The organism is Leifsonia sp. NPDC014704, from assembly GCF_043083605.1.
GTDB lineage: Bacteria > Actinomycetota > Actinomycetes > Actinomycetales > Microbacteriaceae > Leifsonia.
In genome coordinates, this window is the sequence record NZ_JBIBYW010000001.1 from 1 (window position 1) to 108,067 (window position 108,067).

General features: G+C 70.2%; 118 protein-coding genes, 3 tRNA genes and 1 pseudogene. 57 read left to right on the plus strand and 65 right to left on the minus strand.

The window, feature by feature from the left end; genetic code table 11:
- Positions 1 to 53: 53 nt before the first annotated feature.
- Positions 54 to 126: transfer RNA gene (locus ACF1AJ_RS00005), tRNA-Lys, on the minus strand.
- 56 nt (positions 127 to 182) lie between these two features.
- Here ACF1AJ_RS00005 and ACF1AJ_RS00010 point away from each other — a divergent pair.
- From ACF1AJ_RS00010 to ACF1AJ_RS00020, 3 genes are all read left to right on the plus strand, one after another.
- Positions 183 to 812: a DNA-directed RNA polymerase subunit beta gene (locus ACF1AJ_RS00010; RefSeq protein ID WP_391505605.1), complete on the plus strand. Its 630-nt coding sequence runs from the start codon at positions 183 to 185 to the stop codon at positions 810 to 812.
- A gap of 271 nt (positions 813 to 1,083) precedes the next feature.
- Positions 1,084 to 1,644, plus strand: coding sequence for an ECF RNA polymerase sigma factor SigK (gene sigK, locus ACF1AJ_RS00015; RefSeq protein WP_391505606.1), 561 nt, complete (start codon positions 1,084 to 1,086; stop codon positions 1,642 to 1,644).
- Entirely contained in the window at positions 1,641 to 2,435 is a 795-nt protein-coding gene (locus ACF1AJ_RS00020) for an anti-sigma factor domain-containing protein (protein WP_391505607.1), read from the plus strand. Before sigK ends, ACF1AJ_RS00020 begins: the two co-directional genes overlap by 4 nt.
- A 105-nt stretch (positions 2,436 to 2,540) precedes the next feature.
- Here ACF1AJ_RS00020 and pstB read toward each other — a convergent pair whose 3' ends face one another.
- The 9 genes from pstB to ACF1AJ_RS00065 form a co-directional block, all read right to left on the minus strand.
- Positions 2,541 to 3,320: a phosphate ABC transporter ATP-binding protein PstB gene (gene pstB, locus ACF1AJ_RS00025; protein WP_018191823.1), complete on the minus strand. Its 780-nt coding sequence runs from the start codon at positions 3,318 to 3,320 to the stop codon at positions 2,541 to 2,543.
- A gap of 35 nt (positions 3,321 to 3,355) precedes the next feature.
- Positions 3,356 to 4,447, minus strand: a complete 1,092-nt coding sequence (gene pstA / locus ACF1AJ_RS00030) for a phosphate ABC transporter permease PstA (RefSeq protein WP_018191822.1) — start codon at positions 4,445 to 4,447, stop codon at positions 3,356 to 3,358.
- On the minus strand, positions 4,447 to 5,394 hold the full coding sequence (gene pstC, locus ACF1AJ_RS00035) for a phosphate ABC transporter permease subunit PstC (protein ID WP_391505608.1): 948 nt from the start codon (positions 5,392 to 5,394) through the stop codon (positions 4,447 to 4,449). Before pstC ends, pstA begins: the two co-directional genes overlap by 1 nt.
- Before the next feature lie 99 nt (positions 5,395 to 5,493).
- Positions 5,494 to 6,588, minus strand: a complete 1,095-nt coding sequence (gene pstS, locus ACF1AJ_RS00040; protein WP_391505609.1) for a phosphate ABC transporter substrate-binding protein PstS — start codon at positions 6,586 to 6,588, stop codon at positions 5,494 to 5,496.
- A gap of 153 nt (positions 6,589 to 6,741) precedes the next feature.
- Positions 6,742 to 7,608: a L,D-transpeptidase gene (locus ACF1AJ_RS00045; protein ID WP_391505610.1), complete on the minus strand. Its 867-nt coding sequence runs from the start codon at positions 7,606 to 7,608 to the stop codon at positions 6,742 to 6,744.
- Positions 7,609 to 7,741: 133 nt separating this feature from the next.
- Positions 7,742 to 8,530: a hypothetical protein gene (locus tag ACF1AJ_RS00050; RefSeq protein WP_391505611.1), complete on the minus strand. Its 789-nt coding sequence runs from the start codon at positions 8,528 to 8,530 to the stop codon at positions 7,742 to 7,744.
- A gap of 99 nt (positions 8,531 to 8,629) precedes the next feature.
- Complete coding sequence (locus tag ACF1AJ_RS00055) at positions 8,630 to 9,568, minus strand: NUDIX domain-containing protein (protein WP_391505612.1); 939 nt, start codon at positions 9,566 to 9,568, stop codon at positions 8,630 to 8,632.
- Positions 9,565 to 11,775 carry an RNA degradosome polyphosphate kinase gene (locus ACF1AJ_RS00060; RefSeq protein ID WP_391505613.1) on the minus strand — a complete coding sequence of 737 codons (2,211 nt, stop codon included), beginning with the start codon at positions 11,773 to 11,775 and terminating at the stop codon, positions 9,565 to 9,567. The genes ACF1AJ_RS00055 and ACF1AJ_RS00060 overlap by 4 nt, the downstream gene beginning before the upstream one ends.
- Positions 11,776 to 11,886: 111 nt before the next feature.
- Entirely contained in the window at positions 11,887 to 12,639 is a 753-nt protein-coding gene (locus tag ACF1AJ_RS00065; protein WP_391505614.1) for a DNA-binding response regulator, read from the minus strand.
- Positions 12,640 to 12,744: 105 nt separating this feature from the next.
- On the opposite strand from ACF1AJ_RS00065, the gene ACF1AJ_RS00070 reads away from it, so the two are divergent.
- From ACF1AJ_RS00070 to ACF1AJ_RS00095, 6 genes are all read left to right on the plus strand, one after another.
- A complete protein-coding gene (locus tag ACF1AJ_RS00070; RefSeq protein ID WP_391505615.1) occupies positions 12,745 to 13,098 on the plus strand; it encodes a hypothetical protein in 354 nt (117 codons plus the stop codon).
- Between the two features lie 137 nt (positions 13,099 to 13,235).
- The gene (locus ACF1AJ_RS00075) at positions 13,236 to 13,832 is read left to right on the plus strand and encodes an FABP family protein (protein WP_391505616.1); all 597 of its coding nucleotides are present in this window, start codon (positions 13,236 to 13,238) and stop codon (positions 13,830 to 13,832) included.
- Between the two features lie 12 nt (positions 13,833 to 13,844).
- Complete coding sequence (locus ACF1AJ_RS00080; RefSeq protein WP_391505617.1) at positions 13,845 to 14,978, plus strand: YgfZ/GcvT domain-containing protein; 1,134 nt, start codon at positions 13,845 to 13,847, stop codon at positions 14,976 to 14,978.
- Positions 14,979 to 15,058: 80 nt separating this feature from the next.
- Positions 15,059 to 15,901 (plus strand): ABC transporter ATP-binding protein, encoded by an 843-nt coding sequence (locus ACF1AJ_RS00085; protein WP_391505618.1) that lies wholly within the window; start codon positions 15,059 to 15,061, stop codon positions 15,899 to 15,901.
- Positions 15,898 to 16,875 (plus strand): ABC transporter substrate-binding protein, encoded by a 978-nt coding sequence (locus tag ACF1AJ_RS00090; protein ID WP_391505619.1) that lies wholly within the window; start codon positions 15,898 to 15,900, stop codon positions 16,873 to 16,875. The genes ACF1AJ_RS00085 and ACF1AJ_RS00090 overlap by 4 nt, the downstream gene beginning before the upstream one ends.
- Complete coding sequence (locus tag ACF1AJ_RS00095; RefSeq protein ID WP_391505620.1) at positions 16,872 to 18,947, plus strand: iron ABC transporter permease; 2,076 nt, start codon at positions 16,872 to 16,874, stop codon at positions 18,945 to 18,947. The genes ACF1AJ_RS00090 and ACF1AJ_RS00095 overlap by 4 nt, the downstream gene beginning before the upstream one ends.
- Positions 18,948 to 18,981: 34 nt before the next feature.
- Here ACF1AJ_RS00095 and ACF1AJ_RS00100 read toward each other — a convergent pair whose 3' ends face one another.
- Positions 18,982 to 19,803 carry a class I SAM-dependent methyltransferase gene (locus ACF1AJ_RS00100; protein WP_391505621.1) on the minus strand — a complete coding sequence of 274 codons (822 nt, stop codon included), beginning with the start codon at positions 19,801 to 19,803 and terminating at the stop codon, positions 18,982 to 18,984.
- A 69-nt stretch (positions 19,804 to 19,872) separates the two neighbouring features.
- Between ACF1AJ_RS00100 and ACF1AJ_RS00105 the strand changes: the two genes are divergently transcribed.
- Positions 19,873 to 20,622: a phosphoglyceromutase gene (locus ACF1AJ_RS00105; protein WP_391505622.1), complete on the plus strand. Its 750-nt coding sequence runs from the start codon at positions 19,873 to 19,875 to the stop codon at positions 20,620 to 20,622.
- 53 nt (positions 20,623 to 20,675) lie between these two features.
- Positions 20,676 to 21,104 (plus strand): 2'-5' RNA ligase family protein, encoded by a 429-nt coding sequence (locus ACF1AJ_RS00110; RefSeq protein WP_391505623.1) that lies wholly within the window; start codon positions 20,676 to 20,678, stop codon positions 21,102 to 21,104.
- 103 nt (positions 21,105 to 21,207) lie between these two features.
- Here ACF1AJ_RS00110 and phoU read toward each other — a convergent pair whose 3' ends face one another.
- A complete protein-coding gene (phoU, locus tag ACF1AJ_RS00115; RefSeq protein ID WP_309860688.1) occupies positions 21,208 to 21,864 on the minus strand; it encodes a phosphate signaling complex protein PhoU in 657 nt (218 codons plus the stop codon).
- A gap of 193 nt (positions 21,865 to 22,057) precedes the next feature.
- Here phoU and ACF1AJ_RS00120 point away from each other — a divergent pair, with 193 nt between their 5' ends.
- Both ACF1AJ_RS00120 and ACF1AJ_RS00125 read left to right on the plus strand, forming a co-directional pair.
- Positions 22,058 to 23,209 (plus strand): cell wall metabolism sensor histidine kinase WalK, encoded by a 1,152-nt coding sequence (locus ACF1AJ_RS00120; protein ID WP_018191802.1) that lies wholly within the window; start codon positions 22,058 to 22,060, stop codon positions 23,207 to 23,209.
- Positions 23,206 to 23,889 carry a response regulator transcription factor gene (locus ACF1AJ_RS00125; protein ID WP_018191801.1) on the plus strand — a complete coding sequence of 228 codons (684 nt, stop codon included), beginning with the start codon at positions 23,206 to 23,208 and terminating at the stop codon, positions 23,887 to 23,889. The genes ACF1AJ_RS00120 and ACF1AJ_RS00125 overlap by 4 nt, the downstream gene beginning before the upstream one ends.
- A gap of 91 nt (positions 23,890 to 23,980) precedes the next feature.
- Here the strand turns inward: ACF1AJ_RS00125 and ACF1AJ_RS00130 are convergent, their stop codons facing one another.
- A complete protein-coding gene (locus ACF1AJ_RS00130) occupies positions 23,981 to 24,487 on the minus strand; it encodes a hypothetical protein (protein ID WP_391505624.1) in 507 nt (168 codons plus the stop codon).
- 139 nt (positions 24,488 to 24,626) lie between these two features.
- Here ACF1AJ_RS00130 and ACF1AJ_RS00135 point away from each other — a divergent pair, with 139 nt between their 5' ends.
- The 4 genes from ACF1AJ_RS00135 (at position 24,627) to rlmB (ending at position 28,889) form a co-directional block, all read left to right on the plus strand.
- Positions 24,627 to 25,109, plus strand: a complete 483-nt coding sequence (locus ACF1AJ_RS00135) for a CarD family transcriptional regulator (RefSeq protein WP_018191799.1) — start codon at positions 24,627 to 24,629, stop codon at positions 25,107 to 25,109.
- An 87-nt stretch (positions 25,110 to 25,196) separates the two neighbouring features.
- On the plus strand, positions 25,197 to 26,354 hold the full coding sequence (gene ispD / locus ACF1AJ_RS00140) for a 2-C-methyl-D-erythritol 4-phosphate cytidylyltransferase (protein ID WP_391505625.1): 1,158 nt from the start codon (positions 25,197 to 25,199) through the stop codon (positions 26,352 to 26,354).
- An 88-nt stretch (positions 26,355 to 26,442) separates the two neighbouring features.
- Positions 26,443 to 27,876, plus strand: a complete 1,434-nt coding sequence (gene cysS, locus ACF1AJ_RS00145) for a cysteine--tRNA ligase (RefSeq protein ID WP_391505626.1) — start codon at positions 26,443 to 26,445, stop codon at positions 27,874 to 27,876.
- A complete protein-coding gene (rlmB, locus tag ACF1AJ_RS00150; RefSeq protein WP_309860676.1) occupies positions 27,873 to 28,889 on the plus strand; it encodes a 23S rRNA (guanosine(2251)-2'-O)-methyltransferase RlmB in 1,017 nt (338 codons plus the stop codon). The genes cysS and rlmB overlap by 4 nt, the downstream gene beginning before the upstream one ends.
- Positions 28,890 to 28,916: 27 nt before the next feature.
- Here the strand turns inward: rlmB and ACF1AJ_RS00155 are convergent, their stop codons facing one another.
- Positions 28,917 to 30,221, minus strand: coding sequence for a DUF4032 domain-containing protein (locus ACF1AJ_RS00155; protein ID WP_391505627.1), 1,305 nt, complete (start codon positions 30,219 to 30,221; stop codon positions 28,917 to 28,919).
- Between the two features lie 101 nt (positions 30,222 to 30,322).
- On the minus strand, positions 30,323 to 31,417 hold the full coding sequence (locus tag ACF1AJ_RS00160) for a sn-glycerol-3-phosphate ABC transporter ATP-binding protein UgpC (RefSeq protein WP_309860673.1): 1,095 nt from the start codon (positions 31,415 to 31,417) through the stop codon (positions 30,323 to 30,325).
- Between the two features lie 338 nt (positions 31,418 to 31,755).
- Here ACF1AJ_RS00160 and ACF1AJ_RS00165 point away from each other — a divergent pair, with 338 nt between their 5' ends.
- The 3 genes from ACF1AJ_RS00165 (at position 31,756) to ACF1AJ_RS00175 (ending at position 33,120) form a co-directional block, all read left to right on the plus strand.
- The gene (locus ACF1AJ_RS00165; RefSeq protein ID WP_309860670.1) at positions 31,756 to 32,652 is read left to right on the plus strand and encodes a thioredoxin domain-containing protein; all 897 of its coding nucleotides are present in this window, start codon (positions 31,756 to 31,758) and stop codon (positions 32,650 to 32,652) included.
- A gap of 52 nt (positions 32,653 to 32,704) precedes the next feature.
- Positions 32,705 to 32,777 (plus strand) — tRNA-Thr (locus tag ACF1AJ_RS00170).
- A gap of 43 nt (positions 32,778 to 32,820) precedes the next feature.
- Positions 32,821 to 33,120, plus strand: a complete 300-nt coding sequence (locus ACF1AJ_RS00175; protein WP_309860668.1) for a hypothetical protein — start codon at positions 32,821 to 32,823, stop codon at positions 33,118 to 33,120.
- Between the two features lie 66 nt (positions 33,121 to 33,186).
- Here the strand turns inward: ACF1AJ_RS00175 and ACF1AJ_RS00180 are convergent, their stop codons facing one another.
- Positions 33,187 to 33,630 carry a hypothetical protein gene (locus ACF1AJ_RS00180; protein ID WP_391505628.1) on the minus strand — a complete coding sequence of 148 codons (444 nt, stop codon included), beginning with the start codon at positions 33,628 to 33,630 and terminating at the stop codon, positions 33,187 to 33,189.
- Between the two features lie 156 nt (positions 33,631 to 33,786).
- Here ACF1AJ_RS00180 and ACF1AJ_RS00185 point away from each other — a divergent pair, with 156 nt between their 5' ends.
- Complete coding sequence (locus tag ACF1AJ_RS00185) at positions 33,787 to 34,380, plus strand: alpha/beta hydrolase (RefSeq protein ID WP_391505629.1); 594 nt, start codon at positions 33,787 to 33,789, stop codon at positions 34,378 to 34,380.
- A gap of 20 nt (positions 34,381 to 34,400) precedes the next feature.
- Here ACF1AJ_RS00185 and ACF1AJ_RS00190 read toward each other — a convergent pair whose 3' ends face one another.
- From ACF1AJ_RS00190 to ACF1AJ_RS00200, 3 genes are read right to left on the minus strand one after another with little or no spacing between them, the layout of a single operon-like run.
- Positions 34,401 to 34,784 carry a PLD nuclease N-terminal domain-containing protein gene (locus ACF1AJ_RS00190; RefSeq protein WP_391505630.1) on the minus strand — a complete coding sequence of 128 codons (384 nt, stop codon included), beginning with the start codon at positions 34,782 to 34,784 and terminating at the stop codon, positions 34,401 to 34,403.
- 23 nt (positions 34,785 to 34,807) lie between these two features.
- Positions 34,808 to 36,343 carry a carboxylesterase/lipase family protein gene (locus tag ACF1AJ_RS00195; protein ID WP_391505631.1) on the minus strand — a complete coding sequence of 512 codons (1,536 nt, stop codon included), beginning with the start codon at positions 36,341 to 36,343 and terminating at the stop codon, positions 34,808 to 34,810.
- Positions 36,340 to 36,684, minus strand: a complete 345-nt coding sequence (locus ACF1AJ_RS00200) for a YciI family protein (protein ID WP_309860658.1) — start codon at positions 36,682 to 36,684, stop codon at positions 36,340 to 36,342. Before ACF1AJ_RS00200 ends, ACF1AJ_RS00195 begins: the two co-directional genes overlap by 4 nt.
- Positions 36,685 to 36,874: 190 nt before the next feature.
- Here ACF1AJ_RS00200 and ACF1AJ_RS00205 point away from each other — a divergent pair, with 190 nt between their 5' ends.
- Entirely contained in the window at positions 36,875 to 37,822 is a 948-nt protein-coding gene (locus ACF1AJ_RS00205) for a siderophore-interacting protein (RefSeq protein WP_391505632.1), read from the plus strand.
- A 124-nt stretch (positions 37,823 to 37,946) separates the two neighbouring features.
- Here ACF1AJ_RS00205 and lepB read toward each other — a convergent pair whose 3' ends face one another.
- Complete coding sequence (gene lepB, locus ACF1AJ_RS00210; protein ID WP_391505633.1) at positions 37,947 to 38,681, minus strand: signal peptidase I; 735 nt, start codon at positions 38,679 to 38,681, stop codon at positions 37,947 to 37,949.
- A gap of 130 nt (positions 38,682 to 38,811) precedes the next feature.
- On the opposite strand from lepB, the gene ACF1AJ_RS00215 reads away from it, so the two are divergent.
- Entirely contained in the window at positions 38,812 to 40,245 is a 1,434-nt protein-coding gene (locus tag ACF1AJ_RS00215) for a M23 family metallopeptidase (protein ID WP_391505634.1), read from the plus strand.
- A gap of 57 nt (positions 40,246 to 40,302) precedes the next feature.
- A complete protein-coding gene (locus tag ACF1AJ_RS00220) occupies positions 40,303 to 41,640 on the plus strand; it encodes a phosphotransferase (RefSeq protein ID WP_391505635.1) in 1,338 nt (445 codons plus the stop codon).
- Here ACF1AJ_RS00220 and ACF1AJ_RS00225 read toward each other — a convergent pair.
- Complete coding sequence (locus ACF1AJ_RS00225) at positions 41,633 to 42,094, minus strand: MarR family winged helix-turn-helix transcriptional regulator (RefSeq protein WP_391505636.1); 462 nt, start codon at positions 42,092 to 42,094, stop codon at positions 41,633 to 41,635. The two genes, ACF1AJ_RS00220 and ACF1AJ_RS00225, sit on opposite strands and share 8 nt — an antisense overlap.
- A 62-nt stretch (positions 42,095 to 42,156) precedes the next feature.
- Between ACF1AJ_RS00225 and ACF1AJ_RS00230 the strand changes: the two genes are divergently transcribed.
- Entirely contained in the window at positions 42,157 to 42,525 is a 369-nt protein-coding gene (locus ACF1AJ_RS00230) for a VOC family protein (RefSeq protein WP_391505637.1), read from the plus strand.
- 48 nt (positions 42,526 to 42,573) lie between these two features.
- Here ACF1AJ_RS00230 and ACF1AJ_RS00235 read toward each other — a convergent pair whose 3' ends face one another.
- From ACF1AJ_RS00235 to paaA, 6 genes are read right to left on the minus strand one after another with little or no spacing between them, the layout of a single operon-like run.
- On the minus strand, positions 42,574 to 43,344 hold the full coding sequence (locus ACF1AJ_RS00235; RefSeq protein WP_391505638.1) for an enoyl-CoA hydratase/isomerase family protein: 771 nt from the start codon (positions 43,342 to 43,344) through the stop codon (positions 42,574 to 42,576).
- Positions 43,345 to 43,358: 14 nt separating this feature from the next.
- Positions 43,359 to 44,465: a 1,2-phenylacetyl-CoA epoxidase subunit PaaE gene (gene paaE / locus ACF1AJ_RS00240; RefSeq protein WP_391505639.1), complete on the minus strand. Its 1,107-nt coding sequence runs from the start codon at positions 44,463 to 44,465 to the stop codon at positions 43,359 to 43,361.
- 10 nt (positions 44,466 to 44,475) lie between these two features.
- Positions 44,476 to 44,958, minus strand: a complete 483-nt coding sequence (gene paaD / locus ACF1AJ_RS00245) for a 1,2-phenylacetyl-CoA epoxidase subunit PaaD (protein ID WP_391505640.1) — start codon at positions 44,956 to 44,958, stop codon at positions 44,476 to 44,478.
- Positions 44,952 to 45,812: a 1,2-phenylacetyl-CoA epoxidase subunit PaaC gene (paaC, locus tag ACF1AJ_RS00250; protein ID WP_391505641.1), complete on the minus strand. Its 861-nt coding sequence runs from the start codon at positions 45,810 to 45,812 to the stop codon at positions 44,952 to 44,954. Before paaC ends, paaD begins: the two co-directional genes overlap by 7 nt.
- Positions 45,809 to 46,096 (minus strand): 1,2-phenylacetyl-CoA epoxidase subunit PaaB, encoded by a 288-nt coding sequence (gene paaB / locus ACF1AJ_RS00255; RefSeq protein ID WP_354476519.1) that lies wholly within the window; start codon positions 46,094 to 46,096, stop codon positions 45,809 to 45,811. Before paaB ends, paaC begins: the two co-directional genes overlap by 4 nt.
- A complete protein-coding gene (paaA, locus tag ACF1AJ_RS00260; protein ID WP_391505642.1) occupies positions 46,093 to 47,067 on the minus strand; it encodes a 1,2-phenylacetyl-CoA epoxidase subunit PaaA in 975 nt (324 codons plus the stop codon). Before paaA ends, paaB begins: the two co-directional genes overlap by 4 nt.
- 84 nt (positions 47,068 to 47,151) lie before the next feature.
- Here paaA and ACF1AJ_RS00265 point away from each other — a divergent pair, with 84 nt between their 5' ends.
- Complete coding sequence (locus ACF1AJ_RS00265) at positions 47,152 to 47,745, plus strand: TetR/AcrR family transcriptional regulator (protein ID WP_391505643.1); 594 nt, start codon at positions 47,152 to 47,154, stop codon at positions 47,743 to 47,745.
- A gap of 90 nt (positions 47,746 to 47,835) precedes the next feature.
- Here ACF1AJ_RS00265 and paaZ read toward each other — a convergent pair whose 3' ends face one another.
- Positions 47,836 to 49,902, minus strand: coding sequence for a phenylacetic acid degradation bifunctional protein PaaZ (gene paaZ, locus ACF1AJ_RS00270; protein ID WP_391505644.1), 2,067 nt, complete (start codon positions 49,900 to 49,902; stop codon positions 47,836 to 47,838).
- Positions 49,903 to 49,938: 36 nt separating this feature from the next.
- Here paaZ and ACF1AJ_RS00275 point away from each other — a divergent pair, with 36 nt between their 5' ends.
- Positions 49,939 to 50,340, plus strand: coding sequence for a PaaI family thioesterase (locus tag ACF1AJ_RS00275; protein WP_018191772.1), 402 nt, complete (start codon positions 49,939 to 49,941; stop codon positions 50,338 to 50,340).
- On the opposite strand, the gene ACF1AJ_RS00280 is transcribed toward ACF1AJ_RS00275, so the two are convergent.
- The 4 genes from ACF1AJ_RS00280 to ACF1AJ_RS00295 form a co-directional block, all read right to left on the minus strand.
- Complete coding sequence (locus ACF1AJ_RS00280; RefSeq protein WP_391505645.1) at positions 50,315 to 51,202, minus strand: 3-hydroxyacyl-CoA dehydrogenase family protein; 888 nt, start codon at positions 51,200 to 51,202, stop codon at positions 50,315 to 50,317. The genes ACF1AJ_RS00275 and ACF1AJ_RS00280 overlap by 26 nt on opposite strands.
- A complete protein-coding gene (locus ACF1AJ_RS00285) occupies positions 51,199 to 51,945 on the minus strand; it encodes an enoyl-CoA hydratase/isomerase family protein (RefSeq protein WP_391505646.1) in 747 nt (248 codons plus the stop codon). The genes ACF1AJ_RS00280 and ACF1AJ_RS00285 overlap by 4 nt, the downstream gene beginning before the upstream one ends.
- Positions 51,942 to 53,126: a thiolase family protein gene (locus ACF1AJ_RS00290; RefSeq protein ID WP_391505647.1), complete on the minus strand. Its 1,185-nt coding sequence runs from the start codon at positions 53,124 to 53,126 to the stop codon at positions 51,942 to 51,944. Before ACF1AJ_RS00290 ends, ACF1AJ_RS00285 begins: the two co-directional genes overlap by 4 nt.
- A gap of 209 nt (positions 53,127 to 53,335) precedes the next feature.
- Positions 53,336 to 53,764, minus strand: a complete 429-nt coding sequence (locus tag ACF1AJ_RS00295; protein ID WP_018191768.1) for an Lrp/AsnC family transcriptional regulator — start codon at positions 53,762 to 53,764, stop codon at positions 53,336 to 53,338.
- A gap of 127 nt (positions 53,765 to 53,891) precedes the next feature.
- Here ACF1AJ_RS00295 and pdhA point away from each other — a divergent pair, with 127 nt between their 5' ends.
- From pdhA to ACF1AJ_RS00320, 5 genes are read left to right on the plus strand one after another with little or no spacing between them, the layout of a single operon-like run.
- Entirely contained in the window at positions 53,892 to 55,046 is a 1,155-nt protein-coding gene (gene pdhA, locus ACF1AJ_RS00300) for a pyruvate dehydrogenase (acetyl-transferring) E1 component subunit alpha (RefSeq protein ID WP_391505648.1), read from the plus strand.
- Positions 55,043 to 56,095 (plus strand): alpha-ketoacid dehydrogenase subunit beta, encoded by a 1,053-nt coding sequence (locus ACF1AJ_RS00305; protein ID WP_391505649.1) that lies wholly within the window; start codon positions 55,043 to 55,045, stop codon positions 56,093 to 56,095. The genes pdhA and ACF1AJ_RS00305 overlap by 4 nt, the downstream gene beginning before the upstream one ends.
- Positions 56,092 to 57,432 carry a dihydrolipoamide acetyltransferase family protein gene (locus tag ACF1AJ_RS00310; RefSeq protein WP_391505650.1) on the plus strand — a complete coding sequence of 447 codons (1,341 nt, stop codon included), beginning with the start codon at positions 56,092 to 56,094 and terminating at the stop codon, positions 57,430 to 57,432. Before ACF1AJ_RS00305 ends, ACF1AJ_RS00310 begins: the two co-directional genes overlap by 4 nt.
- Positions 57,433 to 57,447: 15 nt before the next feature.
- Positions 57,448 to 57,570 (plus strand): hypothetical protein, encoded by a 123-nt coding sequence (locus ACF1AJ_RS00315; protein WP_018191764.1) that lies wholly within the window; start codon positions 57,448 to 57,450, stop codon positions 57,568 to 57,570.
- Between the two features lie 32 nt (positions 57,571 to 57,602).
- Entirely contained in the window at positions 57,603 to 58,553 is a 951-nt protein-coding gene (locus ACF1AJ_RS00320) for a DMT family transporter (protein WP_391505651.1), read from the plus strand.
- Here ACF1AJ_RS00320 and ACF1AJ_RS00325 read toward each other — a convergent pair.
- Complete coding sequence (locus ACF1AJ_RS00325) at positions 58,550 to 59,131, minus strand: nitroreductase family protein (RefSeq protein WP_391505652.1); 582 nt, start codon at positions 59,129 to 59,131, stop codon at positions 58,550 to 58,552. The genes ACF1AJ_RS00320 and ACF1AJ_RS00325 overlap by 4 nt on opposite strands.
- Positions 59,131 to 59,556 carry a peptide-methionine (R)-S-oxide reductase MsrB gene (msrB, locus tag ACF1AJ_RS00330; RefSeq protein ID WP_354476495.1) on the minus strand — a complete coding sequence of 142 codons (426 nt, stop codon included), beginning with the start codon at positions 59,554 to 59,556 and terminating at the stop codon, positions 59,131 to 59,133. Before msrB ends, ACF1AJ_RS00325 begins: the two co-directional genes overlap by 1 nt.
- A 181-nt stretch (positions 59,557 to 59,737) precedes the next feature.
- On the opposite strand from msrB, the gene ACF1AJ_RS00335 reads away from it, so the two are divergent.
- From ACF1AJ_RS00335 to groL, 4 genes are all read left to right on the plus strand, one after another.
- The gene (locus tag ACF1AJ_RS00335; protein ID WP_309860614.1) at positions 59,738 to 60,049 is read left to right on the plus strand and encodes a DUF3263 domain-containing protein; all 312 of its coding nucleotides are present in this window, start codon (positions 59,738 to 59,740) and stop codon (positions 60,047 to 60,049) included.
- Between the two features lie 21 nt (positions 60,050 to 60,070).
- Complete coding sequence (locus ACF1AJ_RS00340; protein WP_391505653.1) at positions 60,071 to 60,619, plus strand: LytR C-terminal domain-containing protein; 549 nt, start codon at positions 60,071 to 60,073, stop codon at positions 60,617 to 60,619.
- A gap of 168 nt (positions 60,620 to 60,787) precedes the next feature.
- Positions 60,788 to 60,991, plus strand: coding sequence for a cold-shock protein (locus tag ACF1AJ_RS00345; protein ID WP_391505654.1), 204 nt, complete (start codon positions 60,788 to 60,790; stop codon positions 60,989 to 60,991).
- Positions 60,992 to 61,185: 194 nt separating this feature from the next.
- Positions 61,186 to 62,805, plus strand: coding sequence for a chaperonin GroEL (groL, locus tag ACF1AJ_RS00350; RefSeq protein WP_309860609.1), 1,620 nt, complete (start codon positions 61,186 to 61,188; stop codon positions 62,803 to 62,805).
- A gap of 158 nt (positions 62,806 to 62,963) precedes the next feature.
- Here groL and ACF1AJ_RS00355 read toward each other — a convergent pair whose 3' ends face one another.
- On the minus strand, positions 62,964 to 64,664 hold the full coding sequence (locus tag ACF1AJ_RS00355) for a sensor histidine kinase (protein ID WP_391505655.1): 1,701 nt from the start codon (positions 64,662 to 64,664) through the stop codon (positions 62,964 to 62,966).
- 59 nt (positions 64,665 to 64,723) lie between these two features.
- Entirely contained in the window at positions 64,724 to 65,416 is a 693-nt protein-coding gene (locus ACF1AJ_RS00360) for a response regulator transcription factor (protein WP_018191755.1), read from the minus strand.
- A gap of 103 nt (positions 65,417 to 65,519) precedes the next feature.
- Between ACF1AJ_RS00360 and ACF1AJ_RS00365 the strand changes: the two genes are divergently transcribed.
- The 4 genes from ACF1AJ_RS00365 to ACF1AJ_RS00380 are packed head-to-tail and all read left to right on the plus strand — an operon-like array spanning position 65,520 to position 69,260.
- Positions 65,520 to 66,740, plus strand: coding sequence for an NAD(P)/FAD-dependent oxidoreductase (locus tag ACF1AJ_RS00365; RefSeq protein WP_391505656.1), 1,221 nt, complete (start codon positions 65,520 to 65,522; stop codon positions 66,738 to 66,740).
- Entirely contained in the window at positions 66,694 to 67,638 is a 945-nt protein-coding gene (gene folP, locus ACF1AJ_RS00370) for a dihydropteroate synthase (protein WP_391505657.1), read from the plus strand. Before ACF1AJ_RS00365 ends, folP begins: the two co-directional genes overlap by 47 nt.
- Entirely contained in the window at positions 67,631 to 68,383 is a 753-nt protein-coding gene (locus ACF1AJ_RS00375; RefSeq protein WP_391505658.1) for a pyrimidine reductase family protein, read from the plus strand. Before folP ends, ACF1AJ_RS00375 begins: the two co-directional genes overlap by 8 nt.
- A 7-nt stretch (positions 68,384 to 68,390) precedes the next feature.
- On the plus strand, positions 68,391 to 69,260 hold the full coding sequence (locus ACF1AJ_RS00380; RefSeq protein ID WP_391505659.1) for an aminoglycoside phosphotransferase family protein: 870 nt from the start codon (positions 68,391 to 68,393) through the stop codon (positions 69,258 to 69,260).
- A gap of 140 nt (positions 69,261 to 69,400) precedes the next feature.
- Here ACF1AJ_RS00380 and ACF1AJ_RS00385 read toward each other — a convergent pair whose 3' ends face one another.
- The 3 genes from ACF1AJ_RS00385 to ACF1AJ_RS00395 form a co-directional block, all read right to left on the minus strand.
- Positions 69,401 to 71,044, minus strand: coding sequence for a DNA repair helicase XPB (locus tag ACF1AJ_RS00385; RefSeq protein ID WP_391505660.1), 1,644 nt, complete (start codon positions 71,042 to 71,044; stop codon positions 69,401 to 69,403).
- 70 nt (positions 71,045 to 71,114) lie between these two features.
- Entirely contained in the window at positions 71,115 to 73,013 is a 1,899-nt protein-coding gene (locus tag ACF1AJ_RS00390; RefSeq protein WP_391505661.1) for a helicase-associated domain-containing protein, read from the minus strand.
- Between the two features lie 28 nt (positions 73,014 to 73,041).
- Entirely contained in the window at positions 73,042 to 73,353 is a 312-nt protein-coding gene (locus ACF1AJ_RS00395) for a hypothetical protein (protein ID WP_391505662.1), read from the minus strand.
- A gap of 56 nt (positions 73,354 to 73,409) precedes the next feature.
- Between ACF1AJ_RS00395 and ACF1AJ_RS00400 the strand changes: the two genes are divergently transcribed.
- Both ACF1AJ_RS00400 and ACF1AJ_RS00405 read left to right on the plus strand, forming a co-directional pair.
- Positions 73,410 to 73,790: a cold-shock protein gene (locus ACF1AJ_RS00400; protein WP_020077081.1), complete on the plus strand. Its 381-nt coding sequence runs from the start codon at positions 73,410 to 73,412 to the stop codon at positions 73,788 to 73,790.
- Complete coding sequence (locus ACF1AJ_RS00405) at positions 73,783 to 74,787, plus strand: DUF3027 domain-containing protein (RefSeq protein ID WP_391505663.1); 1,005 nt, start codon at positions 73,783 to 73,785, stop codon at positions 74,785 to 74,787. Before ACF1AJ_RS00400 ends, ACF1AJ_RS00405 begins: the two co-directional genes overlap by 8 nt.
- Here ACF1AJ_RS00405 and ACF1AJ_RS00410 read toward each other — a convergent pair.
- Positions 74,707 to 74,871 (minus strand): annotated as a pseudogene (locus ACF1AJ_RS00410) (DUF2530 domain-containing protein); the annotation flags it as partial. The gene ACF1AJ_RS00405 and the pseudogene ACF1AJ_RS00410 sit on opposite strands and share 81 nt — an antisense overlap.
- A gap of 7 nt (positions 74,872 to 74,878) precedes the next feature.
- Entirely contained in the window at positions 74,879 to 75,994 is a 1,116-nt protein-coding gene (gene serC / locus ACF1AJ_RS00415; protein ID WP_391505664.1) for a phosphoserine transaminase, read from the minus strand.
- Between the two features lie 132 nt (positions 75,995 to 76,126).
- Between serC and ACF1AJ_RS00420 the strand changes: the two genes are divergently transcribed.
- From ACF1AJ_RS00420 to ACF1AJ_RS00435, 4 genes are all read left to right on the plus strand, one after another.
- Complete coding sequence (locus tag ACF1AJ_RS00420) at positions 76,127 to 76,819, plus strand: metal-dependent transcriptional regulator (protein WP_309860580.1); 693 nt, start codon at positions 76,127 to 76,129, stop codon at positions 76,817 to 76,819.
- 221 nt (positions 76,820 to 77,040) lie between these two features.
- Positions 77,041 to 77,988 carry a C40 family peptidase gene (locus ACF1AJ_RS00425; protein ID WP_391505665.1) on the plus strand — a complete coding sequence of 316 codons (948 nt, stop codon included), beginning with the start codon at positions 77,041 to 77,043 and terminating at the stop codon, positions 77,986 to 77,988.
- Positions 77,989 to 78,417: 429 nt separating this feature from the next.
- Positions 78,418 to 78,933, plus strand: coding sequence for an HNH endonuclease (locus tag ACF1AJ_RS00430; protein WP_309860578.1), 516 nt, complete (start codon positions 78,418 to 78,420; stop codon positions 78,931 to 78,933).
- 10 nt (positions 78,934 to 78,943) lie between these two features.
- A complete protein-coding gene (locus ACF1AJ_RS00435; protein WP_391505666.1) occupies positions 78,944 to 79,642 on the plus strand; it encodes a GNAT family N-acetyltransferase in 699 nt (232 codons plus the stop codon).
- A gap of 9 nt (positions 79,643 to 79,651) precedes the next feature.
- Here ACF1AJ_RS00435 and ACF1AJ_RS00440 read toward each other — a convergent pair whose 3' ends face one another.
- The 5 genes from ACF1AJ_RS00440 to ACF1AJ_RS00460 all read right to left on the minus strand — a co-directional run bounded on the left by ACF1AJ_RS00440 (position 79,652) and on the right by ACF1AJ_RS00460 (position 82,480).
- A complete protein-coding gene (locus ACF1AJ_RS00440; protein WP_391505667.1) occupies positions 79,652 to 80,086 on the minus strand; it encodes a GNAT family N-acetyltransferase in 435 nt (144 codons plus the stop codon).
- Positions 80,087 to 80,179: 93 nt separating this feature from the next.
- Complete coding sequence (locus ACF1AJ_RS00445; protein ID WP_391505668.1) at positions 80,180 to 80,950, minus strand: ABC transporter permease; 771 nt, start codon at positions 80,948 to 80,950, stop codon at positions 80,180 to 80,182.
- A complete protein-coding gene (locus tag ACF1AJ_RS00450; RefSeq protein WP_391505669.1) occupies positions 80,947 to 81,783 on the minus strand; it encodes an ABC transporter ATP-binding protein in 837 nt (278 codons plus the stop codon). Before ACF1AJ_RS00450 ends, ACF1AJ_RS00445 begins: the two co-directional genes overlap by 4 nt.
- Positions 81,780 to 82,148 carry a DUF1048 domain-containing protein gene (locus tag ACF1AJ_RS00455; protein ID WP_391505670.1) on the minus strand — a complete coding sequence of 123 codons (369 nt, stop codon included), beginning with the start codon at positions 82,146 to 82,148 and terminating at the stop codon, positions 81,780 to 81,782. The genes ACF1AJ_RS00450 and ACF1AJ_RS00455 overlap by 4 nt, the downstream gene beginning before the upstream one ends.
- A 2-nt stretch (positions 82,149 to 82,150) precedes the next feature.
- Positions 82,151 to 82,480: a PadR family transcriptional regulator gene (locus ACF1AJ_RS00460; RefSeq protein ID WP_020077087.1), complete on the minus strand. Its 330-nt coding sequence runs from the start codon at positions 82,478 to 82,480 to the stop codon at positions 82,151 to 82,153.
- A 136-nt stretch (positions 82,481 to 82,616) separates the two neighbouring features.
- Between ACF1AJ_RS00460 and ACF1AJ_RS00465 the strand changes: the two genes are divergently transcribed.
- Positions 82,617 to 82,691 (plus strand) — tRNA-Arg (locus ACF1AJ_RS00465).
- Positions 82,692 to 82,818: 127 nt separating this feature from the next.
- On the opposite strand, the gene ACF1AJ_RS00470 is transcribed toward ACF1AJ_RS00465, so the two are convergent.
- A complete protein-coding gene (locus tag ACF1AJ_RS00470) occupies positions 82,819 to 83,496 on the minus strand; it encodes a DNA-binding response regulator (protein WP_391505671.1) in 678 nt (225 codons plus the stop codon).
- Positions 83,497 to 83,586: 90 nt separating this feature from the next.
- Between ACF1AJ_RS00470 and ACF1AJ_RS00475 the strand changes: the two genes are divergently transcribed.
- Positions 83,587 to 83,751, plus strand: coding sequence for a hypothetical protein (locus tag ACF1AJ_RS00475; protein WP_309860526.1), 165 nt, complete (start codon positions 83,587 to 83,589; stop codon positions 83,749 to 83,751).
- Between the two features lie 91 nt (positions 83,752 to 83,842).
- Here ACF1AJ_RS00475 and ACF1AJ_RS00480 read toward each other — a convergent pair whose 3' ends face one another.
- From ACF1AJ_RS00480 to ACF1AJ_RS00505, 6 genes are all read right to left on the minus strand, one after another.
- Positions 83,843 to 84,049 carry a hypothetical protein gene (locus ACF1AJ_RS00480; protein WP_391505672.1) on the minus strand — a complete coding sequence of 69 codons (207 nt, stop codon included), beginning with the start codon at positions 84,047 to 84,049 and terminating at the stop codon, positions 83,843 to 83,845.
- A 59-nt stretch (positions 84,050 to 84,108) separates the two neighbouring features.
- Positions 84,109 to 84,546 carry an alternative ribosome rescue aminoacyl-tRNA hydrolase ArfB gene (arfB, locus tag ACF1AJ_RS00485; RefSeq protein WP_391505673.1) on the minus strand — a complete coding sequence of 146 codons (438 nt, stop codon included), beginning with the start codon at positions 84,544 to 84,546 and terminating at the stop codon, positions 84,109 to 84,111.
- Positions 84,547 to 84,569: 23 nt separating this feature from the next.
- Complete coding sequence (locus ACF1AJ_RS00490) at positions 84,570 to 85,127, minus strand: dihydrofolate reductase family protein (RefSeq protein WP_391505674.1); 558 nt, start codon at positions 85,125 to 85,127, stop codon at positions 84,570 to 84,572.
- Positions 85,128 to 85,202: 75 nt separating this feature from the next.
- The gene (gene dinB / locus ACF1AJ_RS00495; protein WP_391505675.1) at positions 85,203 to 86,399 is read right to left on the minus strand and encodes a DNA polymerase IV; all 1,197 of its coding nucleotides are present in this window, start codon (positions 86,397 to 86,399) and stop codon (positions 85,203 to 85,205) included.
- Positions 86,400 to 86,482: 83 nt separating this feature from the next.
- Complete coding sequence (locus tag ACF1AJ_RS00500; protein ID WP_089876784.1) at positions 86,483 to 86,854, minus strand: PH domain-containing protein; 372 nt, start codon at positions 86,852 to 86,854, stop codon at positions 86,483 to 86,485.
- Between the two features lie 94 nt (positions 86,855 to 86,948).
- Complete coding sequence (locus ACF1AJ_RS00505; protein WP_391505676.1) at positions 86,949 to 87,506, minus strand: DUF4352 domain-containing protein; 558 nt, start codon at positions 87,504 to 87,506, stop codon at positions 86,949 to 86,951.
- Positions 87,507 to 87,673: 167 nt separating this feature from the next.
- Here ACF1AJ_RS00505 and ACF1AJ_RS00510 point away from each other — a divergent pair, with 167 nt between their 5' ends.
- Positions 87,674 to 88,960 (plus strand): sensor histidine kinase, encoded by a 1,287-nt coding sequence (locus ACF1AJ_RS00510; RefSeq protein WP_391505677.1) that lies wholly within the window; start codon positions 87,674 to 87,676, stop codon positions 88,958 to 88,960.
- Positions 88,961 to 89,000: 40 nt separating this feature from the next.
- Positions 89,001 to 89,654: a response regulator gene (locus tag ACF1AJ_RS00515; protein ID WP_391505678.1), complete on the plus strand. Its 654-nt coding sequence runs from the start codon at positions 89,001 to 89,003 to the stop codon at positions 89,652 to 89,654.
- 27 nt (positions 89,655 to 89,681) lie between these two features.
- On the opposite strand, the gene ACF1AJ_RS00520 is transcribed toward ACF1AJ_RS00515, so the two are convergent.
- From ACF1AJ_RS00520 to ACF1AJ_RS00535, 4 genes are all read right to left on the minus strand, one after another.
- Positions 89,682 to 90,605, minus strand: a complete 924-nt coding sequence (locus ACF1AJ_RS00520; RefSeq protein ID WP_391505679.1) for a DUF4352 domain-containing protein — start codon at positions 90,603 to 90,605, stop codon at positions 89,682 to 89,684.
- Between the two features lie 51 nt (positions 90,606 to 90,656).
- Entirely contained in the window at positions 90,657 to 91,328 is a 672-nt protein-coding gene (locus tag ACF1AJ_RS00525) for an MmpS family transport accessory protein (RefSeq protein WP_089876777.1), read from the minus strand.
- 217 nt (positions 91,329 to 91,545) lie between these two features.
- A complete protein-coding gene (locus ACF1AJ_RS00530) occupies positions 91,546 to 91,752 on the minus strand; it encodes a hypothetical protein (RefSeq protein WP_391505680.1) in 207 nt (68 codons plus the stop codon).
- Between the two features lie 163 nt (positions 91,753 to 91,915).
- Positions 91,916 to 94,474, minus strand: coding sequence for a LuxR C-terminal-related transcriptional regulator (locus ACF1AJ_RS00535; RefSeq protein ID WP_391505681.1), 2,559 nt, complete (start codon positions 94,472 to 94,474; stop codon positions 91,916 to 91,918).
- A 256-nt stretch (positions 94,475 to 94,730) separates the two neighbouring features.
- On the opposite strand from ACF1AJ_RS00535, the gene ACF1AJ_RS00540 reads away from it, so the two are divergent.
- Positions 94,731 to 96,191, plus strand: a complete 1,461-nt coding sequence (locus ACF1AJ_RS00540) for an FAD-dependent monooxygenase (protein WP_391505682.1) — start codon at positions 94,731 to 94,733, stop codon at positions 96,189 to 96,191.
- A gap of 108 nt (positions 96,192 to 96,299) precedes the next feature.
- Positions 96,300 to 96,947 carry a hypothetical protein gene (locus ACF1AJ_RS00545; protein WP_391505683.1) on the plus strand — a complete coding sequence of 216 codons (648 nt, stop codon included), beginning with the start codon at positions 96,300 to 96,302 and terminating at the stop codon, positions 96,945 to 96,947.
- A gap of 102 nt (positions 96,948 to 97,049) precedes the next feature.
- Here ACF1AJ_RS00545 and ACF1AJ_RS00550 read toward each other — a convergent pair whose 3' ends face one another.
- Positions 97,050 to 97,697 (minus strand): class I SAM-dependent methyltransferase, encoded by a 648-nt coding sequence (locus tag ACF1AJ_RS00550; protein ID WP_391505684.1) that lies wholly within the window; start codon positions 97,695 to 97,697, stop codon positions 97,050 to 97,052.
- Positions 97,698 to 97,891: 194 nt separating this feature from the next.
- On the minus strand, positions 97,892 to 98,980 hold the full coding sequence (locus ACF1AJ_RS00555) for an epoxide hydrolase family protein (RefSeq protein ID WP_391505685.1): 1,089 nt from the start codon (positions 98,978 to 98,980) through the stop codon (positions 97,892 to 97,894).
- 89 nt (positions 98,981 to 99,069) lie between these two features.
- Here ACF1AJ_RS00555 and ACF1AJ_RS00560 point away from each other — a divergent pair, with 89 nt between their 5' ends.
- Positions 99,070 to 99,684: a DUF1992 domain-containing protein gene (locus ACF1AJ_RS00560; RefSeq protein ID WP_391505686.1), complete on the plus strand. Its 615-nt coding sequence runs from the start codon at positions 99,070 to 99,072 to the stop codon at positions 99,682 to 99,684.
- Positions 99,685 to 99,784: 100 nt separating this feature from the next.
- Here the strand turns inward: ACF1AJ_RS00560 and ACF1AJ_RS00565 are convergent, their stop codons facing one another.
- Genes ACF1AJ_RS00565 through ACF1AJ_RS00575 form a run of 3 tightly spaced genes read right to left on the minus strand, consistent with a single transcriptional unit; the run spans position 99,785 to position 101,615 of the window.
- A complete protein-coding gene (locus ACF1AJ_RS00565; protein WP_391505687.1) occupies positions 99,785 to 100,501 on the minus strand; it encodes a hypothetical protein in 717 nt (238 codons plus the stop codon).
- On the minus strand, positions 100,498 to 101,028 hold the full coding sequence (locus tag ACF1AJ_RS00570) for a DUF6114 domain-containing protein (RefSeq protein WP_391505688.1): 531 nt from the start codon (positions 101,026 to 101,028) through the stop codon (positions 100,498 to 100,500). The genes ACF1AJ_RS00565 and ACF1AJ_RS00570 overlap by 4 nt, the downstream gene beginning before the upstream one ends.
- On the minus strand, positions 101,019 to 101,615 hold the full coding sequence (locus tag ACF1AJ_RS00575; RefSeq protein WP_391505689.1) for a DUF6230 family protein: 597 nt from the start codon (positions 101,613 to 101,615) through the stop codon (positions 101,019 to 101,021). The genes ACF1AJ_RS00570 and ACF1AJ_RS00575 overlap by 10 nt, the downstream gene beginning before the upstream one ends.
- Positions 101,616 to 101,747: 132 nt before the next feature.
- Between ACF1AJ_RS00575 and ACF1AJ_RS00580 the strand changes: the two genes are divergently transcribed.
- Complete coding sequence (locus tag ACF1AJ_RS00580; RefSeq protein ID WP_391505690.1) at positions 101,748 to 102,335, plus strand: TetR/AcrR family transcriptional regulator; 588 nt, start codon at positions 101,748 to 101,750, stop codon at positions 102,333 to 102,335.
- Here the strand turns inward: ACF1AJ_RS00580 and ACF1AJ_RS00585 are convergent.
- Both ACF1AJ_RS00585 and ACF1AJ_RS00590 read right to left on the minus strand, forming a co-directional pair.
- Positions 102,332 to 102,655, minus strand: coding sequence for a hypothetical protein (locus ACF1AJ_RS00585; protein ID WP_391505691.1), 324 nt, complete (start codon positions 102,653 to 102,655; stop codon positions 102,332 to 102,334). The genes ACF1AJ_RS00580 and ACF1AJ_RS00585 overlap by 4 nt on opposite strands.
- Positions 102,656 to 102,790: 135 nt before the next feature.
- Positions 102,791 to 103,699, minus strand: coding sequence for a DsbA family protein (locus ACF1AJ_RS00590; RefSeq protein ID WP_391505692.1), 909 nt, complete (start codon positions 103,697 to 103,699; stop codon positions 102,791 to 102,793).
- A gap of 119 nt (positions 103,700 to 103,818) precedes the next feature.
- Here ACF1AJ_RS00590 and ACF1AJ_RS00595 point away from each other — a divergent pair, with 119 nt between their 5' ends.
- Positions 103,819 to 104,460, plus strand: coding sequence for a class I SAM-dependent methyltransferase (locus ACF1AJ_RS00595; RefSeq protein WP_391505693.1), 642 nt, complete (start codon positions 103,819 to 103,821; stop codon positions 104,458 to 104,460).
- A gap of 76 nt (positions 104,461 to 104,536) precedes the next feature.
- Here ACF1AJ_RS00595 and ACF1AJ_RS00600 read toward each other — a convergent pair whose 3' ends face one another.
- Entirely contained in the window at positions 104,537 to 105,982 is a 1,446-nt protein-coding gene (locus ACF1AJ_RS00600) for an MDR family MFS transporter (protein ID WP_391505694.1), read from the minus strand.
- A 75-nt stretch (positions 105,983 to 106,057) separates the two neighbouring features.
- Here ACF1AJ_RS00600 and ACF1AJ_RS00605 point away from each other — a divergent pair, with 75 nt between their 5' ends.
- Together ACF1AJ_RS00605 and ACF1AJ_RS00610 are read left to right on the plus strand one after the other, a co-directional pair.
- Positions 106,058 to 106,747 carry an ArsR/SmtB family transcription factor gene (locus tag ACF1AJ_RS00605; RefSeq protein WP_391505695.1) on the plus strand — a complete coding sequence of 230 codons (690 nt, stop codon included), beginning with the start codon at positions 106,058 to 106,060 and terminating at the stop codon, positions 106,745 to 106,747.
- Positions 106,744 to 108,054 (plus strand): MFS transporter, encoded by a 1,311-nt coding sequence (locus ACF1AJ_RS00610; RefSeq protein ID WP_391505696.1) that lies wholly within the window; start codon positions 106,744 to 106,746, stop codon positions 108,052 to 108,054. Before ACF1AJ_RS00605 ends, ACF1AJ_RS00610 begins: the two co-directional genes overlap by 4 nt.
- Positions 108,055 to 108,067 lie beyond the last annotated feature (13 nt).

Below are 108,067 nucleotides of genomic sequence, written 5' to 3' on the forward strand. Positions count from 1 at the left end.
GCCCCGATTCGGGGTGGCCTCCATGGGGCGTCTCGGCCAACAGTTTCTAAGGGTGGGCCCGGTGGGGCTCGAACCCACGACCCGCGGATTAAAAGTCCGATGCTCTGCCAACTGAGCTACAGGCCCTCACCTCCAATCTATCGTGGATTCACCCGGTCCCGTGGCGGGGGCAGAATAGGGGGATGTCTGACCGCTTCCACAAGCCTGCGCTGTTCACGAGTGGGATGTTCGAGGCCTTCATGGGCGGGGAGGATCCCGCGCAGATCAGCAGGGTCGCGCACGAGACCGCCCGTGCCCTGCTGGCGCGGGTGCGCGAGAACCCGGACCCGGAGGTCGTGGACCGGCTGGTCGCGTTCACCGACCAGCACGGCATCGATGCGCTCGCCGAACTGTGGTCTCGGTCCAACGCCAAGAGCCTGCCGGGCGCGCTATGGCGCATCTACCTCATCCGGCTTCTCATCCGCCAGGACGCGGAGGGCACCGCATACCTGTTCCAGCGCGGCACCGAGGTGCTCGGGTCCATCGACGCGGTCGTGGCGGGCGCCCCGAATCCGGCGGGACCGGCGGAGATCACCGAGCTCGCCGACCGCATCCTCCGCGGCCTGTTCGAGGGCGACTTCGCTGTGGCGCTCGACCGGGCGGCGGCGTTCTGCCGGGTCGCGGCGGCAGGGGCCGCCTCCGTCGCCGACGACCGCGACGTGCTCGACCCGGAGCGGGCGAGCGAGCTGACGACGCGGGCTCTCCGCTTCACCCGCACGGCGGAGGAGCTGACGGCGTGCGCACGGCTGTGGCGGTCGGGTTCGCTGGACTGAGGGCACGAGCGCCGCGAATCGACGGCGGCCGGTCAACCCCCCACGGCGGCATCCGCGTTCTCCCGCTGCGAACGCCACGCCGATAGGCGCCGGGAACCGCTCCTGTACACTGGATGTCGCCGGGCCGCAGTAACCCCGGGCTCCAAAACTAGCCGCTTCGAGCGGCCTCGCGCCGAGAGGCGTTCTGCGGCCCGGCACTCTTCTGCCAGGAGAAGCCCGTTCGAGCATCGGCGGGACGACTCCCGGCAGGCCGGATGAGAGCGGAGACGACGTGGACGACGCCCCTGCGGTCGACCTCGACGCCCTCCTCGTCCGCACCGCCGCCGGCGACCAGGAGGCGTTCTCGCGCTTCTACGACCTGACGGCCGCGCGCGTCCTCGGACTCATCCGCCGCCTCCTCATCGACGGCGCGCAGTCGGAGGAGGTCGCCCAGGAAGTCTTCCTCGAGGCGTGGCAATCCGCTCCGCGGTTCGATCCGAATAAAGGTCGAGCGCAGACGTGGATCATGACCATGGCCCACCGGCGCGCTGTCGACCGGATCCGCGCGTCGCAGGCGTCGCGCGACCGGGACACGGTGGTGGGCATCCGCGACCTCCCGACCGCCTACGACCAGGTGGCCGAGACGGTGGAGGTCCGGGTCGAGCACGAAAGGGTGGAGGCGGCCATGGCGAAACTGAGCGAGCCGCAACGGCAGGCCGTCACCCTCGCCTACTACGGAGGACTCAGCCAGTCCGAGGTCGCAGCCGAACTCGGAATCCCGCTCGGCACAGCGAAGACTCGGCTGCGCGATGCGATGATACGGCTGCGAGAGGAACTGGGGGTGACGACATGACCCGCGAGGACGACCGAGACGCCGGGCGCCTCGGCTACCGCCTGGGGGCGGACGACGAGCAGGAGGCCCGTGCCTTCGAGGCGGTCGCCGCCGAACTGGCGCTCTCCGCTGAGCCCGTCCAGCCCCGCCCGGAACTCAAGGCGGCGCTGTTCGCGCAGCTGCAGAACACCCCGCAGCTGCCGGCTCAGGATGTCGCCCAGCCGACGGCGGAGCCCGTCGCGGCGGAGGCCGAAGCGCGCGATGCCACGCCGACCGTTGACGCAGCCTCGGCATCCCCGGAGGCTCCCGAGACGACCCCGGGCCGTGCCGAGCGCGCCGCACAGCGCCGCTGGTTCCAGCGCCCTGGACTTCTCCTCGGCGCCGCGGCCGCCGCGATCGTGCTGTTCGTCGGCGGAGCGTTCGTCGGCTCGACACTCTCCGGCGGCAACTCGTATCAGTCGCAGCAGGCGTCCGCCCTGGCCGAGATCAACGCGGCACCGGACGTGCAGCGGGCGACCGCGCAGGTCGAGGGCGGCGGAACGGCGACCCTGGTGTGGTCGGGCGAACTGGGGCGTTCCGCGCTCGTCGCCAACGACCTGCCTGCGCTTCCCGACGGCAAGACCTACGAGCTCTGGTACATGCGCGACGGCCAGGCGATCCCCGCCGGGACGATGAACCCGGCGAACTCGGGATCGACCTGGCGCGTGCTCACCGGCGACATGGCGGCGGGGGACACGGTCGGCGTCACGGTGGAGCCGAGCGGTGGCTCCGACAAGCCGACGAGCCCGCCCATCGTCGCCATCGCGTCCTGACCGGGCTCGACCGGCAGGACACGACGAGCGCACACGAAGAACGCCGCCGATCGCACTGATCGGCGGCGTTCTCGCGTTCGGTGCGACCGCAGGGTCGCGCGCGGATCAACCGAAGCGGCCGGAGACGTAGTCCTCGGTGGCCTGCACGGTCGGGTTGGAGAAGATCTGGTTGGTGTCGTTGTACTCGATGAGCTTGCCCGGCTTGCCGGTGCCCGCGATGTTGAAGAACGCCGTGCGGTCCGAGACGCGCGACGCCTGCTGCATGTTGTGGGTCACGATCACGATCGTGTAGTCGTTCTTCAGCTCCTCGATGAGGTCCTCGATCGCGAGCGTCGAGATCGGGTCGAGGGCCGAGCACGGCTCGTCCATCAGCAGGACGTCAGGGGAGACGGCGATCGCGCGGGCGATGCACAGACGCTGCTGCTGGCCGCCGGAGAGGCCGGAGCCGGGGAGGTTGAGGCGGTCCTTGACCTCGTTCCACAGGTTGGCGCCCTGCAGCGAACTCTCGACCAGGTCGTCGGCCTCGCTCTTCGACATCCGGCGGTTGTTGAGCTTCACGCCGGCGAGCACGTTGTCGCGGATGCTCATCGTCGGGAACGGGTTCGGACGCTGGAACACCATGCCCACCTGGCGGCGCACGAGGACGGGGTCGACGCCCGGGCCGTACAGGTTGTTGCCGTCGATGAGCACCTCACCCTCGACGTACGCGCCGGGGATGACCTCGTGCATGCGGTTGAGGGTGCGGAGGAACGTCGACTTGCCGCATCCCGACGGGCCGATGAAGGCCGTCACGGAGCGGGGCTCGATGGTGAGCGAGACGCCCTCGACGGCGCGGAACTTGCCGTAGTAGACGTTGAGGTCGTTGACTTCGATGCGCTTGGACACTTGATTCCTTGGCTGTCGGGTGTTGGGGTGCGGGTTCAGCGGCCGTACTTGGGAGCGAAGGCCTTGGCGATGATGCGGCCGGCCAGGTTGAGCAGCATCACGATGATGATCAGCGCGAGGGCGCCCGTCCAGGCGCGGTCGATCTGCGCCTGCGCGTGGAGCCCGGCGGCCTGCGTGTACTGGGTGTACACGAACACCGGGAGGGTCATCATCCGGTCGTTGAAGAGGTCGTAGTTCATGCTCGTCGTGAAGCCGGCGACGATGAGCAGCGGCGCGGTCTCGCCGATGACACGGGCGATGGCGAGCATGACGCCGGTGACGAGACCGGCGAGCGAGGTGGGCAGCACCACCTTGAGCACGGTCAGCCACTTCGGGACGCCGAGGGCGAGGGATGCCTCACGCAGCTCGTTGGGCACGATCCGCAGGATCTCCTCGCTGGACCGCACGACGACCGGGATCATCAGCACCGACAGGGCGACGGCTCCCATGAAGCCGTTGCGGATGCCGGGGCCGAAGAACAGGGCGAACAGGGCGTAGGCGAACAGGCCCGCGACGATCGAGGGGATGCCGGTCATCACGTCGACGAAGAAGGTGATTCCGCGCGAGAGCATGCCGCGCCCGTACTCCACCAGGTAGATGGAGGTCAGGAGGCCGATCGGCACGGAGATGACCGCGGCCATAAGGGTGATCTCGAGCGTTCCGACGATCGCGTGGAGCGCACCGCCGCCGTCGCCGATGACGTTGCGCATCGACTCCGAGAAGAAGGCGATGTCGAAGCGGGCGAGACCCTGCGAGACGACCGTCCAACCGAGCGAGATCAGCGGGAGGAGGGCGATGATGAACGCCGTCGCGACGAGCGAGGTGACCAGCCGGTCCACGGCCTTGCGGGAGCCCTCGACCAGCAGGGATGTGGTGTAGATGGCGACGTCGAAAAGCACGGTCCCGAAGAAGATCGCGCCGACGATGTTGAAGTCCTTCGTCGCGCCGCTCGCGGCGAGCATCGCGAAGATCGCGGCGAAGACGACCCACGAGACGACGAGCATCGTCCACGGCGCCCAGCGGGGCAGCTTGCCGGCGGTGTAGGAGTTGGCGAGGGGGCGCGGGGCGGTAGCGGTGGTGGTGGCCATCAGTTCGCTCCAGAGAAGGCCTTGCGGCGGCTGACGATGTAGCGGGCGAGCATGTTGATGAGCAGGGTCACCACGAACAGCACGAGACCGGAGGCGATGAGCGCGTTCACGCCGAGGCCGGTCGCCTCGGGGAACTGCAGTGCGATGTTCGCCGCGATCGTGTTCGGGCTCTGCGCCTGCAGCACCGCAAACTTCACGATCAGGGCAGGCGAGAGCACCATCGCGATGGCCAGCGTCTCGCCCAGGGCGCGGCCGAGGCCGAGCATGATGGCGGAGATGATGCCGCTGCGGGCGAAGGGGAGGACGGCCATCTTGACCATCTCCCAGCGCGTCGCGCCGAGGGCGAGGGCGGCCTCCTCGTGGAGGCGCGGGGTCTGCAGGAAGATCTCGCGGCAAATGGCGGTCATGATCGGGATGACCATGACGGCGAGCACCAGGCCGGCGGTGAGGATGGTGCGGCCGGTGCCGGAGACCGGCGGCGCGAAGAAGGGGATCCAGCCGAGGTTGTCGCCGAGCCAGACGTAGAAGGGCTGGACGAACGAGGACAGCGTCGCGATTCCCCAAAGGCCGAAGACGACGGAGGGGACGGCGGCGAGAAGGTCGATGACATAGCCGAGCACCGACGCGACGCGGCGCGGTGCGTAGTGCGAGATGAACAGCGCGATGCCGATGGACAGCGGGGTTGCGATCAGCAGCGCGATCAGCGCCGCCCAGATGGTGCCGAAGACGAGCGGCCAGACCCACGACCAGAAGTTCGTCGCGTTGTTGGGCAGCTCGCCTGCCTGAGCGAACAGAGCCGGGATGCTCTGCACGACCAGGAAGATCGCAACGGCGGCGAGGGTGGCGAGGATCAGCGATCCAGCCACGATGGTGCTGGTCGAGAAGACCCGGTCGCCGAGGCGGACCTTCGCCTTCGGCCTGATGGCTCCTACGGTTCCGGCGGTCATTCGTTGCTTTCTCTCATCGGGTGCGCCGTGGGGGACGGCTGAGGACGGGAGCACCGCTCGGCCCGGGCTGCGGGGCAGCCCAGGCCGAGCGGCGTGGTGTTACTTGATGCTGGCGACGGCCTTGGAGACCTTGTCGGCCAGGTCGCTCGCGAGCGGGGCCGAGCCGGCCTGCTCCGCAGCGGCCTTCTGGGCGTCGCTCGAGATGATGTAGTCCACGTAGCCCTTCACCAGGTCCGCCTTGGCGGCGTCCTTGTACTCCTGGCACGCGATGATGTAGGAGACCAGGACGAGCGGCCAGGCGCCCTTCTTGGTGTCCTTGCGGTCGATCTGGATGGCCAGGTCGTTGGCCTCGCGGCCGTCGGCGATGGGGGAGGCGGCGACCACGGCGGCAGCACCGTCGGCGCTGATCTTCTCGTAGTTGTCGCCGACCTTCAGCTGGGCGATGCTGAGGCCCGCCGAGCCCGACTCGTCGATGTACGTGATCGAGTTCTTCGCGTTCTTGGTGGCGTCCGCGACACCCGAGGTGCCCTTGGCGGCGTCACCGACCTGGAACGGGAAGGTCTGGGAGGCCGGGGCCGTCCAGACGTCGGGGGCGTTCGCGGCGAGGTACTCGGTGAAGTTCTGGGTGGTGCCCGAGTCGTCGGAGCGGTGAACGACCGTGATCGGGGCCGACGGGAGCGAGGCGCCCGAGTTCTGGCCCTTGATCTTGGCGTCGTCCCACGTGGTGATCTTGCCCGAGAAGATGCCGGCGATGGTCGCGGCGTCGAGCTTGAGGTCCTTGACACCGTCGACGTTGTACGCGATGGCGATCGGGGAGATGTAGACGGGGAGGTCGATGCCCTTGCTGTCCGCGGCGCAGCCGGCGAACGTGGAGGCGAGCTCCTCGGTCTTCAGCGCGGCGTCGGAGCCGGCGAAGTCGGCAGCACCCGAGATGAAGCTCTTGCGGCCGGCGCCGGAGCCCTGCGGGTCGTAGTTGATGGTGGCCTTCGGGTTGGCCTCCTGGAAGCCGGCGGCCCACACCGTCTGCGCCGCGCCCTGGGCGGACGAGCCGATGCCGTTCAGCGTGCCGGACAGGTTCGAGGCCTTGGCCGTCGTGGTCGACGGCGTGCTGCCCTCGTTCGCCGCGCAGGCGGTGAGAGAGATGGCGGCTGCGGCGAGGAGTGCCACGGGAGCGCCGATGCGCTTGAGATTCACAGTTGTCCCTTCGGGGATCAGTAACAACAGGACGGGGTCGGTGCGACCCGCGTGAGACGCTATTCCCGGTGTCTGTCCAGAGTCCCCCGCAGTGGTAAACGGGAGGTTAACGCCGGGCGTCCTCTTGTCCTCGTGCTCCTGTGAATCCGCGGATCAGCCGGTGATCTGCACCGGCGTCCCGAGGGGGAGAGCGTCGACGGCGGCGATGGCCTCGGCGGACAGTCGCACGCAGCCGTGCGAGACGGCGCCGGCCGCCGTCGACTGGTAGTGGATGCCGATCAGTCCGCCGTCGGACCCGTCGTAGGGCTCGTCAGCCGCAGTGGCGTGCAGTGAGGTGAGCTGGATGCGGTGCTCCTCCTGGCCCTGAGCCGGGTCGAGATAGCGGGCCTGCAGGTAACCGGTGCCGGTCGGAGTGGGCGTCGAGTCGGTTCCGACGCCGACGGGGAATTCCTGCAGGGACCGCCCCGATCCATCCACGACGCTGAGTGTCTGCTTCGACGTCGAGATCACGACGCGCTTGGCGAGGGTGGCCGAGACGCGCAGGAGGCGCGTCGGTACCCAGGCGGCGCTCTGCGCGGGCGCGGGGTCGTCCGCAGTCGCTTTCGACGGGAGCTGCTTCCGGGCCGGGGTGAGGATGAGGGACCAGTCGCCGCGCGTGTTCACACGGACCACCACCGTCGGCTCGCCGAGGAAGTTGTTGGCCGGGATGAGCGCGACCGGCGTCCGGAAATCGGCGCCGTACGCGGCGATGTCGAAGGCCAGCCGGAACGCGTTGCGGATCTCGGCCTTCTCCGACGCGGCGATGAGGCCGGGGATGACCGCGTCGAAGGAGGCGGTGGGCAGCGCGTGCAGCTCCGACGGGGAGAGGCCGGGAGGCAGTGCGGGGCCGGGATCGGCGGACGCGGTGGGTTGCGGCGAGGCGCTGCGCGCGGGCTTGGCGTCGTCCGGGGCGCAGGCGGAGAGGGTTGCGAGCAGGGTGGCGGTGCAGAGCAGGGCGGGGAGGATGCGGCGGTTCGTCATGGTGTCTCTGTTGTGGGGTCGGGATCGAGTCGGAGCGGACGGAGATGCGCGGGATGGGTGGGGAGGGTGCCGAGAACCGCAGTGGCGGCGCGGACCGATCGGATCCGCGCCGCCACGAGTGGTCAGGGCTGGATCAGCCGCTGACGACGGGCAGGCGCGACGGGCCGGAGGCCGCCGCGGCCGCAGCGCCACCGAGCGACGGCACGGCGGAGCCGCCGGCGCTGACGTCCACGCCGGTGACCTGGATGGTCACGCTCTGGCTGACGCCGGACTGCTGCCCGGCGACGGTCACGGTGAGCGGGCCGGCCGTAGCCACGCCGCTCACAAGGTAGAAGCTGAAGCCGACGGAGCCGTCCGCCTCGACCGTGTACGGGCCGAGGTCGAGGGCCTCACCGGCGTAGTCGACCGTCACATTCACCTGCTCACCGGGGGTGTACCCCGAGGCGAGGATGGAGACGCCGCTGTTCTTGTCGGCCAGCTGGTCGGTCGTGATGGTGGAGACGTTGGAGATGATCGCCTTCGGCAGCGCTGCGGCGTTCACCGTGAGCGGCACCGTGTTGGAGGTGTCGCCGAGGTTGCTCGTCGCCGTCACCGCGTAGCTCTCGCCCGCGGCCGGAAGCGTGAGCACGACGGCCGGCGTGTAGGTCTCCTGGAAGCTACCGGTGGCGTCGGCGGTCAGGTCGTGCTGGTCGATCGCGGTGTGATCGGCCGTTTCCACGGTGATCGTCACGACCGCGTCAGCGGAGAAGCCGGAGCCGGCGACGTTGAGGCCGGTGCCCCAGTCACCCGCGGTGAACGTGGTGTTGGCGAGCGTCAGGGTGCCGGTCGCGGCATGGGCCGGAGCGGCGGCGAAGAATCCGCCGGCGACCACGGCAGCTGCTGCCGTGAGCGCGCCGAAGCGGATGCGCGTTGAGCTGGTCATTCATTTCCTCTGATGGAACGGAGACGTGCCGAATGGCACTCCCCGACACTAACAGGGTGATATCTCAGCTGCAACTATGGAAGATGGATGTGAGGTGTACTAACCCTCCACCGGCGCGTAGGTCTCGATCGAGACGATTCCGGACGCCGGATTCGTCGCCGACAGGTGCACGACCGAGAAGCCGCCGGTATCGAGATCGGCGGCGTCGTCGAGATAGGCGCCCGGCATCGTCCCGGTCGCCAGGGCGATCTCGCGCATGATCTCCGGAAGCACGGGGCCGTGACTGCACAGCACGGCGGTCTTGCGGGAACGCACGCGTTTGCCGACGACGCCCCGCACATCGCCGCGGCCCTCCTCGTAGGCGTCCTGGCTGATGCCGTGGTCGCGGTGGGGCTTGATGCCGGTCGCGGCCGCGAGCGGGGCGACCGTGGTGACGCAGCGCACGGCGTCGCTGGTGACGATCCGCTTCGGACGCCAGGTCTGCAGGGTCGCCACGTCGGCTGCGGCCTGTTTGACACCGCGTTCCGTGAGCGGCCGCGAGGCGTCGGAGCCGTCCCAGCGTTCCCGGGGCGCCGCCTTGCCGTGACGCAGCGCGATGAGGGCGAACGTGGAGGTGATGCCCTGGTGGACGAGCGCGTCGAACGCGTCGAGGATCTCCACGTCGCGCTCGTAGGTGAGGTAGCCGCGCGCCTTCTTGATCGTGACCCACTCGATGGCGGCGATCTCGCTGTTCGGCACGAAGGTCGAGCGCAGGATGGCCTTCTCGGACACCTCCGCCGCCCAGTAGTGCACGATCTTCTCGCGGCCGCTGCTGAGGGGATAGGTCGAGACGCCGAGCGGGACGCCCAGGCCGATCTTCAGCCCGGTCTCCTCCTCGATCTCGCGCACGGCCGTCTGGGGCAGCGTCTCGCCGGGGTCGACTTTGCCCTTGGGGATCGTCACGTCGCCGTACTTGGTGCGGTGCACGACGAGCACCACGATCCGATCGTCCACGACGCGCCAGCACAGGGCGCCCGCGGCGTAGATGGCCGGGCTCACCGCCTCGTTCCCGTACGGGTGCTGCGCGGGCGATGGCTGTACTGCTGGATGAGCTTGTTCTGCAGATCGACCAGCGGCTTGCCGTTCTCATCGAGGTGGTGCCGCGTCCACACGCCGTCCTGGTCGAGCTTCCAGGTGGCGGTGCGCTCGTCGAAGGCGAGGTCGAAGAGGTCGCCCAGCTCGCGCAGGTGCTCGGGGTCGGTGAGGCGCACGAGCGCCTCGACCCGGCGGTCGAGATTGCGGTGCATCATGTCGGCGCTGCCGATGAACACCTGAGGATCGCCGCCGTTGACGAACGAGAAGACGCGGGAGTGCTCGAGGTACCGGCCGAGGACGGAGCGCACGCGGATGTTCTCCGACAGTCCCTCGCGGCCCGGCACGACCCCGCAGATGCCGCGGACCCAGAGATCGACCGGGACCCCGGCCTGGCTGGCGCGGTAGAGCGCGTCGATGATGGCCTCGTCGACGATCGAGTTCAGCTTGATCCGGATGCCGGAAGGCCGACCGGCCTCAGCGTTGACGCGCTCCGTCTCGATGCGCTTCAGCAGGCCCTTCCGCAGGTGCAGCGGGGCGACGAGCAGCCGCTTGAACTTCTTCTCGATCGCGTAGCCCGAGAGCTCGTTGAAAAGGCGCGTCAGGTCTTTGCCGACCTGGTCATCGTCGGTGAAGAGCCCCAGGTCTTCGTAGATGCGGGACGTCTTCGGGTTGTAGTTGCCCGTTCCGATGTGGCTGTAGCTCTTGAGCACGCCCTTCTCTTCGCGGATGACGAGGGCGAGCTTGCAGTGCGTCTTGAGGCCGACCAGGCCGTAGACGACGTGGACGCCGGCCTTCTCGAGCTTCCGCGCCCAGGAGATGTTGTTCTGCTCGTCGAAGCGGGCCTTGATCTCGACCAGGGCGAGCACCTGTTTGCCGGCCTCGGCCGCGTCGATGAGCGCCTCGACGATCGGGCTGTCGCCGGAGGTGCGGTAGAGCGTCTGCTTGATCGCGAGGACATGCGGGTCGGCGGCCGCCTGCTCCAGGAAGGCCTGGACGCTGGTCGCGAACGACTCGTACGGGTGGTGGACCAGGACATCCTGCCGGGCGATCGCCGCGAAGATGTCGGGCTTGGCGTTCGGCTCGCTCGGCATCAGCTGCGCAGGAGTCGTCGGCACGTGGTTCGGGTAGTGGAGGTCGGGGCGGTCGATCTTGGCGAGGTCGAAGAGGCCGCCGAGGTCGAGCGGGGCCGGGAGGCGGTACACCTCTTGCTCGGTCACATCGAGCTCGCGCACCAGCAGGCCGAGGGTGACCGGGTCGACATCGTCGGTCACCTCCAAGCGGATCGGCGGACCGAAGCGTCGACGCAGCAGCTCGCGCTCGAGCGCCTGGATGAGGTTCTCCGTCTCGTCTTCATCGATCTCGACGTCTTCGTTGCGGGTGACGCGGAAGACGTGGTGGTCGAGGATCTCCATGCCGGGGAAGAGGTCGCCGAGATGATTGGCGATGAGCTCCTCGAGCGTGATGAAGCGCACCTGGCCGACGGTCTCGCGCTGGTCGATGCGGACGAACCGCGGCAGCATCTGCGGCACCTTGAGGCGGGCGAACTGCTCCTTGCCCGTTCGCGAGTTGCGGACGCGCACGGCGAGGTTGAGCGAGAGCCCCGAGATGTAGGGGAACGGGTGCGCCGGGTCGACGGCGAGCGGCATCAGCACCGGGAAGATCTGCTGCGAGAAGATCTCGCGCAGCTGCACCTTGTCGGCGTCGTCGAGCTGGTCGTAGGTCACGACGGTGATGCCCGCATCGCGCAGGGCGGGGAGGACCAGGTCGTGGTACGCCCGCGCGTGGCGCAGCTGCAGCTCGTGCGCCTTCTCGGAGATGTCGGCGAGTACGTCCTGCGGGGCGCGGCCGACGTTCGTCGGCACCGCGAGACCGGTCGCGATGCGTCGCTTCAGGCCCGCGACGCGCACCATGAAGAACTCGTCGAGGTTGCTCGCGAAGATGGCGAGGAAGTTCGCGCGTTCGAGCACCGGCAGCAGCGGATCCTCCGCCAGCTCCAGCACGCGCTGGTTGAAGGCGAGCCAGCTCAGCTCGCGGTCGAGGTAGCGGTCGTCCGGCAGCGTCGGGTCCGGCTCGTAGATGAAGGGAGCGAAGTCGTCGTCGAAGTCGCTGCCCAGGCTGCCGCCCAGCCCCGTGTCGAGAAGGCCGTTCTCCAGAGTCGTGCGCTCGTCCATCCCCCCATCATGGCACCGCGGGCAAGCCGTGGTGACGGGCCTGCGTAAACGGTGGATAAACGCTGTCTGTGGAGGAATCCGCCCAGGAACCTCGCGCGCGGATCGCCGGGGTCAGGGGCGGACGGACGTGGGGAGGCGGTCATTCTCCTCTTCGTACACGTTGAACCGGTATCCGACGTTGCGCACGGTGCCGATCAGCGACTCCAGGTCGCCGAGCTTGGCCCGCAGGCGCCGAACGTGGACGTCGACGGTTCGCGTGCCTCCGAAGTAGTCGTATCCCCACACCTCGCTCAGCAGCTGCTCGCGGGTGAAGACACGCGAAGGATGCGTCGCGAAGAAGCGGAGCAGCTCGAACTCCTTGAAAGTGAGATCGAGCTGGCGGCCGTGGGCCTTCGCCGAGTAGCTCGCCTCGTCGATCGTGATGCCGGAGGCCTGGATCTTCGACTGCGAGTGCTCTTGCGTCTGGCGGCCGATGGCGAGACGGATGCGCGCATCCAGCTCGGCGGGGCCCGCGGAGTCGAGCACGACGTCGCTGACGCCCCAGTCGGCGCTGACGGCGGTGAGGCCGCCCTCGGTCAGCACCAGGACGAGCGGGACCGTGACCCCGGTCGTCGTGAGGATCTTGCAGAGCGACTTCGCACTCGCCAGGTCGCGCCGCGCATCCACGAAGATGAGGTCGCAGCTCGGGGCGTTGACCAGAGAGGCCGGCTCGGCCGGGATCTGACGCACCCGGTGGCTCAGCAGCGCGAGGGACGGCAGCACCTCCGCGCCCGGACCGGCGGCGTCGGAGACCGAGGAGGGTGCCCCGGGGGTGCGGGGCGCGGTCTGGTTCGGCGCAGAGGTCAGGATCAGAAGCTGCGCCACACATTCCTCCTCACCCGCCGGGAAACCGTGCCGCAATGCTACCGGAAACAGCCGCCCGCCCTGTCCGGCAGCCGCCGCCGGCTCGCGCCGGGGCACAATGGGAGGGTGAGCGACGACACCCCGGACACCCCTCCGATGCATGCGATGGGCCCGGCCGCCGCGGCCGGCCCGGTGCAGCCGCCGCTGCCGCGGTGGGCCACGCTCACCAGCGTCGGCGCGGTATGGGCGGTCTCGTTGCTGCTCGGCATCCTCATCGGCACGGTGGCGCGGCCGGCCGAGTACGCCTCCTGGCTGTCCCTCGCGCTGGGCGTCTCGGTGCTCCTCGGATTCGTCGCTCAGCTGGCGACCCAGCAGAAGGACGGCTTCATCGACCGGCTCGCGGTGACCTTCGTCGGCAGCTTCATCATCCTGGGACTGTTCGGGGGCATTCTTGCCCTGGTGTCGGCGGCTGCTGGGTAGACTGGCAGCATGCTGGTCGCTCTCGAACTCTTCTTCATCGGCCTTCTGGGCCTGGCCACTCTCGCCATCCTCGGCGTCTCGGGCCTGGTGGTCTACAACCTCTTCCGCGGTCAGCGCTGAGCACTGAGGCCGTAGCCATGATCGAGATCCCCACCGATCTCCCCGCCGAGCTCGTCCCTCTCTCCTGGCTGATCGGCGTCTGGGAGGGCACAGGTGTGCTCGACTACACCGTCGACGAGGAGCACACCCAGCTGGAGTTCGGCCAGCGTGTCAGCTTCAGCCACGATGGGCTCGGTTACCTCAACTACTCGGCGACTTCGTGGGTGCTCGACGAGCAGAACACGCCGCTCGCCGCCGAGACCGGCTACTGGCGTCTGCGCCGCAAGCTGGTCGAGGGCGACGCGGGTCCGGCGATGCTTCCCGGCGTCGGCGCCCGACCGTTCAACACGGCGCAGTCCGTCGAGACGCTGCGCAACTCTCACGGCGCCTTCGACATCGACGTCGCGATCATCCATCCGGACGGCGTGAGCGAGATCTACGTCGGCCAGGTGGCCGGTCCGCGCATCGACCTGGCGACCGACGCGGTGCTGCGGACGGCCGGGGCGAAGGAGTACACCGCGGCGACCCGCCTCTACGGTCTGGTGGACAATCACCTGCTGTGGGCGTGGGACATCGCCGCCCTGGGTCAGGAGCTGCGCACGCACGCCTCCGCGCGGCTCGCCAAGGTCGACTGAGAGGCGCCGCCGATGACCGACCAGCCGGAGCCCGATCAGCGCTCACCGTTCCTCGATCTGCCGGGCGCCGTCGACACCGACGGCACGGGCGTTCCCACGCACTACGGCAGCCCTCTCGCCGAGCAGCGCGCCCTGGCGGAGCGCGGCGCGATCGTCGACCTGTCCGACCGGGCCGTTCTGACCATCCAGGGTCCCGACCGCCTCAGCTGGCTGAACTCGCTCACGAGCCAGGCGCTCACCGGGCTGCGGCCGGGAGAGTCGTCGGAGACCTTACTGCTGGATGTGACGGGCCGCGTCGAGCACGCCGTCCGGCTGGTGGACGACGGCGAGACCCTGTGGCTGCTGGTGGACCGACCGGAGGCCGAGGGCCTGCTCGCCTGGCTCGACTCCATGCGGTTCATGCTGCGCGTCGAGCTCGCCGACCGCACGGCCGACCTCGCCACGATCGGCACGCTCGGCGACCCGCCGCTGCCGCTGGCGGCGCCCAACGCCGTCCCCTTAGTCTGGAACGATCCCTGGCGCGCCGTGACGCCGGGCGGTCACCAGTACGCGCACGGCGAGCATCCCGGAGCGGGATGGTCGTGGAGCGAGCGCCTCGTCCCGCGCGACGCCCTGCCCTCGATCGTCGCCCGTGTTCGTTCGGGCGAGCTGTCGGTCGCCGGAACGCTGGCCACCGACGCCCTCCGCATTGCGGCCTGGCGACCGCGCTTCTCGACGGAGGTCGACGAGCGGACCATCCCGCACGAGCTCGACTGGCTGCGCACGGCGGTGCATCTCAGCAAGGGCTGCTATCGCGGCCAGGAGACCGTGGCCAAGGTGCACAACCTCGGCCACCCGCCGCGGCGCCTGGTCATGCTGCACCTGGACGGCTCGGAGGGTGTGCTCCCCGCATCCGGAGCCGTCGTCTCCGCCGCCGACCGCGAGGTGGGTGCCGTGACCTCGTCCGCGGTGCACTACGAGCTGGGGCCGATCGCGCTCGCCGTGGTGAAGCGGTCGACCGACCCGGACGCCACGCTGACCGTCGAGGCGGACGGCGTACAGGTCGCCGCCGGGCAGGAGATCGTGGTGCCGCCGGAGGCCGGCTCGGCCGCGCAGGTTCCGCGGATCCCACGTCTGGGCGCCGTCACCCGCACTCCGCGTTCCTGATCGCTGTCAGTGACGCCCGCTGGGCCGCTGGATCCGGCTGCCGCTTGGCCACCGAGTTAGGTTAAGCTAACCTAACTTTCGTGACTGCGACCGCCGGCCTTCTCGCCTCCGACGTGACCATCGCCTACGACGGCGTCGACGTCGTCCACGGTGCCGACCTCCTTCTCCCGCGCGGGAGCGTGACCGCCCTCATCGGCCCGAACGGCAGCGGCAAGTCGACGCTCCTGCGTGCGATCGCGCGGCTGAAGGATGCGCGCAGCGGCTCGGTGCTGCTGCCCGGCGCGGCGGATGCCGAGGCGACGGACATGGTCGACGCTCTCGCCCTCTCCCGTCCGGAGTTCGCCCGCCGCGTGACCCTGCTCGCCCAGAGCCGTCCGACGCCCGCGGGCCTCAGCGTCCGGGAGGTCGTCGGGTTCGGGCGCCACCCGTACCGCCGTCGCTTCCGCTCCACCGACCCGGAGGGCCGCGCCGCCATCGACCGGGCCCTCGAGCTCACCGGCGTCGCGACGTTCGCCGACCGGGGTGTCGAATCCCTCTCCGGAGGTCAGTTGCAGCGCGTGTGGCTGGCGTGCTGCCTTGCACAGGAGACGGATGTGCTGCTGCTGGACGAACCGACGACCTACCTCGACCTGCGCTACCAGGTGGAGATTCTCGACCTCGTCCGCGAGCTGGCGGACCTGCACGGCGTCACCGTCGGCCTCGTGCTCCACGACCTCGACCAGGCCGCCGCTGTCTCGGACCGCGTCGTGCTCCTCCGCTCCGGCCGCGTCGTCGCCGCCGGTTCCGCGGCCGAGGTGTACGACCCCGAGCTGCTGACCGACGTCTACGGCATCCGCATCGACGTCGAGACCGATCCGATCTCCGGTGTCCCGCGCACGCGGGCCGTCGGCGCCCACCACCTCCGAACCGAAAGGACCCGATGAACATCCGACGACACCTGCCCGTGGCAGCCCTGGCGGTCGCCGCCGCGATCGCGCTGAGCGGCTGCGGCACGACCGAACCCGCCAGCGGCGAGACGAACGGCGGGGCCGCCCTGACGGTCACCGACGCCCGTGGCGAGAAGGTCCGCCTCGACGGTCCGGCGAAGAAGGTCGTCGGCACCGAGTGGAACGTGGTCGAGATGCTGCTCACCCTCGGCGTCGAACCGGTGGGCGCCGCGGATGTGAAGGGCTACACCGCCTGGGACACCGCGGAGAAGCTGCCGAAGGGCGTGAAGGACATCGGGACGCGCGGGGAGCCGAGCGTCGACACCGTCGCCGCGCTCAAGCCGGACCTGGTGGTGGCGACGACCGACCTCTCCGACTCCGCCATCGACCAGCTGGAGCGCGTGGCGCCGGTGCTGGTGGTCCGGTCGGCCGACGCCTCCCGCCAGCTGGAGCAGCTGACCGACAACGTGAACCTGATCGCGAAGGCGACCGGGACCGAGGACCGCGCGAAGACCGAGCTGGCGTCGTTCGACACCGCGGTCGCCGACGGCAAGAAGAAGCTCGCCGACGCAGGTCTGTCGGGTGCGAAGGTCGCGTTCGCCGACGGATGGGTGCAGGGCAACAGCGTCTCCGTCCGTCCATACGCGGCCGGGTCGTTGATCTCGGACGTGAACGAGAAGCTCGGCCTCGCCAACCCGTGGACGCTGGAGGGCGACGAGGCGTACGGCCTCGCCGCGACCGACGTGGAAGGTCTGACCTCCCTCGGAGACGTGCAGTTCGCCTACATCGCCAACGATGTCGATGGCAGCGACCCGTTCCAGGGTGCGCTGAAGGACAACGCCGTGTGGACGTCCCTGCCGTTCGTCACGGCGGGCGATGTGCACCGCCTGCCCGACGGCATCTGGATGTTCGGAGGCCCCGCATCGATGAAGCAGTACGTCGCGGCGCTGGTCGACGCCCTCACGAAGTGACACAGGCCGTCGCCGTCCGCCGGGGAGCCGGCGGACGGCTCGCCCTTCTGGCCTGCGCGGCCGCGGTCGCGGTGGTGGCGCTCTCGCTCGTCCACCTCTCGCAGGGGACCGCCGTGCTCGGGCCGGACGCCCTCTGGCGTGCTCTGACCGGGGGAGCGGGGGCCGGGGAGTCGGGTGCAGCGCAGGCGGATGCCGTGCTCGCCGCCTCCCGGCTGCCCCGACTCGCGGCCGGGCTCGTGGTCGGCGCGACCCTGGGTGCGGCGGGGGCGGCCCTGCAGTCCGTCTCCCGGAACCCCCTGGCCGCTCCCGACACGCTTGCGGTGAACGCCGGTGCCTATCTGGCGGTCGTCGCCGTCGCCGCCTTCGGCATCTCTCTTCCGGTGTTGCCGGCCGGAGCGATCGCCTTCTGCGGCGGTCTGATCGCGGCCGTCGTCGTGCTGGGGCTGTCGCGCGGGGGAGCCGGGCCGGTCCGGCTGGTTCTGGCGGGGTCCGCGCTGACGCTCGCGCTGAGCGGGGTCAGCGGGATGCTGCTGCTCTTCTACTCGCAGGAGACGACCGGCCTGTTCGCGTGGGGTAACGGGTCGCTCGTGCAGACCGGCATGGACGGGGTGCTGCAACTGCTGCCGCTCGCCGTCGCGGCCTTCGCCGGTCTACTGGTGCTCTGCCGGCGGCTCGACATCCTCGCGCTCGGCGACGACGGCGCCGTCTCGGTCGGGGTGAACCCGCGAACCACCCGCGCGGTGGTCGTCGTTCTCGCGGTGGTCCTCTCGGCGGTGGCGGTGACCATCGCGGGGCCGATCGCGTTCGTCGGCCTGTGTGCGCCCGCGATCGTACGGCTGCTGGCGTCGCGGGTGCCCGGGCTGGCCCGTCATCGGGCGTTCCTGCCGGCCTCCGCGGTGGCCGGGATGCTCGTCGTCCTGATCGCCGACGTGCTGCTTCGCGCCGTGTTCGGCGGTCAGGCGGGCGTCGCGGTGCCGACCGGGATCGTGACAACGGTCTTCGGCGCCGGCGTGCTCGTGTTCTTGGCCTACCGGTCGCGCGACACGTCGTCGAACACCGCGACGAACGCCGCCGTGAAGCTCCGCAGCAGGCGCGCCTTCGTGATCACGCTCGTCGTCTGCTGCATCGCTCTCGTCGCCGCAGTGGTCGCCGCCGTCCTCCTGGGGGATGCGCGACTCCTGCTCGGCGATGTCTGGAACGGCATCACCGGCCGGGCCGGACGCGTGGTGTCGTTCGTGCTCGACACGCGCCTCCCGCGGGTCGCCGAAGCACTCCTCGCGGGTGCGGCCCTCGCACTGGCTGGCACCGTCGTGCAGGCGGTGTCGCGCAACCCGCTCGCCGAACCCGCCATCCTCGGCGTCGTCGGGGGAGCGGGCGTGGGGGCGATCGCCGTCATCACGGCTGTCCCGCTGGCGAGCTTCTGGCTGGTCGGTGGAGCAGCGTTCGCCGGTGCGGCGGCCGCCGCCCTGCTGGTGTTCGGCCTCGCGGCACGCCGTGGGCTGGAGCAGAACCGTCTCATCCTGATCGGCATCGGCGTCTCGTCCGGCGCGACCGCCTTGACCAGTCTGTTGATCGTGCTGACCGATCCGTTCAACGGCGCGAAAGCCCTGGTGTGGCTGTCCGGCTCGACGTACGGGCGCACGTTCCCGCAGGTGCTGCCGGTGCTGGTGGTGCTGCTGGTCGCGGTGCCGCTGCTGGCCGCGGCCACCCGGGAGCTCGACATCGTCGGACTCGATCCGGACACCCCGCGGGTGCTCGGCGTCCGGCTCGGCCGCGCCCGGCTCGGCCTGCTGGCGATTGCCGTCGCTCTCACGGCCGCGGCCGTGGCGGCGGTCGGCGTGATCGCGTTTGTCGGGCTGGTCGCCCCGCACGCCGCCCGATCACTGGTCGGACAGCGGCACGCGCGCGTGCTGCCGGTCGCCGCGCTGCTCGGGGCGATCCTCGTCAGCGTCGCCGACACGGTGGGCCGGACGCTGATCGCGCCCGCGCAGATCCCGGTCGGTCTGGTCACCGCCGTGATCGGGGCGCCGTACTTCCTGTGGCTGCTGTGGAGGTCGCGGGCGGAGGCGTGAGGTGGGCTGCGGGGGCGACGGGCGGCCGGTCGCCTCAGGGGTTCGGTGCCACCGCATCCCACGCCACGGTCAGCTCGCCCAGCCGCCAGCGCGTCCGGCCGCCGACGACCGGCCAGCCCGCGTCGCGCATCCCCTGGGCGGTTGCGATCCAGCGCTGGCTCGGGCCGTAGGCGGCGAGGGGCGAGTGGATGCGCCACAGCCGGTCGAGCGCGGCCAGGAAGTCGTGCACGCGCTCGCCCGGAACATTGCGATGGATGAGCGCCTTCGGGAGCCGCTCGGCGACGATCGAGGGGGTGTCCAGACCACGGAGCCGCAGCGAGACGGTGAGCGTGCGCGGGCCGGCGGTGTCGAGCTCCACCCAGCTGGAGATGCGCCCGATCTCGTCGCAGGTGCCCTCGACCAGGAGGCCGCCCGGCTGCAGGCGCGCGCGCATCCGCTCCCAGGCCTCGGCGACATCCGCCTCGCGGTACTGCCGCAGCACGTTGAACGCGCGGATCACCGCGGCTCGACGGCCGTCGGGAAGCGGCACCTCGAACCCGCCCAGGGCGAACCGGATGCGCGCGTCCGGCGCGAAGCCCGTCCGGCCATCGCGCACGGCGGCCAGCTGCTCGTTCGCCGTGCGCACCCGGCCCGGCTCGATCTCGAGGCCGACGACCTCCACATCCGGCCGCACCCGGGCCAGCCGCTGGTGCAGCTCCAAGGCGGTGACCCCGCTGGCGCCGTAGCCGAGGTCGACGACGACCGGGTCGGAGGTGCGGCGGAGCACCGGCTGCGCGGCGATCCAGCGGTCGACGCGGCGCAGCCGGTTCGTGTTCGTCGTGCCACGGGTGACCGTGCCGACCGCGCCGGAAGCCATGCCTCCATCCTGGCAGCGGGCGGGTTCCCGTCGCGCTCGCCGGCATCGGCGACGCGATAGATTGGGGGCATGGCCGCTCCCTACACCCTGATCCTCCTGCGCCACGGCAGCAGCGAGTGGAACGAGAAGAACCTGTTCACCGGCTGGGTCGACGTGCGACTCAGCGAGACCGGCGTCGCCGAGGCGAAGCGGGCGGGCGAACTGCTCCGCGACTCCGGGCTCGAGCCCGACGTGCTGCACACGTCGGTCCTGACGCGCGCGATCCAGACCGCGAACTACGCGCTCGATGTCGCGGACCGTCTGTGGATCCCCGTCGAGCGCTCCTGGCGGCTCAACGAGCGCCACTACGGCGCGCTGCAGGGCCTCGACAAGGCCGAGACGCTCGAGAAGTACGGGCCGGAGCAGTTCCAGCTGTGGCGCCGTTCGTTCGACGTGCCGCCGCCGCCGCTCGCCGACGACAGCGAGTTCTCGCAGGTCGGCGACCCGCGCTACGCGGGTCTGGGCGACGACCTGCCGCGGACCGAGTGCCTGAAGGACGTCATCGCCCGCATGCTGCCCTACTGGGAGTCGGACATCACGCGCGACCTCGCCGAAGGCAAGACGGTGCTGGTCACCGCCCACGGCAACTCTCTGCGCGCTCTGGTGAAGCACCTCGACGGCATCTCCGACGAGGACATCGCCGGCCTCAACATCCCGACCGGCATCCCGCTCGTCTACAAGCTCGGCGAGGGCTTCACGCCGCTCGAGCCGTCGTACTACCTCGACCCGGAGGCAGCGGCCGCGGGTGCCGCCGCGGTCGCCGCGCAGGGCAAGAAGTAGCCACGACCAGCACCTTCGTCGTCGTCGCGTTCCTCCGGGGACGCGGCGACGACGTGTCTCCGGCCACGTTCCCGGCCGGTGACTGGCCGCTGCACGTCACCATCGTGCCGCCGTTCGACACCGAGCTGGATGCGGATACGGTCGCCGAGCTCCTCCCGCGCGTCCCGCCGATTCCCGTCGTCGCGGCGGGGCGCGAGCGGTTCGGCGCGCACCGCACGGTCCCGGTGACGGTGCTGCGCGCCTCCGAGCCGCTGCATGCGCTGCACGTCGCGGTGGTGGATGCGCTGGAGGCCGCAGGCACCGTCATCCGCGACCAGCGCCACCTGCGCGACGGCTACCGTCCGCACGTCACCGACCAGAGCGCCGGCCGTCTGCATCCCGGCGAGCACGTCCTACTGACGGAGCTCTCCGTCGTCGCCCGCGCTCCGCACTCCACCCGAACCGTCGCCGCGCGCATCCCCCTCGCGCCCTTCCGCCCCTGACCCCCTGACCCCAGCCAACAGCTCCTGAGTTTTTCGCGCGAAACGCCGGAGCGCGAGGCGAAAAACTCAGGAGCTGTTGGCTGGGGACGGGGGAGGGAGCGGGTTAGGAGGCGAGCTCGGGAGCCCAGTCGCCCGTCGCGAGGTACTGCACCTTCTTGGCGATCGAGACCGCGTGGTCGGCGAAGCGCTCGTGGTAGCGGGAGGCGAGGGTCGCGTCGACCGTGTCGACGGCCTGGCCCTTCCACGTCTCGCCGAGCACCTTGTCGAAGACGCTGATGTGCAGCTCGTCGATGTCGTCGTCGTCGTTGCGGATCTCGTCCGCGAGGCGGAGGTCCTGCGAGCGGAGCAGCTCGGCCAGCTTCTGCGCGATCTGGACGTCGAGACGCCCCATCTCGGAGAACGTCGAACGGAGGCTCTTCGGAACGACCTTGTCCGGGAAGCGGTACCGGGCCAGCTGCGCGATGTGCTCGGCCATGTCGCCCATCCGCTCGAGCGACGCGCTGATCCGCAGTGCACTCACGACGATGCGCAGGTCGCGGGCCACGGGCTGCTGCCGGGCGAGGATCTGGATGGAAAGCTCGTCGAGCAGCACCGTCAGCTCGTCGATGCGGTGGTCATTCGCGATGACGTCCTCGGCGAGCGTCACATCCGAATCGTTGAACGCCTGCGTGGCGTTCTGGATGGAGCGGACGACCAGCTCGGCGATCTCGACGAGGCGGTCCTGAACTTCCGCCAGCTCCTGCTGGAAGACTTCGCGCATGGGGTGTGGTCCTTCCTGGCGTGCGCGGGCACGCGGGATGTCGGGGCCTTCTGACCCCGTATTGCATGTTCGCCGTGGCAGGTTAACAAACGGTGCCCCCCGGCTGAACACTGTCTAACGTACCCGCGAAAACACGCGGCCGGTGGCGGGATGCGTCCATGCGCGTGCATCGGCATCACTTACGCTTGGGGCCATGGACTCCACCTGGTTGGTGCTGCTGTCGCTGGGCCTGGGGCTCGCCGTCGGCGCCGGTTTCGTGTGGATCCTGCACATCGCCGCGCGACGCGGGCATCATGCCGCCGAGGTGGTGAACCCGGCGGTACCCGACGGCGTCGACCAGGTGCTGGATGCGCTCGAGTCCGCCGGTGTCGTGCTCGACCCGTCCAACAACGTCATCAAGGCGTCGCCTGGTGCTCATGCCATCGGTCTCGTCTGGAACGGCGCCCTCGTGCACCCGCACCTCGTCGACCTGGTGAACCGGGTCCGACGGAGCGGAGAGTCGCTCACCGAGGAGTGCGAGCTGTCACGCGGACCGTTCGGCGACGCGGGCATCCATCTGAGCGTGCGGGTCGCCCGGCTCGGCTCGCGCTACATCCTGCTTCTCGCGGAGGACCGCACCGAGTCGTTTCGGCTGGATGCGGTGCGCCGCGATTTCGTCGCGAACATCAGCCACGAGCTCAAGACGCCGATCGGAGCCGTCAGCCTGCTCGCCGAGGCGCTCGACGGCGCCTCCGACGACCCGGAGCAGGTGCGCCGCTTCGCCCTGCGGCTGTCGGAGGAGGCGCAGCGCCTCGCCCGCATCACGCAGGACATCATCGAGCTGAGCCGGCTGCAGGCGACGGATGCGCTGGGCAACGCGACCGAGCTGTCCGCCAGCAAGGTCGTCAAGGCCGCCATCGACCAGAACCGCGTAGCCGCAGAGACCCGCAACATCGAGATCGCCATGCGCGGCGACAAGGACGCCCAGGTCATCGGCAACGAGAACCTGCTGGTCACGGCCGTCCACAACCTGATCTCGAACGCCATCCAGTACTCGCCCGACGACTCCCGCATCGGCATCGGCGTGCGCAACACCGGAGGCGTTGTCGAGATCGCGGTGACCGACCAGGGCGAGGGCATCCCCGAGGAGGACCTCGACCGAGTGTTCGAGCGCTTCTTCCGCGTCGACCAGGCCCGCTCGCGCAACACCGGCGGCACCGGGCTCGGCCTCTCCATCGTCAAGCATGCCGTGCAGAACCACGGCGGCGAGGTGCGCGTCTGGTCGCAGCCCGGCCGCGGTTCCACGTTCACGATCCGGTTGCCCGAGGCATCCAGTGTCCGACCCCCGTTAGGAGACAACCAGTGACATCCATCCTGCTCGTCGAGGATGAGGCCTCGCTCAGCGAGCCGCTCGCGTACCTGCTCAAGCGGGAGGGCTACGAGGTGGAGGTCGCGGAGGACGGCCCGTCCGCGCTGGCCGCCTTCGACCGCGACGGCGCCGACCTCATCCTGCTCGACCTCATGCTCCCGGGCATCCCGGGCACCGAGGTGTGCCGCGAGATCCGGACCCGCTCGAACGTTCCGATCATCATGCTGACCGCCAAGGACTCCGAGGTGGACATCGTGGTCGGTCTGGAGCTCGGCGCCGACGACTACGTCACGAAGCCGTACTCGTCGCGGGAGTTGCTGGCGCGCATCCGTGCCGTGCTCCGCCGCCGCGTCGACGAGGAGGAGCAGCAGGATGACGGCGTGCTCGAGGCCGGAACGGTGCGGATGGATGTGGACCGCCACACGGTCGCCGTGAACGGCGCGGAGATCTCCATGCCGCTGAAGGAATTCGAGCTGCTCGAGCTGCTGCTGCGGAACGCCGGACGCGTGCTGACCCGCGGCCAGCTGATCGACCGGGTGTGGGGGAGCGACTACTTCGGCGACACCAAGACGCTCGACGTGCACATCAAGCGCATCCGCTCGCGCATCGAGGAGAGCCCGTCGGAGCCGCGGATGCTGGTGACCGTGCGCGGGCTGGGCTACCGCTTCAACGCCTGAGGCGTCTCCCGGCCAGCTCGTCCTGAACACGAAGAAGCCGCCCCACGCGATGCGCGGGGCGGCTTCTGCTGTCTGGGGTGCCGGCCTGTGATTACCGAGCGGCCGGCAGGATGGTCGGCGGCACCAGGCTCGCGTACTCGGGCAGCTGGCCGTCGAGCACGGGGACCTTGAGGTTGACGCCGGTCTGGTCGCCGTACTGGAAGTAGACGGGGAACAGGGCGCCGGGCTTGGTGGTGAACTCCGGGATCAGGACGTTGCCGGTGCCGCCGTTCTCCGGGTCCTGGCCGAGCTGCTTGACCTGGCCGGGCTGGACGGTGACGTACGCCGCACTGGAGCTCTGGTCGCCGGCGCTGATGGCGACGCGGTGGCTCTTGCTGTCGGTGTTCACGAGGGTCACGACGAGGTTGCCGACCGTTCCGTCTTTCGCGTCGGTGACGATGATCGCGTTGCGGACGTCGATCGAGCCGACATTCCCGCTCACGCCGTCGCTCGCGTCGTAGTGCTTCGTGGTGGCCTGTGGGGCGATGAAACCGCATCCCGCGGTGCCGAACGCGACGGCCAGGGCGAGGGCGACGGACGCCGCGACTCGAGCTTTCACTGAATGACCCTCCCGGTGATTTTCCCCTGCAACTCTATCCCATCCGGAGGGGTCGTCCGGGGCCTCGGGAGGCGTGAGGGCGAACCTTAGCATGTGCCTCATGTGGTATCCTATTCATTGCTGAAGGGACAACAAATCTATGCTTTTCGAGGTTGGCGAGACCGTCGTCTATCCGCACCACGGTGCCGCAACGATCACCGAAGTCAAGAAGAGAATCATCAAGGGTGAAGAGAAGCTGTACCTCAAGCTCAACGTGACGCAGGGCGACCTGACCATCGAGGTCCCCGCCGAGAACGTCGATCTGGTCGGTGTGCGCGACGTCATCGGCCGCGAGGGTCTCGACCGCGTCTTCGAGGTGCTGCGCGCTCCGTTCACCGAGGAGCCGACCAACTGGTCCCGCCGCTACAAGGCCAACCTGGAGAAGCTCGCCTCCGGCGATGTCATCAAGGTCTCCGAGGTCGTCCGTGACCTGTGGCGTCGCGACCAGGACCGCGGTCTCTCCGCCGGTGAGAAGCGCATGCTCGCCAAGGCCCGCCAGATCCTGATCTCCGAGCTCGCGCTCGCTGAGAAGACCGATGACGAGAAGGCCTCCAGCCTGCTCGACGAGGTGCTGGCCTCCTAGGCGCTCCCGACGAATTCGAAGGCCCCGTCGCTCCGTGCGGCGGGGCCTTCGTCGTACGCGGAGCAGGCCGCCGGGTACGCTCGACGCGTGGACAGCATCCCCGGACCGCGCGTCGCGGTCGTCGTCGTGGCAGCAGGATCGGGCACGCGCCTGGGCGCCGAGCTCCCGAAGGCTTTCGTGCCGTTGCACGGGTTGACGCTCCTCGAGCGGTCGCTCCATGCCATCCGCGGCATGCGGCACGCGGTCGACCCGATCGTCGTCGCGCCGTCCGACCGTCTCGACGAGGCCGGGGCCCTGGCGCGGCGCGCGATCGGTGGGCCGGTGACCGTCGTGGCCGGCGGGGCGACGCGGCAGTCGTCCGTCGCGGAAGGGCTCGCCGTGGTGGATGCGCGAGCCGACATCGTCCTCGTTCACGACGCCGCCCGGGCGCTCGCGCCGACCGACCTGTTCGACGCGGTGGTGGATGCAGTGGTCGAGCGCGGATACGGCGTGATCCCCGGCCTGCCGGTCAGCGACACGGTGAAGCGCATCGGTGACGATGGCCAGGTGCACGAGACGGTCGACCGGTCCGCGCTGTCGGCGGTGCAGACACCGCAGGGCTTCCCGCGCGAGCAGCTGCTGACGGCGTACGCGCTGGCCGAGAGCGACGAGACGGACGACGCTGGGCTCGTGGCCGCCGCCGGCTTCCGGGTGGATGTGGTGCCCGGCGACGCGCACGCCTTCAAGGTGACGACGCCGTGGGATCTCCGGCGGGCCGAGGAGCTGCTCAGTGGATCCACGACGCCAAGGATCGGAACCGGAAGCGATACGCACGCCTTCGACGAGGCCGCAGAACTGTGGCTCGCCGGGCTGCACTGGCCGGGGGAGCCGGGGCTCGCCGGCCACAGCGACGGCGACGCCGTCGCGCACGCGATCGTCGATGCGCTGCTGTCCGCCGCGGGGCTGGGCGACATCGGCGCGGTGTTCGGGACGGGCGATCCGCGGTTCTCAGGCGCCCACGGGGAAGTGTTCCTCTCCGAGGCTCGGCGACTCGTGGAGGAGGCGGGATTCCGGATCGGGAACGTGGCCGTCCAGGTGGTCGGCAATCGGCCGAAGTTCGCGCCGCGCAGGCAGGAGGCGCAGGAGCACCTCTCGGCGATTCTCGGGGCTCCGGTGTCGGTCGGGGCGACCACGACGGACGGGCTCGGCTTCACTGGACGCGGCGAGGGGATCACCGCGCAGGCGACCGCACTGCTGCTGGGTTGAATCCGTCTACAACCCGCGACAGCGCGAGGTTCTCCCCAACTCGGTCATGACGGAGCGGCGGCCGGGGCGTGGCCCGTAGGCTTATGCCGTGACTCTTCGGCTCTACGACACCAAGGCGGGCGCTCTGCGCGACTTCGTCCCGTTGCGCGACGGCGAGGTCGGAATGTACGTGTGCGGGCCCACCGTGCAGTCGTCGCCGCACATCGGGCACTTGCGCTCGGCCCTCGTCTACGACCAGCTGCGTCGGTGGCTCAGCTACCGCGGGCTCGATGTCACGCTGGTGCGCAACGTCACGGATATCGACGACAAGATCCTGGTGAACGCGGCGGCCGCGCAGGCTGCAGGTGGGAGCGAGGAGTGGTGGGCGCTCGCCTACCGCTTCGAGCTGGAGTTCAGTGACTCCTACCGCGCGATCGGTGTCCAGCCGCCCACGTACGAGCCCCGCGCGACGGCCAGCATCCCGCAGATGCAGGAGATCATCCAGCGCCTCATCGACGCCGGTCACGCCTATCCGGCGGCGGACGGCTCAGGCGACGTGTACTTCGACGTGAAGAGCTGGCCGTCCTACGGCGAGCTCACGCGGCAGAGCATCGACAACATGGAGGCCGCGGCCGACGCCGACCCGCGCGACAAGCGCGATCCCCGCGACTTCGCCCTCTGGAAGGGCCGCAAAGAGGACGAGCCGGCGTCCGCGTCGTTCCCGTCGCCGTGGGGCGACGGGCGCCCCGGCTGGCACATCGAGTGCTCGGCGATGTCGCGCCGCTACCTCGGACCGCAGTTCGACATCCACGGCGGCGGACTCGACCTCCGCTTCCCGCACCATGAGAACGAGCTGGCGCAGTCGACGGCAGCGGGCGATGCGTTCGCGAACTACTGGGTTCACAACGGCCTCGTGAACGTCAACGGTCAGAAGATGAGCAAGTCGCTCGGCAACTCGGTCTACGCGGCCGATCTGCTGGGTGCCGCGCGTCCACTGGTCGTGCGCTACTACCTCGGCTCGGCGCACTACCGGTCGACCATCGACTACCACGACGGCTCGCTGAGCGAGGCCGAGGCCGCACTCGACCGCATCGCCGGGTTCTTCGAGCGTGTGGAGCGGCGGCTGTCCGGCACCCGATTCGCCGGGCACGGCGTCGAGGTCGTCCCCGACGCCTTCGCCGAGGCGATGGATGACGACCTCGCGGTGCCGCAGGCGCTCGCCGTGCTCCACGACACCGTGCGTTCAGGCAACGCGGCGCTGGATGCGGAAGACTTGGAGGCGGCGGCCACCGCGCGCGGGCATGTTCTCGCGATGACGGAGGTGCTCGGCATCAACCCGCTCTCGCCGCAGTGGCGGAGCGGCGGCTCGACCGCCGCAGACGCGGCGCTCGGCGAGCTCATCGGTCGGCTTCTCGCCGACCGGCAGGCGGCCAGGGCCGCACGCGACTTCGCCGCAGCCGATCGCATCCGCGACGAGCTGGCGGCGGCAGGAATCACCATCGAAGACACCCCGACGGGGTCGCATTGGAGCATCGGATCATGAAGAACTCGGGTGGAAAGCCCCGCGCCGGAGCAGTGCGCAAGAGCAAGAAGGGCGCCCAGGTCGGCACCGGCGGCCACGGCCGCAAGGCGCTGGAGGGCCGCGGCCCGACGCCGAAGGCGGAGGATCGCGACTATCACCCCGCGGGCAAAGCCAAGGCGCTGCGCGAGCGCGCGGCCGCGAAGGCGGCGCGGAGCGGGCGCGACACCGCGCCCCGCGGTGCCTCGGGCGCCTCGCGCCGGGCGAAGAGCGGAGACGAGAGCGAGATCGTCACCGGCCGCAACTCGGTGCTCGAGGCTCTGCGGGCCGACATCCCGGCGTCGACCCTCTATGTCGCCGCGCGCGTGGAGTTCGACGACCGCATGAAGGAGATCCTCTCCATCGCGACCGGCCGAGCCATTCCGATCCTCGAGGTCATGCGGCCCGAGCTCGACCGCCTCGCGGGCCGCGACGCGGTGCACCAGGGCGTCGCCCTGAAGGTGCCGCCGTACGAGTACGCGCACCCCGGTGAGCTGCTCGACCGCACCCTGCGCTCTTCGGAGACCCCGCTGTTCGTCGCGCTCGACGGCATCACGGACCCGCGCAACCTCGGAGCGATCATCCGCTCGACGGCGGCGTTCGGCGGCCAGGGCGTCATCGTGCCGCAGCGCCGCTCGGTCGGCATGACCGCCGCGGCCTGGAAGACGTCGGCCGGCGCGGCCGCACGCACACCCGTGGCGATGGCTCCGAACCTGACGCAGACTCTCAAGGAGTTCAAGAAGGCCGGAGTGTTCGTTCTCGGCCTCGACGGCGGCGGCGACGTCAGCCTCCCCGGCCTCTCGTTCGCCGACCGGCCCGTCGTGATCGTCGTCGGCAGCGAAGGCAAGGGGCTGTCCCGGCTGGTGACCGAGACGTGCGACGCCGTCGTATCGATCCCGATCACCGCGGCGACCGAGTCGTTGAACGCCGGCATCGCGGCGAGCGTCACGCTCTACGAGATCGCCAAGCTGCGCGCCGAGGCCCGCGCCGCGAAGTAACGCGCGGCGTCAGACCTTTGACCGGCGTCAGACCTTCGACCGCCAGTCGTCGTCGTCCTCGTCGTCGTCCGCCGCGGCCCCGCTGCTCAGCACCGGAAGGCTGATGGTCTCGGTCGGCGGGGCGATGACGGTCGCCTCGTCGCGCCGGTGGCGCAAGATGTCGTTGATGTACGAGGTCAGGGCCTCCGCCAGAGGGACATCGCGTCCCTCCTTCTGCGACATGAACCAGCGGTGCTCCAGCAGCTGGTGGAAGACCTCCGCCGGCTCCAGCTTGCCCTTGAGGTCTGCGGGGATCGAACGCACCACCGGCTCGAACACGCGCATCAGCCACTCGTGCGCCATGGCTTCCTCGTCCAGCCCCTCCTTGCCCAGGGTCGCCGCGTACGAGTCCAGGTCGTTAAGCAGCCGGCGGGCCTGGTTCTCGCCCGTGTCGAGCCCCGTGAGGCGGAGCAGGCGGCGCTGGTGGTGTCCGGCGTCGACGACCTTCGGCTGGATGCGCACCTTCGTGCCCTCCTCCGACGTCTTGATCGCCAGCTCCTCGATGTCGAAGCCCAGTTCGTTCAGACGCTCGACGCGCTCGCTGATGCGCCAGCGCTCCGACGACGAGAACGACTCGCTGCCGGTCAGCTCCTTCCAGAGCTTCCGGTAGGCCGCAACGATGCCGTCGGAGAGGCTGATCGGGTCGAGCTCCTCATCCACCCGGCCGCCGGCCTCCAGGTCCATGAGCTCGCCGGCGATGTTGACCCGCGCGATCTCCAGATCGTTCTCGCGCTGCCCGTTCGAGAGGCCGCCCTCGTACAGCTGGCCGGTCTCCGCATCAACCAGGTAGGCCGCGAACGCGCCCGCGTCGCGACGGAACAGGGTGTTCGAGAGCGACACGTCACCCCAGAAGAACCCGACGATGTGCAGGCGCACCAGCAGCACCGCGAGGGCGTCGACCAGGCGCGTCGCGGTGTCCGGACGCAGCGTCTGCGAGAACAGCGCCCGGTAGGGGAGCGAGAACTTCAGGTGCCGGGTGACGAGGGCCGCGTTGAGCGGGGTGCCGTTGTCATCCGTGCGGTTCTTGATCACCGCGACCGGATCGACGCACGGCACGTCGAGACGCTGCAGAGTCCGCAGCATGTCGTACTCGCGCTGGGCCATCTCCGCCGTCGTCTCCTTGATGGCGATGACGTAGCCGGAGAGGTTGGCGAATCGCACCAGGTGGCGGCTGATGCCCTTCGGCAGCAGGGCGATGTGCTCGTTCGACCAGTCCTCCAGCGGAAGGTTCCACGGGAGGTCGAGCAGCGCCGGGTCGACGGTCGCTGCGGTGATGTTGACGGATCCGGCCACGGTGGTCCTCCGGTCGGTGGTGGGGCGGTGCTGGCTGGCGCAAAGCACTCTGCCGCAGCCCGATCCGGACTGCGGCAGAGTGAGGAATCGCTTCTTGGACCTTAGTCGACGACAGCTCCGCCGAGGCGCTCGCCCGACTCCGCGTGGAACACGTGGACGTGGCCGGGCTTCGGGGTGATGTAGACCGTGTCGCCCGCGTTCGGGTGGATACGGCCGTCGACGCGGCCGACGATGTCGGTGCGCTTGCCCTCGACCTCGGAGTGGCCGTACAGGTAGCCGTCCGCGCCGAGCTCCTCGACGAGGTCGACCGTGACCTTGAGGCCGGTGCCCTCGGTGTTCGAGACGACGACGTCCTCCGGGCGGACACCGATGGTGACAGCCGAACCGGCGCTGGCGATGGTGTCGCGCTCGACCGGCACGACGGCCGACCCGAACTTGACGCCGCCGTCGGTGACGTCAGCAGTGAACAGGTTCATGGCCGGGCTGCCGATGAAGCCGGCGACGAAGACGTTGTTCGGCTGCGCGTACAGGTCGCGCGGGGTGCCGACCTGCTGCAGGACGCCGTCCTTGAGCACCGCGATGCGGTCGCCCATGGTCAGAGCCTCGGTCTGGTCGTGCGTGACGTAGACGGTGGTGACGCCGAGACGACGGGTCAGCGACGCGATCTGCGTACGGGTCTGGACGCGAAGCTTGGCGTCGAGGTTCGACAGCGGCTCGTCCATGAGGAACACCTGGGGCGAACGCACGATCGCCCGGCCCATGGCGACGCGCTGACGCTGACCACCGGAGAGCGCCTTCGGCTTACGGCCGAGGTACGGCTCCAGGTCGAGCAGCTTGGCGGCCTCGAGGACGCGCTGGGCGCGCTCCTCCTTGCCGACACCGGCGATCTTGAGCGCGAAGCCCATGTTCTCGGCGACGGTCATGTGCGGGTACAGCGCGTAGTTCTGGAACACCATCGCGATGTCGCGGTCCTTCGGCGGGACGTCCGTGACGTTGCGCTCGCCGATGAAGATGTTGCCGTCGTTGACCTCTTCGAGGCCCGCGAGCATGCGGAGGGACGTGGACTTGCCGCAACCGGAGGGACCGACGAGCACGAGGAACTCCCCGTCTGCGATCTCCAGGTCCAGTGCGTCCACGGCGGGGCGGGTCGATCCCGGGTAGAGCCGGGTCGCCTTGTCGTAGGTGACTGTCGCCATTTTCTTCTTTTCTCCTTCACCGGCAGGTACGTGCCGGACGATCCGTTGTGAATGGATGAACGTGGCGTCTACGTCCGATGGGCGCCGATGCCACGTGGCCATAATATGGCATCGGCGGACATGCTCATGACCGGAGCCCCACTCGGACGTGCGGATGCTCGCCGCATGCGCAGTAACCCGCGCGTTTCCGCCGTACCCGCGCGTCCAGCCACCGTCTGGTCGATTCCCAGACAGCCGGTTTACGCTTTCCCGGTTGTGTGCGCCGGAGGTGCGCCACCCGCCGCGTCCCCCGCGCGGCCCGTTCGACCCGAGAGCAGTATCCGGAAGATATGAGCCCTATGACCGATCCCGACGACAGTCGCAACAGCGACGTCCGCGCGGCTGCGCGGGAGAAAGCACGACAGCTCCGCACAACGCAGCAGCGCAGGGACCGACGGAACCGCCTGCTGCTCTCCGGCGGCATCGTCCTCGGAGTCCTCGCCGTCGTGGCCATCGTCGCCGTCGTGATCGTCAGCGCGATCCGCCCGACCGTCCCCGGTCCGAAGAACATGGCCAGCGACGGCGTCGTCGTCGGCTCGGGCCTCAAGGTCAAGACGACGACCGCCCTCGCCGCCGACGCGAAGCCGGTCGCGAGCACGCCGGACCCGGCGGGCAGCACGGTCGACATCCGCATCTACGCCGACTATCTCTGCAAGCTGTGCGGCGACTTCCAGCGCACGAACCTCGAGCAGCTCGAGCCGCTGGTGAAGAACGGCGCCGTGACCGTGGAGATGCACCCCGTCGCGATCTACACCAGCCACTCCGCAGGCACGAAGTACTCGCTGCGCGCGGCCAACGCCGCCGCCTGCGTGGCCAACTACGACCCCAACGCCTTCTGGAAGTTCAACGCCTCGCTGTTCGAGAAGCAGCCGGCCGAGGGCGGCCCCGGTCTCAGCGACGACGTTCTGAAGAAGCGCGTGGACGCGGCGGGCGCGACCCGTACGGGCGAGATCGACTCCTGCATCGACGAGGGACGCTTCAAGTCCTGGGTGACCTCGGCGAGCGATCGGGCGCTCAGCGGCCCCATCCCGAACTCGGACGTCAAGAAGATGACCAATGCGCTCCTGGTGCTCGTGAACGGCAAGCCGTACACCGGGTCGCTGACAAGCGCGGACGACTTCAAGGCCTTCGTGCTGCAGGCGCAGGGCGACGAGTACTCGTCGACGGCGACGCCGACGCCCACCCCGTCTCCCTGATCCGGCGCGTCCGCCCGCTGCCCTAGGATGGGGTCGGCGGGAGACCGCCACCGCCGGCTTAGCTCAGTTGGTAGAGCACTCGCCTTGTAAGCGAGCGGTCGCGGGTTCGAGTCCCGCAGCCGGCTCCGTCGCGTCATATTGCGGGGCCATCGGACGTCTCTTGCAGGTGTGACCGATGACATCCGCACCGAGCTCCCGACCGCCCTCTCCTCCCGCGAGCACTACGTCCTCGGCGTGCCGGAGCGCGCGCAGCGCATGGAGGCCGACACCGTGGCCGCAATCGCGGCGGCCGTGGTCGGTGTCGTGTGCGTGCTGGCGTCCGCGGTCGGTGTGATCGCCCTGTACGTGGCCCCGCTCGGGGCGGGCGCTGTCGTGCTGTCGTCGGTGGTGGTGGGAGCGGTCGCGACGGCCCTCCTCGCAGGCGGCGCCTACGCCTGGTTCGCCGATCGGCGCGGCCGCGGCGTCTGAGTCGTCCGCAGGGGCCTGGGCCGTTCGCAGGGTCCGGGCCGGGTGCCGCGCGCCCAGCCGGCGGGTTCAGTCGGCGCGCGCCGTGCCCGTCGCAGCGAGGAGGAGCCGATCGAGCGCGTCTGTCGGCGTCGTGGCATAGCGAATGGCCACATCCCACACCCGCTCGTAGGCGGCCTCGCTGACGGCGAGCGACCGCGGGTCGCTGCGCTCCCACGACGGCTCGTGGACCGGGAGGCGGAGCAGCCGCTCCCGGAGCAGGAACGCGATGTTGTCGGCGGGTGCGATGCCGCGCCGGCCGTCGCGGATGGACATGACGAGGTCGCCGATGGTCGACGCGTGCCGCACCTGGGCGATGGTCATGCCCGCGAACCGGGCGAACTCGTCCACCGTCAGCAGGTCGGGGAGCTTCGCCGCGTACTCCTGCGCGATGGCGCCGCGGAGCTGTATCCACGCGGCCTTCCGCTGCTCGCCGCTGCCGGAGGCGCGCTCCGTCGTTGTGATGTCGGCCATTCTGTTTCCCCCGATCCCTGGGCGTATCGACGATGCCGTCCTACCCATAAGGGACGAGGTGTGCCGCGCCCGCATGACGCAGCGCACAGGACCCGCTCAGGTGCCGGGGTCGCTCAACACCTGGACGCGCCGCCACGTCCGGGCATGAATGGAGTCATGTCTCGGACCAGCGTGCCCTCCCTGTTGTTCCTCCACGGGCGCTACGGCGTGCGCGACGATCTCGCCTGGATCGCCGAGCGCGCCCCTGCGCCGTGGCGTCCCGTCCTGCTGCAGGGGCCCGTCCCTCTGGGGGACCGGTTCGAGTGGTTCTCGGTGGCCGACTGGGAGGGGGTGGGCGCGCTGTCGAGCACTGCTGCGCCTGCGGCCGACCGCCTTCTCGCGTGGATCGACCAGAACTGCGGCGACGCGCCGGTTGCCGCTGTCGGGTGGTCGCAAGGCGGCGCGACCGCTCTGCAGGTCATGCGGCGGGCGCCCGGCCGGCTCCGGTTCGTCGTCACGCTCGGCGGATTCACCACGATGGATGCGGAAAGCGGGGATGCCGTGCTCGCCGAGCGTCGGCCACCGGTGTTCTGGGGGCATGGCGCCGACGACGACGTCATCACGCCGAACGACATCGAGCGGATGCGCGAGTTCCTCCCCGGCCATTCGACCCTCGAGGAGCGGGTGTACCCGGGCGTCGGGCACGACATCTCCACGCAGATGGCGGACGACGCCTTGCGCTTCGTCGTCGAGCAGTCGGCCGAGCTGTAGCGGGCGGCCGGCCCGTCGCGTCAGGCCGTCTCGCCCGCGTCCGTCCGCCGCCGCAGCTCCTCTTCGAGCCGCCGGATGCGCTGATCGCGTTCGGCTTCCGCGATCTCCCGCTCGAGCGCCGCGAGCTGCGCCTCCGTGCTGTTCGGTGCGAGGTCTCGCCTCGGGGCGGCCGCGGTCGGCTCGGCATGGACCGTCGGCATCCGGAGAGTCCGTCGGCGGCCGGACGACGCGTCGTACTCGCGGCCGATCGCGAACCACAGGATGCTGCCGATCAGCGGCAGCAGGATCACGACGAACACCCACGCCAGCTTCGGCAGGTGCCGCACCTGCTCACTCGGCCGCAGGATGATATCCACCAGGGCGAACACGAACAGCGTCATGACGAGCAGCGGGATGACGAGCATGCCGCCGAGTCTAAAGGGAACGCTCAGCCGAAAGTCAGGACCTGCTCGCCCCAGCCGGCACGCAGCCGGGCGTCGAGGTCGGGCACCACCCGATCGCTCGCGCCGATGACGAGCGTCGCGCGGCGCTGCGGCTCGTACGCCGGCCAGCCCGCGCCCGGCACGCCCGTGCGAGCGAAGTCCGTCCAGCGCCGGCGCATCCGCTCGGAGACGGCTTCGGCGGTCCGTCGGCCACCGAGCAAGAACGAGGGGTCGCGCGGGAGGGCGTCGAACTCGCCCCAGACGTATGGCAGGTCCGTCGCGTGGGACGCGCCGACGCCGGTGAGCCGGAGCAGGGGAGGGGCGAAGTCGAACCGGTAGAGGTGGGTGGGGGCGACGGCGCTGTGCCCGGCGGCGACCCAGAGCGCCGGCATCCGGAACGCGATGTCGGTGGCGACGCGGACGCCGCGTGCGGGACGGCGGCGGCCGTACACCGAGAGCACCCGCTCGCGCTCGGGGAGGGATGCGCCGCCGCGCTCCTGCTCGGAGCGCATGGCGTCGAACATCCGGCGCAGCGCGGTCCGCCGGATCGGAAGCAGAGGTGACCGCATCAAGCGGAACAGTGTCGCCTCATCGTGGGTGCTCCCGATGAGGAGCGGAACGGGCATCCCGCGTCCGTCGCTGAGCACGCGGATCGGGGCCTCGGGCAGGATGTCGTCGCCCACGATCGGGGCGAAGGCGAGCATCCCGGGGTGCTCCCGCGGGACCTCCGTGTAGACCGCCGCACCCGCATCCACGATCGCCTCGACGGGGACGCCGCGGAGTGCGGCCGCCGTCCGCACGTCGGGGCCGAGCCGCTCGACGAAGGTCCGGGCAACCGTCGCCGCGCGCTCCGGCCCGTACATCGACCCGGCGGGCGGGCTCTGCGCGATGGCGCGATGGAACAGTCCCGCCGCCGCGGGGGAGGCGAGAAGTGCGGTGACGAGGCCGGCGCCCGCGCTCTGGCCGAACACCGTCACCGAGTCCGGGTCGCCGCCGAACGCGTGGATGTTGTCCCGCACCCAGCAGAGCGCGAGCAGCACATCCCGCAGCGCGACATTCGTCTCCGCGTCGTCGACACCGACGCTCCGGACGTCGAGGAAGCCGAGCGCGCCGAGCCGGTGGTTCAGGGTGACGAGGACGACATCCCCGTCCGGCGCGAACCGGTCGCCGCGGTAGATGAGCTGACTGGATGCGCCCAGCGCGTACGCCCCACCCTGCAGCCACACCATCACCGGGCGCAGGCCGCCGGACGGTGGTTCGTGAGACGGCCGGATGACGTTGAGGAACAGGCAGTCCTCGTCCATCCGCGTCTCGCCGGGCGGCCCGAGGGGCACCGCCGGGTTGGGGCGCTGCGGCGCCGCCGGCCCGAAGGCGACCGCATCCACGACGCCGCTCCAGGGAGCCGCGGGCACGGGCGCGCGCCAGCGGAGCCGGCCGGTCGGCGGCTCGCCGTACCGCATACCGCGCCACACGGACACGCGGCCGTCATCGCGTCCGCGGACAGCGCCCGCGGACGTGACGACGACCGGCCGACCATTCACGCCGGAGCGGTCTCGTCCCACTGCATGAACGGGCGCAGCTCGAGCTGGCCGTTGCGCGCCATCGGGTGCCGCGAGGCGATCTCGATGGCCTCATCCAGGTCCTCGACCTCGAGGATGTCGAAGCCGCAGATCCACTCCTTGGTCTCGGCGAAGGGTCCGTCGGTGACGTAGCGCTTGCCGTCGCGGACGCGGACGACCCGCGATTCGGTCGGGGCCTGCAGCACTTCGCCGATGACGCGCTTGCCGCTGGCATCCAGCTCGTTCACCCAGATGTCGACATCGGACTCGTCCGACACGGTGTCCCGCTGGGAGTCGGTGACCACGAACATCATGTACTTCATCGTTCTTCCTCTCGATCGCGAACGCTTTCATACGGACGTCGAACGAGACGGCCCCTGCTCGACATTCTGGCCCGGGACGTCCCGATCGCGAAGGAATCGGGGCGCGAAGGACTCAGCGGATCGCCAGGAGGCGCGAGAGGAAGTTAGTGTAGCCTTACCTTAGTCCCGCACCCTGCTTCGGAAGGCCGCCGTGACCATCCTCGCCCCCACCCGCACCGAGCGCCCCCGCCCCGCGTACCGGCCCTACCGCGCGGCCGTCGAGCGGATCCAGCGGCTGAGCCCGCATTTCACCCGCGTCACCTTCCGGTGCGGCGACTTCACACACTTCGGGACCGAGTGCCTGGACCAGCGGATCAAGCTCCTCTTCCCGCTCGCGGACGGCTCCTACTCCGACCTCGGCATCGACGATGAGGAGGCCCACTTCGCGGGCGACTGGTTCGAGCGGTGGCGCGCGCTGCCCGACCACCTCCGCAACCCGTTCCGCACCTACACCGTGCGGGCGATCGACACCGACGGCTGCCGGCTCGACGTCGACTTCGTCGTGCACGCGGACGGCGGTCCCGCCTCCCGCTGGCTGCTCGGCGCGGCCCCCGGCGACGAGATCGTCGTGATCGGACCGGATGCGCGCAGCCGGCACCGCGGCGTCGGCATCGACTGGCGCCCCGGCGAGGCGCGCGAACTGCTGCTCGTCGGCGACGAGACCGCGGCGCCGGCCATCGCATCCATCCTTGAGGCGCTGCCCGGCGGGTGCCGCGCGCGGGCGTTCATCGAGGTGCCGTCGGCGGACGACGCTCTCGAGCTCGGGCTGCCGGTGCACGCCTCCGTCACCTGGCTGCCGCGCGGCGAGGCGGTGACGGGCACCGAACTCGTGCCGGCCGTGCAGCGGTGGCTCGCCGAGAACCCGCACGTCGTCGCGGCGGCGTCGGCGACCGCCTCGCAGAGTCTCGACGAGGTGGATGTGGACCGCGACATCCTCTGGGAGACCCCGGAGGACACGCATCCCGGCTTCTACGCCTGGATCGCGGGGGAGTCTGCGGCCGTCAAGACGCTCCGCCGCCTGCTCGTCCGCGACCACGGCATCGACCGCTCGCGCGTCGCCTTCATGGGCTACTGGCGCCTCGGCCGCGCCGAGAACTGACCCTCGCGCTCGCTCCGCCCCACCGTCGAGTCCGCACAAATTGCACGCCGCGCGCGCCCGCGGCGTGCAAAGTTTGCGGACTCGACGGTGGGCGTTGGACGCGAGTCGGCGGAAGCGGCGCGGGCTACTTGTCCTCGCGCTCGACGCCGCGGAAGACGTCGGGGTAGTCGTCGAGCCACGACCAGTGGCTGGCCGGCCAGCTGATCACGAACGCTTTGCCGACGACGTCGGAGAGAGGCACGAAGCCCTTGCCGGGGTCGTCCATGTGGTAGCGCGAGTCCGCCGAGTTGTAGCGGTTGTCACCCATCACCCAGACCGAGCCCTCCGGCACCGTCACGTCGAACGACTTCTCCGACACCGCCTGGACTCCGGCCGGAAGCAGCACGTACGGCTCCTTGAGGGGGACGCCGTTGACGCTCATCTGCCCGAGGGCGTTGCAGCAGGTGATGTGATCGCCCGGGAGGCCGATGAGGCGCTTGACCAGGTGCTGGTCGGAGTCCGACGCGCCCAGGCCCACGAAGTCGAGCACGGCGCCGACGCCCTGCTGGAGCGCGTTGCCGGTCTCCGGCGGGGCCGGGGGGAGCCATCCACCTGGATCCTTGAACACGACGACATCGCCGCGCTGCAGGCCGAACACCTTCGGCTGGAGCTCGTTGACGATGATGCGATCGTTGATCTGAAGGGTGTTCTCCATCGACCCGGAGGGGATGTAGAAGGAGCGCGCGACGAACGTCTTGATCAGGAACGACACCAGCACCGCCACCACGAAGATGATCACCACATCGCGCAGCAACGTCTTCCAGCTGGACGTGCGCCGGGCGGATCGTCGCGGGCGCGCGGTGGCAGTACTGTCGGTCACAATCTCTCACCGTAACGTGCGGATGCTGTGAGCCGCATCCGACCTCGAACGGGTGTCTTGTTCCCCACCCCGAGCGGTGAGAGCATCTCACTACAGGCCGAACGGCGTATGCCGCCGGCCCGTTCTGATCATGCACGCATCGCTCGGACGACACTGGAGAGCGACGCGACCCGCGGGGCCGCGCCTGGCTCCCGCGTGGGCGGTGCTGGTGCTGGTCGCCGGGAGTCTGCTGGGCGTCTCGTCGCCCGCCGCGGCCGACGAGTGCACGACAGAGTGCGCGCCCGCGGCGACGGACGGATCGGGCGCGCCGGGAGTGGGTGCGACCGGCGGCGACGCGCCCGCGACACCGGATCCGACGCCGTCGGGCGAGCCCGATCCGACCCCGGATCCCACTCCAGACCCGACGCCGACCCCGGACCCGACACCCACCCCGGACCCGACGCCCACGCCGACCCCCACCCCGTCAAAGCCTCCGTCCTCTCCGCCGGCGTCCACACCGCCCGCCGCCAGCCCGCCCGCGGCCCCCGACCCGGCGCCGTCGGATGAGATCACTCTCAGCGTTCCCGACCTCCCGCAGTTCCCGACGGTCGACCCCGCCGACCTCGAGCGGGCCGTACAACTGGCCAGCGACCTCGCCTCGGCGCAGGCGCAGTTGGCCGATGCCATGAGCGAGTCGGAGACCGCCCAGAGCGAACATGACCAGGCGCAGGCCGCGGCCGACGCCGTGCAGAAGCAGGCGGACGCCGCAGCCGAGCAGGCCCGCAAGAGCGCGGCGTTCGCGACCGCGCTGATCCGCTCGTCCGGCACGCACTTCCTGACCCAGGATCCGCTCAGCGCGGCCTTGCAGGGCTCCGGTGACCTACTGACCAAGCTGGGTGCCGCCGACCGGCTCGCCGCCCTCTCGAAGGATCGCGACGCCGCCATCCGACAGGCCTCAGCCGAGAAGAAGCTCGCGCAGACCTGGGCCGAGAAGGCACAGAGCGCGGCGGAGGCGGTCGCAGCAGTGGATGTGGAGAGCAGCCAGCAGGCCGTGGCCGACGCGCAGGCACAGGTCAATGCGGCCTCCGCCGCTCTCGCCGCCGCGCCGACGGTGATCGAGGCCGGCTCCGGCTGGCAGGTGCTCACCTCCGACCCGACACTCGTCGCGAGCGGGTGGGCGCTCCCCGTGCAGGGGTCGCTCACCGACGTGTTCGGCCCGCGGCCGTCGCGTCCCCTCGGCACCGACCCGTTCCATCCCGGTGACGACCTTGGCGCCGCCTGCGGAACCACCATCTACGCTGCGGCGGCCGGCACGGTCGTCCGGGCAGGGCCCTACAGCGGGTATGGCAACTTCGTCCTCATCGACCACGGTGGGGGTGTGCAGACCGCCTACGGCCACATCCGCGACGGGGGCATCGGAGTGACCGCCGGACAGCAGGTCGCCGCGGGCCAGCCGATCGCGCAAGTGGGGTCGACGGGGTTGTCGACCGGCTGCCACCTGCACTTCGAGGTGCGGGTCAACGGCCTGCAGATCGACCCGCAGCCGTTCCTGGCCGCACGAGGTGTCGTGCTCGGCCGGCACTGATCCTCAGGATTCGCTGGACCCGGCGCGCAAACGGCGCAGCGGGCGTACGGTTCAGGCATGACCGAACTCACCGAGCTGGTCGGGACGTGGATGCGACGTCAGCGCTGGTACTCGACGAAGAACGTCGAGCCGCGCCTGCGGCTTCTCGCGTCGTTCGACGCCGGACCCGCGGACGCCGACGCCCGCGTCGTCACTTACTTCTTCTGCGATGAGGCACCCCGTACCCCGCGGGTCTATCAGGTGCCGGTCGTGGCGCGCGCGAGCCGCGACGGCGACGAGGCCGCGCTGATCGGCGAGGCCGGGGGACGGTACCTCTACGACGGTCCGACGGAGGAGGCGTACGTCGCGTCCCTCGTGCAGCTGATGACCGGCCAGGAGCACGCCGAGGGCCGGGATGCGCACGCGCAGGGTCACACGCTCGGCGAGCGGATCGCGGTGCGCTCGTCGCGGCGGCTGACCGGGGAGCAGTCGAACACGTCCATCGTCGGCGAGCTCGAGGACGGCCGTCTCGCCCTCATCAAGGTGTTCCGCGTGGTGCAGGACGGCGAGAACCCCGACGTCTCGACGCTCGCCGCGCTCACCGCCGGCGGATCCAGGCGGACACCCTCCCTGCTCGGCTGGCTCACCGGCAGCTGGCCCACACCGTCGGGCGGGACCGCATCCGGCGAGCTCGCCCTCATGCAGGACTTCGTGCCGGGCGCGGAGGACGGCTGGGAGCTGGCGGTCAGCGCCGCCGAGCGCGGCGAGGACTTCACCGACCGCGCGTATCAGCTGGGAGCGGGCACGGCCGAGCTGCACCGTCTGATGGCCCGCTCGCTGCCGACGAAGCCAGCGACGAAAGAGGATGTCGCCCTCGCCCTCGACGGGATGTTCCGACGTCTCACGGTCACGACCACGGAAGTGCCCGAGGTGGACGAGCTCCGCGCGGGGATCGCCGCCGTGTACGAGGACGCGGCTGCGGCGCCGCTCCCGCTGCTGCAGCGCATCCACGGCGACCTCCACCTGGGCCAGGTGCTCTACGCGCCGGACCGGGGCTGGCAGTTCATCGACTTCGAGGGCGAGCCGCTGCGCCCGCTCGCCGAGCGCGCCCTGCCCGATGCGACCATGCGCGATGTCGCCGGGATGCTGCGCTCGTTCGACTACGTCGCCGGCTCTCTCGCGCGGAGGGAGACGCCGGTGGATGCGACGGCCTGGGCCGCGAACGCCCGCCAGGCGTACCTCGACGGGTACGCGTCGGTCGCCGGCTCCGAGGTCGAGGACTTCCGCCTGCTCCTCGACGCGTTCGAGCTCGACAAAGCGGTGTACGAGATCGCGTACGAGGCGCGGCACCGGCCGGCGTGGATCCCGATCCCGCTGTCGGCGGTGCAGCGGCTGCTGGCGACCCGCGTCAGCTGACGCCGCTGTCGTCGCCGCGGAGCGACGCGATCATGCTCCGCAGGATGCGGCGGGCGGCCGCCTGCTCCGTCTCCGTGAGTCCTGAGAGCATCCGGACCTCCACGGATCGCACGGCCGCGCTCGCCTGCTCGAGGCGCCGACGGCCGCGCGCGGTGAGCCGGGTGGGCAAGACCTTCCCGACGGGTGCCTCCGACGGCCGCGTCACGTCGCCCTCCCGCTCCAGGGCCTGGAGGAGCACGTTCATCGACTGGCGGGTGACGAAGGTTCCGCGCGCGAGTTCGGAGTTCGAGAGGCCGGGCCGCTGCGACAGCAGCTCCAGACACGAGTAGTGCGTGATGGTCATGCCGAGGGGGCGGAGGACATCCTCCATGGCCGCGCGCAGCGTGCTCGACGCCTCTTTGAGCAGGTAGCCCAGCGACGTCTCGAGGTCCACGCCGGCTCCGTCTTGACTCATGTCAGTATTCTGACATAGATTGAGCCGTGTCAGATAACTGACACGAAACGAAGGAGCACCCCATGCCCGCCACCGGACCCGACTTCCTCTCCCTGCAGGTGCGTGACCTCGACGCCTCCCAGGCCTTCTACGAGCAGTACCTCGGGCTCGTCCGCTCGCCGGCAGGGCCTCCGCACGCCGTCGTGTTCGACACGACGCCGATCGCGTTCGCGCTCCGCGACCTGGTGCCCGGCACCGACCTCGATGCGGCAGCGCAGCCCGGGATCGGCGCAGCGATCTGGCTCCACGCGACGGACGTCCAGGACATCCACGACGCGCTCGTCGCCGACGGCCGCACGATCGTCGCCGCGCCCATCGACGGCCCGTTCGGCCACACGTTCACGTTCGCCGACCCCGACGGCTACCACATCACGCTGCACGACCGCGTCTGACGGCCCGGCGATAGCGGCCGCGGCCGCGACAGCGGAAACGGAAGCGGCTCAGTGGCCGGTGAAGCCCGGCTTCCGCTTCTCCTGGAAGGCGCGGAAACCCTCGCGGTAGTCGTCGGTATCGCGTAGGGCCGCCTGTGCGGCGTTCTCCGCGGCGACCGAGCCCCAGAAGTTCAGAGACCCGTCGCGGAGATCCGAGACGATCCGCTTGCTCGCGAGGAAGGCCTGGGTGGCGCCGGATGCGGCTGCCGCGGCCGCCGCATCCACCTCCTCGCGCAGGGCGTCAGCAGGAAGCGCCCGTGAGAAGAGGCCGCCCTCGACGGCTTCCGTGCCCGAGATGAGTCGCCCGGAGTAGATGAGGTCGAGCGCGCGGTGCGGACCGAGTCGCGAGACCAGCAGCCAGTGGCCGCCGGAGTCGAGGGCGGCCCCCAGGGCGGCGAACGGGGATCCGACCTTCGCGTCCTCGGCGATGTAGACGACATCCGTCGCGATCAGGAGTCCAAGGCCGACACCCAGGCAGGCGCCCTGGGCGGCGGCGAAGGTCGGCGCACGGAAGGCCGCGATGCGCCGAAGCAGCGGCGTCACCAGGCCGTCGAGGTACCCGCTCACGTCGTCCGTTGCAGGGTCGACGCCCGCGATGTCGCGTCCGGCGCAGAACGCTCGGCCCTCCCCGCGCAGCACCAGCGCCCGGACCCCGGCGGCTTCCGCGTCGGCGTAGGCCGCATCCAGCGCCCGGAGGTCGTCCGGGCCGAGCGCGTTGAGTCGCTCGGGCGCGTTCAGCGTGATGCGGGCGATCCCTTCGGTGATGTCCAGGTCGATCACGGGGCCTCCGCTGCTCAGACGTCGTAGTCGACCACGACGCGGTCGGTGAGGGGATGGGACTGGCAGGTCAGCACGTAACCGCGTTCGAGCTCTTCGGGCTCCAGCGCGTAGTTCTCCGTCATCCGGACGTCGCCGCTGACCAGACGCGCACGGCAGGTCCCGCAGACACCGCCGGTGCACGCGAAGGGCACGTCGGGGCGCACCCGCAGGGCGGCGTTCAGCACCGATTCGTTCGCGTCCACCGGGGTGGTCACTGTCGAACTGAGCCCGTCGAGCGTGAACTCGATCTCGGCCGTGCGCTCGCCGTCGTGCACGACCACCGGACGGCCTTCGTCGCCGCGTGGCTCGACCGGGTCGCCTGTCGTGAACAGCTCGAAGTGGATGCGTTCCCGCTCCACCCCGTACGTCTCGAGCACATCGCGGCACAGCTGGACGAGCTCGAAGGGTCCGCAGAGGAACCACTCGTCGACGGTCACCGGCGGGATGAGCGTGTCGAGCATCCTGCGCAGCCGGTCCTCGTCGATGCGGCCGGAGAGCAGAGGTGCCGACCGCTGCTCGCGGGAGAGGACGTGGTGCAGCGCGAGCCGCGACGGGTAGCGGTCCTTCAGATCGGCGAGGTCCTCCAGGAACATCACGTCGATGGCCGTGCGATTCGTGTACACGAGCGTGAACTGCGCGGTGGGGGAGCCGGCGAGGATGCTGCTCGCGAGCGCCATCAAGGGGGTGATGCCCGATCCTGCCGCGATGCCGACGACGTGCCGGCCGTCGACGCGGGACGGGTCGACGGTGAACGTGCCCTGCGGGCTCATCACGTCGATCCGGTCGCCCGGCCGCAGTTCGCTCGTCGCCCAGGTCGAGAACGCGCCGCCCAGGTCGCGCTTGATCGCCACGCTGATGCGGCCGGCGTGTTCGGCTGTCGGCGGCAGCGGCGGCCGGCAGAGCGAGTAGCTGCGCCGCAGCTCCCGGCCGTCGACGTGGGCGCGGAGGGCGACGTGCTGCCCGGGCAGGTAGTCGTACTCGCCGCGGAGCTCCTCGGGCACCGCGAAGGTGACCTCGACGCTCGCCGCCGTCAGCGGCCGCACCTCGGCGACCGCGAGCGTGTGGAATCGTGCCCGCGCCATCAGGCCGCCCTCACAGCGCCTTGAAGTGGTCGAACGGCTCGCCGCACGACCGGCAGACGAACAGCGCCTTGCAGGATGTCGAGCCGAAGTGCGCCACCTCGCGCGTATCGAGCGAGTCGCAATGCGGGCACTTGACCGACATGCTCAGACGGACCGGGCCAGCGGCCGACGGGGGAGCGATGCCGTACTCCTTGAGCGCGTTGCGGCCCTTCGCGCTGATCCAGTCGGTCGTCCACGCGGGCGACAGCACGAGGCGGACGCGCACGTCGCCGAACCCCTCCGCGGCCAGCGCGCGCACGACATCCTCGCGGATCGCATCCATCGCAGGGCAGCCGGAGTACGTCGGCGTGATCACGACCTCGACGCCGTCATCGGAGACGGTCACTTCGCGCAGCACACCCAGGTCGTCGATGCTGAGCACCGGCACCTCGGGGTCGACCACCGCAGCGACCGCCGACCACGCCCGCGCGGCGTCCGCGTGATGGGTCACCACGACGCCCCCGGATGCTGGCGGGCGAGCACCTGCAACTCCGCGAGCAGCGGCGCCAGGTACTCGGAGTGACGGCCCAGGCGGCCGCCGCCTGCCGCATGGAACGCGGTCGGCGGCTCCAGCTGCGCCTCCGCGAGCACCGGGGCGACCTCCGCCTCGAACGGCTCCCGCAGCGACGACGGCCGCACGGCGATGCCGTCGAGCGCGGCGAAGAGATCCTCGCCTCCTACCACGTCGTCCGAGAACAGCTCGTCGACGTACGGCCAGACGTCCTCCATCGCGCGGAGGGTGCGGCGGCGCGACTCGTCCGTGCCGAGCGCGAGGCGCAGCATCCACTGGTCCGCGTGGTCGCGGTGGTAGTCGACCTCCTTCACCGCCTTGGCGGCGACACCGGCAAGTACCGGATCGGTGGATGCGCGCAGCCGCTCGTACAGCGGGTGCAGATAGTGCGCGGCGGCGAACTGGCGGACGATCGTGTGCGCGAAGTCGCCGTTCGGCTGCTCGAACAGGTGCGCGGAGCGGAACCCGGTCTCGTCGCGCCAGTAGGCCAGGTCGTCCTCCGTGCGTCCCGTCGCCGAGCCGGCGTAGCGCAGCAGCGAGCGGGCGTGGCCGAGCAGGTCGAGGGCGATGTTCGCGAGGGCGACATCCTCCTCCAGCTCCGGCGCGCGGGTGATCCAGCCGCCCAGGCGCTGCGCCAGGATGAGCGAGTCGTCGCCCAGCCACATCGCGTACTCGGCGACCTCGGGCGAGGCCGGGGCGTCGGTGGAGACGAACTCGTCGGAGAGGACGACGGCGCTGAGTTCGACGTGGCCGTGGTCGGTGTCGGCGTCGGCGAGGCCGTGGTCGGTGTCGGTCACAGGTGCTTCACCCCCTCGGCGGCGGTGTAGTACGTGGCGTGGCGGAAGTTCTTGCCCTCCGGTGCGGTGAAGAAGGCGTCCTTCGCATCCGGGTCGCTCGCCGTGATCAGGTCCGAGCGCACCACCCAGATCGAGACGCCCTCGCCCCGCCGCGTGTACAGGTCGCGGGCGTTCCGCACCGCGAGCTCCTCGTCGGGGGCGTGCAGCGAGCCGACGTGCACGTGGCTGAGGCCGCGCGAGGCCCGGACGAACACCTCCCACAGCGGCCACGGCTCGGCGGTCATGCGACCGCCTCCGCGCTCTGGCGAGCGGAACGCTGCTTCTCGGCGTACGCGGCCGCCGCCTCCCGCACCCAGCGGCCGTCCTCGTGCGCCTCCCTGCGGCGCTGCAAGCGCTGCGCGTTGCAGGCTCCGCGGCCGGCGATGACCTCCTGGAGCTCGCTCCAGTCGATCGGGCCGAGGTCGTAGGCCTGGCGCTCCTCGTTCCAGCGGAGGTCCGGGTCGGGGAGCGTGACGCCCAGCGCCTCCGCCTGCGGAACGAGCATGGCGACGAAGCGCTGACGCAGGTCGTCGTTGGAGAAGCGCTTGATCTTCCACGCCATCGAGCGGGCCGAGTTGGGGGAGTCGCCGTCGGGCGGCCCGAACATCATCAGCGACGGCCAGTACCAGCGGTTCACCGCATCCTGAGCCATCCGCTGCTGCTCGGGGGTGCCGCGCATCAGCGTCAGCAGGATCTCGAAGCCCTGCCGCTGATGGAACGACTCCTCCTTGCAGATGCGGACCATCGCGCGGCCGTACGGCGCGTAGGAGCAGCGGCAGAGAGGCACCTGGTTGCAGATCGCGGCGCCGTCGACCAGCCAGCCGATCGCGCCGATGTCGGCCCAGCTCAGCGTCGGGTAGTTGAAGATCGAGGAGTACTTGGCGCGGCCGGAGAGCAGCTGCTCGGTCAGCTCGTCGCGGGTGATGCCGAGGGTCTCGGTCGCGGAGTAGAGATAGAGGCCGTGGCCGGCCTCGTCCTGCACCTTCGCCATGAGGATCGCCTTGCGCTTCAGGCTCGGAGCGCGCGTGATCCAGTTGGCCTCCGGCTGCATCCCGATGATCTCGGAGTGGGCGTGCTGCGACATCTGCCGGATGAGCGTGCGGCGGTAGTCGTCGGGCATCCAGTCGCGCGGCTCCACACGGGAGTCGGAGGCGATCAGCTCGTCGAAGCGCGCCCGGCCGTCGGTGTCGGTTGGCGCCTCTGTGGTGGTGGTCATCGTCGACCTCTCCTCGCAGATCACTACTTACTGATCGTTCGTTCAGTATATCCACGAGAGCGGCTCGCGTGCCAGACTGGGCGCGTGACCGACACGCTCCGCTCCGACGCCCTGCGCCGAGGGCGGCCCGGCTACGACCAGCGGGGCATCCTCGAGGTCGCGGTCGCCGCGTTCAACGAGCACGGCTACGACGCGACCTCCATCGGGATGCTCGCCGACCGCCTCGGACTGTCGAAGTCGGCGATCTACCATCACGTCTCATCCAAGGATGAGCTGCTCTCCCTCGCACTCGACGAAGCCCTCGACGGGCTGGAGGGCGTGCTGCGGGCGCCCGAGGCGACGACCGGGCCGGCGGCCGACCGGCTCGCCTACGTGCTGCGCGGCGCCGTCCGGGTGCTCGCCGACCGGCTGCCGTACGTGACGCTGCTGCTGCGCGTGCGCGGCAATACCGAGGTGGAGCGGGCGGCGCTGGCCCGTCGCCGCGCGTTCGACCACGCGGTCGCCGAACTGGTGGCCGAGGCGCGGGCCGAGGGCTCCTTGCGCACCGACGCGGATCCCGCGGTCGTCGCGCGCCTCCTTTTCGGCATGATCAACTCCCTCACCGAGTGGTACACCCCCGCGGGTCCCCTGACCCCCGACGACCTCGCCGACACCATCCTCGCGCTGGCCCTCCGCTGACCCGCGCCCCAAGCCAACAGCTCCTGAGTTTTTCGCGCTCACAGCGGCGATTCGTGCGAAAAACTCAGGAGCTGTTGGCTTGGGGTGAGGCTATTTGGCTACGAGGGTGAGGACGTCGTAGGTGGCGACGAGCTCGTCGTGCTGGTTCAGGATGCGCGCATCCCACCGCACCTCGCCGTAGTCGTCGGTCTCCCGCGGCGTGATCTGCTTCGCCGTCAGGGCGACGCGGATGCTGTCGCCGGGCACGACGGGTGTCAGGAACCGCAGGTCCTCCAGCCCGTAGTTGGCGAGCACCGGCCCCGGCGCCGGGTCGACGAACAGTCCGGCCGCCCACGACACGAGCAGATACCCGTGCGCCACGCGTCCGGGGAAGAACGGGTTGGCGGCCGCGGCCTCCTCATCCATGTGCGCGTAGAACGTGTCGCCGGTGAACGTCGCGAACGTCTCGATGTCGTCGAGCGTGACCCGCCGCGAGCCGGACTGCACCTGGTCGCCGATCCGCAGGGTCGCCAGCGACTTGCGGAAGGGATGCGGCGGCTCGGCAGACGCGACGGCACCGGGATGCCACACCCCGGTGATCGCGGTGAGCAGATCGGGAGACCCCTGCAGCGCCGTCCGCTGCATGTGGTTCAGCACCGCGCGGATCCCGCCCAGCTCCTCGCCGCCTCCGGCTCGCCCCGGCCCACCGTGCACCAAGTGCGGCATGGGGGAGCCGTGGCCGGTGGAGGTGCGGGCGTCGTCGCGGTCGAGCACCAGGATGCGCCCGTTGTAGGCCGCAGAGCCCAGAACGAACACGCGCGCGAAGTCCGTATCGTGCGTCGCCACGCTGGTGACGAGCGACCCGCCGCCGTGCGCGACCAGCGCGACCGCCTCCTCCGCCGAGTCGTAGGAGAGGACGCTCGCGACCGGCCCGAACGCCTCCACCGTGTGCGCCTCCGGCGTCCACGCGTCCGCGAACCGCAGCAGCACCGGCGCGACGAAGGCACCCTCCGGGGCGACGCCGGTCGTACCGTCGGCCCGTACGACGGTCGGCTGGTCGAGCCCACCGAGCACCAGCTCGCCGCCGGCCGCGACGAGCCGTCCCACCTGCCGCAACACCTCCTCGCGCTGCGTGCGCGAGGCGAGCGGCCCCATCGTCACGCCCACGGCGCGCGGATCCCCGATCACGACGCGCGAGGCGATGCGGTCGCGCACCGCGGCGATCACGTCGCCCTCCAGCGCTGCGGGAACGATCGCCCGGCGGATGGCCGTGCACTTCTGCCCGGACTTGGCCGTCATCTCGACGACCAGCCCCTTCACATACGCGTCGAACTCCGGCGTCCCGGTGACGGCATCCGGCCCGAGCACCGACGCGTTGATCGAGTCGGTCTCGCTCGTGAACCGCACGCCGCCGGTCTGCACCGAGTCGTGCGCCTTCAGGCGTTCGGCGGTGGATGCGGACCCCGTGAACGCGACAAGGTCGCCGAGCCGCAGGTGGTCGAACAGGTCGGGGACCGATCCGCTCACCAGCTGCAGGGAGCCCGCGGGCAGGAGCCCGGACTCGACCATGATCCGCACGGCGGCCTCGGCCACGAACGCGGTCGGGGTGGCCGGCTTGACCAGGGTCGGCATCCCGGCGAGGAAAGACGGCGCGAGCTTCTCGAGCATCCCCCAGACCGGGAAGTTGAAGGCGTTGATCTGCACGGCGACGCCCGGCAGCCGCGTGTACACGTGACGGCCGAGGAAGCTGCCGTCCTTCGAGAGCTGCTCGGCGGGCCCGTCGAGCACGACCTGCGCGTTGGGCAGCTCCCGCCGTCCCTTCGAGCCGTACGTGAACATCGCGCCGATGCCGCCGTCGACATCGATCCAGGCGTCGGCCCGGGTCGCGCCGGCCTGGGCGGACAGCTCGTACAGTTCGTCCTTGCGCTCGGTGAGCGCCTGCGCGAGCCGCTTGAGCAGCAGCGCGCGCTGGTGGAACGTCAGCTCGCCGAGGGAGCGCTGTCCGACGGTCCGGGCGTGGTCGAGCGCGCCGGCGAGGTCGAGGCCGGCGGTGCTGACCCGGGCGATGACGGCACCGGTGGAGGCGTCGAGCACCTCGGCGGCGCGGTCCTCGGCGTCGGCGCCGACGGCGGATTCGGGCGTCCACCATCCGTCGCGGATGTAGCTGGGCAGGATCATCGAAGGCCTCCTCGAGTGGATGCGTATGCTGGCGGCATGGCCGACGGCGACTGGACGATCGAACTGGGTGAGCTCGACGTGAAGATGGGGGTGCGCATCCTGGAGCAGTCCGCGGAGCGCGTGGTGGCGACGATGCCCGTCGAGGGCAACCGCCAGTCGTTCGGGCTGCTGCACGGCGGCGCGTCGGTCGCGTTCGCGGAGGCGCTCGGGTCGTGGGCGGCCGTCATCCACGCCGGTCCCGGACGCAGCGCGGTCGGCGTCGACATCAACGCGACGCACCACCGGGCGGCGCGGTCGGGCCTCGTGACCGGGGTCGCGACCGCGATCCGGCTGGGCCGCACCATCGCCTCGCACGAGATCGTCATCACCGACGAGGACGGCAACCGGCTCTGCACGGCACGCATCACGAACCTCATCGTGGACGCTCCCCAGCGGTAGCGATCGGCGACCCGTCCTCACCCCAGGCGAAGAACCCCTGGCCGGTCTTGCGGCCGAGCATCCCCTCATCCACCATTCGCCGTAGCAGCTCGGGCGGCTCGAAACGCGGCCCGAGCTCGCGGGCGAGGTACTCGGCGATGTCGAGCCGCACATCCAGCCCGACCAGGTCGGTGAGCCGCAGCGGACCGACGGGATGCTTGTAGCCGAGCTCCATCGCCGTGTCGATGTCGTCGGGGGTGGCGACGCCCTCCTCGACCATCCGGATCGCCTCCAGCCCGAGCAGCACCCCGAGGCGGGACGAGGCGAAGCCGGGGGAGTCGCGCACGGTGATCGCCGTCTTGCCCAGCCCGCGCACCCACCGTTCGGCGGCCTCCCCGGCGGTGGCCGCGGTCGCCGTGCCCAGCACCACCTCCACGAGAGTGGATGCGGGAACCGGGTTGAAGAAGTGCAGCCCCAGGAACGCGCCCGGCCGGGTTAGCCCTTCCGCCAGGGTGTCGATCGACAGGGACGAGGTGTTCGTCGCGAGCACCGCATCCACCGGCAGCAGCTGCTCCGCGCGGGCGAGCGCCTCGCGCTTCAGGTCGAGCAGTTCGGGCACCGCTTCGATCGCGAGGCCCGCGCCGTTCAGAGCCTCCCAGGTCACGGTGACGAGCAGGCGCGCCGGGTCGGGGGCCGGTGAGCCGCGGCGGACGCTGCCCTCGACGGCGGTCAGGATGCGCTCCCGCGCCTCCGACGCCGCGGTCGCGTTCTGCTCGACCACGGCCACTTCCGCACCCGCCATGAGGAACGCGTGTGCGATCCCCGATCCCATCCGCCCGCCGCCGATGACGGCGACCCGCTCGGGCAGCCCTGTCGTGCTCATCTCCGGCCCCTCCGCTCCAGGAACTCGGTCATCCTCCGCCGCTTCTCCGGCGACTCGAACAGCACCGCCTGCGCCTCACGCTCGGCGGCGGGATGCCGTTCGGCCGGTTCGCGCAGCACCCGCTTGGTGAGCTGGGTCGCCAGGGGATCGTTCGCGGCGATGCGGTCGGCCAGGGCGTGGGCTCCCGTGAGCAGCTCGCCCGGCTCGAACAGGTCGCCGACGAGTCTTACGGCGAGCGCCTCCTCGCCGGTCAGGATGCGCCCGGTCAGCACCAGTTCGGTGGCCAGCGGCAGGCCGATGAGGTGCGGCAGCCTCGACAGCGCGCCGGCGGCGGCGATGATCCCGAGGCCGGTCTCCGGGTTGCCGATGCGGAGTCGCGGGGTGCCGATCCGCAGGTCGGCGGCGTAGGCGAGTTCAGCTCCGCCGCCCAGCGCGTATCCGTCGAGGGCGGCGATCACCGGCATCGGCAGCATCGAGATGCGGGTGAAGATCGTGTCGTTGATGCCGCTTGCCGCGTCGGCTGCGGTGCGCTCTCGCAGCTCGGCGATGTCGGCGCCGGAGGCGAACACGCCGCCCGAACCGGTGAGGATGAGGATGCGCGGCTGCACTTCCAGCGTTGCGCATACGCGGTGCAGCTCGTCCACCATCTGCTGGTCGATCGCGTTGCGGCGCTCCGGCCGGTCGAGCGTGACCACGACCCGATCGCCGCGTTCCTCGACGGCGAGGGTGCTGTACCCGGTCATAGCGCCTCCACGATCAGGGAGGTGCCCTGGCCGACGCCGACGCACATGGTCGCGAGCCCGCGTCGTGCACCCTCCCGCTCCATCCGGCCGAGCAGGGTGATGAGGATGCGCGACCCGCTCGAGCCGAGCGCGTGGCCGAGGGCGATGGCGCCGCCGTCCGCATTGACGACCGCGGGGTCGAGCCCAAGACGGCGGATGCACGCAATGGCCTGGCTGGCGAACGCCTCGTTGAGTTCGATCGCGCCGAGGTCGGAGGCGTCGAGTCCGGCGCGTGCGAGGACCTTCTGCGTCGCGGGTACCGGACCGAGGCCCATGACTTCCGGCGCGACGCCGGCGCTGGCCGCGGCGACGATCCGCGCCCGCGGTTTGAGCCCGTAGCGCTCGACGGCTGCCGCGCTCGCCACCACGATCGCCGATGCTCCGTCATTCAGCGGCGAGGCGTTGCCCGCGGAGACGACGCTGCCGCCCGCGACGACCGGCGTCAGGCGCGCCAGCGCATCCATGCTGGTGTCGCGGCGGATGCCCTCATCGGCCGTGACCGTCCCGGCCGGGGTCTCGACGGGGAGCAGCTCGGCGTCGAACCGTCCGCCGTCGGCCGCGGCAGCCGCTCGCCGGTGGCTCTCCAGGGCGAAGGCGTCGGCCTCCTCGCGCGTGATGCCGTCGATCCGGGCGACCTCTTCGGCCGTCTCGGGCATCGTGTAGGTGGCCTTGTCGCGGTCGAGCAGACGCGGATTGGTGAATCGCCAGCCGATCGACGTGTCGTACTGCGGCCCGGGCTTCGCCCACGGCCGCTCCGGCTTCGCCTGCACCCACGGGGCGCGCGTCATCGACTCGACGCCGCCCGCGACCACCAGGTCCGCATCCCCGGCCCGGATCGCCTGCGCTGCCTGGATCACCGCGGTCAAGCCGGATGCGCACAGCCGGTTGACGGTCATGGCCGGCACCGCATCCGGCAGCCCGGCGAGCAGGACGGCCATGCGCGCGACGTTGCGGTTGTCCTCGCCAGCCTGGTTGGCGGCGCCCAGGATGACTTCGTCGAGGGAGTCCGGGGGAGCCGCGGCGCGCCGTACGGCCTCGGCGACGACGAGCGCGGCGAGATCGTCGGGACGGACTCCCGCCAATGCTCCGCCGTAGCGGCCGACGGGCGTGCGCACTCCACCCACGAGGTAGGCCTCCGCCATCGCTGCCCTCTTCCTCGAACGCGACGAATTACCGAACGAACGTTCAGCAATTGCATCGTCGCAGAATCGCCGCCCCCGGGCAACCCGCGCCGCTCCGCCGCACCGGCCCGCCCCGGTCGGAGATCCCGCCGGTTCCGGCGCGTATCTCCGTCCCGGCCGCGGTGCGTCGGAGTTTCGAACGTTTCATACCTACGCTGGCGCCCGCGCCGCTACCGCTGGTCGTGGTCCTCGAACACCAGCGACGTCTTCGTGTCCCGCACCGACGGGATGCTCGTCAACTCCTCCAGCACCACCCGCCGCAGGTCCTCGTTGTCCCGGGCCCTCACCAGCAGGATGACGTCGAAGTCGCCGCCGACGAGCGCGAAGTGCTCCACCTCGGGGATCTGCCGTAGGCGGTCGCGCAGGTCGTGCCAGGCCGCCTGCTCCACCCGCATGGTCACGTACGCGGATGACCGGCGCCCCGACAGCCGCGGGTCGACCTTCGCGGTGAACCCGGTGATGACGCCGTCCGACACGAGCCGGGAGAGCCGCGCGTACGCATTGGCGCGCGACACGTGCGCCGCCTCCGCGACCGCGGTGATGGAGGCGCGGCCGTCGGCGCGCAGAGCGTCCAGGATGCGTACGTCGATGTCGTCCATGGTGCTGGACAGTCTGGCACTCGAACGCGCTCCGCGCATCCATTCGTCTCGGTTCCGGCGCACCCGTAGCGTCCGGGGTCCAGCGAAGTCATCCTGATGAGGAGCGACGTCTTTCAAAGGAGAACGGATGCACGCCGACGCACCGCTGCGCGCGGACGACCTGCTGCCGGGCGACACCCCGCTGCGGCTCATCGACCAGAACGGGTCCGCTGACCCGAGCGGCCACGCCGCCCTGGCGCCCGAGCGCGTTCCCGATCAGGGCACCCTGCGCGACGGCTACCGCCGCCTCGTCCTCGCCCGCCGCCTCAACGATCAGGCCGACGCCCTCGTCCGTCAGGGCCGGCTCGCGGTCTACCCGTCGTCGCACGGCCAGGAGGCCTGCGAGATCGCCGCGGCGATGGTGCTCGGCGAGCAGGACTGGCTGTTCCCGACCTACCGCGACACCGTCGCCGTGATCGCGCGCGGCGTCGACCCGTTCGAGGCTTTCGTGCTGCTCCGCGGCGATTGGCACTCCGGCTACGACCCCAACCGGCACCGCGTGGCCCCGCAGGCGACGCCGCTGGCGACCCAGCTGCTCCACGCGGTCGGCTTCGCCCACGCGGCCCGCCTCCGCGGCGAGGACACCGTGGTGCTCGCGATGTGCGGCGACGGCGCGACGAGCGAGGGCGACTTCCACGAGGCGCTCAATTTCGCCGCCGTCTTCCACCTGCCCGTCGTCTTCCTGGTGCAGAACAACGGCTACGCGATCTCGGTGCCCCTCAGCCGCCAGACCGCCGCGCCGAGTCTGGCGCACAAGGGCGTCGGCTACGGGATGCGCGGGCGTCTCGTCGACGGCAACGACCTCGCCGCTCTGCTCGCGGTGCTCGGGCAGGCCGTCGAGGAGGCGCGAGAGGGAGGTGGCCCGACGCTCGTCGAGGCGGTCACCTACCGCGTCAAGTCGCACACCAACGCCGACGACGCCACCCGCTACCGCACCTCCGACGAGGTGGAGCCGTGGCTCGCGCGCGACCCGCTGCTCCGGCTGCGCGCGTGGCTGACGGCGCAGGGAGTCCTCACCGAGGGCGACGACGCGGAGGCGCACGCCCACGCCGAGCGGGTCGCCGCAGACCTCCGCACGGCGATCATGGCCGACGCCGAACCGCATCCCGAAGACCTGTTCGCCCACGTCTACGCCACCCCGACCCCGCAGCTGCGCGAGCAGGCCGAGCAGCTCGCCGCCGAGCTCCGCGCCGCCGACGCGGGCCACGCGGGCCAGCCGACCAGCCAGGAGGCCGCACGATGACGCTCATGCACGACGCTCCCGCCGAACGCCCGGCCGGCGCGGAACCGGAGCAGGCCGCATCCACCGCACCCGCCACGATGACGATGGCGCAGGCGCTCAACCGCGCCCTCGCCGACGCCCTTGCCGCCGACCCGTCCGTGGTCGTCTTCGGCGAGGACGTCGGCGCCCTCGGCGGCGTCTTCCGCATCACCGACGGGCTGACCGCCCGCTTCGGCGAGGGCCGCTGCTTCGACACCCCGCTCGCCGAGTCCGGCATCGTCGGCACCGCGGTCGGCATGGCCATGAACGGGATGCGCCCGGTCGTCGAGATGCAGTTCGACGCCTTCGCCTATCCCGCCTTCGAGCAGATCGTCGACCACGTCGCCAAGATGGGCAACCGCACGCAGGGCCGTGTGCGCCTTCCGATGGTGGTGCGCATCCCGTACGCCGGCGGCATCGGCGGGGTGGAGCACCACTCCGACTCGTCGGAGGCGTACTACGTCCACACTCCCGGATTGACGGTGGTGTCGCCCGCGACCCCGCAGGACGCGTACGGGCTGCTGCGCGCCGCCATCGCGCATCCCGATCCGGTCATCTTCCTCGAGCCGAAGAAGCTGTACTGGTCGACGGGCGAGGTGGATGTTGAGGCGCCGCTCCCCGAGATCGGCCGCGCGCGCGTCGCGCGGGAGGGCGACGATGTGACCCTCATCGCCTACGGCCCGTCCGTCCCGGTCGCGCTCGCCGCGGCCGAGGCGGCCGCGGAGGACGGCCGCAGCATCGGGGTCATCGACCTCCGGTCGCTCGTCCCGTTCGACGACGAGACCGTGTGCGCTGCGGTCCGCCGCACCGGCCGTGCGGTCGTCGTGGCGGAGGCGCCCGGCTTCGCGAGCATGGCGGCAGAGATCGTGGCGCGCGTGTCGGAGCGCTGCTTCCACCACCTGCTCGCGCCGGTGCATCGGGTGACCGGGTTCGACACTCCCTTCGCGCCGCCCAAGCTCGAGCGGTTCTACCTGCCTGACGTCGACCGCGTTCTGGATGCGGTGGATGCGCTGCAGTGGGAGGACGCATGACCGCGCGGGTGTTCACCCTCCCGGACCTCGGCGAGGGGCTGACCGACGCCGAGCTCGTGCGCTGGCTGGTCGCGGTCGGCGACACCGTCGTGACGGACCAGCCGATCGCCGAGGTCGAGACGGCGAAGTCCGTCGTCGAGGTGCCGTCGCCGTACGCCGGGCGGATCGCCGCGCTGCACGGCGCCGAGGGCGAGAACATCCTGGTCGGTGCCCCGCTGATCGAGGTGGAGGAGCCCGCGGAAGCGTCGGCCACCTCCAGCGGCTCGGGCGCGGTGCTGGTGGGGTACGGCACGACGGCGCACGCCGGTCGTCGACCTCGCGCCTCCCGTACGACGACGCTCGAGCCGCCGCGCGCGACCACCGTCACGCCGTCCCGACCGCCCCTCGTCCCGGTCGTCTCGCCGGTCGTCCGCGCGCTCGCCCGCAGTCACGGAATCGACCTGTCGACCCTCCGCCCGGGTCGCCCGGACGGCGTCGTCACGCGTCACGATGTGGAGGCGGCGCTGTCGGCGCGCGCGCAGGTGCCGGCCCGCGCATCCACCGCAACCCCGTCGCCCGCGGCTCCCGCGGCACCCGCGGCACCCGCGGCACCCGCCGCTCCCGCCGAGACCGACCCGCGCACCGGCCTCGCGGTGCGGGAGACGACCGCGTTCTCCCGACTGCGCCGAACGGTCGCCGAGACGATGTCGCGCAGCCGCGCCGAGATCCCCGAGGCGACCGTGTGGGTGGATGTGGATGCGACCGAGCTGTGGGACGGCCGCCGGCGTCTGGCCCGCACGGGCCGCGCTCCCTCGTTCCTCTCGTTCGTCGCCCGGTTCGCCCTCACCGCGCTCGCCCGGCATCCCGAACTCGCCGGACGCGTCACGGCCGATGGGCAGGGCCTTCAGCTGTTCGACGGCGTCAACCTGGGCTTCGCCGCCGATACCGACCGCGGGCTCCTCGTCCCGGTCGTCCGCCGGGCCGACCGGCTCTCGGTGCGCGAGCTGGATGCGGAGCTCGACCGTCTGGCGCAAGCGGCCCGTGAAGGGACTCTCCCTCCCGCCGACCTCGCCGGGTCGACGTTCACGATCAACAACTACGGGAGCCTCGGCGTCGACGGCAGCGCCGCGATCATCAACCACCCGGAGGTCGCCATCCTCGGCCTCGGCCGGGCGATCGAGCGGCCCTGGGTGGTGGACGGCGCGATCGTGCCCCGCCGCATCCTGCAGCTGTCGCTCGTCTTCGATCACCGGGTCACCGACGGGGGAGTCGCAGCCGGGTTCCTCCGCGACATCGCCGACGCGGTCGAGTCGCCGCTCGGCGCGCTGGCGGACACGCCCGGCGCCGTCGGAGGCTGAGCGTATGGTGGCGGCATGAGCGACAAGAAGAACGACGACGACTACGACCTCACCGAGGAGAAGGAGGTCGCGCCGGAGGAGAACATCGACTGGCTTCCGAAGCCCGAGCCTACGGACGGCGAGGCCCCGGCGCCCTGAGCAGGCCCCGCCGCGGCCCTAGGCTTGGGGGAGTGACCCCTCGCTCGTTCCCGCTCTGGCTCGCGCTCGTCCTCGCCCTGCTCTGTGGCGCCCTCGTCGCGCTGCAGTCGCGCATCAACGGTGAGCTGGGGAGCCGGCTGGGCGACGGGTTCACCGCCGCAGCCATCTCGTTCGGCTCCGGGCTCGTGATCCTCACGGTCGCGCTGGCCATCGTGCCGGCCGGTCGACGCGGTCTGGCTCGCGTGCGCGACGCCCTCCGCGGTCGCGGCCTGCGCTGGTGGTACGTGCTGGGCGGTGCGGCCGGCTCGTTCCTGGTGCTCTCACAGGGCCTCACGGCGGCCGCGCTCGGCGTCGCGCTGTTCACGGTCGCAGTGGTGGCCGGTCAGACCATCAGCGGGCTGGTGCTCGACCGCGTGGGCCTCGGCCCGGGTGGCCGGCGTCCGCTGACCGCCGCCCGCCTCGTCGGAGCTCTGCTCGCCTTGGTCGCCGTCACCTGGGCGGTGTCGGCGCAGTTCGGCGGAAGCGCCCCGGTGTGGATGATGCTGCTCCCGTTCATCGCGGGTCTCGGCACCGGCTGGCAGCAGGCCGTCAACGGGCAGGTCCGCATCGTCGCCGAGAGCGCCCTGACTGCGACGTTCATCAACTTCGCCGTCGGCACCGCGGTCCTCGTGGTGCTCATGTTCGGCCACTGGGCGCTGGCCGGACTTCCCGCACGCCTCCCGGCGGAGCCGTGGCTCTACGTCGGCGGGGCGATCGGCTGCATCTTCATCGGGGTGACCGCGTTCCTGGTGCGGATCACGGGCGTGCTACTGCTCGGGCTCGCAACCGTCGCAGGCCAGCTGGTCTCCGCGCTCCTGCTCGACCTGCTCCTGCCCACCGCGGGCCACGTCCTCGCGTTCTCGACCATCGGCGGCACACTGCTCGCGATCGTCGCGGTCGCCGTCGCCAGCATCCGCTGGGGCTGGCGGCGGCAGCCCGCCTAGTCCAGGGCCGTCAGGAACCGCTCGGGATCGAGCGACCGGCGGTGCCCCTCCTTGCTATCCCCGGGGATGCCGCCCACGTACAACCAGCCGAGCAGCCGCTCGTTCTTCTTCAGCCCGTGCATCCGGTGCACCGCCTTCGACCGGGTGTGGTGACCGGTCCGCCACATCACGCCCCAGCCCGCGTCGTGGAGCAGCAGGCTCAGGATGTGCGCGACTCCCGACGCCACCGCATCCTGCTCCCAGCCGGGGACCTTCTCGCTCTTCGTCCGCACGGACACGATCGCGATCAGCAGAGAGGAGCGCAGCGGTTTGGACGCGAGCTTCTCCGCGTCCGATCCGGTCGCCTTCGCATCCCGGACGAACGCCTGCCCGAGCCGCAGCCGCGCGTCGCCGCGGAGCTCGATGAGACGCCACGGGTGCAGGGCGCTGTGGTCGGCGACCCGGCCGGCGGCGGCCACCAGGGGCAGCAGTTCCTCGTGGGTCGGCGCGTCCGGCGTCACCCGCGAGTACGACCGGCGCGCGGCGACGCGCTCGGCGAGGTCGCCGGCGGAGCCCGCGGCCGTCGCGCCTGTCGTCATCAGGACTCCGGCGTGAAGTTCAGCGACAGCGAGTTCATGCAGTAGCGGTCGCCGGTCGGCGTGCCGAAGCCGTCGGGGAAGACGTGCCCGAGGTGCGAACCGCAGGAGGCGCAGCGCACCTCGGTACGGACCATACCGAGGCTGGTGTCCTCGATCAGCTGCACGGCCTCCGGGCGGACGGACTCGTAGAAGCTCGGCCAGCCGCATCCCGAGTCGAACTTGGTGCCCGACTTGAACAGCTCGGCGCCGCACGCCGCACAGGTGTACAGGCCGGCGCGGCTCTCGTCGAGCAGCTCACCGGTCCACGGGCGCTCCGTCCCGGCCTCGCGCAGCACCGCGTACTGCTCGGGGGTGAGCTCCTCGCGCCACTCATTCTCGCTCTTGGAGACCGTGTATCCGTCCTGGGCTGTCTCGTTCGTTGCCATGCCTCTCCCTTTCGTCGTCACCAGACTAAACGGCGGCGCCGCGACGGCTGTTCCCGTTTCGTCCCGCGACGTGCCGGGAGGAAACGGGGAACACACAGGGCCTGCGCCCTAGGATGATGCGCGAGCGCGGGGCGCGACCGGCATGTCCGGCACCGTCCGGCGTCCGTGACGAGGGAAGGCGGTGCGCGTGACCCGGTCAGCCGACGAACGGCCCGCGGTCGACCGCGAGCCCTCGGACACGGACCAGCTGAGCGATCGGGATGCCGCGATCCTCGCGTTCGAACGCCAGTGGTGGCGTCACGCCGGAGCCAAGGAGCAGGCCATCCGCGAGGAGTTCGGTCTCTCGGCGGCTCGGTACTATCAGTTGCTCGGTGCGCTGATCGACCGCCCGGCCGCCCTCCGCCACGACCCCATGCTCGTCAAGAGGCTGCTGCGGCTGCGCGAGGCGAGGCTGGCCGCCCGACACGCACGGACCCTCCCGTCCGGCGACTGAACCCGAGGACCGCATCCCCCGATGGCTGAGAAGTACCCCCGCGACAGGTTCGACGAGATCCCCGACGACCTGAAGCGCGTCGGCGCGCACCGGGCGCCGCGCCCGCGGGGCCGTGTCTGGATGGCCGTCGGATGGGCCGCGCTCGCAACGATCGTGCTGGTCGGCGCGGGCATCTTCGGTCTCTCCGTCATCAACGGGAACATCTCGTTCCACGGGCCGTCGGCCTCGGCGTCCCGCTCGCAGACGCCGACCGCCACCCCGACTCCGACGATCGTTCCGACGGTCAACCCGGCGCTGCAGGTCAACGTGCTGAACGGCACGTCGACGGAGGGTCTGGCGCAGACCGTCGGCGACAAGCTCAAGGCGGCGGGCTGGACGGTCTCCGGTCTCGCCAATGCCGACCGCAACGACCTGGCGACCACCATCGTCTACTACGGCAACCCCGCCAATCAGGCCGCCGCCCTCGGTGTCGTCCAGTCGCTGCCGGGCGCGACCATCCAGCAGAGCAACGCCTTCGACGACACGGGCGCGGACATCACCGTCGTCATCGGCGCGAACTATCAGGGCTGATCCGGGCTCCACGGCCGCTCGTTCCCTTTGTTTCGCGCGTGTTTAACTTTTGCCTCATTTCGGAATCGATTCGCGAAATCTCTGGCGTCGCCGCCTATTGAAAGCATTAGGATCGGGGTCAACGTGCGGCGACGGATCGCGCGAGCGACACAGCAATGGGAGTAATGCATGGCGAACGGGACCGTGAAGTGGTTCAACGGTGAGAAGGGCTACGGCTTCATCACCGTCGATGGAGGGGGACAGGACGTTTTCGTTCATTACTCCGCGATTGACATGAACGGATACAAGGTTCTCGAAGAGGGCCAGCAGGTCGTGTTCGAGGTCGGAACGGGGCAGAAGGGCCCCCAGGCCGAGTCGGTGCGGCTGGCCTGAGCCCGTCGAAGCAACGAATCTGCGGAGCGCCGTCCCCATCGGGGGCGGCGCTTCGCCGTTGCTGCCGGTGTTCGCCGGTCGCGGAGTGATCTTGCACTCGACAGCGGTGAGTGCCAGAATCGCTTTAGCACTCCATCTGATCGAGTGCTAATAGACGGAATCTTTCGCACACGTCCGGGAGGGACGAGAAACACATGGCAAAGATCATTGCTTTCAACGAGGATGCGCGCCGCGGCCTCGAGCGCGGCCTGAACACCCTGGCCGACACGGTCAAGGTGACCCTGGGCCCGCGCGGTCGTAACGTCGTCCTCGAGAAGAAGTGGGGCGCCCCGACCATCACCAACGACGGCGTCTCCATCGCGAAGGAGATCGAGCTCGACGACCCGTACGAGAAGATCGGCGCGGAGCTCGTCAAGGAGGTCGCGAAGAAGACCGACGACGTCGCCGGTGACGGTACCACCACCGCCACCGTCCTCGCTCAGGCCCTGGTCAAGGAGGGCCTGCGGAACGTCGCGGCCGGCGCTGACCCGATCACCCTGAAGCGCGGCATCGAGAAGGCCGTCGCGGCGGTCACCGACGAGCTCATCGCCTCCGCCAAGGAGGTCGAGACCAAGGAGGAGATCGCGGCCACCGCGTCCATCTCCGCCGGCGACACCACCATCGGCGAGATCATCGCCGAGGCGATCGACAAGGTCGGCAAGGAGGGCGTCGTCACCGTCGAGGAGTCGAACACCTTCGGCACCGAGCTCGAGCTCACCGAGGGCATGCGCTTCGACAAGGGCTTCCTGTCGCAGTACTTCGTGACGGACCAGGACCGCCAGGAGGCGGTGTTCGAGGACCCGTACATCCTCATCGCCAACCAGAAGATCAGCAACATCAAGGACCTCCTGCCGATCGTCGACAAGGTGATCCAGGCCGGCAAGCAGCTCCTCATCATCGCTGAGGACGTCGACGGCGAGGCCCTCGCGACCCTGATCGTCAACAAGATCCGCGGCATCTTCAAGTCCGTCGCCGTCAAGGCTCCGGGCTTCGGCGACCGCCGCAAGGCCATGCTGCAGGACATCGCGATCCTCACCGGTGGCCAGGTCATCTCCGAGGAGGTCGGTCTCAAGCTCGAGAACGTCACCCTCGACCTGCTCGGTCAGGCCCGCAAGGTCGTCATCACCAAGGACGAGACCACGATCGTCGAGGGCTCCGGCGACCCGGAGGCCATCGCCGGCCGCGTGCAGCAGATCCGCAACGAGATCGAGTCGACCGACTCGGACTACGACCGCGAGAAGCTGCAGGAGCGCCTCGCCAAGCTCGCCGGCGGCGTCGCCGTCATCAAGGCGGGCGCGGCCACCGAGGTCGAGCTCAAGGAGCGCAAGCACCGCATCGAGGACGCCGTCCGCAACGCGAAGGCCGCCGTCGAGGAGGGCATCGTCGCCGGTGGTGGCGTCGCCCTCATCCAGGCCGGCAAGACCGCCTTCGAGAAGCTGGAGCTCACCGGTGACGAGGCGACCGGCGCCAACATCGTCAAGGTCGCCATCGAGGCTCCGCTGAAGCAGATCGCGATCAACGCGGGCCTCGAGGCCGGCGTCGTCGTCGAGAAGGTCCGCAACCTCCCGGTCGGCCACGGCCTCAACGCCGCGACCGGCGAGTACGTCGACATGCTGGCCTCCGGCATCAACGACCCGGTGAAGGTCACCCGCTCGGCGCTGCAGAACGCCGCGTCGATCGCGGGCCTGTTCCTCACCACCGAGGCCGTCGTCGCCGACAAGCCCGAGAAGAACCCGGCTCCGGTCGGCGACCCGGGCGCAGGCATGGACTTCTAAGTCCCGCACCACGCACAGAGGGCGTCTCCCGATCGGGGAGGCGCCCTCTTCGCATTGCGGGCGCTTTCGGGTGAGGTGCACGTCGTTGCGGTCCCGCACGGCGTGGCGCGCGCAACTACGTGCACCTCACGAGCCGGATGGGACAGGGGCGGGGAGCGCTACGGCGTGAGCGGCTTCGGGGAGGCGGGGGAGCCGGCCAGCGGCAGCGAGACGCGGAACGTCGCTCCGCCTCCCTCGGTGTCGACCACGTCGACCGTGCCGTTGTGGGCGGCGACGATGGAGGAGACGATCGCGAGGCCGAGGCCGCTTCCGCCCGTTTCGCGGGCGCGCGACGTGTCGGCGCGCCAGAAGCGCTGGAAGATCTTCTCGCGGATCTGCGGCGGGATGCCCTCGCCGTGGTCGCGGACCTCGATGATGCCGCGCTCGGTGCGGTGGTCGACCTGCACCGCGATCTCGATGGGGCTGCCCTCCGGCGTGTAGCGCAGCGCGTTGCCCATCAGGTTGGTGATGACCTGGCGGAGCTTGTTCTCCTCCGCCATGACGATCGCGGGCTCCGACGGGGCGGGCTGCGTGAGCACCACCTTCTCGGCCGTCGTGATGGGCAGCGGCTCGGTCGCCCCGCGGCGGCTGCGACCGCGGCGCAGGCGGGCGAGCGCCGATCCCGCGAACGCGATCGGACCGGTGGCGTTCGCCGGGCGCGCGTCGGTCTCCGGGATGGTCATCGGCACCGTGTCGAGGCCCGGCTCCGTGGCGTCGTCGTCCTGCGGCGGAAGCGGCTCGGGAGTGAGCACGCTGACGACGCGTCCGGGGGATCCGGCCATCGCATCCATCGCCGCGTCCTGCGCGATCTTCACCAGGTCGACGCGGTGCAGGTCGAGCGGCTTGGTCTCGTCGAGGCGGGCGAGCTCGAGGAGGTCCTCCACGAGCACGCCCATGCGGATCGCCTCCTTCTCGATGCGGTCCATCGCCTGCGCAACGTCCTCGGGCGTCTGCAGTGCGCCCATCCGGTACAGCTCGGCGTAGCCGCGAACCGAGACCAGAGGGGTGCGGAGTTCGTGCGAGGCGTCGCCGACGAAGCGCCGCATCTGCTCGATCGTGCGAGCGCGGTCGCTGAACGCGCGGTCGATGCGGTTCAGCATGGTGTTGAGGGAGCGGTTGAGGCGCCCGACCTCCGTGTTCGGGGTCGCGCCGCCGAGGCGCTGGCTGAAGTCTCCATCGGCGATGGCCGCTGCGGTCTGCTCCACTTCGCGCAGAGGCGAGAACGTCGTCGTGACGAGCATCCGGGTCAGGCCGGCGCCCACCACGATCACGATCACGCCGAAGCCGAGGAAGATCGCCAGGAAGCTGGCCATCACCGTGTCGATCTGCGATGTGGTCGTTGCGACGATCGCGGTGGCCAGCTCGCCGCTTCCCGCGAACGTCTGCGTCGTCGCGAGGGCGCGGTAGGTGGTGCGGCCGTCGTTGCTCGGAAGCGTGAATCCGCCGTTCATTCCCTTCGCCTCGGGGAGGGTCAGGGTGGTGGGGATCGCCGGCCGGTGCGCGTACGGGATGTTCGACCAGTTGCTCTTCACCAGCTTGCCGCTGGAGTTGTACAGCGCGGCGAAATAGTCCGACGGACTCGAGTCGGTGGCGATCTGGTCGTCATCCGACGACGCAGCGCCCAGGTACGTGTTCAGGTACGACGCGCCGGACGCGGCCGAGAGCTGCGCATCCAGCTGGTCGAGGAGCACCGGCTTCAGCATCGACATCGTCCCGATGCCGGTCACGAGCAGCCCGAGCGTCAGCATAAGCACGGTCACGCCCGTGATCTTCGTGCGCAGGGAGATCGCGTTCCAGCGGTCGAGCAGACGTGAGTGCATCAGGCCGTCAGTCTAAGCGGGGGATGCTGTGCCGGGCATGTGTGCGCCCGGTGCGCACCTCAGGCTTTCGCGGCCTTCAGCATGTAGCCGAACCCACGCTTGGTCTGGATGAGCGGCTCGCTGGAGTGCGCATCCACCTTGCGGCGCAGGTACGAGATGTACGACTCCACGATGCCCGCGTCGCCGTTGAAGTCGTACTCCCAGACGTGGTCGAGGATCTGCGCCTTCGAGAGCACGCGGTTCGGGTTGAGCATGAGGTAGCGCAGCAGCTTGAACTCGGTGGGGCTGAGCTCGATGGGGGTGTCGCCGACGAAGACCTCGTGCGTGTCCTGGTCCATCGTCAGCTCGCCGGCGCGGATGACCGCGTCTTCGTCGGCCTGCATCGTGCGGCGCAGGATGGCCTTGATGCGGGCGACGATCTCGTCGAGGCTGAACGGCTTGGTGACGTAGTCGTCGCCCCCGACGGTGAGGCCGGTGATCTTGTCCTCGGTGTCGTCCTTCGCCGTGAGGAAAAGGATGGGCGCCGTGTAGCCGGCGCCGCGGAGGCGCTTGGTGACGCCGAAGCCGTTCATGTCCGGCAGCATGACGTCGAGGATGATGAGGTCGGGCTCCTCTTCGAGGACCGCGGAGATCGCCTGCGCGCCGTTCCCGACCGCGCGGACGGCGAACCCGGCGAAACGGAGACTGGTGGTGAGGAGGTCGCGGATGTTCGGCTCGTCGTCGACGATGAGAATGCGGGGTCCTGCGTTCATGCAGACAGTATCTGCGCGTCGGCTGGGTCTTACCTGTGAGCCGTCGGTGCGCCCTTGGTGCGAAGGTCTGGCGCCCGCAGTGTGAAGAGTGGATGCTGAGAACATGTCTGAACCCGTTGTCGTGATCGCCGGTGCCGGCCTGGCCGGCGCGACCGTCGCCACGGAACTCCGTGAGCGCGGTTTCGGCGGCCGCATCCTGCTGCTCGGCGCCGAGGAGCACCGGCCGTACATCCGCCCGCCGCTGTCGAAGGAGTACCTGAAGGGCGAGGGCGGCATCGAGGATGCTGACGTGCATCCCGCCGAGTGGTACGCCGACAACGCGGTCGAGTTCATTCCTAACGTCGAAGCGGGTTCGTTCGAGGCGGACGCCCACGAACTGTTCGTGTCGGACGGCGGCCGGATCACTTACGACAGCCTCGTCCTCGCCACCGGGGCGCGAGCCCGACCGCTCGGCGTGCCGGGGAGCGGCCACGGCGCGGTGTTCCCGCTCCGGACGCGGGAGGACTCCGCCTGGCTTCGCGCGGCGCTGGAGGTCGGCGGCCGGCGCGTCGTCGTCGTCGGGTCGGGGTGGATCGGCATGGAGGTCGCGGCGGCGGCCCGCGGGTACGGCAACGACGTGACCGTCATCGGTCACTCGGCGGTCCCGCTGAGCGGGGCCATCGGCCGGGAGCTCGGCGGCGTCTTCGAGCGGCTGCACCGGGATAACGGGGTCGCGTTCCGCAACGGCGCAAGAGTGGTCGGCGTCGACGGCGGCGAGGAGCAGCACGTCGTGCTCGCGTCGGGGGAGCGCATCCCCGCCGATGTCGTCGTCGCCGGTGTCGGGGCGTCGCCGAACAGCCTGGTGGCCGAGCGGTCCGGCGCGGCGGTCGCGGAGGGCGTGCTCACCGACAAGGCGATGCGGACCAGCATCGACGACGTCTACGCCGTCGGCGACGTCGCGAATCCCTTCCTTCCCGCGATCGGCCGCCACCTCCGCAGCGAGCACTGGGCGAACGCGATCGCCAGCGGCAAGGTCGCCGCCCACGCCATCCTGGGCGAGCGCGCGTCGTACGACGAGATCCCGTACTTCTACTCCGACCAATACGATCTGGGCATGGAGTATTCGGGCTACGGCCCCCTCACCGCCGGTGCCCGCGTGGTGTTCCGCGGCGATGTCGACGCCCGCGAGTTCATCGCCTTCTGGCTGCGCAACGACCGGGTGGTGGCGGGCATGAACGTGAACGTGTGGGACGTGCAGGACGACATCCAGCGCCTCATCCGGCTGGGAGAGCACGTGGATGCGGACCGCTTGGCCGATCAGGACGTCGACCTTGCCGCGCTCTGAGCCGTACCTGCCGCCGCTGCGCGTGCCGGTGCGGCGGATCGGCGCGCGCACCTTCGACTTCTCGCGGCAGGTCGCGGTCATGGCCGTGGTGAACCGCACGCCCGACTCGTTCTTCGACCAGGGCCGCACGTACGCGTTCGACCGGGCGGTGGATGCGTGCTTCGAGGCCGTCGCGCTCGGCGCCGACTGGGTGGACATCGGCGGAGCGCCCTTCGCCCCGGGCGAGCCGGTGCCCGTCGAGGAGGAGATCGAGCGCGTCGTCCCGGTCGTGGCGGCGCTGAGGGCCGGATCCGATGTGGTGATCTCGGTGGACACCTTCCATGCGGCCGTCGCCCGGGAGGCCATCGCCGCCGGAGCGACCGTCATCAACGACACCACGGGGCTGCGCGATCCCGAACTCCCGCGCGTCGTCGCCGACAGCGAGGCCACCCTGGTCATCACGCACAGCCTCGCCGAGCCGCGGCGCCCGTACCCGAAGCCGCAGTACGGCGATGTGGTGACCGAGGTGTCCGCGTTCCTGCTCGACCGCGTCGAGCGCGCCCAGGCCGCGGGCATCCCGGAGGAGCGGATCATCGTCGACCCCGGCCACGACCTCAACAAGAACACGCTGCACTCTCTGGAGCTGACGCGCCGGCTGACTGAGATCGCGGACCTCGGCTTTCCGACGCTCGCCGCGGTCTCGAACAAGGACTTCATCGGCGAGACGCTCGACGCTCCGCGCGCCGAGCGGCTGGAGGGCTCGCTTGCCGCCGCGGTGATCAGCATCGTCAACGGTGCACGGATCGTGCGGATGCACGACGTCCGCGCCTCCGTCGCCGCCGTGCGCATGACCGAGGCCGTGCTGGGCCTCCGCCAGCCCGCCTACCTGAAGCACAACATGGGAGACGTGAATGAGTGAGCCCGCCATCCACCGCCTGTCGCCGCTGCCGTCGCAGACCGAGCTGACCGACGACGACATCACCGCCCTCTACCGGGAGGGGACCGGCGACCCGTGGCTGCGGGTCAACTTCGTCAGCAGTGCCGACGGCGCGGCCACCCATCAAGGGCTCTCGGGCGGGCTGTCCAACGATGTGGACAGCCGGGTGTTCGAGCTGCTTCGGCGTCTGTGCGACGTCGTGCTGGTCGGCGCGGGCACCGTTCGCGCCGAGGGGTACGGCGCGATGCGCGTCGCGCCGGAGTCGGCGCGCGCCCGCAGCGGAGCGGGGATGACCGCGCATCCGGTCTTCGCGATCGTGTCTGCCGGGCTCGACCTGGACCCGCGCAGCTCGATCTTCCAGGACGCCCCCGAGCGGCCGATCATCCTCACGACCGAGCTGTCGCGGCCGGAGGCGCGCGAGACGCTGTCGGAGGTCGCGGACGTCGTGGTCTGCGGGCGGGAGCGCGTGCAGGCCGAGCGCGGACTGCGGGTGCTGCACGAGCGGGGGCTCACGCGCATCCACTGCGAGGGTGGTCCGCACCTGTTCGCCGACCTGATCGCGGCGCGCGCGGTCGACGAGCTGTGCCTGACGGTCAGCCCGCGGCTGGAGGGCGGGACGTCGTCGCGGATCGCGACGGGCGCAGCGCCGATCGCCCCGCTCGGGCTGCGGTTGGCGCACACGCTGGCGGGGGACGACACCCTGCTGCTGCGGTATGTCCGGGGCTGAGGATGCTGTGACCGCCGAGCTGCGGCCGGTGATCGACGCGGGTGTGGTGCGCCGTCTCGTCGACGGCCAGTTCCCGCAGTGGCGGGGGCTGCCCATCCTGCCGGTCGAACACGACGGCTGGGACAACCGGACGTTCCGCCTTGGCGAGGAGCTGAGCGTCCGGCTGCCGAGCGCCGCCGGCTATCGCGAGCAGGTCGCGAAGGAGCAGGAGTGGCTGCCGCGGCTGGCCCCGCTGCTGCCGTTGCCCATCCCGCAGCCCGTCGCCGCGGGCGCACCGACGGAGGAGTACCCGCTGCCATGGTCGGTGTACCGGTGGCTGCCCGGTCGCCCGGTGGTGCTGCTCGGCGATGTGTCGCGGGATGCTGTGCTCGCGGAGGCGATCGGGCGCTTCCTCGTCGCCCTGCGGGAGGCGCCGACCGTGGGTGCACCCCAGCCTGGGACGCACAACTTCTTCCGCGGCGCTCCGCCGGACGTCTACGGCGAGGAGGCGCTCGCCGCGTTCACGCTGCTCCCGCGCGCTGACGCCGACCGCGCACGCGGCCTGTGGGCCGAGGCCACCGCATCCCGCTGGGGTCGGCCGCCGGTGTGGTTCCACGGTGACGTCGCGCCGGGCAACCTGCTGACGGATGGGTCGGGCGCGCTGTCCGCGGTGATCGACTTCGGCACGTCCGGTGTCGGAGACCCCGCTTGCGATCTCGTGCCCGCCTGGACGATGTTCGAGGGCGCGGCCCGCGATGCTTTTGTCGACACCGTCGGCCTCGACGACGACACGTGGTCCCGGGGGCGCGGCTGGGCCCTCTGGAAGGCCGCCATCACGCTCCACGACCGCCCCGCGGACCCCGAGGCGCGTGCGACGCTCGCCCGCATCCTGCGCTGACCTCGCCGCCGCCCGCCCACTGAACGCCCGAGATGTGCGCCAAATCTCGGTTATGCGGCGTCGATAACCGCGATTTGGCGCAAATCTCGCGCGGGCAGATGTCGCGGGCAGGCGCGGGGAGGGCGACGCCGGGCGACGCGCTACGCCGCCTGCAGCGCGTGCGCGTCCAGGATCGTGTACGAGTAGCCCTGTTCGGCGAGGAACCGCTGGCGGTTCTGCGCGAAGTCCTGATCGACCGTGTCGCGGGCGACCAGCGTGTAGAAGTTCGCCGACAGCCCCGACTCCTTGGGCCGCAGCAGACGTCCGAGGCGCTGCGCCTCCTCCTGACGGCTGCCGTACGAGCCGGACACCTGGATGGCGACGGTCGCCTCGGGCAGGTCCACAGAGAAGTTCGCGACCTTGCTGACCACGAGCACCTTCGTCCTGCCGTCGCGGAACTCCTGATAGAGCCGCTCCCGCTCGTCCACCGGTGTCGCGCCGGTCAGCTGCGGGGCGTCGAGCGCCTCTGCGAGCTCGTCGATCTGGTCGAGGTACTGGCCGATGATCAGGATGCGCTCACCCTCGTGCCGCGCGACCAACTGGCGCACGATGTCGAGTTTCGCGGGGGCCGTCGCCGCGAGGCGGTACCGCTCGTCGTCGGGGGCGGCGGCGTAGCTGAGCCGATCCGACGGCGGCAGGTCGACGCGCACCTCGTAGCAGGCGGCCGGCGAGATGAAGCCTTGCGCCTCGATCTCCTTCCACGGAGCGTCGAAGCGCTTCGGGCCGATGAGGCTGAACACATCGCCCTCGCGGCCGTCTTCGCGCACCAGCGTCGCGGTCAGGCCGAGGCGGCGGCGGGCCTGCAGCTCGGCCGTCAGCTTGAACACGGGCGCGGGAAGAAGGTGCACCTCGTCATAGACCACGAGGCCCCAGTCGAGTGCGTCGAGCAGCGCCAGGTGCGCGTACTCGCCCTTTCTCTTCGCGGTGAGGATCTGGTAGGTCGCGATCGTGACCGGCTTGACCTCCTTCACCTGCCCCGAGTACTCGCCGATCTCCTCCGCCGTCAGCGTCGTGCGGCGCAGCAGCTCGTCGCGCCACTGCCGGGCCGACACGGTGTTGGTGACGAGGATGAGCGTCGTGGTCTTCGCGGTCGCCATCGCGCCAGCGCCGACGAGCGTCTTACCCGCGCCGCAGGGGAGCACCACGACTCCGGAGCCGCCGTCGAAGAAGTTGGTGACTGCCTTGCGCTGGTAGTCGCGCAGCGCCCAGCCGTCCTCCTTTAGCCCCATCTCGTGCGGTGTGCCCGGCGTGTACCCGGCGAGGTCCTCCGCCGGCCAGCCGAGCTTGACCAGCTCCTGCTTCAGGTGCCCGCGCGCCCACGCTTCCACGACGAACGTCGTGTCGTCGCGGCGCTGCAGCAGCAGCGGAGCGATCCGCTTGGCGCTCGCGACCTCCGTCAGCACGGCCAGGTCGCGGGAGCGGAGCAGCAGCGTCCCCTCGTCGTCACGCTCGATCACGAGCCGCCCGTAGCGCGCGACGGTCTCGGAGACGTCGACGGACACCGTCTGCGGGATGGGGAACTTCGAGTACCGCTCGAGCGTCCCCAGCATGTCCTCCGCGGTGTGCCCGGCGGCCCGCGCGTTCCACAGCCCCAGCCGGGTGATGCGGTAGGTGTGGATGTGCTCGGGCGCACGCTCCAGCTCGGCGAATACGGCGAGGTCGTGGCGTGCGTCCTCCGCCTCCGGGTGCGCGACCTCCAGCAGGACGGTGCGGTCGCTCTGGACGATCAGGGGGCCATCGGACATAGCTCACCAGCCTACGCCCTGCGCCCTGGGGTTCGGCCGGGTGGCCGGGAACCGGACGCGGCCGCCGCGATCACGGCGCCGGCCGCACGCCCCGGATGCTGGAGAGCGGGAGCGTCCGCTCGATGTCCGCTGCACGGTCGCGTCCGCGCAGCCGGCCACCGCCGACGCCGGTCGGCTCCAGCAGGTAGTCGACGACGTCGCCGCCGGGCATGGCCACCTCGACGATGACCGTCTGGCGCGACTTGACCGCCGCATCCAGCTGCCGCGCGAGCCAGCGCTCGCCCGTGTCCTCGCCGGCGTCGTCCTCGGCCTGCCGCAGCCGCGCGACCAGTTCGGCGTCGCGGTCGGCCTCTTCGGCGGCCCGGGGATGCGCGAACCGCTGTCGACGCAGCGTCACCTCGCGGCCGTCCGCGTCCTCCGCCACCACCGGGTAGCGCGCGTCGCTGAGTGCCCAGAACACCACATCCCGCGGGTACCGGCTCACCAGTTCGCCGTCGCCGGTCGGGATGAGGCGCAGGGAGCTGAGCGCTTGGTCGATCTGGATGCTGCGGAGCAGCGTCGCGTCCGTCGAACGGACCGCCGACCGCACATTCTCGCGCTCCGCCTCGTGCACGCGGACGCGCCCGTGCCGCTCGGCGGCATCGGCGATCAGGTACTCGATCGGCTGCGGGAGTCCGGTCAGCGAGATCGTGCTGAGGAACTCGCGGATGCCGTCCGCCGTCTCGCCCGCCGTCAGCGCACGGTCGACCGACGCGGCGGAGAGTCGGAAGGTCGCGGCGAGGGCTCGGGACTCGAGGTCGGCGATCCCGCGCAGGCGGCCTTCGATCTCCGGCGCCAGCGGCCCGGGGGAGACGATGGTGAGGTCGTGTTGCAGGTAGACGCGGTCGACCTCGGCCGGGAATGCGGCGGCCATGACCTCGGTCGCGGCTTCCGGGCCGTCCTCGACCAGGGCGGTTCCCGCGGACGACGGCGCCTGGTGCGCGGTGACGCCGAGCCATTCCGCGAGGCGCGTGTGCGCATCCACGCGCCTTCGCGCCTCTTCGACAGCGGCCGGGTACAGCCAGGCGACGTGCTCGCGCAGGCTGTCGCCCCACGCGGCGCGGCTGCGGAGTGCGAGCAGCGTCCGGAGGTCGGCCGGGAGGGCGTCGAGCCACGCCGCGGCGAGGGCACGCCAGCGGTCGCGGGTGGGGGAGTGCGACCAGTCCGCGGCGGCCTCGGTCGGCAGCCACATCCCGTCGTCGACGGCCACGAGTCCGGCGCGCTCGGCGGCGGAGAGGACCACGGGGACGACGTCCGCCTCCACCGAGAGGGCCTCGGCCAGGCGCTTGACCGCCGGGAGCGCGAGTCCGCCCTTCTGCAGCCGGCGGGCGCCCTCGCGCGCGAGTTCCGCGAGCAGCTCGGACACGGCCGTCACGGCCTCGAAGGCGCGCTCGGAGGCGAGGCGGTCGGTGAAGCGGCTCTCCGTGTCCGGCACAGGCGCCAGCGCGGGCGGAGGCGGGGTGCTGAGCAGCTCGGCGGGCGACGGGAGCCCGGAGCCCGGCCAGGAGGCGAGGTGCTCGGTCACGGCGACGTAGACCACGACGCGTTCGACCGGCGCAGCAGAGGCGGTGTCGGAGGCGGCGTCGGCATCGGCGGGATGGACGAGCAGGAGGCCGTCCAGGTCGACGAGGGCGGCCGCGGTCGCCTCGGCGGTGGTTCCGGCGGTCGCGGGCTCGCGGGTCAGCCGGTCCGCGAGCTCCTCGGCGGTCAGCGGCCCGCCGCCGCTGCCCAGCGCGACGAGCGCGCCGAGGCGCGTCCGGTCGAGCGGGGTCAGGGCGCGCTGGAGGGAGTCCGCTTCGAGCAGGGCGTCCGCCAGGTCGAAGAAGTCGGACACTCCCGTCCGGCGGTAGGTGCGCTGGTGCAGCGCGGAGACGAGCGCAGCGTCATCCAGCTCCCGCAGTCGTGCTGCGAGAGCGAGCGTGGTCGTCATGGCGCCGAACCGCCGGTCGCCCCGGCCCCTAGCGCCGGCCCTTGGGTCCGGCGGGCGCGGCCCCGGGCGTGCCGTTCGCCCGGTTGAGCGCGCGGTTGCGGCGGGCGCTGACGATGATCAGCACGATGATCAGCACGAACGCGATCGGGAGGGCGGCGTAGGGGAAGAGGAAGACCGTCGGCCAGAGGCCCTGACCCGATCCCTGGGCGGCGAACTGACCCGCTGCGGTGCCGATGAGGATGGCCGCGATGCAGACCAGGGAGACGATGACGAGCGCAGCGATGATGTACGCAAGGATGCGCTGGAGCCGCGATGCCGGCGGCGGGGTCTGTTGGGTCACGAAATCAAGGATAATTGAGGTTGGTCATACGATCCCCCATGCGAAGTGAGGTTCCCATGCCAACCGGCAAGGTCAAGTTCTACGACGAGGAGAAAGGCTTCGGCTTCATCAGCTCCGATGACGGCCAGGAAGTCTTCCTGCACGCCTCGGCGCTTCCCGCCGGTGCCGTCGTCAAATCGGGAACCCGTCTGGAGTTCGGCATCGCCGACGGCAAGCGGGGTGCGCAGGCGCTGTCCGTGCGCGTCCTGGAAGCTCCGCCGAGCCTGGTGAAGATGAAGCGCAAGTCGGCCGACGACATGGCGATCATCGTCGAGGACCTCGTGAAGCTGCTCGACGGCATCGGCGCGAACCTGCGCCGCGGCAAGTACCCCGACAAGGCGCACGGCGCGAAGATCGCCGCCGTGCTGCGCAAGGTCGCGGACGACCTGGATGCCTGAGCACGGCGACGAGGTCGACCCGGCCGCCGAGGCGGTCGAGAGCGAGGCGGTGCCGGAGGGCGGCGATGCGACCGAGGTCTCTGATGCTACGGACGTCGACGTCGAGGAGATCGAGGTCGAGGAGACCGAGATCGTCGAGGTGATCGAGGAGGCGGAACCGGCTGAACCGCTGGTGGCCGATCCCGAGCTGCTCGCCGCTGTCCCGCTGGCGCTTCAGGCACTGGGCGAGATCACGCCGGAGAACACGATCGGCGAGCCCCTCGGCCACGTCGTCGAGGCGCCGGGCGTCGTCTCCCTGCTGTTCGCCAGCCGCCTGCCGGGATACCCGGACTGGCGCTGGACCGTCACGGTCGGCCGCGCGAGCGACGACGACGAGCCGACCGTTCTCGAAGCCGAGCTCATGCCCGGTGACGGTTCGCTGCTCGCGCCCGACTGGGTGCCGTGGTCGGAGCGCCTGGCCGAGTACCAGGCCGCGCAGGAGGCGAACGCCGGTGCGGAGACCGAGTCGGAGGACGACGAGGACGCGGACGACGGCGACGACGAGGGCGACGACGAGGGCGACGACGAGTCCGAGGAGGGCTTCGACGACGCCGAGGACGACCACGACGTTCACGACCTGCACGACGACGACGACGTGGACGGCGTCGATATCGACAGCGTCGACGTGGACTTCGACGAGGAGACCGACGTCGACAGCGACCTCGACCTCGAGGCGGAGGAAGCGGCGGCGCTCGCCGACGAGGACGCGGACGACGAAGACGACGACGCGGATGACGACGAGTCGGACGACGACGAGGACTCGGACGACGACTCGGACGACGACGAGGACTCGGACGACGAGCCCGACGCCTCAGTGGCGGCGCTTGACGGTGAGGTAGCCGAGTCCGAGGACGCCGAGGACGAGTCCGACGACGATGGTCCAGAGCCAGGTGCCGGAGGCGACGACCGGTCCGCCGGCGATGAGCACGACGACGAGGGCGATCAGCCACAGGGCTAGCCCGACGACGACGGCCCGCCGGTCATCCGTCTTCACGGGGACCGGGTCGGGCCGACGTTCGTCGTCGCGGAGCCAGAGGCGCATCGCGCGCTCAGCCCAGCCGCTCGACCACGTATTCGATGCAGCCGATCAGGGCGCGCACATCCGCCGGCTCGATCGCGGTGAAGGTCGCGACGCGGAGCTGGTTGCGGCCGAGCTTGCGGTACGGCTCCGTGTCGACCACGCCGTTGGCCCGCAGCGTCTTCGCGACGGCTGCCGCATCCACGCGCTCGTCGAAGTCGATCGTGACGACGACCTGCGACCGGTGGTCGGGGTCGGCGACGAACGGAGTCGCGTACTCGACCGACTCGGCCCAGGAGTAGAGCGCGCCCGACGACTCGCGGGTGCGGGCGTCGGCCCAGGCGAGGCCGCCGTTGCCGTTCATCCACTCGAGCTGGTTCTCGAGCAGCACCAGCGTCGCGATCGCCGGGGTGTTCAGCGTCTGGTTGAGGCGCGAGTTGTCGACCGCGTTCTTGAGGCTCAGGAACTCGGGAATGTAGCGGTCGCTCGCGGCGATGCGCTCGACGCGCTCCAGGGCGGCGGGGGAGAAGAGGGCCAGCCAGAGGCCGCCGTCCGACGCGAAGTTCTTCTGCGGCGCGAAGTAGTAGACGTCCGCCTCGCTGACGTCGAGGTCGACGCCTCCGGCGGCGCTGGTCGCGTCGATCACCGTGAGAGCACCCTCGTCGCCGTGGACGCGACGGACCGGGGCCATGACACCGGTGGACGTCTCGTTGTGCGGCCACGCGTACAGGTCGACACCCTCCACGACCTCGACCTCGCTGCGGGAGCCGCCCGGCGCCTCGATGACGTGCGGGGCGTCCAGCCACGGCGTCTGCGCCGCCTTGGCGAACTTGCCGCCGAACTCGCCGAAGACGAGGTTCTCGCTGCGCTTCTCGATGAGTCCGAACGCGGCCGCATCCCAGAACGCCGTCGAGCCGCCGTTGCCGATGACGACCTCGTAGCCCTCGGGCAGGCGGAACAGCTCGCCGAGGGCCTCGCGCACGCGGCCCACCAGGTTCTTGACCGGTGCCTGGCGGTGGGAGGTGCCTAGCAGCTCCGCACCGGCGCCGGCCAGGTAGGCGACCTGCTCGGGGCGGACCTTGGAGGGTCCGCATCCGAATCGACCGTCGGCGGGCAGCAGCTCAGAGGGGATCGTGACGTCCGGCATAACTGAAGTGTATTGGCTGTTGCACGTCCAGGACGGCGCGTACCGGCGCTCCGCCCGGGCCTGCGCCAGGCTGTCAGCCGCACCAAGTAGGCTGATTATCCGACGTTCGCTCGCCGTCACGTGGAGGGGTTCATGACCGATCTGATCGATACGACCGAGATGTACCTTCGCACCATCCTGGAGCTGGAGGAGGACAACATCGTCCCCCTGCGTGCGCGCATCTCCGAGCGTCTCGGCCACTCCGGTCCGACCGTCTCGCAGACCGTCGGCCGTATGGAGCGCGATGGACTCGTCGTCGTCTCCGGCGACCGCCACCTGGAGCTCACCGACGACGGCCGCCGCAAGGCCGTGCACGTCATGCGCAAGCACCGCCTCGCGGAGCGCCTGCTGAGCGACGTCATCGAGCTCGAATGGGAGTACGTGCACGAAGAGGCGTGCCGCTGGGAGCACGTGATGAGCGAGCAGGTGGAGCGCAAGCTGCTCACCATGCTCGGCCACCCGACCGAGTCGCCGTATGGCAACCCGATCCCCGGACTTGGCGAACTGGGTGCCCCTGACTCCTCCCTTTCCACCGAAGACCTGATCAACCTGGTCGATGTCGTCCGCAGCAGCGATTCGGGGGTGACTGCCAGGATCCGTCGTCTCGGCGAGCCGGCCCAGGTCGATCCCGAACTCCTCCTGCAGCTCAAGCAGGCGGGTGTTTTTCCGGGCTCGACCGGCACTTTCTCCGCCGCCGGATCGTACGTCGCCGTGCAGATCGACGGGTTCGAGACCGGGCTCGAACTGCCCAACGAACTCGCCGCGCACATCTTCGTCGACGCCTGAATCCCGTTACCGATTCGTTAAAAAGCGGCCAAAAAGATGTGACAAACGGGGTCTCGTCCCGTAGTCTCTTACGAGTCCGAACGGGCCACCACCCGGCCCATCAGGACCCTGGATCGAGACGCTCCACCCCCCCTATACCCGTCTCTCGATCCGTGAAGCCGAAGCCACTCGTGCGGACGGGGGCAGCTCCCTAGTGCTGCCGGAGCGTTGGAGGTCACACTTTGGCAGACTCGAGCACGACCGGTCCCCTCCAGGACCGTTCGAACCCGGACCAGAGCAGCACGGACATCACTTCTTCCCCTTCCACTCCCGCGTCCCGCCGCGCGCAGCGCGTGCAGCGTGAGACCGCAGCGTCGTCCCGCACGGCATCGTCGCCGGCGCGCACGAACGGCCGCGCCGCCTCGACCGCCGTCACCACGGCCACCGGTTCCACGGCCGCGCAGGCGAAGAAGAAGCGCAAGGGCGGATGGATCCTCAACGCCGGTGTCATCACCGTCGCCACCGGGATCATCGCGACCATGTCCCTCCCTGCTTTCGCTTTCAACCCGAACGACGCCGAGAGTGCGGGCTTCGGTCCCAGCGCCGCCGACTCGATGAAGAAGGCGCAGTCGCAGACCGTCGAGGTCGGCGGTGTCGCCGCGTCGGCCGTCAACCGTGACGCCGCCTCCGCCACCACGGAGGAGCAGCTGGCCCAGCAGAAGGCCGCCGCCGCTGCTGCTGCCGCCGCAGAGGCCGCACGCCGTCAGGCCGCCGTCGAGCTGGCCACCTACGCGAGCAAGTCGACCGGCCCCTCGGTTTCCGACTTCCTCGCCAACCCGCCGTACCCGAGCTTCAGCCTCGCGCAGGTGTTCTCGGTGGCCCAGCAGTACATCGGCACCCCGTACGTGTACGGCGGCGCCAGCCCCGCGGGCTTCGACTGCTCCGGCTACGTCATGTACGTGTACGCCCAGTTCGGGATCTCCCTCCCGCACTCGGTGTCGGGTCAGGCCGCGATGGGCAAGCGCATCTCGATCGCCGACGCCCAGCCGGGCGATCTGGTGATCATGCCGGGCCACGACGGTTTCTACGCAGGCAACGGCAACATCATGGACGCCCCGGACACCGGCCGGTCGATCTCGATCCGCCCGATCTGGACCAGCGACTACTACATCGTCCGGCTGGGTATCTGAGGCGGCTCGGGCCTCCGAACCCACTCCGCATCCTCTCCAGACCAGACCTGACCGGTTTCCGTCCGGTGAACACTCCGCACCACAGCACTGGAACGGCGCGCCCCGAATAGGTGGCGCGCCGTTTCTGGGTTACCCTGGCGTTCTGACGCTGCGTCATGCAGCCGCAGAATCGGAGGATCCGATGGCCGGAGCACGTTCCGCCGGGCCGCTGAAGGCGACCGGGTGGGACGAGTGCGGCCTCCCGGGGGGATCGAGCATCACGCTCTCCCGCTGGGGAGACTTCCTCGCCTGCCGCCACCACGTCGAGGCCTGCCACCGCCACCATGTGGCGTGCCGCCACCATGCCGCCTCCTCCTTGGGCGCTGTCCGCACGGACAGTGCCCTTTTTGTTTGCCCGAGCACCCTCCCTTTTGTCCCGAAAGGCCGCAGATGAAGACTCTGGTTCTCAACGCCAGCTACGAACCGCTCGGCGTGATCGCGACGCGACGCGCGATCATGCTGGTGCTGAGCGGCAAAGCGTCGACGATCGCCGGGAGCGGGGCGCAGCTGCACAGCCGCTCCCTGGTTCTGGATGCGCCGAGCGTCGTTCTCCTGAACCAGTACATTAAGGTGCCGCACCGCCGCATCCCGCTGACCCGCAAGTCGGCGCTGGAGCGCTACGGCCACGTGTGCGCGTACTGCGGCAAGTACGGCGACACCCTCGACCACGTCATCCCGCGTGCTCGCGGCGGTACGCACACGTGGGACAACGTCGTCGTCGCCTGCTTCCGCTGCAACAACGTCAAGTCGGACCGCCTGCTCAGCGAACTGGGCTGGAAGCTCCCGTTCGAGCTGAAGGAGCCGCACCTGAACATGGCGTCGCTGATCAGCATGCGCTGGAACGACCCCAACTGGGAGGAGTTCACGGAGCCGTGGCGCCGCCACGAGCTGCAGCTGGCCGGGTGAGCACGCCTGCATGAAGGCGGAGGCCGAGGCGCGCGTCGACGGATACTGGGCCGAAGTCTTCGAGGTGGAGGTCGCCCGGGTCTGGGAGCCGGGCGTCCACACGACGTGGGCGCGCGACCCGTGGCCCGGCGTGTACGTCCTCGTCCGACCTGGCGTGGTTCGACTTCGCGCTCCGAGCGGGGAACGGGCGAAGCTCGAGCCGGTGCTGCGCGCGGCCACGGCGGAGGACGCGTTGAACACGGGTCGTTGGCGCAGCGCCCTGGACGCGTTCTCGCCGCGCGTCCTCGGGCCCGCCATCCACTCGTACCGCAGCGACCCCGTTGTGTCTGATCGCCGTGACATCGAGGTGGTCTCGGAGCACGACATCCGGCTGTTCGCAGACGAGGTCGGGGAGGGGGAGTTCGAGGAGTCGGGCCTGGCGGATGCGACCAGGGTGTTCGGGCTGCGGGACAACGGTCGGCTCGTCGCTGCGGCCGGACTGAGCGTCTGGATGAAGGAGCCGTCGGACATCGGCGTGCTCACCCTCTCGGGAGCGAGGGGGAGAGGGTACGGCCGCCGGGTTGCCGCGGCGGCGGTGAATGAGGCGATCGCGCTGGCGGGCATCGCCCGTTGGAGGAGCCTGGCGAGCAACGCGGCCTCGCGCTCTCTGGCGCGGTCGCTCGGATTCGAGGATCGCGGCGAGAACATCGGGATCCGGCTGAGCTTCTAACCGTTCGCCTCACGCCCGCAAGCGCATCAGCACAGAGTCCCGACGCTCGAAGCCGACGGATTCGTAGAGGCGGATGGCCGCCGCGCGGCTGGGTCGTGACGTCAGGTCGAGGGTTCGCAGCCCGCGTTCGCGCGCGAGGTGGATGATCGCCTCGAGCAGCTGCCGCGCGATCCCCTTCCCACGCTGCGCGTCGTCGACCACGACGTCGTCGACGTGCCCGCGCCAGCCGGTCGGGAGGGGGAAGGTGGCGAGTGTCGCCATGCCGACGACCTGCCCGTCGACGCGGGCGAGGAGGAGATCCGTTCCGGGATGGCTGAGCATCGCACGCATCCGGTCGCGGTCGTAACCGGCGGTGGAGGAGAGCTGGGGGAGGAGGCGCTCGATCGCATCCAGGTCGGTGGGGCTGAGCGTGGTCGCGACTTCGATGTCGACGGGGGCGTTCATGCCCTACACGCTAGCCGAGCTGCTTAACGACCGAAGCGGAAGGTCCTGTCGGAACCTTCCGTTCGGTGCCGGGGCCGGCAGCGGTGACCCCGGTCAACCCGCGGTGATCTTGCGGCGGTAGATGACCATCGCGAAGGCGTACGCGATGACGAGGATGCCGACGAGCCAGGCGAGGGCGATCCAGATGTCGCTGCCGACCGGCTGCTGCTCGAACAGTGCGCGGATGGTGTTGACGATGGACGTGACCGGCTGGTTTTCGGCGAACCAGGCGACCGGGCCGGGCATCGACGTGGTCGGAACGAACGCCGAGCTGATGAAGGGCAGGAAGATGAGCGGGTAGCTGAAGGCGCTGGCCCCATCCACCGTCTTCGCCGACAGTCCCGCGATGACCGCGAGCCAGGTGAGGGCGAGGGTGAAGAGGATGAGGATGCCGGCGATCCCGAGCCACGCCCACACCGACGCCCCGGTGCGGAAGCCCATGAGCAGTGCGACGCCGATGACGATCGCCATGGAGACGATGTTGGCGACCACGGACGTGAGCACGTGCCCCCACAGCACGCTGCTGCGGGCGATCGGCATCGACTGGAACCGCTCGAAGATGCCGCCCTGGAGGTCGAGAAACAGCCGGTACGACGTGTACGCGACCCCGGAGGCGATCGTGATGAGCAGGATGCCGGGCAGCAGGTAGTTGACGTACGACGTGCTGGATCCGGTGTTGATCGCCCCGCCGAGCACGTAGACGAACAGCAGCATCAGCGCGATCGGCGTGACCGCGGTGGTGATGATGGTGTCGGGGCTGCGCAGGATGTGGCGGAGCGAGCGCCCGGTGAGCACACCGGTGTCGCTGAGAACGGTGGCGGTCATCGTGCTTTCCTTCCCGTGGCGGCCGCGCCGTCGGTGCGGTCGGTGGTGGTGTCGGTGTCGGCGCCGGCGGCGCTGTCGTCTCCCGTGTCGCCGACGAGGGCGAGGAAGACCTCCTCGAGCGTCGGCTGCTTCTCGACGTATTCGACCTTCGCGGCCGGGAGCAGCCGCTTGAGCTCGTCGAGGGTGCCGTTCTGGATGATCGTCCCCTTGTGGAGGATGGCGATCCGGTCGGCGAGCTGCTCCGCCTCGTCCAGGTACTGCGTGGTGAGCAGCACCGTGGTGCCTTGGTCGGCGAGACGCTTGACCGTGTCCCAGACCTCGATCCGTGCCTGCGGGTCGAGTCCGGTGGTCGGCTCGTCGAGGAAGATGATCGGCGGGTTGCCGATCAGGCTCATCGCGATGTCGAGCCGGCGCCGCATCCCACCGGAGTAGGTGGAGGCCTTGCGTTTGCCGGCGTCGGTGAGCGAGAAGCGGGCGAGGAGGTCGTCGGCGATGCCGGCCGGGTCCTTCAGGTGGCGGAGCTTGGCGATGAGGATGAGGTTCTCGCGTCCGCTGAGCACCTCATCCACCGCCGCGAACTGCCCCGTGAGGCTGATCGCGCCGCGGACGTCGCCCGGCTTGGCCGCCACATCCACCCCCTGCACGGTGGCAGTGCCGCCGTCCGCGCGGAGGAGCGTGCTGAGGATGCGGACCAGCGTCGTCTTGCCGGCCCCATTGGAGCCGAGCAGGGCGAAGATGGTGCCTGCCTGCACGTCGAAGTCGACCCCGCGGAGCACCTCGACGTCTTTGAACGACTTCTGGATGCCGCGGACGCTGATCGCGGTCGCGCTCATTTCTTCTCCTCCTGTTCTGCCTCCTGGACCGCCTTGATGAGGCGGGCCCGCTCCTTGTCGATCCACTTCGTGCCGCCGTACGACTCGGTGTACGTCTCGGCGAAGTCGATGGGGTCGCCCCCGACGAGTTCGCTGATCGGCGTCCCGTCGACCGCGGCGCGCTCGAACAGGTCGGCGAAATCGGTGAGCATCGTGACGAGCGTGTCGCCGTCGGTGATGCCGCCGTTGTACATGAAGTACCGCTCGAACGCCTTCGCGGCGCCGCGGTACGGCTCCGGCAGGGCCTGCACGCGGGCCTTGTACTGCCGGTACTGCTTCTTCTGTTCGAGGGATCCGGTGATCGTCTCGATCCACTTCGCTGCCATGATCAGTTGTCTCCTTCGTGGAGCTGTTCGATCCGCTCTGCGAGGAAGCTCCACGTCCTCCAGAACTCTTCGAGGTAGTCACGACCCCGGGCGTTGAGGGAGTACACCTTGCGGGGCGGACCCTTCTCGGATGGAACCTTCTCGACATCCACCAGCCCGCGCTGTTCGACCCGGACGAGGAGGGCGTAGATCGTGCCCTCCGCGATGTCGGCGAACCCCTGGTCGCGCAGCCATGCGGTGATCTCGTACCCGTATGCGGGCCGACGCGACAGGATGGCGAGCACGATGCCCTCGAGCGTCCCCTTGAGCATCTCGGTCTCTTGCTTGCCCATGGGACCCTCCTTCCTGCTTGCTAGTCAGTGTTGCTGATTACCGGTACATAGTAAGCATGAGTACCGGTAGATAGCAACACTGAATAGCTAGATTTTTGGGAAGGGGATGGCGTGGTGTTCGGTAGACTCGACGGGCCAGCCTCTGTAGCTCAATGGAAGAGCAGTTCCGTCCTAAGGAAACGGTTGGGGGTTCGAGTCCCTCCGGTGCTGGCTCAACCGTTGAGAGCGGAATAGCAGTGATCGACGCTTGCGCTAGCGCCCCCACCGATGGGTCGGTTCGTACGTGACTTCCTGGACGGGCTCCAGGCTGACCACCCGGCCTCGGTACGACGCTCCCATCACCGCCCACCAACCCACCGCTCGATCCTCCGATGGTCCGGCGTGAACCCGTGCTCCACACCCCACAGCACCGCCTGCGTCCGGCTGCTCGCCCCGATCTTGCGGTAGACACTGCGGATGTGCGATTTGACCGTGTTCGGGCTGAGATACGTCAGCTCGGCGACGGCGGCGTTGCTCTTGCCTTGCGTGATGAGGGCCAGGATCTCGGACTCGCGGTCGGTGATTCCCTCCTGCTTGCCGGGCCAGTCGAGTTCCTCGGCACTGCGGGCTCGCGCGGGAGAGTCGCTCACCACGATCTGGCCGGAGTTCACGGCTTCCAGCGCGGCGACCAGCTCTGAGGCTGTGAGCGTCTTTGAGAGGTAGCCGTGGACGCCCTGTGCGCTGGCGCTTTCGATGAGTTCGGGATGGAAGTTCCACGTGTAGACGACGACGTGGCGAGCCCGGGGGTTCCTCACGAGCTCGCCGATCTGCGCGTGACCGGACTCCGGCTGGGCGAAGGCGTCGTACAGGACGACGTCGATCGGCTCATCCAGCGGGGCGTTCGCGTCGATCTCGGCGACGACCAACCGGTCGCGGAAGTCATCCAGCATGTGCGCGAGGCCCAGCAGCACGACGTCGTAGTCGTCCACGAGGGCGATCGTGAACGGCTTCGTCGCTACGTCCGGGGCTGCCGACATGGCCGTACATTACACCCCTAGGGGTGAGGCGCCCCATCCCCGCCGGTGGTTGCGTGGAGCCATCAACCCCCAACCAGAAAGGGTCATCTGATGAATATCCTGCTCATTGTCATCGCTGTGATCGCCATCATCCTCCTGCTCACGGGAGGGTTCGTCTCGTCGCTGAACTTCCTGCTCTGGGTTGGGATCGTGCTCCTTGTCATCGCGGCCATCGTCTTCCTCGTCCGGATGCTCACGGGAAGCCGGCGCGTCTGACCCAACCCACCGAGGCGGTGCGGGGGAGGAGCGGTCGTCCGCTCCGTCCCCCGGCCACCGCATCCACCTCTGCGCCGCGGGGCCGGCGTCGTCAGGTGTCTGAGCGCCGGCGCCGGCGCACCAGCGCGACGATGATCAGCACGACACCCGCGATGAGCACGATGGGGCCGATGGTGCCCCACAGCGGGGATCCGCTCATGACGGAACCGCCGAGCACGTTCAACCCCTGAAGCGTCCACAGCAGTCCGATGAGGCCGAGCACGATGCCGACGACGAGGAACAACCACTTCGGTTTCACGATGCGAGGCTACGTCTCCTGTCGCGATCCGTGGGTGCTCTGCCGGAATCCCGAGACGCTCAGTCGTGCGGAGGGCGACGGAGCCGCTTGATGTCCGTGCGCCGCTTCTTCGCATCCAGACGCCGTTCCCTGGCGCCACGACTCGGCCTCGTCGGTCGTCGCGGTGCCGCGGGCGGCCGGAGGGCGTCGGCCACGATGTCGGCCAGCCGAGCGCGCGCGGCCTCCCTGTTGCGCAGCTGTGCGCGGTGCTCGGATGCGGCGATCGTCAGCTTTCCGTCGACGAGGCGACTGCCCAGACGCTCGAGGAGCCTCTCGCGCTGCGCGGGGGAGAGGACGGCGGAGCCCGCCACATCCCACACGAGCTCCACACGCGAGTCGGCCGTGTTCACCCCTTGCCCGCCGGGGCCCGACGACCGCGAGAACCGCCACGACAGCTCGGACTCGGGGATGGTGAGTGCCGAGTCGACCTGGAGGCCGGGGCGGTGAGGGGCGGGCATGGGTCCATCATCCCGCGCTCCTGCTAACGGGGGTGGAATCGCAGCGCGGTCACCCCCGACCGGAACTCCTGGCGATCCACGAGGTCCAGCTGGATGCGCTCGCGCAGCCCCGCCAGCAGCGTCGGCCCGTGTCCGGCGATAATGGGATGCACGACGAGCACGTACTCGTCGATCAGCCCCAGATCCGCCAGCGCGAGAGGGAGCGTCACCCCGCCCACGAACAGGCCTCCGCCGGGTTGCTGCTTGAGCCGTTCCACCGCTTGCCCCACGTCGCCCTGCAGCAGTTCGGCGTTCCAGTCGACGTCGGTCAGCGTGCTCGACACGACGTGCTTTCTCGCGCCATCGATGGCCTCGGCGAAGGGGAGCTGCGAGTCGTCCATCCACTCGGGCCAGGTGCCGGAGGCCGGCCGCCGCCACGCCGACTCCATCATCTCGTAAGTCACCCGCCCGAAGATGAGGGCGTCGGCACGCTCCATCTCGGCGGTCCAGAAACGCATGGAGTCCCCGTCGGGCGGAAGCCCTGCCTCGTGATGGCAGCAGCCGTCGAGGGTGACGTTGATGGAGTAGCGAAGCGGTCTCATCCGTTCTCCCTTGATGTACGAGGCGCGTTCCCTCTGGACCCTACTCGCCGACCCGAGTCGAGGCCCGAGTCAGCGCTACTGGTGTTCCGGCAGGAGCGGCGTCGACCAGCCGGGATCGTGGCCCAGTTGTGCTGCGCGCGCGACCGAGGTTGCGCCGAAGCGGTCGCGCACGGCGTCGAGCACGGTGTCGAGACGCGCGCCGTCATCCCAGTCGATGGGTAGCTCGGGCTGGAACGTGTCCGACCGGCCCAGGTGCGAGAGTGAGATGCCGATCAGGGTGATGCCCCGCTCGGCGATCTCGGGCTGGACCGCGGCGAGCAGGCTGCGCGCCACGGTCAGCAGCACCGAGGTGCGGTCTGACGGGAAGCCGAGCGTGCGCGATCGCGTGGCTCGGGTGAAGTCGCCGAAGCGCAGCCGCAGCACGATCGTGCGACACGTGCGATCCCCATCCCGCAGCCGTCGCGCCAGGCGGTCGATGATCTGGGTCAGGATGAGGTCGAGCTCCTCCGAGGTGCGCGGCCGGCTTCCCAGTGCGCGCTGCGAGCCGATGGAGCCGCGGCGCTTGGTGGCGTTGACCGGACGGGGGTCGCGCAGCCGGGCCAGAGCGTGCAGGTGGGCGCCGGTGGCTTTGCCCAGCAAGCGTTCGGCAGTGGCTTCTTCGAGTTCGGCCAGCTGACCGACGGTGCGGATGCCGAGACGGTGGAGCTTCTCGGCGGTGACGGCGCCGACGCCCCAGAGACGTTCCACGGGAAGGGGGAGCAAGAACTCCTGCTCGCGATCGGGTTCCACCAGGATGAGGCCGTCGGGCTTGCTGACGGCGCTGGCGACCTTGGCGAGGAACTTGGTCCGCGCGATCCCGACCGAGATGGCGAGGCCGACCTCCGCGCGAACGCGTTCCCGCAGCCGCGTCGCGATCTGCTCGGGTGTGCCGGCGATTCGTCGGAGCCCACCGACTTCGAGGAAGGCCTCGTCGATCGACAGTCCCTCGACGATCGGGGTCGTGTCGCGGAAGATCGCGAACACGTCCTTGCTCGCGGCGGAGTATGCATCCATCCGGGGCGGGACGACGACGGCCTCCGGACACAGGTCGCGCGCCTGCCGGCCGCCCATCGCGGTGCGCACCCCGCGCGCCTTCGCCTCATAGCTGGCCGCGAGCACGACGCCGCCGCCGACGATGACCGGGCGGCCGCGGAGCTCGGGCGCATCCCGCTGCTCCACCGAGGCGTAGAAGGCGTCGAGATCGGCGTGCAGCACGGTCGCCTCGCCCCGCATCCCAGCCTCCGATCCCTCGAACGTGCGTTCAGAGGAATCGTCGCAGGGACCGCGGACATCGGAGATGCACGCTCGCTGTCGGGTTAGTGAGCGTGCAGGACCGCCCAGGCGATGAGGCTGTCGAGCCGGCGAACGTCAGCGCCGCGGCCCAGCTTCACCTTGATGTGCCCTGCACGCGTCCAGAGCTCGATCTCGGCGTTCAGATCGAGCTTGCCGGCGTTCTCGGACGACCACATGTTGATGGAGCTGTAGGGGAGGGAGTAGATCTCCACCTTCTTGCCGGTGACGCCCTGCGCGTCGCGGACGATCAGTCGCTTGGTGGTGAAGATCGCCGAGTCGCGGAACGTCTTGAATGCCGCCACCGCCTGCTCCCCATCCACGAGAAGAGGAGTCACATCCTCAGGAATGGGGATCTCGTTGTGAAGGGTCCAGGCAGTGATCGGTGCAGTTTCCATCCCGCCAGCCTGCCAGCCGAGAAGTCGGCGAGCATCACCCCAATGCGGGGCGGTGGAGGCTCTCGACCGTCCACCGCCCCATCGATCCGGCGCGTCAGTGCAGCGCGATGGTCTGCCCCTTCGAGAAGGCGTTGTCGCTCACCTGGATGCTGGCCGCCTGAGTGCCCGCGGGGACATCGAAGAGGATTGGACCCTGAATCGCGTTGCCGGGGTTGATGCCGGCGACCCAGGCACTCTGGTCCGTGCTCGCGTAGAGCGTCGCGGTCGGGTCGGCGTCGAACGTCTTCCCGGAGGCGTCGACGAGCTTCACGTAGTTGACGATGAAGGTTGCGGCGCTGTTGCCCGTGTTGGCGATCTTCAGATCCACCTGGAGGTACGTTCCCTGGGCGGTCTGTGTCAGGGGAGATGATCCCACGGTGGTGCCTGCGTCCTGAGACCCCAGGACCGTGTACTCGAACGAGCCGACCTTCACGGGCGTGTTCAAGCCGGGTGCCGAGGGCTTCGAAGCAGCGGGCGCCGAAGCAGCGGGCACCGACGCGTTGCCTGTGCCCGCGGCGCCACCGGCGGGCTGCGGTGTGCTACTGCAACCGGTGAGTGCGAGCCCGGTCGCAACTGCGGCGACGGTGGCGAGTGCGGTGATTCGACGGAACATGGGTCCTCCTGGTGGATGCGATGCCGGTTATTCGGCCCACCAAGCGAATCGTGAGGCGGGCGGGTCTCGGCACCCCGGTTCGGTCCGAGCCCGCCGGACGAAAGGAGGGGCGCTGCCCCTCCGAAAGGCGGTGCAGCGCGGCGAGTCGCCGCCTCTACGATCGGTTCATGGCACACACCCCGCCCGCGCCGAGCGCGCAGAGCGCACCGAGCGCACAGCGGCCGCGCACCCCGGCGGAACCTTCCCGCGCTCGGCGCGCGTGGTCGCTCGTCGGTTCGGTTGCATTGTCCGTGTTGTGCGCTCTGCTCGCCATCTCGGCGGGCGGAATACACGCCGGCGAAGGGTCGACCTTCGCGCCACCCGTGCAGCTGCTCGCCACCGTCGGGGCATTCGCCATGATCGGCGTCTCGGTGATGCTCGTGTGGCGTCACCGATACCCGGTGCTCGTCTCCTCACTCGCCATCGGCGGTGCGGTCCTCTTCCCGACGACGCCCCTCCCCGCGCTCGTCAGCCTCGCCGCGGTGACTGCCGTGACGAGGGGATGGAGGCGTTGGGCATTCGTGGCTGCCGCCTACCTGGCGACGGTCGTGGCGCTCTGCTGGGATGTCGCTTCGCACGTCTCGCTGCTCTCGGACTTCGTCGGCGAACCGGCCGCTGGTACGCCCGAACGCTTGGCGCTGTACTGGGCCGTGCCGATCGTCGCTGGGGTGATGGTCGTCCCGTTCGCGGCTTTCGGGTTCGTTCGGCAGCTGCGGTCCGAACGCGATGTCGCCCAGCGCGGCACGGAGGCGGCCAACCGGAATGTCGTGCTCCTCCACCGCGAGGTGGAGCGGGAGCGCGAGCGGCAGGAACTGGCGCGTGAGCTGCACGACACGCTGGCGGCGCGGCTGAGCTCCCTCTCTCTGCATGCTGGAGCGCTGGAACTGACCGTCGGAGGCACGGATGAGAAGGCGGCGGCAGCAGCGCGTGCGGTTCGGGAGACCGCGCAGCATTCCTTGGACGAGCTCCGGGATGTCGTCCAGGTCCTCCGGCATCCGTCACCGAGAGCAGGCGGTACCGGTCTGGGAGATCTGTCCGGGCTCGTCGATGCTGCGCTGGGGGAGGGCGCGGACGTGCGGGCGCAGCTGGTGATCACGGACCCTGCGTCCTGCGATCCTCAGGTCGCGCACGCGTGTTACCGGATCGTTCAAGAGTCGCTGTCGAACGCCCGACGCCATGCGCCGGGCACGCCGATCCGTCTGGAGGTCAGGGGCGCACCGGGGGCGGGTCTCACCATCTCGACCACCAACTGGCTGACGCCAGGCGCACAACCGACCTCGGTCGGCGGTGGACACGGTCTCACCGGCATGAGCGAACGGGTTGCCCTGGTGGGAGGGTCCTTCCAGGCCGGAACAACGCAGGACGGCACCTTCGCGATCGTCGCGTGGCTGCCGTGGTGGTCCCCGGCGAGCTGAGTTTCGCGGGTCGGCGGCACCGCTCGATAGACTCCGGTCTGTGACCGACCCTCGCATCCGCGTGCTTGTCGTCGACGACGATCCCATGGCCGCGGCCGGCGTTGCCGCGATCCTCGGAGCTGCAGGCGACATCGACGTCGTCGGACGCTGTTCCGACGGCGATGAGGTCGCTCAGGCTGTCGCCCTGCACCATCCCGACGTCGTCCTCTGTGATGTGCGAATGCCCCGGATGGACGGCGTCGCAGTCGTCGAATCCTTCGACAGCGCTCGTCCGCGGTTCCTCATGATGACGGCGTTCGATGAGGACGGCCGCGTGCTTGACGCCGTGAGCGCCGGCGCAGCCGGGTTCATGCTGAAGGACGAGGACCCGCACCGGATCATCGAAGCAGTCCGTCAGGTCGCGGCCGGCGATGCCGCCTTCTCGCCGCGCGCAGCGCGCCAGCTCTCCGCCTGGGTCCGTGACGCGCGCAGTGCGACCGCCCGACGCGACGCCGCCGCGAAGATGGCGGAACTCACGCCTCGGGAACGTGAGTTCGCCGTTGCCGTGACGAACGGGGCCTCCGATGCGGAGCTCGCCCAGACGTTCTTCGTCGCGGAGACGACCGTCAAGTCCACCCTCGCGGGGATCCGTGCGAAGTGGGGCGTCCGGACGCGAACCGAACTCGCCGTGGTGGTCGCGCGCTCCGGTGCCTGAGGGTGCGGGCCGTGTGGTCCGAGTGGATCAGCGCAGCGTCACCGTGGCGCCGTCGCCTCCCCACCAGCTGGTGATCAGCTTCACGCGGTCGAGGCCTGCTCCAGCAGGCACATCGAAGTAGACGCTGCAGTTGACGCTCAGCCCGGGGTTGACGGTGGTCGAGAAGGAGTCCTCTCCGAAGCTGCCCAGGCTGGTGTCCGCTTCGTAGCGGGCGTTTCCGATGTAGCCGTAGACGTCCCACGCGGAGACGTTCTGCGGTTGCGAGCTGCCATTGGCGACGACGAAGTCGACCTTGCAGAACTGGCCCTTGGGCGTGACCGTGCCGAAAACGTCGTCCTGCGTTCCGAGACCGCACTGAACGCCTGTCACGGTGAAGGAGACCCCACTTCGGCTCGCGACGCTTTGCCCGATACCGGGCACTGGCGGAGGGCTCGACGGGGCTGGGCTCGGAACCGCCGACGTCGGGGTCGGCGCGGCCGTCGGAGAGGGCGCAGTGGTGTGCGCCGCTGTCGGAAGCGCCGCCGGCTCGGCGTCGGAGGTGGATCCGCCGACGATCCCGAACGATGCGATGCCCACCACCAGCGCGATGAGCCAACCGACGCTCGCGACGCTGATCGCAGAGATCGACTGTCCCTTGCCCGCTTGTCCCTTGACGAGGGCGCGGATGGCGAGAACGAGCGCAGGTACGAACAACAGCCACGCGATCCAAGCGGCGAACGGGATGACACCGAAGACGAACCCGATGATCGCGAGGATCAGCGCGAGCGTTGCAAGGGATGAGTCTCGGGAGGGGCGAGCACCCTCAGCAGCGTCGTTGCGCGCACGGGAAGTGTCGCGCGGAGTTCCGGGGCCGCTCGGCGCGCGGTTCACCGTCCACGCAGAGCCGTCCCAGTAGCGCTGCTGTCCGGAATATTCGGGATCGGGGTACCAGCCGGCAGGTGGATTCGTCATCGTCTGAGCGACGTGGGTCCCGCCGCACGTGCGGCGGGACCCACGAGAGCCTTACTCGTCGCCGGTGCCCGTGGCGAGGCAGCTCACCGTGGCGAACTGCCCGGTGGCGGTCTGCTCGGAGACGACCTTGCCGCCCACCGTGATCTTGCACGCGACGTCGCCGCCGTCCTGGCCGGCGGTCGCCGTGACGGAGAAGCTGCTGAAGTCGAAGGTGCCACCCTTCTTGACGGAGATCGTCTTGGTCCAGGGAAGGGGGGTGTTCGAGGCCGTCTCGGACTTCGATCCGCCGTCGGCGTAGGTGGAGTACACGATGGTCGTGTCGGTGCTGGTTCCTGTGACGTCGTAGACGACCTCGACGGGCTGGGAGGCGACCGCATCCTGCTTCTTGATCTCATCGTTCACGGCGTCGTTGACAGCGGAGGCGAAAGCCGCGGTGTAAACGATCGACATGACGATCGACAGGATGATCGCGACGCCCGAGAGGATCGTGCCGGTCAGCGCCACGCCCTTGGACTTGTTCTTCTGGACCAGCCCGATGATCCCGAGGATGAGACCGATGAGACCGAAGAACCACGCGCCGTAGCTGAGGAACGGGATGAAGGCGCTGACGAGCGCGATGATCCCGAGGATCAGCGCAGCGATGCCGAGGCCGTTTCCGGTCTTCTGCGGCGCGGGTGCGGCGTACTGCTGCTCGGGTGCGGGCGGCGGAGGAAGGGTGCTCATTCGTGGTCCTTTGCTGTGTGGAGATGTGCAGCGGAGGCATAGGTCCTCCAAAGCCTTCCTAGGCTCTCAGAAATGAGACTTCCTCTTCCAACCCCCGAAGGGGGGTCCGGGATACCGCTGGCCCGTTGCTCACAGCGTCTTCGACTCATGGCGCTGGCTATGCTTGCCCGAATGAAACGACGCCGCGAGCGTGAGCGTGGCCACCTGAGCGCCGCCGTCACGGCAAATACCGCAGCCACTCTTGCCGCGACAGCCGTATCCGGCGTCCGTGATGGTCGACGATCCACTCGGTCAGCGTCGACGAGATGTAGACCGCGAGGATGGTCTCGGCCGTCCACTCCTCGCGTCCGCGCGTCCACCGGATCAGATGGAACTCGGCCCCGCGGCGGGGCGTCAGCCCGATGGGCAGATCGATGTAGGTCACGTCCGCTCCTTCCCCGAACCCATGCCGGCCGAAGGGCCCGAACCGTCGACCGGCATGAGGGTCGCATCACTACACCGAGGACGCTAGGGCGCGGCGGAGCCCGGCGGCGTCACCCGAACGGGGTGACCTTATGCAGGTGTTTGGCGGGCGACGCGTGCAGGCGTCAGCGCTCGTCGACCATGGCCAGCGGCTCCAGCAGGCCCAACTCGGCTGCACGGTCGACCGCGGCGGCGCGAGACTGCACGTCGAGCTTGCGATAGATGCGCGCGATGTGGGTCTTCACGGTGTTCAGGGAGACGTAGCCGCGCGCAGCGATCTCCGCATTCGAGAGGCGGGTCGGCAGATAGGCGAGGATGGCCACCTCGCGAGGGGTGAGTGGATCGGGCAGCGGATGAACGTCCGCGTCAGCCGCCAGGCCGGCCTGCCGGACGATTTCTCGGCGGAACGCGTCGGGTGCGCCGGGAAGCTCGTCGATCGCCGCCGCCACGACGCGTCCCGTGCGGGCGAACACGTCGACCAGTCCCTCCGGGGCCGCCAGCGCGACGGCCTGGGCGAGGTGACGCTCGGCCGACGGGTGGTCACCCGCGGCGACCAGGTGCCAGCCGACCGCGAGGGAACGCTGCACCTGGGCGGCAATCGTTGCCGACGGGCCCGGCGGATCGATCTCCTGGAGGCGGCGTCCCGCCGCGGCCACGTCGCCTCGAGCGAGGCGGGCGGCCACCTCCTCGAAAGCGAGTGAGGACCACTCGGTCGCCGCAGCGTGGACGGGTTCCGCCCGCCCGGAGTGCCGGGCGTCCCGCAGCCCGACGGCGTCCAGTTCCGACCTCACGATCGGCGGCGGGGGAGTCGGCGGCAGGGCGACCTCCGCTGCTCCGTCCGCCGGCAAGGCCAGGCGTTCGGTCAGGACGGCGAACCAGAGCAGCTGGGTGCGTGCGTTCGACGATGCGCGCAGCACGCCCTCACGCAGCGACAGCGAGCCGGAGCCGGGCCTTCCTCGACGGACGGCGACCAGCGCGAGCGCGATATGCGCATCCCCGGTGGCGGGATGATCGAGCAGCGACGTCTGTGCGGCGAGCTGCAGCGCTTCCTCCGCCTGGGCGGTCGCTGCGTTCAGCCGCCCACTGAGCGCAGAGGCCAGCGCCAGCGTCCCGATCCCATGGATGCGCCAGGGCGGATACTGGCCGCCCGGCGACGCGAGCATGCGGCGAAGCCAGTGCGACCCCGCCTGCAGTCTGCCGTCGAATAGCTCGGCGCGACCGGCCGAACCGAGCGACATGGCCACCAGGAGGTCGCGCCGGGTGAGTTGAAGGAGGTCGGGCAGCACCAGTTCCGAGTCATCGAGAAGCTCGAGTGCGCTCATCGCGGCGGTGTACGCCGACTCCGCCGGAGGGTGGAACTGGACGGTGATCGCCATGAAGGTGTATGCCACCGCTTTCCGGCCGGCGTCGACATCCGCGCGGGCTGTGAGGGCGCGCAGCAGTTCCATGGTCTGCCGGGTCCGTCCGGTCGAGCCCAGGGTGAATCCGTAGACGAGCTCCGCATCCGGCGACGATCTCCTGACTTCCGCGGGGACCTGCCCCAGCCACCGCGCCAGTGTGGCGGCGTGCCCATTCTCGAACGCCTCGCGGCCGATCGAGAGCACCAGCTCCATCGCTTCCTCCCAGTGGCGGGCGCGCAGCAGGGCCTCAACGGCCGTCGCCGTGTCGTCCCGCTGTCGCGACCACGTCGCGATGCGCACGAGCAGCGAATGCTCCACACCCGGCTGCTCGATACGGAGGAGGGCGCGCATGCCGCTCCGGAACAGCGCGTGGAAGGTGAACCATCCCGGCTTCTCCGGCAGCGCAGTGATGAACAGGGACTCGCTCTCGAGCCGGCGGAGGACGTCCGGCCCGAGGTCGCCCGAGGTCAGCACCGGCACGAGATCGGGGTGCAGCTCGTCGGCCACGGACAGGCGAAGCAGCGCGTCCCGGCGTTCCGGCGGCTGCGCGTCCAGAACCTCCTCTCCGAGGTACTCGATGATCAGGCGGTCTGACTCCCCGATGCTCGCCACCAGATCTTCGTCGGGTCGGGAGCGCAGGGTGAGTCCGGCCAGCTGAACGCCCGCGGCCCATCCGTCGGTGTGCTCGCGGATGGTCGCAGCCGTGCCGGTGTCCACGGCTCGGCCGGTCAGCTGCGTCAGCAGATGCTCCGTCTCGACGACATCCAACCTCAGCTGGTGCTGCCGGATCTCGACCACGGAGTGGCGCAAGCGGTGGTGGGTGAGCCGCATCCCTGCATCCGTCCGCGAGGAGAGGATGAGGTGCGCGTTCGGTGGGAGGCGATCGGCGAGGGCGGACAGGTCGGCAACCAGTTCCGGACTCTGCAGGATCTGCACGTCGTCGATGAGAATCACGATCTCGGTCTCCGCATCGGCGAGAGCGGCGACGAGGTCGTCGAGAAACGCCTCGCCGAAGCAGCCGGTCGCCTCGGACCGCGGATGAAGCGCGCCGACCGTGGGGTGCACTGCCGTGAGTCCTGCCGCGAACCGGCGGGCGAATCGTGCGCCGTCCCGGTCGGCCGTCGTCACCTGGAACCACGCGACGGCGAGATGCGGACGCGACGCCACCCACTGAGACAAGAGGGCGGTCTTCCCCGACCCGGCAGGAGCGACGATGACGGTCAACGGCCCTCGGACACCGACGTCCAGCTGCTCGAACAGCGCGGGGCGCTGGATCGCGTGCACGGGGGGCGGGCGATGGTCTGGCATCGAGGCGACTCCGGTCGGCGCGTGGTGGACGCGCTCACCAAAATCATCCCATGGGGGTGACGACGGGAGGATGCCCGAGTGCAAGGGCATTCCGATCCTGCGCATCGGGCTGTACCTGCATTTCCAGGATACCGGTCGGGTGGGGGCTTGCGGCAAGGCCGGTCTCGTCCACCAGAATTGCTGGTCGCGCGTGAAATCTTGACGCGCAGCGGATGTGAGGATAGGGAGACGCATGGCTTCTGACGTGTTCGACGTGATCATCAGCGGGGGCGGTCCGACGGGGATGATGCTGGCCGGCGAACTGCGCCTGCACGGGGTGGAGGTGCTGGTGCTGGAGCGGGACATGGAGCCGACGACCGCGGTCCGGTCGCTCGGCCTGCACCCGCGCAGCATCGAGATCATGGACTCGCGCGGTTTGCTGGACCGCTTCCTCGCGGCCGGCACGAAATACCCGGGAGGCGGGCGGTTCGCCGGCATCCCGAGCCCGCGGCCGGTGCACCTCGACACGGCGCACGACTACATTCTGGGGATGCCGCAGCCGGTTACCGACCGGATCATCGCCGAGCGCGCGGCCGAGCTGGGGGCGCACATTCGTCGCGGCGAGGAGGTCGTCGGGTTCTCGCAGGCGGCGGACCAGGTGGAGGTCGAGCTCGCATCCGGTGAGCGGGTGCGCGGGCGCTGGCTGGTCGGCTGCGACGGCGGCCGCAGCCTGGTGCGTCGGACGCTCGGGATCGACTTCCCCGGCGAGGCAGCGACCACCGAGTGGATCCTCGGCGAGGTTCAGGCGACCGTGTCGGCGGAGGAGATCGCCGCCGTCTCCGAGGAGGTGCGGAAGACGCACCGCGGCTTCGGGATCGGCCCGAACGGCGAGGGGCTCTACCGCGCGGTCGTGCCCGCGGCATCCGTGTCGGAGGATCGGTCGGTGCCGCCGACGCTCGACGAGTTCCGGACGCAGCTGCGGGCGTATGCGGGAACCGATTTCGGGATCCACTCGCCGCGTTCGATCACGCGGTTCACCGACGCGACGCGGCTCGCCGAGCGGTACCGCGTCGGGCGCGTGCTGATCGCGGGAGACGCTGCGCACATCCACCCGCCGCTCGGAGGGCAGGGACTGAACCTCGGCATCCAGGACGCCTTCAACCTCGGTTGGAAGCTCGCCGCGGAGGTCGGTGGATGGGCGCCCGACGGGCTGCTCGACACCTACTTCGGAGAGCGGCATCCGGCGGCGGAGGACGTGCTGACGATCACGCGGGCGCAGAGCGAGCTGATCTCGCCGGAGCCCGGGCCGCAGGCGGTGCGACGCCTGCTGACCGAGCTGATGGATGTGGACGGAGTGGGGGAGTTCTTCGGCGCGAAGGTCGCCGGGATCGCGGTGCGGTACGACGTGGGGGAGGCGGACGCGGGCTCGGACGCGCGCGGGCTGCTCGGGCGGCGGTTACGTGACGTCCGGCTGTCGCGCGGGCGGCTGTACGAGCACCTCCACGACGGACGCGGACTGCTGCTCGACCAGACGGGAACGCTCAGCGTCGAAGGATGGGCGGGTCGGGTCGATCTCGTGTCGGACGTCAGCGACGAGTTGGATGCGCCGGCGGTGCTGCTGCGGCCCGACGGGCATGTGGTGTGGGTCGGGAGCTCGCAGGAGGAGCTGGAGGTGCGGCTGGCGCGCTGGTTCGGGGTCGCGAGTCGTCTGTGACCGTGTCCGTGCGCCTCGAAATGGGGTGTGGCCCGAGCGGTACTGGAAGCCGCGGGTGTGGGAGGCTGTCCTCCGCGCCTCGGTGGGAGGCCGGGATGGGGGACACACGTGACCGACGCGACAGACGACCGAACTCAACCGCGATACGGGGAGCTGGCGCCCGGGGAGCCGTCAGCCGGGGAGCCGGCGGCCGCGGTGCCCGCGGAAACGTCAGCAGCGGATGCGGGGACGGACGTGACGGAGGCTGCCGACGCGCCTTCGGCGGCCGAGTACCCGTCCGCAGAATCCCTCGCGCCCGGCGGACCGCTCACTCAGCAGGAGCGTGTCGGCCGGGGCCTCGCGCTGGCGCTGGTCATCATCCCGGCCGGGGTGATCGCGTGGACCGTCCTGTGGAACATCGGCTTCATCGCCTCCATCGTCTCGTGGGGTGTCGCGGCGGGAGCCGTGTGGCTGTATCGCGCCGGGTCGAAGGCGCGCGTCACGCGCGGCGCCTTCTGGGGGCTCGTCGCGATCGTGGTCGTGACCGTGGTGCTCAGCCTGCTCGCTGGGATCTTCACCGATCTCGTCAGCGCGGTCGGCATCCCGCTGACGCAGGCGCTCACCGACGCGGACTTCTGGGCGCTGTTCGCGGACAACATCTTCAACAACGGCGAGCTGTGGCAGGCGTACCTGCCGCAGGTGGTGCTGGCCCTGGCGTTCGCGTTCCTCGGCTGCTTCTGGACGATGCGGCGGCTCGCGCGCGAGTCCCGCGCCTGACCCCCACACCCCCGTCCCCCCACCGTCGAGTCCGCAAACTTTGCACGCGACGCGCCTGGAGGACGTCACGTTTGTGCGGACTCGCCGGTGGGGGATGCGGTGTCAGGAGGCGGGGAGGGCGAGCTCGGCGAGGAGGAGTTCGTCGGCGCCGTCCGTCCACGTGGCGGTTCGGGCGACACGGAAGCCCGCGGACTCCACGGTGTCGGCGAGGTGCTCGACCGAGTCGAACGGGGCGTGGTCGATGAACGCCTGCGGTGGGGCGGAGCGGTGCTTCGACGGATCGAAGGTGAGGAACGTCGCCGTGACAGCCCGGCCGCCCGGGCGGAGGACGCGCGTCCACTCGGCGATCGCGGCGACGGGATGCGGGAACAGCTGGAGTCCGGTGACGCACGTCACGAGGTCGAACGTGCCGTCGCCGAGCGGCAGGCGGGTCGCATCCGCCTCCAGGAGGTCGGCGTCCGGGAGGTGGCGGCGGGCCTCGGCGAGCATGCGCGGGGAGAGGTCCACGCCGGTGGCGCCTCCCGTGTAGCCACGGTCGCGGAGGGCGCGGAGCACCAGGCCGGTGCCGGTGGCCACGTCGAGCACCGCATCCACCCCGTTCAGGTCGGCGAATGCGGCGACGGCGGCGGCGAGGTCGCGGTGCATGGCGCTCTCGTCGTAGGTGGGCGCGCGGTCGTCGAAGCGTTCGCGCACGGTCCGGAGGTGTTCGGCAGCGGTCACAGCATCATCGGTCACAGCATCTCCAGTCACGGCGGCCAGCGTACCGAGCTCCGGAGCGGCGAGGCAGGGCCGGACAAGAATTAGCGGCGGCCGGCTCACCCGAAAAAGCCGACCGCCGCGCACCGGGAACGCAGTACAGCTGCCCGCCCCCTGCGGTCCAGCCTGCCATCCGTTGCTTAGTGCACACAGTAAAGGGGTTTCCTGCGTTGTCAACGGGTCTGCGGCTATGAATTGCCGATGTTCATCTCCAGTTCACGCACCGTGCGCGCGATGGCCTCCGGCGCCTCCCACGCGGTGAAGTGGCCGCCGCGTTCCAGGCGCTCGAACGAACGGATGTCGGTGTAGCTCTTCTCGGCAAGCGACCGCGGGTAAGCGGCCTCATGGCGCTGGATGATGATCGCGGCGGGCACCTCGACCAGCGGGTGGAGGTCGTCGTCGTCGGGCGGCTCGCGGTAGGGGCGGAAGCTCGTTCCGATGGACCGCGTGACCCAGTACAGCGCGACGTTGGTGAGCACGTCGTCCATGTCGAAGCGCTCCAGCCCCTCGCCGTCGCTCCACGCGGCCACCTTCTCGGCGATCCAGGCGAGCAGACCGCTGGGGGAGTCGATCAGGGCGGCGGCGAGCGTGTCGGGACGCGTGCCCTGAATGTGCGCGTATCCCGATTCTTCGGGGCGGTGGACCGACTGCAGGAACTCCGTCTCCTCGTCGGTCAACTCGACGCCCGGCCGGGTGCGTGCCGAGAAGGACGCGTGCGGGGCGATGATCCCGGCGACCGACTCGGGATGCGTTCCCGCCAGCCAGTCGCTCACCCCGGCTCCGACGTCCTCGCCGTAGGTCAGATACCGGTCGTAGCCCAGCTCGGAGGTCATCAGCGCGTTCCACCGCCGAGCGACGCCCTGGGAGGAGAACGGCTCGGGCAGCACCCCCGAGTAGCCGTACCCGGGCAAGGACGGAAGCACCACGTCACGGTCTTCGGCGAGCAGGTCGCCGAGATCGAGCATCGATGCGAAGGAGTACGGCCAGCCGTGCGTGAGGACGATCGGGAGGCCGGACGCGCGGCGGGCTGGAAGGCGCACGACGTGCACGTCCGAGCCCTCGAGCTGCATCATCCGCTGCTCGTACCCGTCGACCCGCCGCTCGAACGCGCGCCAGTCGTATCCCGTCCGCCAGCGGTCGACGAGCGCGCGCAGCACGCGCGGCGGGATGCCGTTCGACCACTCCGGCCCGGGCGTCGGCTCCGGCAGGATGGTCGTATCCAGCCGGCGTCGGAGGTCGTCGAGCACGGTCTGCGGCACCTCGATGCGGAACTCCATGGGCCGAACGTAGTCGCTGCCACCGACACCGGCCAGGGCGCGGACGCAACCCCCGGCGGACCGTCGGTGGCCGGGCGTAACCTGGACGCATGGCCCGCAACCGCGACGACATCCGTCGCGCGCCTCGGGAGTCCGACCCGCTCGTCGAGGCCGCGCGTTACCGCCTGCGACGAGACGCGGAGGCGCGCGGAGAGCCGGTGGAAGAGGCCAATCCCGGCCAGCCCACCATGGAGCAGCGCGCGCAGATCGTGGAGACCTCGATCCAGCAGGCGATGCGCCGCGGCGACTTCGACAACCTGCCCGGCGCGGGCAAGCCGCTGCCCGGGCTCACCGGGACGCACGATCCGGACTGGTGGATCCGCCGCAAGATCGAGCGCGAGCAGCTGACCGGACTCGGGCCGCCGGCGCTGCTGCTGCGCACCGAGGACGCAGAGCTCGACGACAAACTCGACCGGCTCGCGTCGGAGAGCACCGTGCGCGAGCATCTTGAGAGCTTCAACCGGCGCGTGATCGAGGCGCGGCGGCAGCTGCAGGGCGGCCCGCCCGTGATAACGCGCACGCGCGACGTCGACGAGGAGGTCGCCCGCTGGCGGCAGCGGCGCGACGAGCGCATCCGCGAGGCCGACGCCAGGCGGCGGGCCGAGCAGGAGGCGTACGCGGCGCTCAGCTGGCGCGAGCGGCGCCGGCTGCGGCGCGGGCGCTGAGGGCCGCGTCCACTCCGACCATGCGAGTTGACGCAACACGCCGTCGGCGCCGAGGCCCCGACGGCGTGTTGCGTCACCTGGATGGGTGAGCGGCGGGCCGCTAGTCCGTCAGGTGCTGATGCGGGTCGGTGAAGTGGATGCTGTCCGCCGTTACTCCGACGAGCCCCAGTGTGACGCGCAGCAGCTGGGGAGGCAGGCCGTCCGCCGGGGGAGGGGTGGCCGCGCCGAGGGTCAGGGTCTTGCCGTCGGGGCCGGTCGCGGTCACCGAGTCGAGGTAGACCTGCACGTTGCCGCGCAGCGCCATCTGGTCGGCGGTGGTCGCGAGCTTGGGGCCGGTCTCCTTGCGGACGGTCAGGCTGAAGCCGTCGATGGTGATGCTGTCGGCCGAGATCTTGAGCACGGGGATGCGGCTGCCGTCGGCGAGCGGGACGGTGACGACGCTGATGCCCGTGAGCCCCGAGAACGACAGCGAGCTGCTGCCGAGCTGTGCGGGCGGTTGGGTGAAGACCGGGGCGGTCGCGTCCGGGCCGGCTGGGGCGGCGGGGGTCGCCGGAGCCGTCGGCGTCGGCGTGGGGGAGCCGGGCACGGCGGGCGCGCCCGGAGCGCCCGGGATCGGCAGCGTGGGGACGCCCGGGATTCCGGTGCCGGTCGGCGTGGGCGTCGGGGTCGGCGTCGGCGAGCTGCACGGCATGATGATCGGGATGCACAGCGCGGCGGGAGCCGCGGTCGGCACACGCGCAGCGCCGAGGCCTGCGAGGGCGGCGGCGATGCACGCGACCAGGGCACCCGCGACCATGCCGGAGCGGCCCCGCCTCATGCGATCGTGCCTTCGGTGGATGATGAGGCCGGCGATTCGGTCGGTGTGGCGGCGGCCGAGCCTGCCGCACGCGCGTCGCCATCCCCCTCGGCGCCCGCCGCATCCATTTCGGCCTTCTTCGGCATCCAGGCCACGGTGAGGATGCCGCCGATGCTGCTCAGCAGCATCCCGACGAAGAACCCGCCGAGGTTGACGCCGACCAGCGAGTACACGGCGACGGCCAACGCGATCACGCCGTAGAAGATGCGGTGCGCGGGCATCGCGATCACCAGGATGCCGAGCAGCACGAGCAGGATCGGGATGATTGTCGCCTGCAGTCCCTCGATGCCGAGCTGCACGTGGATCTTGCCGATGTCGAGCTGCCCCGAGAAGAACATCTCGACGCCGCCGATCGCGGTCAGCAAACCGCCGACGAAGGGGCGGCTGCGGCGCCACGCGCGGAAGCGCGCGCGGGTGCTCGCCGCGGTCGTCTCCTCGCCGGCCGCGATCGGGCCGTTCGCGTGCGCGCGGGCCACGATCAGAAGCATCCCTTCGAGCCGTCGGTCAGCTCGACGTGCATGCCGCTGAGGGTGAAGACGGAGGCCTGGGTGCTCCACGCGGTCTGCTGGAGGTTCGTGATCGTGACCGTGTCCGCATCCTGCGCGAAGTCGCCCGCGCTGCCCTTGGCCGAGGTGTTCACGGTGGAGGCGTCGACGCCGATGCGGATGTTGTGGAACTCGGAGTCGCCCTTGAGGTCGGTCATGCCGATCTGGAGGTCGGAGGCCGAGGCCGGGTTGCCGCCGCCGCCCGCGGTGATCAGCATCCCGACCTTGCCGAGCGGGGTGTCGGTGACGACGGCCTGGCAGAGGTCGGAGAGCGTGGCGGACTTGATGTTCGCGATGGCGACCTGGTGCTCCTTGCCCGCGGTGTCGGGCGCGACGCCGGCGTACTGCGAGAAGCCGGTGCCGTCGAGCTTGGTCGCGCTGATCTGGAACTGGCTACCGGAGACGGCGAAGGAGACGGGGACGGCGCCCTGGGCGACGCCGGTCATCAGCACGGTGGAGACGACGGCGACGGGGACGGCGGCGAGCACGATCCGTCCGGCATGCGACCCGGCGAGCTTTCGGAACTTCATCGATCCTCCTGTTCGGGGGACTTGACAGCGTCGGCGCAGTCAGGCCCAGATGCGAGCTTAGACGTTATTGACAGGCTGTCAATAGAAGATCCGGCACCTCAGTGTTCGGGAGGCGGCCGATAGTCTCGGAACATGGACACCGACCGGCGCACGAGGCTGACGCCGGACGAGCGACGAGCGCAACTCGTCGCGCTCGGAGTGGCGTTCCTCGCCGACAACCCGCTGGACCAGCTCTCCATCGAGGAGCTGTCGGCTCGCGCGGGCGTCTCGCGCGGGCTGCTGTTCCACTACTTCGGATCGAAGCACGGCCTCCATCGGGAGGTCGTCCGCACGGCCCGCGACAGCATGCTCCACGCCACGGAGCCGGTGGCCGGGCTCGCGCCGCTGGACCGCCTCCACGACACACTCGAGCGCATCGTCGCATTCGTGCGCGAGCACAGCGGGACGTTCTACTCGCTGGTGCGCGGCGTCGCCTCCGGAGACACGGAGGTGCGCCAGGTGGTGGAGGAGGCCCGCGGGGAGCAGGCGGATCGTGTGATCGCTGTCTTCCTCGAGTTGGGCGTGCCGGACACCGCGCTGCTGCGCATCGCACTGCGATCGTGGATCGCGTTCGCCGAGGAGGCGCTCGTCGAGAGCGCGATCGGCACCGACCTGCCGTCGGAGCAGATCGTCGGCTTCCTCGAGCGGAGTGCCCGCGGAGTGGTGGATGCGCTGGGCTAGATGCCCTCTTCCTCGACGTCCTCTTCGGTCAGCACGCCGTCATCCTCCGGCTCGTCGCCGTGCTCGTCGTAGACCGGCTCGGCCTCGCGGGCCTGACCGCCGGTCGGGCCGTCGTTGCCGTCGCCCGGACCAGACCAGATCGTCTCGCCGGCGACCGCGTCGTTCGTGACGAGCTCGTCGGCGAAGTCGGCCTCGGCCTCGGGGTCGTTGAGCGCGTAGTCGACGTCGCCGTCGGCCGGATCGGCCCAGCCGGGCGTCTCGCCCGCATCCGTCTCGCCGACCTCTACGTCCTCGACGCCGTCCTCCGGAATCCGATCCATCGCCTCGTCCCTTCCGCTCTCTCGCCTTGTCGCCCCCGACGCTACACCCGCCCCCACGCAGACAGCTCCTGAGTTTTTCCGCCCGATCGTGACGATTCGGGCGAAAAACTCAGGAGCTGTCGGATAGAGCTCGCGTTACTTGGCGGTGGGGAAGGTGATGGTCTTGCCCGAGCCGGCGTCCTTCACGGCTGCCTGCGTGAACGCGGCGAACTGCGAGGCGTCGGTGAAGCCGCCCTGGTAGCGCTCGCCGTTGACGAAGACGGTCGGGGTTCCGAAACCGCCGGTCGTCGGGTTCTTCAGCTGCGAGTTGGTCGTCGCGTCCTTCGTCATCGCGGTGACGAAGTCCGCATACGTCTGGTTGTTCACGCAGTCGGTGACGGCCTTGGAGCTGACGCCCGCATCCTTGAAGATGCTGAGGATCTCGGCGTTCGTGAGCCCGGTGCCGGTCTGCTCGTCCGGCTGCTTCGCGAAGAGCGCGGAGTTGACATCCCAGAACTTGTCCGGCTCCGAGTTCGCCACACACGAGACGGCAGCGCCGGCGCGCGTCGAGTAGTTGTTGTTCTGCGAGCTGTCGAGGATCGCGACGGGGTGGATCTCGATCGTCGCCGAGCCGTCCGCCATCCACTGCTTGATCTGGTCGTCATTCGTGGTCTCGAACTGGTCGCAGTAGGGGCACTGGTAGTCGAGCCAGATCTGGATGTGCGCGGTCTTGCCGTCGAGCTCCATCTTCGTCGGCGTCGGCTGACCGCCCGACGGGATCGCCGGCGTCGTCACGGCCTTGCTCGACGACTCGAGCAGGATGCCGCCGCTGGCCATGTTCTTCGGGTTCGCGGCTCCGGCGCCCCCGGTTCCCACAGTGGTGAAGATGACGACGCCGATGATGGCGAGCACAGCGATGACGCCGGCGATGACCGATCCTTGAACGATGATCTTGCGCCGCTTGGCCTTCTTGGCGGCCTCTTCGCGCATCCTCCTGGCGGTTTCGCGCGCCTCCTCGCGGCGGTCGCGTTTCGTAGGACCTGTCGTCCCTCTGCCAGTTGCCATTCAGCTCATCCCATCGAACAGTGGACAGTTCTCACATGATCGTAGGGGGACTTTGCTTTGAAGGCGCTGTACCGGGTGCTCTACCGTGGACGCATGCAGTCGACAGACCGAGCCAGCTGATGCCGTCGGATTCCGAAGGGCACGGGACGGGCGCGGAGCCGAACGAGGGCCGGGACACTGCGGGCGCCGACTACGCGGAGCGCCTCCGACGTCTGGACACCAGCTGGTGGCGCCGCACACTGAATGTGCAGGCGCCGTACCGCTGGAACATCCGCCGCCTGCACCTCGGGCGGGTGCTGGATGTGGGGAGCGGCCTGGGCCGCAATCTGGCGCACCTCGGCAACAACGGCGTCGGCGTCGACCACAATGCGGAGTCGGTGGCGATTGCGCGGGCGCGCGGGCTGACCTCGTTCACGAGCGACGAGTTCCCGTCGACCGAGTACGCGGTGCCCGGCGCCTTCGACTCGTTGCTGCTCGCCCACGTCGTCGAGCACGTCGACCCGGACTTCGCGGTCGAACTGGTGCGCATGTACCTGCCGTACGTGAAGCCGGGCGGTCACGTCCTTTTCATCACGCCGCAGGAGCGGGGCTATGCGAGCGACGCCACCCATGTCGCGTTCACCGACTTCGACGGCCTCCACCGCCTCGCCGACCGCCTGGGCCTCACGGTCGAGCGGGAGTACTCGTTCCCGCTGCCGCGCTTCGCGGGCAAGGCGTTCACCTACAACGAGTTCGTGGTGCTGACCCGGCTCCCCGGCTGACGCACGGCAAGTCCGCCGCGGCCGGTCTGGTTGACGCGACGCGCCGTGCGCGAGACTGCGCGGACGGCGTGTTGCGTCAACTCGATGCGGCCGGCGCGCGGCCGAGCTCCACGTCCTCCACGCGGGAGCGCGGCATCGCCAGGCCCGCGGCGATCGTGAGCACCGTGGCGATCGCCACCGCCACGAAGACCGCGGTCGACGCCGACTGGATGGTGTCGGGCGACTTCGCGCCGCCTGCCGAACCGGCGATGATGGCGTTGGCGATCGCTCCGAACACGGCCACGCCGACAGCGCTGCCGATGGAGCGGGCGAACATGTTGCTGCCGGTCACGACGCCGCGCTCGTTCCACGCGACGCTCGACTGTGCGGCGATCAGCGTCGGGGTCGCGATGAGGCCCATCCCGAGCCCGACGATGAAGCAGCTGACCGCGACGAACAGCACCGACGGGGTCAGCGAGGTGAGCGCGAGCGAGATCGCGCCGACGATGGCGATGCTCATCCCGAGCAGGGCGGTGTTGCGGAACCCGATGCGGAGGTAGAAGCGGCCGGACAGGCTGGCCGCGATCGGCCACCCGAGGGTCAGCGCGGCGACGGCCAGGCCGGAGACGATGGGCGCGACGCCGATGGTGCCTTCCAGGTAGGTGGGAACGTACGACGTGAGGCCGATCAGGATGGCGCCGACTCCCAGCGAGATCAGTGTGGTCGTCACCAGCAGTCTCCGGGAGAACACCCACAGCGGCAGTACCGGCTCGGAGGCCCGCAGCTCCACCAGCACGAAGGCCACCAGCAGCAGGCCGCCCAGCACGAAGGCGCCGATGCTCCACACCGAGTCCCACGCCCACGCCTGTCCGCCCTCGAGCACCGCGAGGATGATCAGGGTCGTGCCGGCGGTCAGCAGCACCGCGCCGGGGTAGTCGATGCGGTGCCTGCGGCGCTCGACGGTCTCATGGAAGCTGCGGATGAGCATCCACGCGGCCAGGATGCACAGCGGGATGTTGACGAAGAAGATCCAGCGCCACGACAGGAACTGCGAGAACACGCCGCCCAGGGTCGGTCCGACGACGGAGGAGATGGCCCAGACGCTGGCGAGGTAGCCCTGCGTCTTGGCGCGCTCGGCGACGGTGTAGATGTCGCCGGCGATGGTGATGGACATCGGCTGGATGGCGCCGGCGCCGAGGCCCTGCAGGGCGCGGAACGCGATGAGGGCCGGCATGCTCCATGCGAAGCCGCAGAGCACCGATCCGAGGAGGAACAGTGCGATGCCGATGAGCACGATGGGCTTGCGGCCGACGGTGTCGGAGAGCTTCGCGTAGACGGGCACGGACACTGCCTGCGCGAGCAGGTAGACGGAGAACAGCCACGGGAACTGCGAGAACCCGCCGAGGTCCTGGACGATCGAGGGCACCGCCGTCGCGAGGATCGTCGAGTCGATGGCCACGAGCCCGGTCGTCAGCATGAGGGCGATCAGGATGGGGCCGCGCTCCGACCGGAAGCCGACGCTCGCTCGGGTGGGTTCGTTCATAGAGGTCAACAACGCGAGGGAGTCGGTCGCATTCCCGGCTTGACGTGAAAGAGGACCAGCGCGACAATCTGAAACATGTCTTTCATAACTGGGTCGGTGGGTGGCGCGGACGCCGACCGCGCGCGTCCCGAACGGCGCACGACGGTCACCGACCCGCGGGCCCTGCGCGCACTCGCGCATCCCCTCCGTCTCGCGCTGCTCGACCACTTGATGTCGTTCGGGCCCCGGACCGCCAGCGAGTGCGCCGCGGTGGTCGGCTCCACCGCATCCAATTGCAGCTATCACCTGCGGGCGCTCGCCAAGGTCGGGCTGGTCGAGCCCGTGGATGCGGAGGACGGCCGTGAGCGCCCCTACCGGTCGTCGTCGACCGGGCTGACCTTCGGCCGCACCGAGGACCCCGAGTTCGCGATCGGTGCCGACACCGTCGAGCGCGCCCTCGCCGACCGCCAGGTCGATGACGAGGCGGCGCTCGTCCACCGCGCCATCGCTCAGCGCGACGAGCAGCCGATCGAGTGGCGCGAGGCGAGCCTGCTGACGGGGTACGCCCTGAAGCTGACGCCGGGCGAGTTGCGCGAGCTGATGCAGGGGCTGGACGCGCTCATCCGCCCCTACATCGCCCTCACCCGGGTGGATGCGCCCGAGGGCAGCGACGTCGTCGCGCTGCACCTGAACGCCTTCCAGCACCCGGATGCGATCGCGGCGGCGCGGGCCGCAGGCGCCTCGGCCGAGCAGGACGACACGGATCCCGGGGGCGGCGCATCGTGACCGCCACTGCGACCCGCGAGCGCTCGCCGCTGCTCCGCCGCGACTTCGCCCTCGTCTGGACCGCGGGGCTGGTCTCCGACACCGGCGACTGGCTGCTCATGATCGCGCTGCCGCTGTTCGCCCTGTCGGCGACCGGGTCGGCGCTCGGCGCATCCACCGTCTTCCTGGTCGAGCTCGTCCCGATGCTGCTGGTCGGCAGCTTCCTCGGCGTGCTGGTCGACCGGTGGGATCACCGCCGCACGATCATCATCGTCGCCCTGCTGCAGGGGCTGCTGCTTCTGCCGCTCCTCGCGGCGAGCGCCGACCGGATGGGCATCGTGTACGCGGTCGCCGCGGTCGAGGCGGTGCTCGGTGCGATCATCAATCCGGCGCGGCAGGCGATGATCCCGCAGCTGGTCGGCACCGACCAGCTGGCGCGCGGCAACGCACTGATCGCCGTGAGCGACAGCCTTGCCCGGCTCATCGGTTCCCCGCTCGGCGGTCTCTCGTTCGCGCTGTGGGGACTGCCGGGAGTCGTGATCGCGGATGCGGCGTCGTACCTCATCACCGCGGGGCTCGTCCTGTTCGTGCGCCCGCGACCGCGGAAGGCCGACGCCGCACCGGCAACGGACGGCGAGAGCGCAGCGGACGGCGAGCCTGCGGCGGTCGCCGAGCGGCGCATCCTGCACGAGTGGGTGGAGGGGCTGGCGCTGCTCGCGCGGTCCGCCACCTTGCGCACGCTCGCGGGCATCGCCGCGCTTGCGGGCGTGGCGCAGGGCCTCTTCCTCGTGCTGTTCCTCGTCTACGTGACGCAGAACATCGGAGCGGGCGACACCGGCGCTGGCATCATCCGCGGCGTCCAGGCGATCGGCGGGGTGCTCGGCGGACTCGTGACAGGCGCCCTCGCGCGACGGATGGCACCGCGCTGGATGATCGGCGTCGGCTATCTGGTCTTCGGGACGCTGTCGCTCGTCACCTGGAACCTCGCTCCGTTCACCACAGCGCTGTGGGTCTACGCCGGGCTGTTCATCGCGATGGGCATCCCCGGGGTCACGACGGCGACCGGCGAGATCACGCTCGTTCAGACGACAGTCCCCGCGCGCGCCCTCGGGCGGGTGATCGCCGCGGTCACGACTCTGGACGGCGCAGCACAGGCGGTCGGGCTGCTCATCGGCGGCCTCCTCGCCGACTCGGGCGACATCGTCCCGGTGCTCGACGTGCAGGCGTCGCTCTACCTGCTCTGCGGGCTGATCGGGATCGTGGCGTTGCGCGACAGGCGAGGGCTCACCGGGAGCGGCGCGGGCACCGACAGGACGCGTCTTACGTAACGGCCCGCGCGAA

Bases quoted from the DNA above. Each gene is read 5' to 3' on its own strand.
- rlmB (WP_309860676.1), top strand. From the start codon at position 27,873: ATGAAGAACTCGGGTGGAAAGCCCCGCGCCGGAGCAGTGCGCAAGAGC.
- ACF1AJ_RS00525 (WP_089876777.1), bottom strand. From the start codon at position 91,328: ATGAGCACCCTTCCTCCGCCGCCCGCACCCGAGCAGCAGTACGCCGCA.
- msrB (WP_354476495.1), bottom strand. From the start codon at position 59,556: ATGGCAACGAACGAGACAGCCCAGGACGGATACACGGTCTCCAAGAGC.
- ACF1AJ_RS00375 (WP_391505658.1), top strand. From the start codon at position 67,631: ATGAGTGAGCCCGCCATCCACCGCCTGTCGCCGCTGCCGTCGCAGACC.
- ACF1AJ_RS00365 (WP_391505656.1), top strand. From the start codon at position 65,520: ATGTCTGAACCCGTTGTCGTGATCGCCGGTGCCGGCCTGGCCGGCGCG.
- ACF1AJ_RS00470 (WP_391505671.1), bottom strand. From the start codon at position 83,496: ATGTCGGCAGCCCCGGACGTAGCGACGAAGCCGTTCACGATCGCCCTC.
- ACF1AJ_RS00605 (WP_391505695.1), top strand. From the start codon at position 106,058: ATGTCTTTCATAACTGGGTCGGTGGGTGGCGCGGACGCCGACCGCGCG.
- ACF1AJ_RS00360 (WP_018191755.1), bottom strand. From the start codon at position 65,416: ATGAACGCAGGACCCCGCATTCTCATCGTCGACGACGAGCCGAACATC.
- ACF1AJ_RS00225 (WP_391505636.1), bottom strand. From the start codon at position 42,094: ATGAGTCAAGACGGAGCCGGCGTGGACCTCGAGACGTCGCTGGGCTAC.
- ACF1AJ_RS00230 (WP_391505637.1), top strand. From the start codon at position 42,157: ATGCCCGCCACCGGACCCGACTTCCTCTCCCTGCAGGTGCGTGACCTC.
- ACF1AJ_RS00540 (WP_391505682.1), top strand. From the start codon at position 94,731: ATGGCTTCTGACGTGTTCGACGTGATCATCAGCGGGGGCGGTCCGACG.
- arfB (WP_391505673.1), bottom strand. From the start codon at position 84,546: ATGCCCGCCCCTCACCGCCCCGGCCTCCAGGTCGACTCGGCACTCACC.
- ACF1AJ_RS00450 (WP_391505669.1), bottom strand. From the start codon at position 81,783: ATGAGCGCGACCGCGATCAGCGTCCGCGGCATCCAGAAGTCGTTCAAA.
- ACF1AJ_RS00475 (WP_309860526.1), top strand. From the start codon at position 83,587: ATGAATATCCTGCTCATTGTCATCGCTGTGATCGCCATCATCCTCCTG.
- dinB (WP_391505675.1), bottom strand. From the start codon at position 86,399: ATGCGGGGCGAGGCGACCGTGCTGCACGCCGATCTCGACGCCTTCTAC.
- ACF1AJ_RS00200 (WP_309860658.1), bottom strand. From the start codon at position 36,684: ATGAAGTACATGATGTTCGTGGTCACCGACTCCCAGCGGGACACCGTG.
- ACF1AJ_RS00595 (WP_391505693.1), top strand. From the start codon at position 103,819: ATGCCGTCGGATTCCGAAGGGCACGGGACGGGCGCGGAGCCGAACGAG.
- ACF1AJ_RS00440 (WP_391505667.1), bottom strand. From the start codon at position 80,086: ATGAACGCCCCCGTCGACATCGAAGTCGCGACCACGCTCAGCCCCACC.
- ACF1AJ_RS00180 (WP_391505628.1), bottom strand. From the start codon at position 33,630: ATGGCCGACATCACAACGACGGAGCGCGCCTCCGGCAGCGGCGAGCAG.
- ACF1AJ_RS00500 (WP_089876784.1), bottom strand. From the start codon at position 86,854: ATGGAAACTGCACCGATCACTGCCTGGACCCTTCACAACGAGATCCCC.
- ACF1AJ_RS00215 (WP_391505634.1), top strand. From the start codon at position 38,812: ATGCACGCATCGCTCGGACGACACTGGAGAGCGACGCGACCCGCGGGG.
- phoU (WP_309860688.1), bottom strand. From the start codon at position 21,864: ATGCGCGAAGTCTTCCAGCAGGAGCTGGCGGAAGTTCAGGACCGCCTC.
- ACF1AJ_RS00345 (WP_391505654.1), top strand. From the start codon at position 60,788: ATGGCGAACGGGACCGTGAAGTGGTTCAACGGTGAGAAGGGCTACGGC.
- ACF1AJ_RS00355 (WP_391505655.1), bottom strand. From the start codon at position 64,664: ATGCACTCACGTCTGCTCGACCGCTGGAACGCGATCTCCCTGCGCACG.
- ACF1AJ_RS00120 (WP_018191802.1), top strand. From the start codon at position 22,058: ATGGACTCCACCTGGTTGGTGCTGCTGTCGCTGGGCCTGGGGCTCGCC.
- ACF1AJ_RS00060 (WP_391505613.1), bottom strand. From the start codon at position 11,775: ATGGACGAGCGCACGACTCTGGAGAACGGCCTTCTCGACACGGGGCTG.
- ACF1AJ_RS00600 (WP_391505694.1), bottom strand. From the start codon at position 105,982: ATGAACGAACCCACCCGAGCGAGCGTCGGCTTCCGGTCGGAGCGCGGC.
- ACF1AJ_RS00220 (WP_391505635.1), top strand. From the start codon at position 40,303: ATGACCGAACTCACCGAGCTGGTCGGGACGTGGATGCGACGTCAGCGC.
- ACF1AJ_RS00290 (WP_391505647.1), bottom strand. From the start codon at position 53,126: ATGGCGGAGGCCTACCTCGTGGGTGGAGTGCGCACGCCCGTCGGCCGC.
- ACF1AJ_RS00385 (WP_391505660.1), bottom strand. From the start codon at position 71,044: ATGTCCGATGGCCCCCTGATCGTCCAGAGCGACCGCACCGTCCTGCTG.
- ACF1AJ_RS00430 (WP_309860578.1), top strand. From the start codon at position 78,418: ATGAAGACTCTGGTTCTCAACGCCAGCTACGAACCGCTCGGCGTGATC.
- serC (WP_391505664.1), bottom strand. From the start codon at position 75,994: ATGCCGGACGTCACGATCCCCTCTGAGCTGCTGCCCGCCGACGGTCGA.
- ACF1AJ_RS00575 (WP_391505689.1), bottom strand. From the start codon at position 101,615: ATGAAGTTCCGAAAGCTCGCCGGGTCGCATGCCGGACGGATCGTGCTC.
- ACF1AJ_RS00280 (WP_391505645.1), bottom strand. From the start codon at position 51,202: ATGAGCACGACAGGGCTGCCCGAGCGGGTCGCCGTCATCGGCGGCGGG.
- pstA (WP_018191822.1), bottom strand. From the start codon at position 4,447: ATGGCCACCACCACCGCTACCGCCCCGCGCCCCCTCGCCAACTCCTAC.
- ACF1AJ_RS00050 (WP_391505611.1), bottom strand. From the start codon at position 8,530: ATGACCAGCTCAACGCGCATCCGCTTCGGCGCGCTCACGGCAGCAGCT.
- ACF1AJ_RS00295 (WP_018191768.1), bottom strand. From the start codon at position 53,764: ATGGACGACATCGACGTACGCATCCTGGACGCTCTGCGCGCCGACGGC.
- ACF1AJ_RS00310 (WP_391505650.1), top strand. From the start codon at position 56,092: ATGACCGCGCGGGTGTTCACCCTCCCGGACCTCGGCGAGGGGCTGACC.
- ACF1AJ_RS00570 (WP_391505688.1), bottom strand. From the start codon at position 101,028: ATGCTTCTGATCGTGGCCCGCGCGCACGCGAACGGCCCGATCGCGGCC.
- paaZ (WP_391505644.1), bottom strand. From the start codon at position 49,902: ATGATCCTGCCCAGCTACATCCGCGACGGATGGTGGACGCCCGAATCC.
- folP (WP_391505657.1), top strand. From the start codon at position 66,694: ATGCGGACCGCTTGGCCGATCAGGACGTCGACCTTGCCGCGCTCTGAG.
- ACF1AJ_RS00100 (WP_391505621.1), bottom strand. From the start codon at position 19,803: ATGGCTTCCGGCGCGGTCGGCACGGTCACCCGTGGCACGACGAACACG.
- ACF1AJ_RS00390 (WP_391505661.1), bottom strand. From the start codon at position 73,013: ATGACGACCACGCTCGCTCTCGCAGCACGACTGCGGGAGCTGGATGAC.
- ACF1AJ_RS00560 (WP_391505686.1), top strand. From the start codon at position 99,070: ATGGCCCGCAACCGCGACGACATCCGTCGCGCGCCTCGGGAGTCCGAC.
- ACF1AJ_RS00315 (WP_018191764.1), top strand. From the start codon at position 57,448: ATGAGCGACAAGAAGAACGACGACGACTACGACCTCACCGAGGAGAAG.
- ACF1AJ_RS00460 (WP_020077087.1), bottom strand. From the start codon at position 82,480: ATGGGCAAGCAAGAGACCGAGATGCTCAAGGGGACGCTCGAGGGCATC.
- ACF1AJ_RS00285 (WP_391505646.1), bottom strand. From the start codon at position 51,945: ATGACCGGGTACAGCACCCTCGCCGTCGAGGAACGCGGCGATCGGGTC.
- ACF1AJ_RS00105 (WP_391505622.1), top strand. From the start codon at position 19,873: ATGGCCGCTCCCTACACCCTGATCCTCCTGCGCCACGGCAGCAGCGAG.
- ACF1AJ_RS00505 (WP_391505676.1), bottom strand. From the start codon at position 87,506: ATGTTCCGTCGAATCACCGCACTCGCCACCGTCGCCGCAGTTGCGACC.
- ACF1AJ_RS00020 (WP_391505607.1), top strand. From the start codon at position 1,641: ATGACCCGCGAGGACGACCGAGACGCCGGGCGCCTCGGCTACCGCCTG.
- ACF1AJ_RS00010 (WP_391505605.1), top strand. From the start codon at position 183: ATGTCTGACCGCTTCCACAAGCCTGCGCTGTTCACGAGTGGGATGTTC.
- ACF1AJ_RS00090 (WP_391505619.1), top strand. From the start codon at position 15,898: ATGAACATCCGACGACACCTGCCCGTGGCAGCCCTGGCGGTCGCCGCC.
- ACF1AJ_RS00075 (WP_391505616.1), top strand. From the start codon at position 13,236: ATGATCGAGATCCCCACCGATCTCCCCGCCGAGCTCGTCCCTCTCTCC.
- ACF1AJ_RS00420 (WP_309860580.1), top strand. From the start codon at position 76,127: ATGACCGATCTGATCGATACGACCGAGATGTACCTTCGCACCATCCTG.
- ACF1AJ_RS00445 (WP_391505668.1), bottom strand. From the start codon at position 80,950: ATGACCGCCACCGTTCTCAGCGACACCGGTGTGCTCACCGGGCGCTCG.
- paaB (WP_354476519.1), bottom strand. From the start codon at position 46,096: ATGACCGCCGAGCCGTGGCCGCTGTGGGAGGTGTTCGTCCGGGCCTCG.
- ACF1AJ_RS00455 (WP_391505670.1), bottom strand. From the start codon at position 82,148: ATGGCAGCGAAGTGGATCGAGACGATCACCGGATCCCTCGAACAGAAG.
- ACF1AJ_RS00400 (WP_020077081.1), top strand. From the start codon at position 73,410: ATGCCAACCGGCAAGGTCAAGTTCTACGACGAGGAGAAAGGCTTCGGC.
- ACF1AJ_RS00045 (WP_391505610.1), bottom strand. From the start codon at position 7,608: ATGACGAACCGCCGCATCCTCCCCGCCCTGCTCTGCACCGCCACCCTG.
- ACF1AJ_RS00520 (WP_391505679.1), bottom strand. From the start codon at position 90,605: ATGACGAATCCACCTGCCGGCTGGTACCCCGATCCCGAATATTCCGGA.
- ACF1AJ_RS00580 (WP_391505690.1), top strand. From the start codon at position 101,748: ATGGACACCGACCGGCGCACGAGGCTGACGCCGGACGAGCGACGAGCG.
- ACF1AJ_RS00305 (WP_391505649.1), top strand. From the start codon at position 55,043: ATGACGCTCATGCACGACGCTCCCGCCGAACGCCCGGCCGGCGCGGAA.
- ACF1AJ_RS00160 (WP_309860673.1), bottom strand. From the start codon at position 31,417: ATGGCGACAGTCACCTACGACAAGGCGACCCGGCTCTACCCGGGATCG.
- ACF1AJ_RS00190 (WP_391505630.1), bottom strand. From the start codon at position 34,784: ATGCTCGTCATCCCGCTGCTCGTCATGACGCTGTTCGTGTTCGCCCTG.
- ACF1AJ_RS00590 (WP_391505692.1), bottom strand. From the start codon at position 103,699: ATGGCAACTGGCAGAGGGACGACAGGTCCTACGAAACGCGACCGCCGC.
- ACF1AJ_RS00490 (WP_391505674.1), bottom strand. From the start codon at position 85,127: ATGAGACCGCTTCGCTACTCCATCAACGTCACCCTCGACGGCTGCTGC.
- ACF1AJ_RS00585 (WP_391505691.1), bottom strand. From the start codon at position 102,655: ATGGATCGGATTCCGGAGGACGGCGTCGAGGACGTAGAGGTCGGCGAG.
- paaE (WP_391505639.1), bottom strand. From the start codon at position 44,465: ATGGCGCGGGCACGATTCCACACGCTCGCGGTCGCCGAGGTGCGGCCG.
- ACF1AJ_RS00565 (WP_391505687.1), bottom strand. From the start codon at position 100,501: ATGAGGCGGGGCCGCTCCGGCATGGTCGCGGGTGCCCTGGTCGCGTGC.
- paaA (WP_391505642.1), bottom strand. From the start codon at position 47,067: ATGACCACCACCACAGAGGCGCCAACCGACACCGACGGCCGGGCGCGC.
- ACF1AJ_RS00435 (WP_391505666.1), top strand. From the start codon at position 78,944: ATGAAGGCGGAGGCCGAGGCGCGCGTCGACGGATACTGGGCCGAAGTC.
- groL (WP_309860609.1), top strand. From the start codon at position 61,186: ATGGCAAAGATCATTGCTTTCAACGAGGATGCGCGCCGCGGCCTCGAG.
- ACF1AJ_RS00325 (WP_391505652.1), bottom strand. From the start codon at position 59,131: ATGACGACAGGCGCGACGGCCGCGGGCTCCGCCGGCGACCTCGCCGAG.
- ACF1AJ_RS00165 (WP_309860670.1), top strand. From the start codon at position 31,756: ATGACCGATCCCGACGACAGTCGCAACAGCGACGTCCGCGCGGCTGCG.
- ACF1AJ_RS00185 (WP_391505629.1), top strand. From the start codon at position 33,787: ATGTCTCGGACCAGCGTGCCCTCCCTGTTGTTCCTCCACGGGCGCTAC.
- ACF1AJ_RS00340 (WP_391505653.1), top strand. From the start codon at position 60,071: ATGGCTGAGAAGTACCCCCGCGACAGGTTCGACGAGATCCCCGACGAC.
- ACF1AJ_RS00405 (WP_391505663.1), top strand. From the start codon at position 73,783: ATGCCTGAGCACGGCGACGAGGTCGACCCGGCCGCCGAGGCGGTCGAG.
- ACF1AJ_RS00135 (WP_018191799.1), top strand. From the start codon at position 24,627: ATGCTTTTCGAGGTTGGCGAGACCGTCGTCTATCCGCACCACGGTGCC.
- pdhA (WP_391505648.1), top strand. From the start codon at position 53,892: ATGCACGCCGACGCACCGCTGCGCGCGGACGACCTGCTGCCGGGCGAC.
- ACF1AJ_RS00275 (WP_018191772.1), top strand. From the start codon at position 49,939: ATGGCCGACGGCGACTGGACGATCGAACTGGGTGAGCTCGACGTGAAG.
- ACF1AJ_RS00080 (WP_391505617.1), top strand. From the start codon at position 13,845: ATGACCGACCAGCCGGAGCCCGATCAGCGCTCACCGTTCCTCGATCTG.
- ACF1AJ_RS00555 (WP_391505685.1), bottom strand. From the start codon at position 98,980: ATGGAGTTCCGCATCGAGGTGCCGCAGACCGTGCTCGACGACCTCCGA.
- pstC (WP_391505608.1), bottom strand. From the start codon at position 5,394: ATGACCGCCGGAACCGTAGGAGCCATCAGGCCGAAGGCGAAGGTCCGC.
- ACF1AJ_RS00510 (WP_391505677.1), top strand. From the start codon at position 87,674: ATGGCACACACCCCGCCCGCGCCGAGCGCGCAGAGCGCACCGAGCGCA.